At 58.9% G+C, this 83,808-nt stretch carries 72 protein-coding genes and 1 tRNA gene; 46 read left to right on the top strand and 27 right to left on the bottom strand.

All coding sequences use genetic code 11. From position 1 onward, the window contains the following. Both ACR0JC_RS18620 and ACR0JC_RS18615 read left to right on the top strand, forming a co-directional pair. Positions 1-1,091: COG4223 family protein (locus tag ACR0JC_RS18620; RefSeq protein WP_480764012.1), on the top strand; the 1,091-nt coding region annotated here is incomplete at its 5' end. A gap of 10 nt (positions 1,092-1,101) precedes the next feature. Next, positions 1,102-2,610, top strand: coding sequence for a heme biosynthesis protein HemY (locus tag ACR0JC_RS18615; protein ID WP_170342556.1), 1,509 nt, complete (start codon positions 1,102-1,104; stop codon positions 2,608-2,610). Here the strand turns inward: ACR0JC_RS18615 and ACR0JC_RS18610 are convergent. Genes ACR0JC_RS18610 through ACR0JC_RS18600 form a run of 3 tightly spaced genes read right to left on the bottom strand, consistent with a single transcriptional unit; the run spans position 2,607 to position 5,705 of the window. Then, positions 2,607-3,647 (bottom strand): ABC transporter substrate-binding protein, encoded by a 1,041-nt coding sequence (locus ACR0JC_RS18610; protein WP_170342553.1) that lies wholly within the window; start codon positions 3,645-3,647, stop codon positions 2,607-2,609. The two genes, ACR0JC_RS18615 and ACR0JC_RS18610, sit on opposite strands and share 4 nt — an antisense overlap. Further along, positions 3,644-5,041 carry a sensor histidine kinase gene (locus tag ACR0JC_RS18605; RefSeq protein WP_170342551.1) on the bottom strand — a complete coding sequence of 466 codons (1,398 nt, stop codon included), beginning with the start codon at positions 5,039-5,041 and terminating at the stop codon, positions 3,644-3,646. Before ACR0JC_RS18605 ends, ACR0JC_RS18610 begins: the two co-directional genes overlap by 4 nt. Further along, the gene (locus ACR0JC_RS18600) at positions 5,034-5,705 is read right to left on the bottom strand and encodes a response regulator transcription factor (RefSeq protein ID WP_170340612.1); all 672 of its coding nucleotides are present in this window, start codon (positions 5,703-5,705) and stop codon (positions 5,034-5,036) included. Before ACR0JC_RS18600 ends, ACR0JC_RS18605 begins: the two co-directional genes overlap by 8 nt. 157 nt (positions 5,706-5,862) lie before the next feature. Here ACR0JC_RS18600 and ACR0JC_RS18595 point away from each other — a divergent pair, with 157 nt between their 5' ends. From ACR0JC_RS18595 to ACR0JC_RS18530, 14 genes are all read left to right on the top strand, one after another. Beyond that, positions 5,863-6,831 (top strand): Bug family tripartite tricarboxylate transporter substrate binding protein, encoded by a 969-nt coding sequence (locus tag ACR0JC_RS18595; protein WP_093963854.1) that lies wholly within the window; start codon positions 5,863-5,865, stop codon positions 6,829-6,831. Between the two features lie 78 nt (positions 6,832-6,909). After that, positions 6,910-7,341 (top strand): tripartite tricarboxylate transporter TctB family protein, encoded by a 432-nt coding sequence (locus ACR0JC_RS18590; protein ID WP_170340610.1) that lies wholly within the window; start codon positions 6,910-6,912, stop codon positions 7,339-7,341. Between the two features lie 9 nt (positions 7,342-7,350). Beyond that, positions 7,351-8,889, top strand: coding sequence for a tripartite tricarboxylate transporter permease (locus ACR0JC_RS18585; RefSeq protein WP_093963852.1), 1,539 nt, complete (start codon positions 7,351-7,353; stop codon positions 8,887-8,889). 141 nt (positions 8,890-9,030) lie between these two features. Continuing rightward, a complete protein-coding gene (locus tag ACR0JC_RS18580) occupies positions 9,031-10,107 on the top strand; it encodes an MHYT domain-containing protein (protein ID WP_170342892.1) in 1,077 nt (358 codons plus the stop codon). Positions 10,108-10,240: 133 nt separating this feature from the next. After that, entirely contained in the window at positions 10,241-11,074 is an 834-nt protein-coding gene (locus ACR0JC_RS18575) for an FAD binding domain-containing protein (RefSeq protein ID WP_170342548.1), read from the top strand. A gap of 14 nt (positions 11,075-11,088) precedes the next feature. Further along, positions 11,089-11,583: a (2Fe-2S)-binding protein gene (locus ACR0JC_RS18570; RefSeq protein WP_170342546.1), complete on the top strand. Its 495-nt coding sequence runs from the start codon at positions 11,089-11,091 to the stop codon at positions 11,581-11,583. Next, complete coding sequence (locus ACR0JC_RS18565) at positions 11,580-13,997, top strand: aerobic carbon-monoxide dehydrogenase large subunit (RefSeq protein ID WP_170342543.1); 2,418 nt, start codon at positions 11,580-11,582, stop codon at positions 13,995-13,997. The genes ACR0JC_RS18570 and ACR0JC_RS18565 overlap by 4 nt, the downstream gene beginning before the upstream one ends. A 167-nt stretch (positions 13,998-14,164) precedes the next feature. Continuing rightward, positions 14,165-14,965, top strand: coding sequence for an AAA family ATPase (locus ACR0JC_RS18560; protein WP_254430801.1), 801 nt, complete (start codon positions 14,165-14,167; stop codon positions 14,963-14,965). After that, on the top strand, positions 14,965-16,155 hold the full coding sequence (locus tag ACR0JC_RS18555; RefSeq protein WP_170342890.1) for a vWA domain-containing protein: 1,191 nt from the start codon (positions 14,965-14,967) through the stop codon (positions 16,153-16,155). Before ACR0JC_RS18560 ends, ACR0JC_RS18555 begins: the two co-directional genes overlap by 1 nt. 12 nt (positions 16,156-16,167) lie before the next feature. Then, the gene (locus tag ACR0JC_RS18550; protein WP_170342540.1) at positions 16,168-16,980 is read left to right on the top strand and encodes an XdhC family protein; all 813 of its coding nucleotides are present in this window, start codon (positions 16,168-16,170) and stop codon (positions 16,978-16,980) included. Positions 16,981-17,086: 106 nt separating this feature from the next. Continuing rightward, positions 17,087-17,539, top strand: a complete 453-nt coding sequence (locus ACR0JC_RS18545; RefSeq protein WP_170342538.1) for an SRPBCC family protein — start codon at positions 17,087-17,089, stop codon at positions 17,537-17,539. Between the two features lie 73 nt (positions 17,540-17,612). Continuing rightward, on the top strand, positions 17,613-18,611 hold the full coding sequence (locus tag ACR0JC_RS18540) for a hypothetical protein (protein WP_170342536.1): 999 nt from the start codon (positions 17,613-17,615) through the stop codon (positions 18,609-18,611). Positions 18,612-18,827: 216 nt separating this feature from the next. After that, a complete protein-coding gene (locus ACR0JC_RS18535) occupies positions 18,828-20,246 on the top strand; it encodes a DUF6538 domain-containing protein (RefSeq protein ID WP_170342534.1) in 1,419 nt (472 codons plus the stop codon). A 415-nt stretch (positions 20,247-20,661) separates the two neighbouring features. After that, a complete protein-coding gene (locus tag ACR0JC_RS18530) occupies positions 20,662-20,979 on the top strand; it encodes a hypothetical protein (RefSeq protein WP_093963836.1) in 318 nt (105 codons plus the stop codon). A gap of 145 nt (positions 20,980-21,124) precedes the next feature. Here the strand turns inward: ACR0JC_RS18530 and ACR0JC_RS18525 are convergent, their stop codons facing one another. Next, the gene (locus ACR0JC_RS18525) at positions 21,125-21,739 is read right to left on the bottom strand and encodes an IS630 family transposase (protein WP_254920189.1); all 615 of its coding nucleotides are present in this window, start codon (positions 21,737-21,739) and stop codon (positions 21,125-21,127) included. Between the two features lie 246 nt (positions 21,740-21,985). Further along, positions 21,986-22,606, bottom strand: coding sequence for a recombinase family protein (locus tag ACR0JC_RS18520; RefSeq protein ID WP_170342529.1), 621 nt, complete (start codon positions 22,604-22,606; stop codon positions 21,986-21,988). Between the two features lie 108 nt (positions 22,607-22,714). On the opposite strand from ACR0JC_RS18520, the gene ACR0JC_RS18515 reads away from it, so the two are divergent. The 3 genes from ACR0JC_RS18515 (at position 22,715) to ACR0JC_RS18505 (ending at position 26,498) form a co-directional block, all read left to right on the top strand. Beyond that, positions 22,715-24,514, top strand: a complete 1,800-nt coding sequence (locus tag ACR0JC_RS18515) for an inositol monophosphatase family protein (protein ID WP_093963833.1) — start codon at positions 22,715-22,717, stop codon at positions 24,512-24,514. A 39-nt stretch (positions 24,515-24,553) separates the two neighbouring features. Then, on the top strand, positions 24,554-24,808 hold the full coding sequence (locus ACR0JC_RS18510) for a hypothetical protein (RefSeq protein WP_170342527.1): 255 nt from the start codon (positions 24,554-24,556) through the stop codon (positions 24,806-24,808). A 238-nt stretch (positions 24,809-25,046) separates the two neighbouring features. After that, positions 25,047-26,498, top strand: coding sequence for a DUF2779 domain-containing protein (locus tag ACR0JC_RS18505; RefSeq protein ID WP_480764011.1), 1,452 nt, complete (start codon positions 25,047-25,049; stop codon positions 26,496-26,498). Between the two features lie 3 nt (positions 26,499-26,501). Here the strand turns inward: ACR0JC_RS18505 and ACR0JC_RS18500 are convergent, their stop codons facing one another. The 4 genes from ACR0JC_RS18500 to ACR0JC_RS18485 form a co-directional block, all read right to left on the bottom strand. Further along, positions 26,502-26,681 (bottom strand): hypothetical protein, encoded by a 180-nt coding sequence (locus ACR0JC_RS18500; RefSeq protein ID WP_141138502.1) that lies wholly within the window; start codon positions 26,679-26,681, stop codon positions 26,502-26,504. Positions 26,682-26,701: 20 nt separating this feature from the next. After that, entirely contained in the window at positions 26,702-27,196 is a 495-nt protein-coding gene (gene ssb, locus ACR0JC_RS18495; RefSeq protein WP_217354915.1) for a single-stranded DNA-binding protein, read from the bottom strand. A gap of 358 nt (positions 27,197-27,554) precedes the next feature. Further along, positions 27,555-28,433, bottom strand: coding sequence for a helix-turn-helix domain-containing protein (locus ACR0JC_RS18490; RefSeq protein ID WP_093963830.1), 879 nt, complete (start codon positions 28,431-28,433; stop codon positions 27,555-27,557). 253 nt (positions 28,434-28,686) lie between these two features. Beyond that, positions 28,687-29,307: a thermonuclease family protein gene (locus ACR0JC_RS18485; RefSeq protein ID WP_093963829.1), complete on the bottom strand. Its 621-nt coding sequence runs from the start codon at positions 29,305-29,307 to the stop codon at positions 28,687-28,689. Between the two features lie 391 nt (positions 29,308-29,698). On the opposite strand from ACR0JC_RS18485, the gene ACR0JC_RS18480 reads away from it, so the two are divergent. The 4 genes from ACR0JC_RS18480 (at position 29,699) to ACR0JC_RS18465 (ending at position 32,706) form a co-directional block, all read left to right on the top strand. Beyond that, positions 29,699-30,979: a hypothetical protein gene (locus ACR0JC_RS18480; protein ID WP_093963828.1), complete on the top strand. Its 1,281-nt coding sequence runs from the start codon at positions 29,699-29,701 to the stop codon at positions 30,977-30,979. Further along, positions 30,979-31,758 (top strand): COG3904 family protein, encoded by a 780-nt coding sequence (locus ACR0JC_RS18475; protein WP_141138501.1) that lies wholly within the window; start codon positions 30,979-30,981, stop codon positions 31,756-31,758. The genes ACR0JC_RS18480 and ACR0JC_RS18475 overlap by 1 nt, the downstream gene beginning before the upstream one ends. A gap of 128 nt (positions 31,759-31,886) precedes the next feature. Then, positions 31,887-32,177 (top strand): thermonuclease family protein, encoded by a 291-nt coding sequence (locus tag ACR0JC_RS18470; RefSeq protein ID WP_254920207.1) that lies wholly within the window; start codon positions 31,887-31,889, stop codon positions 32,175-32,177. A gap of 157 nt (positions 32,178-32,334) precedes the next feature. After that, the gene (locus tag ACR0JC_RS18465; RefSeq protein WP_170342522.1) at positions 32,335-32,706 is read left to right on the top strand and encodes a cupin domain-containing protein; all 372 of its coding nucleotides are present in this window, start codon (positions 32,335-32,337) and stop codon (positions 32,704-32,706) included. A gap of 326 nt (positions 32,707-33,032) precedes the next feature. On the opposite strand, the gene ACR0JC_RS18460 is transcribed toward ACR0JC_RS18465, so the two are convergent. Beyond that, positions 33,033-33,323 (bottom strand): hypothetical protein, encoded by a 291-nt coding sequence (locus tag ACR0JC_RS18460; protein ID WP_170342520.1) that lies wholly within the window; start codon positions 33,321-33,323, stop codon positions 33,033-33,035. A 556-nt stretch (positions 33,324-33,879) separates the two neighbouring features. On the opposite strand from ACR0JC_RS18460, the gene ACR0JC_RS18455 reads away from it, so the two are divergent. Continuing rightward, positions 33,880-34,815 carry a hypothetical protein gene (locus ACR0JC_RS18455; RefSeq protein WP_170342518.1) on the top strand — a complete coding sequence of 312 codons (936 nt, stop codon included), beginning with the start codon at positions 33,880-33,882 and terminating at the stop codon, positions 34,813-34,815. Positions 34,816-35,002: 187 nt separating this feature from the next. Further along, a complete protein-coding gene (locus tag ACR0JC_RS18450; protein WP_170342516.1) occupies positions 35,003-36,031 on the top strand; it encodes a hypothetical protein in 1,029 nt (342 codons plus the stop codon). 243 nt (positions 36,032-36,274) lie between these two features. On the opposite strand, the gene ACR0JC_RS18445 is transcribed toward ACR0JC_RS18450, so the two are convergent. Continuing rightward, positions 36,275-37,330, bottom strand: a complete 1,056-nt coding sequence (locus ACR0JC_RS18445; RefSeq protein ID WP_170342513.1) for an AAA family ATPase — start codon at positions 37,328-37,330, stop codon at positions 36,275-36,277. Positions 37,331-37,517: 187 nt separating this feature from the next. Then, the gene (locus ACR0JC_RS18440; protein ID WP_141138499.1) at positions 37,518-39,107 is read right to left on the bottom strand and encodes a hypothetical protein; all 1,590 of its coding nucleotides are present in this window, start codon (positions 39,105-39,107) and stop codon (positions 37,518-37,520) included. Positions 39,108-39,485: 378 nt separating this feature from the next. On the opposite strand from ACR0JC_RS18440, the gene ACR0JC_RS18435 reads away from it, so the two are divergent. Both ACR0JC_RS18435 and ACR0JC_RS18430 read left to right on the top strand, forming a co-directional pair. Then, positions 39,486-40,118: a hypothetical protein gene (locus tag ACR0JC_RS18435; protein ID WP_093963821.1), complete on the top strand. Its 633-nt coding sequence runs from the start codon at positions 39,486-39,488 to the stop codon at positions 40,116-40,118. After that, positions 40,108-41,238 (top strand): hypothetical protein, encoded by a 1,131-nt coding sequence (locus ACR0JC_RS18430; protein ID WP_170342511.1) that lies wholly within the window; start codon positions 40,108-40,110, stop codon positions 41,236-41,238. The genes ACR0JC_RS18435 and ACR0JC_RS18430 overlap by 11 nt, the downstream gene beginning before the upstream one ends. Before the next feature lie 488 nt (positions 41,239-41,726). On the opposite strand, the gene ACR0JC_RS18425 is transcribed toward ACR0JC_RS18430, so the two are convergent. The 4 genes from ACR0JC_RS18425 to ACR0JC_RS18410 all read right to left on the bottom strand — a co-directional run bounded on the left by ACR0JC_RS18425 (position 41,727) and on the right by ACR0JC_RS18410 (position 47,259). Further along, the gene (locus ACR0JC_RS18425; protein ID WP_170342509.1) at positions 41,727-42,989 is read right to left on the bottom strand and encodes an McrC family protein; all 1,263 of its coding nucleotides are present in this window, start codon (positions 42,987-42,989) and stop codon (positions 41,727-41,729) included. A gap of 36 nt (positions 42,990-43,025) precedes the next feature. Beyond that, positions 43,026-45,434, bottom strand: a complete 2,409-nt coding sequence (locus ACR0JC_RS18420; protein WP_093963818.1) for an AAA family ATPase — start codon at positions 45,432-45,434, stop codon at positions 43,026-43,028. 495 nt (positions 45,435-45,929) lie between these two features. Beyond that, positions 45,930-46,073 (bottom strand): hypothetical protein, encoded by a 144-nt coding sequence (locus ACR0JC_RS18415; RefSeq protein WP_170368957.1) that lies wholly within the window; start codon positions 46,071-46,073, stop codon positions 45,930-45,932. A 1,099-nt stretch (positions 46,074-47,172) separates the two neighbouring features. Continuing rightward, a tRNA-Leu gene (locus ACR0JC_RS18410) sits at positions 47,173-47,259 on the bottom strand. A gap of 211 nt (positions 47,260-47,470) precedes the next feature. On the opposite strand from ACR0JC_RS18410, the gene ACR0JC_RS18405 reads away from it, so the two are divergent. After that, a complete protein-coding gene (locus ACR0JC_RS18405; protein ID WP_170342505.1) occupies positions 47,471-48,454 on the top strand; it encodes a complex I NDUFA9 subunit family protein in 984 nt (327 codons plus the stop codon). Here the strand turns inward: ACR0JC_RS18405 and ACR0JC_RS18400 are convergent, their stop codons facing one another. Further along, positions 48,455-49,258, bottom strand: coding sequence for an undecaprenyl-diphosphate phosphatase (locus ACR0JC_RS18400; protein WP_170342503.1), 804 nt, complete (start codon positions 49,256-49,258; stop codon positions 48,455-48,457). Positions 49,259-49,486: 228 nt separating this feature from the next. Between ACR0JC_RS18400 and ACR0JC_RS18395 the strand changes: the two genes are divergently transcribed. From ACR0JC_RS18395 to ACR0JC_RS18360, 8 genes are all read left to right on the top strand, one after another. Beyond that, positions 49,487-50,920, top strand: a complete 1,434-nt coding sequence (locus ACR0JC_RS18395; protein WP_170342501.1) for an NAD(P)-dependent oxidoreductase — start codon at positions 49,487-49,489, stop codon at positions 50,918-50,920. Positions 50,921-50,949: 29 nt separating this feature from the next. Beyond that, complete coding sequence (locus ACR0JC_RS18390; protein WP_005979708.1) at positions 50,950-51,387, top strand: GFA family protein; 438 nt, start codon at positions 50,950-50,952, stop codon at positions 51,385-51,387. Further along, positions 51,384-55,916 (top strand): glutamate synthase large subunit, encoded by a 4,533-nt coding sequence (gltB, locus tag ACR0JC_RS18385; protein WP_170342499.1) that lies wholly within the window; start codon positions 51,384-51,386, stop codon positions 55,914-55,916. The genes ACR0JC_RS18390 and gltB overlap by 4 nt, the downstream gene beginning before the upstream one ends. Before the next feature lie 176 nt (positions 55,917-56,092). Beyond that, positions 56,093-57,010 (top strand): Hint domain-containing protein, encoded by a 918-nt coding sequence (locus tag ACR0JC_RS18380; RefSeq protein ID WP_480764010.1) that lies wholly within the window; start codon positions 56,093-56,095, stop codon positions 57,008-57,010. A gap of 40 nt (positions 57,011-57,050) precedes the next feature. Then, positions 57,051-57,791 carry a monofunctional biosynthetic peptidoglycan transglycosylase gene (mtgA, locus tag ACR0JC_RS18375; RefSeq protein ID WP_480764009.1) on the top strand — a complete coding sequence of 247 codons (741 nt, stop codon included), beginning with the start codon at positions 57,051-57,053 and terminating at the stop codon, positions 57,789-57,791. Positions 57,792-57,850: 59 nt separating this feature from the next. Further along, a complete protein-coding gene (gene fzlA / locus ACR0JC_RS18370) occupies positions 57,851-58,516 on the top strand; it encodes an FtsZ-binding protein FzlA (RefSeq protein WP_093963811.1) in 666 nt (221 codons plus the stop codon). A 74-nt stretch (positions 58,517-58,590) separates the two neighbouring features. Continuing rightward, positions 58,591-59,628: a tRNA epoxyqueuosine(34) reductase QueG gene (gene queG / locus ACR0JC_RS18365; protein ID WP_170342493.1), complete on the top strand. Its 1,038-nt coding sequence runs from the start codon at positions 58,591-58,593 to the stop codon at positions 59,626-59,628. A gap of 71 nt (positions 59,629-59,699) precedes the next feature. After that, positions 59,700-61,703 carry a hydantoinase/oxoprolinase N-terminal domain-containing protein gene (locus ACR0JC_RS18360; RefSeq protein WP_170342888.1) on the top strand — a complete coding sequence of 668 codons (2,004 nt, stop codon included), beginning with the start codon at positions 59,700-59,702 and terminating at the stop codon, positions 61,701-61,703. Positions 61,704-61,706: 3 nt separating this feature from the next. On the opposite strand, the gene msrA is transcribed toward ACR0JC_RS18360, so the two are convergent. Together msrA and msrB are read right to left on the bottom strand one after the other, a co-directional pair. Next, entirely contained in the window at positions 61,707-62,219 is a 513-nt protein-coding gene (gene msrA / locus ACR0JC_RS18355) for a peptide-methionine (S)-S-oxide reductase MsrA (RefSeq protein WP_170342491.1), read from the bottom strand. After that, positions 62,216-62,665: a peptide-methionine (R)-S-oxide reductase MsrB gene (gene msrB / locus ACR0JC_RS18350; RefSeq protein ID WP_170342488.1), complete on the bottom strand. Its 450-nt coding sequence runs from the start codon at positions 62,663-62,665 to the stop codon at positions 62,216-62,218. Before msrB ends, msrA begins: the two co-directional genes overlap by 4 nt. Positions 62,666-62,810: 145 nt before the next feature. Between msrB and ACR0JC_RS18345 the strand changes: the two genes are divergently transcribed. Next, complete coding sequence (locus ACR0JC_RS18345) at positions 62,811-63,332, top strand: glutathione peroxidase (protein ID WP_170342486.1); 522 nt, start codon at positions 62,811-62,813, stop codon at positions 63,330-63,332. Here the strand turns inward: ACR0JC_RS18345 and ACR0JC_RS18340 are convergent. Further along, complete coding sequence (locus ACR0JC_RS18340) at positions 63,308-64,195, bottom strand: DMT family transporter (RefSeq protein WP_170342483.1); 888 nt, start codon at positions 64,193-64,195, stop codon at positions 63,308-63,310. The genes ACR0JC_RS18345 and ACR0JC_RS18340 overlap by 25 nt on opposite strands. Before the next feature lie 184 nt (positions 64,196-64,379). Between ACR0JC_RS18340 and ACR0JC_RS18335 the strand changes: the two genes are divergently transcribed. Next, positions 64,380-65,576: a BCCT family transporter gene (locus tag ACR0JC_RS18335; RefSeq protein ID WP_170342886.1), complete on the top strand. Its 1,197-nt coding sequence runs from the start codon at positions 64,380-64,382 to the stop codon at positions 65,574-65,576. Between the two features lie 108 nt (positions 65,577-65,684). On the opposite strand, the gene ACR0JC_RS18330 is transcribed toward ACR0JC_RS18335, so the two are convergent. From ACR0JC_RS18330 to ade, 3 genes are all read right to left on the bottom strand, one after another. Beyond that, the gene (locus ACR0JC_RS18330) at positions 65,685-65,972 is read right to left on the bottom strand and encodes an HU family DNA-binding protein (RefSeq protein ID WP_170340577.1); all 288 of its coding nucleotides are present in this window, start codon (positions 65,970-65,972) and stop codon (positions 65,685-65,687) included. 130 nt (positions 65,973-66,102) lie between these two features. Next, the gene (locus ACR0JC_RS18325) at positions 66,103-67,566 is read right to left on the bottom strand and encodes an AMP nucleosidase (RefSeq protein WP_170342481.1); all 1,464 of its coding nucleotides are present in this window, start codon (positions 67,564-67,566) and stop codon (positions 66,103-66,105) included. Then, the gene (gene ade, locus ACR0JC_RS18320) at positions 67,563-69,365 is read right to left on the bottom strand and encodes an adenine deaminase (protein WP_170342479.1); all 1,803 of its coding nucleotides are present in this window, start codon (positions 69,363-69,365) and stop codon (positions 67,563-67,565) included. Before ade ends, ACR0JC_RS18325 begins: the two co-directional genes overlap by 4 nt. Before the next feature lie 127 nt (positions 69,366-69,492). Between ade and ACR0JC_RS18315 the strand changes: the two genes are divergently transcribed. After that, positions 69,493-69,918 (top strand): VOC family protein, encoded by a 426-nt coding sequence (locus ACR0JC_RS18315; protein ID WP_170342883.1) that lies wholly within the window; start codon positions 69,493-69,495, stop codon positions 69,916-69,918. A gap of 3 nt (positions 69,919-69,921) precedes the next feature. On the opposite strand, the gene ACR0JC_RS18310 is transcribed toward ACR0JC_RS18315, so the two are convergent. After that, positions 69,922-70,806 (bottom strand): LysR substrate-binding domain-containing protein, encoded by an 885-nt coding sequence (locus ACR0JC_RS18310; protein WP_170342477.1) that lies wholly within the window; start codon positions 70,804-70,806, stop codon positions 69,922-69,924. Positions 70,807-70,920: 114 nt separating this feature from the next. Between ACR0JC_RS18310 and ACR0JC_RS18305 the strand changes: the two genes are divergently transcribed. Both ACR0JC_RS18305 and ACR0JC_RS18300 read left to right on the top strand, forming a co-directional pair. Then, positions 70,921-71,676 carry a class II aldolase and adducin N-terminal domain-containing protein gene (locus tag ACR0JC_RS18305; protein WP_170342475.1) on the top strand — a complete coding sequence of 252 codons (756 nt, stop codon included), beginning with the start codon at positions 70,921-70,923 and terminating at the stop codon, positions 71,674-71,676. 28 nt (positions 71,677-71,704) lie between these two features. Then, on the top strand, positions 71,705-72,694 hold the full coding sequence (locus ACR0JC_RS18300) for a sterol desaturase family protein (protein WP_170342473.1): 990 nt from the start codon (positions 71,705-71,707) through the stop codon (positions 72,692-72,694). Here the strand turns inward: ACR0JC_RS18300 and ACR0JC_RS18295 are convergent. After that, on the bottom strand, positions 72,691-73,638 hold the full coding sequence (locus tag ACR0JC_RS18295; protein ID WP_170342471.1) for a GlxA family transcriptional regulator: 948 nt from the start codon (positions 73,636-73,638) through the stop codon (positions 72,691-72,693). The genes ACR0JC_RS18300 and ACR0JC_RS18295 overlap by 4 nt on opposite strands. Positions 73,639-73,716: 78 nt before the next feature. Here ACR0JC_RS18295 and ACR0JC_RS18290 point away from each other — a divergent pair, with 78 nt between their 5' ends. The 3 genes from ACR0JC_RS18290 to ACR0JC_RS18280 are packed head-to-tail and all read left to right on the top strand — an operon-like array spanning position 73,717 to position 77,719. Then, entirely contained in the window at positions 73,717-74,877 is a 1,161-nt protein-coding gene (locus ACR0JC_RS18290) for an acyl-CoA dehydrogenase family protein (protein ID WP_170342468.1), read from the top strand. 2 nt (positions 74,878-74,879) lie between these two features. Further along, positions 74,880-76,937 (top strand): acetate--CoA ligase family protein, encoded by a 2,058-nt coding sequence (locus ACR0JC_RS18285; RefSeq protein ID WP_170342466.1) that lies wholly within the window; start codon positions 74,880-74,882, stop codon positions 76,935-76,937. A 2-nt stretch (positions 76,938-76,939) separates the two neighbouring features. Then, positions 76,940-77,719, top strand: coding sequence for a carnitinyl-CoA dehydratase (locus ACR0JC_RS18280; protein WP_480764008.1), 780 nt, complete (start codon positions 76,940-76,942; stop codon positions 77,717-77,719). 6 nt (positions 77,720-77,725) lie between these two features. Here the strand turns inward: ACR0JC_RS18280 and ACR0JC_RS18275 are convergent, their stop codons facing one another. After that, the gene (locus ACR0JC_RS18275; protein ID WP_480764007.1) at positions 77,726-78,361 is read right to left on the bottom strand and encodes a class I SAM-dependent DNA methyltransferase; all 636 of its coding nucleotides are present in this window, start codon (positions 78,359-78,361) and stop codon (positions 77,726-77,728) included. 87 nt (positions 78,362-78,448) lie between these two features. On the opposite strand from ACR0JC_RS18275, the gene ACR0JC_RS18270 reads away from it, so the two are divergent. Continuing rightward, complete coding sequence (locus ACR0JC_RS18270) at positions 78,449-79,309, top strand: SDR family oxidoreductase (RefSeq protein WP_480764006.1); 861 nt, start codon at positions 78,449-78,451, stop codon at positions 79,307-79,309. Here the strand turns inward: ACR0JC_RS18270 and ACR0JC_RS18265 are convergent, their stop codons facing one another. Next, positions 79,310-80,929 carry a GMC family oxidoreductase gene (locus ACR0JC_RS18265; RefSeq protein ID WP_170342458.1) on the bottom strand — a complete coding sequence of 540 codons (1,620 nt, stop codon included), beginning with the start codon at positions 80,927-80,929 and terminating at the stop codon, positions 79,310-79,312. It abuts the gene before it with no gap. Positions 80,930-81,233: 304 nt separating this feature from the next. Here ACR0JC_RS18265 and katG point away from each other — a divergent pair, with 304 nt between their 5' ends. Continuing rightward, positions 81,234-83,441, top strand: a complete 2,208-nt coding sequence (gene katG / locus ACR0JC_RS18260; RefSeq protein WP_170342454.1) for a catalase/peroxidase HPI — start codon at positions 81,234-81,236, stop codon at positions 83,439-83,441. Positions 83,442-83,808 lie beyond the last annotated feature (367 nt).

Raw genomic sequence — 83,808 nt, 5'->3', positions numbered from 1 at the left:
AAGCCGAAGCCGAAGCCGAAGCCGAAGCCGAAGCCGAAGCCGAAGCCGAAGCCGAAGCCGAAGCCGAAGCCGAAGCCGAAGCCGAAGCCGATCGGGCTACGGCAACCGATCAGCAACCTGAGGCCAAGCGAAGCGGGTTCATGCCGGCGCTGATCGGTGGCGTCATCGCGGCGGCGCTGGGGTTCGCCGCCGGACGCAGCGATCTGCTTTGGCCGGCGGGGTCCGATCCGTCCGAGGCGATTGCAGCGCTTGAGACCAAGGTGTCCGACCAGGCTCAGCAACTGGCTGACCTGAGCAAGCAATTGTCTGAAGTTCCCGACCCGTCCGCTGATATCGCGGCGCTGAGCGCCAAGCTGACGCCGATCGAAAGCGATCTTGGCGCGCTCAAATCCAATGTCGACGATCTGTCCGGCAAGGTTGATCCCTTGGCGCAACGCGTCGCACAGCTTGAGGCACGACCGTTGACCGACGCTGCCTCGCCCGAAACGGTTGCGGCCGTCGAGGCCGAGCTGAAAAAGCTGCAGGATTCGCTGGCCGCCCAGCGTGCCGAAGTCGAAAAGATGGTCGCCGAAGCGCAAACCCTGGACGCGCAGGCCCAAGCCCGGGCACAGGCGGCAGAGAACCTGGCCGTGCTGTCCAAGGTTCAGGGTCAATTGGATGCCGGCGCACCCTATGCCGATCTGGTGGCCCAGTTGCAGACCGGCGGCGTGCAGGTGCCGGAAGCCCTGTCCGCTCCGGCCGGCGAAGGTGTGCCGACACTGACGGATCTGCGCGAGAGTTTTGCGCCTGCCGCCCGAACTGCGCTGGCAGATGCGCGCGAAGCCGACAAGGGAACGGGCCTCGTCGCCTTTCTTCAGCGGCAGACCGGCGCCCGGTCCGTTTCGCCAAAAGACGGCAATGATCCCGACGCCATCCTGTCACGAGCGGAGGCCGCGTTGGGCAAAGGTGACATCAGCACGGCCCTGACCGAGCTGGGCGCGCTTCCGGAATCGGCGCAGCCAGCTATGGCCGAATGGATCGCGGCTGCCAAAACCCGCCAATCCGCGGTCGAAGCCGCCAATGCGCTTGTGACAAGCGTGAACTCGAACTGAGGGGCCCGCCATGCTCTGGTCATTGTTGAAGATCCTGGTTTTTGTCGCGATCGTCGGCCTTCTGGCCATGGGGGCAGGCGTTCTGATGGAAACCAGCGGTGGCATCCAGATCACCGCGATGGGAACCGAGGTCACGCTCAGCCCGCTGCAGTCGGTGATCGCTCTGGGCCTGCTGGTTCTGGCGGTTTGGCTGTTCTTCAAGCTGCTCAACCTGCTGATTGCGACCCTGAAATTCCTCAACGGTGATGAAACTGCCCTTTCGCGCTATTTCGACCGCAGCCGCGAGAAACGGGGCTATCAGGCGCTGGCTGACGGGTTGATGGCGCTGGCCTCGGGCGAGGGGCGGACGGCCATGACGATGGCGCACAAGGCCGAACGGCTGCTCAACAAGCCGGAGCTGACCAACCTTCTGGTGGCCCAGGCGGCCGAAATGGTCGGTGACACCAAGAAGGCCTCGGAAACCTACAAGAAACTGGTGACGGATCAGGCCACACGTTTCGTCGGCGTGCGCGGAATCATGAAACAGAAGTTGGCCGAGGGCGATGATGAAACCGCGCGCAAACTCGCCGAGAAAGCACTGGCGCTAAAGCCGCGGCATCAGGAAACGCAGGATGTGCTTCTGAAACTGCAGACCAAGGCGCAGGACTGGGCCGGCGCACGGTCGACCCTGACCGCCAAGTTGAAGTCGGGCGCGCTGCCGCGTGATGTGTTCAAGCGACGCGACGCTGTTCTGGCGCTGTCCGAGGCCAAGGGAATTCTGGATGAAACCGCCAGTGTCGAACAGCAGGAGCGCGCGATCGAGGCGAACCGCCTCTCACCCGACCTGGTGCCGGCGGCGGCTATGGCCGCACGGGCCTACATCTCCAAGGGCAAGCCGCGCGCCGCGACAAAGATTCTCAAAAAGGCATGGGAGGCGCAGCCGCATCCGGATCTGGCCCATGCCTTTGCCGAGATCGTGCCCGACGAAACCGCCGAGGAACGGGTCAAGCGCTTTACGGCATTGACGCGCATCCATCCCGAACATCTGGAAACCCGCCTGATCCTGGCCGAGCTGAACATCGTCGCCGAAGACTTTCCCGAGGCCCGCCGGGCGCTTGGAGATGTGGTCGAGAAAGGTGCCGATGCCCGAGCCTATACCCTGATGGCCGCCATCGAGCGCGGCGAAGGGGCCTCGGACGCGGTGGTACAGGGCTGGCTGGCCAAAGCGTTGAATGCGCCTCGCGGGCCGCAATGGGTTTGCGACAACTGCCATGACATCGAGGCTGAATGGGCGCCGGTCTGCCCCAACTGTCACAGCTTTGACACGCTCAGCTGGCAGACCCCCAAAACCCCCGAGATCGCCTCGGCGACGGGTGTTCACATGCTGCCTCTGATCGTGGGGGCGTTGGAAGACCGCTCGGATATGGCCGAGGACGCCGAAGTTGAGGATATCCCCGAGCCTGAGATTGTCGATGCCAGCATGGCAGACCAGGCCCCCGAAGAACCTGAGACCGAAGACGCCGGACCGAAACCGGCCTAGCGGGCGGTTTCGACGTCGAACGCGTCGTTCCACAGTTTGAACAACTCTGCCCGGCGGTTCGGGTCGCTGGCCACCAGAAGGGCGGGCGACAGGGGGATGAACCGTCGTGCGCTGGGCGTCAGTCCGGTCTCGGCCGAGTCCATTCGGGACACAAGCCCCGAGGTTGCGAGCAAGTCCTGCGCCTGTGCAGAAAGCAGGAAATCCAGCAAACGGGCTGCGGCGGCGCTGTTGCCTGCATTCTTCGGGATCAGAAAGGCGCGGGACAGGACGAGGGTGTAGTCCTCGGGCAGGATCACCCCAACTGCCGGGTCCTGGGCATTCGCGACATATGAGCCAAGCACGTTGTAGGCGATCAGGAACCGGCCCTCGGCAACGTCGCGAATGATCTCGGCGGAACAACAGGTGGCGATGGCATCTATGCGCGCGAAACCTTCGATCAGTGACCCGAAGGTGGTCGCCTCGAGACTGTCGCCATAGGCAAACAGATACCCCAGCCCCGAGGCCGCGATGTCATAGGTCGCCACCCGGCCGCGCAGCAGGTCGGGGCGGGTGCGCATCGCGTCCAGCAGGGCAAAGCGGCTGCGCGGCACCTCCAGATCGTCCAAACGGTCCTTGTTGTAGACGATGACCGCGGGTTCGGTGGTGATCCCCCACAGCTCGTCCCGCCAGCGCCGGGCCGGGGGCAGCGCCTGCGTCAGGGCCGAGCTGTAGCGGTGGGCGCAGGCGGCATTGACCAACCAGACCATCTGCTGAACCGCCGAGGAGAAGACCGCATCCGCCGGGCTGTCGCCGGTCTTGCAGGCCGTCTTGCTGTGCTGGAACAGCGCGTTCGAGCCCCATTGTTCATAGGTGATGGTCAGGTCGGGGTTTTGCGCGGCGAACTGCTCCATCACCGGGCGAATGATCCCGATATCCGTGGTCGAGCGCACCAGCAGGGGGGTAGGCCCGGTGCCGAATTCGGTCACTGCCTCCTGCGCAGCAGTGCGGGAAGCGGGCATCAGCAGGCACAGGGTCAGCGGGATCAGAAACCGTATCATGCGCCTGTTCCTTCGGTGGCGGCCGGAAAGCTGAGCGATACGCAAAACCCGTCATCGGTGCGGGTCATCTCGACGGTGCCGTCAAAGGCTTCGGCGGTGGATTTGACGATCGACAGGCCCAGCCCGCTGCTGTCCTCGCCCGAGCCTGCGTTGCGGTTGAACCGGTCGCCCAGCCGGGCAGAGACCGACGTTTCCGGCCCCGGGCCGCTGTCGCGCACCCACAGAACGGCGCGGCCACCGTCCAGGCTGGCCCCGATGCTGACCGGGGCCTTGCCGTGGCGCAGCGCGTTGCCCAGCAAGTTCTTGGTGGCCTCGCCCAGCGAGAATGCATCGCCTCGCACCCAGACCGGGTCTTCCCCGATTTTCAGATGCACCTCGACACCGGGGGCGATCACCTCGTGGTCGCTCTGCTCCAGCGCCTCAAGCGCCACTTCGCGCAGATCGACCGGCAAGCGCGGGGCGCTGTCGATGCGGTGGATAACCATCGCGCGCGACAAAAGCTGATCCAGAAGCGTCCCGAGCGACCGCGTGCGGTTCAGCAGCCGGTCCAGCGCGCGGTGGCGAGCCGGGGCATCCGGATCCGCCTGCGCGATTTCGGCCTGCACCCGGATCGCCGCGACCGGGGTGCGCAATTGATGCGCGGTGTCGGCGATCAGGTTGCGCATCGACAGAACCTGCCGGTCCAGCCGCCCCATGAACCGGTTCATCGCCGCGATCATGACCTGCAATTCGCGCGGCAGCCCGTCACTGGCCACGGGCGTCAGGTCATAGGGGTCGCGGCGGATCAGGTCGTCCGACATCGCCTCGAGCGGGCGCAGCGCTGAACGGGTGACGAACCAGGACATGATCAGCAGCAACGCGCCGGCAACCGCCATCGGCAGCAGGGCATCCAGCATCAGCCCGGCGGTCATCGCGCGCCGCGCAAGCAAGGTCTGCCCGACCACGATTTCGACTTCGCCGGAAAAGTCCCGCTCGGCGAACAGGCGGGGCACACGGACGAACCGGGCTGGTTCCCCGTTCAGGTCTGCCGCGAAATACTGGGCCGACTGGCTGAAGGGCTGCGGGGGCGCGATCACCGTGTCCGGGTCCAGCCCGGTGATGAAGCGCCCGTCGGGCCCACGCACCGCGTAATAGATCCGGTCATCCGGGGCCTGGGCCAGCAGCTCAAAGGCCGAAACCGGAAGATCGACGATGGGCTGGCCGTCCTGGATGCGCACGGATTCGGCGATGTCGCTGGCCGCGCCCAGCAGCAGTCGGTCATAGGCCTGACGGGCCGCCAACCGGCCGTTGGCCCAGATCGACAGGCCGACCAGCACGCCGCCCAGAACAAGGATCAGCATCACCGCGCTCAGCACCCGGGCGGTCAGGCTGTGGGGCAGGGGCGGCCTAACCATGCAGGCCGATCCGGTACCCGACCCCGCGCTGGGTTGTGATGGTCACACCGCTGCCCGAGAATTTCTTGCGCAGCCGGGCGATATACAGCTCGATCGCGTTCACGCCCACATCGGCATCCTCGAACCCGTAAAGCGAGTCGTACAGCCGCGCCTTGGACAGGAACTGCCCTTCGTGCCGGATCAGGGCGTCCAGCACGGCGGCCTCGCGCGCGGTCAGGTTCAGGCGTTTGCCGCCCAGCGTGGCGCTGCGGTCCTTGGGGGCATAGACCAGCGGGCCCAGCGTGATCTGCTCGCTCTTGCGGTCAGCGTCGCGACGCACTAGCGCGCGCAACCGCGCCTCGAGCTCGCGCTGGTCGAAGGGCTTGCCCAGGTAATCGTCGGCTCCTTTGTCCAGCGCGGCGACCCGGTCCTCGACCGCGGTCAGCGCGGTCAGCATCAAGACCGGAATGCGGTCACCCCCGCCACGGATTTCGTCCAGAAAGCCCAGGCCCGACCCGTCGGGCAGATTGATGTCCAGCAGGATCGCGTCATAGCCTTGGACCGCGCGGAAATCGCGCGCGGCCTCGACCGAGGTCGCCAGATCGCATACGACACCGGACCGGCCCAAATGGGCCACGACGCCCTCGGCCAGATCCTCGGCATCCTCGATCATCAATACACGCATTGTCCCCCCGAACGCCCGTCGCAACATGACAGGTTCGTGACAGCATTATTCGTTAAAGAAAATCAACCTGCAAGGAAGGGCTGCTCGCCCGGCTCCGTGCAGGGACCGGTTTCGTCTGCGTAACAGCAGGCCAAGAAGACCCTAGGAGGAGAACCAAATGAAACTGTTTGGAACCGGCGGCGTCGTAGCCGCTGCCGTATTCGCCCTGACCGGCTTTGCCGCCAGCGCTCAGGAATGTATTGCACCGGCAAACCCCGGTGGTGGTTGGGACTTTACCTGCCGTCAGGTGGGCAAGTCGCTGCAGGATCTGGGCCTGATCGACCAGACCATGCAGGTCGTGAACCTGGCCGGTGGCGGCGGTGGCGTGGCCTTTGCCGAGGTGGTGAACAAGCGCAATGACGACAACAACCTGATTGTCGCCGCAAGCGCCGCAACTGCAACCCGTCTGGCCCAGGGCGCCTATCCGGGCAACACCATGGATCAAGTCCGCTGGCTGGCCGCGATCGGCGCCGACTATGGCGTGATCGCCGTGGCTGCCGACAGCCCGGTCAACACCCTGCCCGAGCTGCTGGACCAGATCAAAGCCGACCCGGCTTCGGTTTCGGTTGCTGGCGGTTCGGCCGTGGGCGGCTGGGACCACCTGAAGGTGCTGATCGCGGCCAACGCCTATGGCATCGACGATGTCCGCGCGGTCAAGTACATCGCCTTTGACGGCGGCGGCGAGGCGGTGACCCAGCTGCTGGCCGGCTCGGTCCAGGCCTTTACCGGCGACATTTCCGAAGCCAAGGGTTTCGTGGATTCCGGCGACATCAAAGTGATCGCGGTTCTGGCGCCCGAGCGTCTGCCCGGTGAATTCGCTGACTTCCCGACCGCCAAGGAGCAGGGTGTGGATGCCATCGGCGCCAACTGGCGCGGTTTCTATGCACCGGGCGGCATGTCGGACGAGGCCTACAACGACTGGGTCGCAAAAATCGGTGACCTGTATGCGTCGGACGAGTGGAAAGAAGTGATGGCCGCCAACGGTCTGGCTCCGCTGGACCTGCAGGGCGAGGACTTCCAGAACTTCGTTGCCGAGTCCGTCGGTCAGATCCAGACCATCTCGAAAGAGATCGGGATCATCAAGTAACCGCACCACTCACGTGCAGGCGGGTGCCGCGACAGCGTGGCGCCCGCACTGTTTCTACCCGAACAACAGGAGACACCGATGAGTGACCGCATCTTCGGGGTTGTCGGACTTCTTCTTGCCATTGGTTTCGCGATATCCGCGCTGGCGATCGAAGAAAGCTTTCTGTCCGATGCCGTTGGGCCCAAGGCCTTTCCTTTGATCATCGCCGCCATTCTGGGCGTGTCCAGCGCGGTGATCGCCCTTCGCCCGGACGCCGAGCCGGAATGGCCGGCCCTTGGCCGTCTGGTCGAGATCGCCGCCGCGGTGGTGGTCATGATCCTGTATGCCGAATTGCTGCCCGAGTTGGGCTTCGTCATCGCCACGGCCTTTGCCGCGGCCTACCTGGCCTGGCGATTGGGGTCCGGTCCGATCGAAAGCGTTCTGGTCGGCGTGGGCACCTCGGTTGGGATCTACGTCATTTTCCACCTGGTTCTGGGCCTGTCGCTGGCCAAAGGGCCGCTGGGTTTCTAGGGGGCGATCATGGAAACTTTTGCATCCTTGGCCGATGGGTTCGCCATCGCGCTGACCTGGCAGAACCTGATGCTGGCCCTGTTGGGCTGCTTTCTGGGTACGGTCATGGGCGCGCTGCCGGGCCTTGGCCCGTCGAACGGCGTGGCCATCCTAATCCCACTGGCCTTCACGCTGGGGCTGGGCGCGACGCCGTCGCTGATCCTGCTGACCAGTGTCTATTACGGGGCGATGTACGGGGGGCGGATCTCGTCGATCCTGCTGAACATCCCCGGTGACGAGCCTGCGATGATGACCTGTCTGGATGGGCATCCCATGGCCAAAAAAGGCCTGGCAGGTGAAGCTCTTTCGCTGTCCGGTATCGCCTCGTTTGTCGGTGCGTTCCTGGCGACCTGGGGCCTGATCCTGCTGGCGCCCCAGCTGGTCAAAGTGGCATTGCTGTTCGGCCCGGCCGAATATTTTGCCCTTTTCGCACTGGCGTTCATGACGCTTGGCGGTGTGTCGTCGACCAATCAGGCCAAATCGGCTTTTGCCGCCGCGCTGGGGCTTGGGCTGGCGACCATCGGCGTTGATACCCAAACGGGCGTGCCGCGCTTTACCTATGGCGAAGTGCATCTGTACGACGGGATCGATTTCCTGGTGGCCATCGTCGGCCTGTTTGCCCTGTCCGAGGTGTTCATTTTCCTCGAACACCGGCATGGCGGGTCTGACGCCGAGGGCAGCAAGCTGAAAATCGGCAAGCTCTACCCTCCGATGTCGATGATCAAGAGCTGCACGCCGACGATGCTGCGCACCTCGTTCCTGGGCTTCATCGCCGGGGTTCTTCCCGGGGCCGGGGCATCACTGGGGTCGTTCATTTCGTACTCGATGGAAAAGCGGCTGGTGGACAAGAAAAACACCTTTGGCACCGGTGATCCGCGCGGCGTGGCCGCGCCGGAGGCTGGTAACAACGCCGCCGCCGGAGGCGCATTGGTACCGATGCTGGCGCTGGGCGTACCGGGGTCGGGTACCACGGCGGTGCTGCTGGCGGTGCTGCTGGCGCTGAACATCACGCCCGGGCCGCTGCTGTTCACGCAGAACCCGGATGTGGTCTGGGGCCTGATCGCGGCGCTGTTCATCGCCAACTTCATGCTGCTGGCCATGAACATCCCCATGGTGGGCCTGTTCACCCGCGTGCTGATGATCCCGTCGCGCATCCTGATGCCGATCGTGGCCATGGTCAGTTTTGTCGGCATCTACGGCATTTCCGGGTCCAGCTTTGACCTGCTGGTGATGATCGGGTTCGGCGTGATGGGCTGGGTCCTGCGCAAGCTGGACGTGCCGCTGGTGCCGATCATTCTGGGTACCCTGCTGGGCAACGCGATGGAGAACAACCTGCGTCGCGCCGTGACCATCGACAACGGCAACTGGTGGACCCTGATCGACAGCCCGTTGTCCATCGGGTTGTGGACAATCGCGATCATCGGCTTTGTTCTGCCCCTGATCGTGGGCGCCCGGGTCAAGGCCAAGATGCACCAGCGTCGTGACGAAGAAGGCGCGATCAGCGATTGATCTGCCTGTCCGCCGCCCGCCGAAATGGTCGGGCGGCGGATCGTTTGCCGGCCCGTGACCCGCAGGGTTCGGCTGAAGATTGTCCCAGACACCTCGCTTTGCTAACGTCACTCTCGCGTCGGGGAGGGCGTGCAAACCGAAATGCTGGATTACTCGCATAACGCTTGGCTCGTAGCGGCCTCGTTGGCCGTCGCACTCATGGCCGGGTTCACGGGCCTGTATTTGACGCATGGCGCCTCAAAGCTGGATGACCAGAGGCGGAAGTTCGTTGTCGCCCTGGCCGCGGTCATTCTGGGCGGCGGCATCTGGTCGATGCATTTCGTGGCCATGCTGGGCCTGCAACTGCCGATCCTTTTCTACTATGACGCGTTGATCACCCTGATCTCAGCCCTGGTTGCCATTCTGATGGTCGGGCTGGCGCTGCTGCTGTTGCATTTCCGCGCGCGTAGCCCGGGCACGATTGTCGGCGCCGGCGTGATCGTGGGTCTTGGTATTGTGGTGATGCACTATATCGGCATGGCCGGGATGGAGCTGTGTCGCCCCGTCTACACCGCATCAGACGTTGCGATCGCGACCGTGGCTTCGGTGGTGCTGTCAGTATTGGCGATCTGGGTTGCCTACGACAATCGCACCCAGCGCAATATCCTGCTGGGCACGGTGTGTTTTGGCCTGGCCGTGTTCACCATGCACTTCGTCGCCACGGGCCTGACCGATTTTACCGCCAGTGACAACGCAGGTGGCGCGGGCCCGGCATTGAACAATCAGGTTCTTGCGATGGGGGTGACCGTTGCGGTGTTCCTGATTTGCGGGGCATTCCTGCTGACCGGGATCACCTTTATCGGGCCCGAGCCGGTGGCCGAAGCGCCGCAGCCGGAACCGGCTCTGCGCGCCGGCGTCCCGTTTGAGCGCGAGGGCCAGACCTTTTTCACTGAACCAGCGCGCATCGCCGCCATTCGGGCCGAGGGGCACTACACCGTTTTGTACATGGGCGCTGAGAAACTGTTCTGCCCCTGGTCGATCACCGAGGCCGAAACCCGCCTGAAACCAGACGGCTTTTTGCGGGCCCACCGAAGTTACCTTGTGAACCCCAGACACGTTTCCCGGTTTGAGCGGCACAAGGACAACGGCACCTGTTATTTCGACCAGGTCGATGCGCTCAGCAAGGTGCCGGTCAGCCGATCCCGCCTGACGGACATCCGCGAGGCGCTGGGTCTCTGATCGCAACTCGTGCAGTCCATTCGCATTTCGTGAAAGAAGCCGCGCCCCCCGTTCCTGCGCGATAGCCTGCGCGCGCCCTCAGGACTTTGCTTAATCCCAAGGCCCCGACGTGAACGGGCCAAGGGAGGAAAACATGATACCAGCCGGTTTCGAGTATCACCGGCCAGGCGACGTCGCCTCGGCCATCGGCATTCTGCAGGAACACGGGGACGAAGCGCGCGTGATCGCAGGCGGGCACAGTCTGATCCCGATGATGAAACTGCGCATGGCTGAGATGGGCCATTTGGTCGACCTGCAGGCCATCGAGGAACTCAAAGGCATCGAAGTCGGGTCTGATACCGTGACCTTGGGCGCGATGGTCACGCAGCACGAATTGATCACCCACGACGGTCTGGCCGACGCGATCCCGCTGATCCGCGAAGCGGCTCTGCAGATCGCGGATCCGCAGGTGCGATACATGGGAACGGTCGGCGGGAACGTGGCCAACGGGGATCCGGGCAATGACATGCCGGGTCTGATGCAGTGCCTGAACGCGTCGTTCGAACTGTCCGGCCCTGACGGCACCCGCAGCGTCTCGGCCCGCGATTTCTACGAGGCGGCCTATTTTACCGCCCGCGAGGACGAGGAGATCCTGACACGGATTTCCATCCCTGTTCCCGGCCCCGGTATCGGTCAGGCCTATGAAAAGCAGAAACGCAAGATCGGCGACTACGCAACTGCGGCCGCCGCAGTGATGGTTGGCAAAGGTCAGGCATCGGTGGCGATGACCAACCTGTCCGACACGCCCGTCTGGTCTGACGCGGCCAGTGCGGCACTGGCTTCGGGCGATGTCGACGGCTGCGTGGCCGCGATGCTCGCGGCGATCGACCCGGTGGCCGACAACCGCGGCCCCGTCGAATTCAAGAAACACGTGGCCGCCGTGATGCTGCGCCGCGCCATCGACCGTGCGCAGAGCCGCGCGGGCTGAGGGGAGGAACACAGATGTCGAAGATGCATGTCAAACTCACCGTGAACGGCAAGCAGGTCGAGGGCCTGGCCGAGCCGCGCACGTTGCTGATCCACTTCCTGCGGGAAGATCTGAAAATCACCGGCCCGCATATCGGTTGCGAAACCAGCCATTGCGGAGCCTGTACCGTGGATATCGATGGCAAATCCGTCAAATCCTGCACGACCTTCGTGGCGCAGGTGAACGGGGCCGATATCACGACCGTCGAAGGGCTGACCAATGACGATGGCAGCCTTGGCGTGTTGCAGGAAATGTTCCGCGAGCATCACGGGCTTCAGTGCGGTTTCTGCACGCCGGGCATGATCACCCGTGCGCATCGCCTGCTGCAGGAAAACCCCAACCCGTCCGAAGAAGAAATCCGCTTTGGCATGGCCGGCAATCTCTGCCGCTGCACCGGGTACCAGAACATCGTCAAGGCGATCTCAGCCTCGGCTGACATGCTGAACGCGCAGAAGGAGGCCGCGGAATGAACGACCAGACCATGACCCCCGAAGAACGCGCCGCCAACCTCAAGGGGATGGGCACCTCGCGCAAACGCGTCGAGGACGTGCGCTTTACCCAAGGCAAGGGCAACTACGTCGATGACATCAAGCTGGACGGAATGCTGTTCGGCGCCTTTGTCCGTTCACCCTATGCCCATGCCCGCGTTGTCAGTGTCAACAAAGAGGCCGCTCTGGCCGTGCCCGGTGTCGTGGCCGTTCTGACGGCCGAGGACTTGGCGCCGCTGGGTCTGCATTGGATGCCCACGCTCGCCGGCGACAAGCAGATGGTGCTGGCCGATGGCAAAGTCCTGTTCCAGGGCCAGGAGGTGGCCTATGTGGTTGCCGAAGACCGCTATATCGCCGCGGATGCTGTCGAACTGGTCGAAGTCGAATACGAGGAACTGCCGGTTCTGACCGACCCGTTCGAGGCGCTGAAGTCCGACGTGGTGCTGCGTGAGGATCTGGAAGGTCAGACAGAAGGCGCCCACGGGCCGCGCAAGCATCACAACCACATCTTCACCTGGGAACAGGGCGACAAGGACGCGACCGAAGCCGTTCTGGCCGAAGCCGATGTGGTGGCCGAGGAAATGGTCTACTACCACCGCACCCACCCCTGCCCGCTTGAGACCTGCGGCTGCGTGGCCAGCATGGACAATGTGACCGGCAAGCTGACGCTGTACGGCACCTTCCAGGCGCCCCATGCGATCCGCACCGTCGTGTCCCTGATTTCGGGCCTGGCCGAGCACAATATCCGGGTGATCAGCCCCGATATCGGTGGCGGTTTCGGCAACAAGGTGGGCGCTTATGCGGGTTATGTCTGTTCGGTCGTGGCCTCGATCGTCACCGGTCAGCCGGTGAAATGGGTCGAGAACCGGATGGAAAACCTGATGTCCACCGCCTTTGCCCGCGACTACTGGATGCAGGGCAAGATCGCCGCCACCAAAGACGGCAAGATCACGGGCCTGTGGTGCCACACCACCGCGGACCACGGTGGGTTCGACGCCTGCGCCGACCCGACCAAGTTCCCGGCCGGGTTCATGAACATTTGCACCGGGTCCTACGACATCCCGACCGCTTATCTGGCCGTGGACGGCGTCTACACCAACAAGGCGCCGGGGGGTGTGGCCTATCGCTGTTCCTTCCGCGTGACCGAGGCCGCTTATTTCATCGAGCGGATGATCGAGGTCCTGGCCATCAAGTTGAACATGGACGCGGCCGAGCTGCGCCGGATCAACTTCATCAAGGCCGATCAGTTCCCCTATCAGTCGGCGCTGGGATGGGAATATGACTCGGGCGATTACCACACCGCCTGGGACAAGGCGCTGAAAGCGGTCGACTATGACGGCTTGCGCGCCGAGCAGGCCCAGCGGATCGAGGACTTCAAAGCCGGCAAGACGCGCAAGCTTCTGGGGATTGGTCTGACGCATTTCACCGAAATCGTCGGGGCTGGGCCTGTGAAGAACTGCGATATTCTGGGCTTGGGGATGTTCGACAGTTGCGAAATCCGTATCCACCCGACCGGGTCAGCCATCGCGCGGTTGGGAACGATCTCTCAGGGTCAGGGTCACGCCACGACCTTTGCCCAGATCATCGCCAGCGAGATCGGTCTTCCAGCCGACGACATCACGCTGGAGGAAGGAGACACCGACACCGCGCCCTATGGCTTGGGCACCTATGGTTCACGGTCCACGCCGGTTGCGGGTGCTGCAACAGCCATGGCTGCACGCAAAATCCGCGCCAAGGCGCAGATGATCGCGGCCTATCTGCTTGAGGTTCACGACGACGATGTCGAATGGGACGTGGACCGGTTCGCGGTCAAAGGCGCGCCCGAGCGGTTCAAGACGATGAAAGAGATCGCCTTTGCCGCTTACAACCAAGCCATCCCGGGGTTGGAGCCGGGTCTGGAAGCCGTCAGCTACTATGACCCGCCCAACATGACCTACCCGTTCGGCGCCTATATCTGTGTCATGGAGATCGATGTGGATACCGGTGAATGGGAGGTCCGGCAGTTCTATGCGCTGGACGATTGCGGAACCCGGATCAACCCGATGATCATCGAAGGTCAGGTTCATGGCGGTGTGACCGAGGCGCTGGCCATCGCGATGGGTCAAGAGATTGCCTATGATGAGATGGGCAACGTCAAGACCGGCACGCTGATGGACTTCTTCCTGCCAACCGCGTGGGAAACGCCCAACTATACGACCGATCACACGGTGACCCCCTCGCCGCATCATCCGATCGGCGCGAAGGGTGTCGGCGAAAGCCCGAATGTGGGTGGCGTGCCGGCGTTCTCGAATGCGGTGCATGATGCGTTCCGGCCGTTTGGCCTAGTTCAGAGCCACATGCCGCATGACCATTGGCGGATCTGGAAGATCGCCAACGGCTTGGGGATGCACGGGTAATCGGTTTCGGACCGGCGGGGCCCGGTCCGACCGAACGGAGGGGGTGCTGACCCCTCCGACCCCCTCGGGATATTTTGGTCAAACGAAGATTGGACCCTGGTGTGACACTGAGTGACGTTCAGAACGGTTTGGCCCAGCAGGGCTATGTTGCCGACGACCGGTTGGCGATGGCTTTGCATTTGGCCCAGACCCTGGGACGACCGCTGCTGCTGGAGGGTCCGGCCGGTGTCGGCAAGACCGAAGTGGCCAAGGCGTTGGCGGCGTGGCGTGACGCCCGTTTGATCCGCTTGCAGTGTTACGAAGGGTTGGACGCCAGTCACGCGATCTATGAGTGGAACTACCAGCGGCAGCTGCTGGCCATCCGAGCCTCCGAGGCGCGTGGCGGAACCAGCGAGGCCCAACTGTTTTCCGATGACTATCTGCTGAAGCGGCCGTTGTTGGAGGCGATCAGCGCCGATGATCCGCCCGTACTGCTGATCGACGAGATTGACCGGGCGGATGAAGAATTTGAAGCCTATCTGCTTGAAATACTGTCGGACTTTCAGATCACGATCCCGGAATTGGGGACGATTTCCGCCAAAACGCGACCCATCGTCATTCTGACCGCGAACGGTACGCGCGATCTTTCGGATGCGCTGCGGCGGCGGTGTCTGTACAGCTTTTTGAACTATCCGTCTGGCGAGACCGAAATGGCCATCCTGCGGGCCCGGATGCCCGAAGTCGAAGGGCTGCTGGCGCGGCAGATCATCGGAGTGGTTCAGAACCTGCGCAAGGAAGATCTGGAAAAGACACCCGGTATTGCCGAGATGCTGGATTGGGCCGCGGCCCTGTCGGGTCTTGGCGTCAACGATCTGTCCCAAACGCCCGAGGCTGTACAGGCCACTCTGGTTTGTCTGCTGAAGACCGCTGCGGACTATGATGCCGTTCCGCCCGAGGTGATGGATCGCCTGATCGGAAAGGTCGCGTGATGCAGGTGACACGGTTTCCATCGCGGGCGCATGGATTGGCTGACCGGATGGCGGGGTTCGTGGCGCATCTGCGCGGGAACGGTTTGCGGGTCGGACCGCGTGAGACCGGAGATGCGCTGGCCGCACTGGCCTCGGTCGAGGCCACCGATGTCGGGCAGGCGCGGGATGCCTTGTGTGCCCTGATGTCCGGGGATGCCGAGGATTGGCGGCGCTTTGACGATTTGTTCGACGCCTATTGGTTCAACGCGGGCAAGCAGCGGAGCGGTGTCGCACAGAACACCCATGTGAGGGTCCAGTCGGCCAAGCCGATGATCTGGCAGACCGAAGATCGCGGAGATGCCGCTGACGATTCCTCCGACGCGCAGGATGCCAGCACCCCGGATTCCGGGGATGGACAGGCCGAAGGAACGGACGGGAAGCTGATCGCAACCCGGACCGACAACCTGTCACGCCGGGATCTGCGCGAGTTGATGGATGAGCAATCCCTGCGCCGTGCCGAAGCCGCGGCCCTCGCCCTGGCGCGAGCGATCCGGGATCGACGTTCGCGCAGGCGCAAACAGGCGCGGCGGGGTCCGGCGCTGGACATGCGTCGCATCCAGCGGGCGAGCCTTGCGCGCGGGGGCGAGCCTTTGGAGCTGTTTCGCCGTGCCCGACCGCCTCGCCCGATGCGGATTGTCGCGCTGTGCGATGTCAGCGGGTCCATGACCGTCTATTCGCGGGTATTTCTGGCCTTTCTCAAGGGCCTTGTGGCCAGCGGCACGGATGCGGATGCCTATCTGTTTCACACGCGGTTGATGCGGGTCACCGATGCGTTGCGGGACCACGACACCTTGCGCGCCGCTGGCCGGTTGTCACTGATGGCCGAAGGTTTCGGTGGCGGCACGGACATCTCCGGCAGTCTCGAAAGGTTTCTGGACGGATACGGTGCGCGGGCGCTGAATGGGCGCACCATCGTGCTGATCCTTTCGGATGGCTATTGCAGTTCTGACCCGCAGGCGCTGGGCGCTGCTTTGGCGAGGATCCGGCGCAAGGCGCGAAGGATCGTCTGGCTGAACCCTCTGAAAGGTTGGGAGAATTATCAGCCCGTTGCCGCCGCCATGCAGGCCGCCTTGCCCCATCTTGATGCGCACCTTCCGGCAAACACGCTCGACGCGCTGGCCGCGTTGGAGCCCGAGTTTCAAAAGTTGTGAGAGGAACCGATCATGCCTGGTTTCGACATTTTCGACACGATTGACCAGTTGCGCAGCAGCGGCGAGGCGTTCTGCGTCGCAACGGTGGTGCGGACGGCAGATGCGACCTCGGCCAAGGCGGGCGCCAAGGCGGCGATCACCCGGGACGGGCGCATCCTCGGCCATCTGGGCGGAGCCTGTGTCCAGCGGGCGGTGCGCGCTTCGGCACAGGAGGCGCTGGCCAGCGGTGCGTCGCGGATGATCCGTGTGAAACCCTCGGACAAGGTGGTGGCGATGACCGATCCGGATGGCGTTCAGACCTTCAAGAGTGGCTGCCCATCCGGCGGTACGGTCGACCTGCTGGTCGAACCCTATCAACACGCACCCCGCCTAGTGATCTTTGGCGATACCCCGATTGCCCATGCGTTGGCGGCTCATGCGGCATTGGCCGGGTTGCGCGTATTCGTTTCGTTTGAGATCAGCGACGAGGTTGCGCAATCATGTTTCGACCCAGACGACGTGGATGCGTTGGGGGTTGAGCCCCGCGATTTTGTGGTCGTCGCCTCGCAAGGCCAGAACGACCGGGCAGCGTTGGCCTCGGCGCTGGGTACGCCGGCAAGGCGGGTGTCGATGGTGGCCAGCCAGCGCAAGGCAAAGGTTCTGACGGACCGGTTGGTATCGCAGGGCATGGACACCGAGAAAGTTGCGCGCCTGAAGTCGCCCGCTGGACTGGATATCGGGGCCATTGATCCCCACGAAATCGCCTTGTCGATCTTGGCCGAGATCGTGCGCTGGCGAAATGCGGACACCGCCGAGGAGACAACTCATGATGAAAAACTTGCGTAGCTGGGTGGCGCGGCTATGGCCGCCCCGACCCGCCCAAACCCCCGAGGATGCCACGGAACAGGCGCTGCGTGTCTTTCCCAGATGTTGCTGAGCAGAGGAATACCCAATGGAACTGACTGACGAAATTCGCATTGCTGCCCCCCGGGACGCGGTTTATCGCGCGCTGAACGATCCTGAGGTTCTGCTTGAATGCATCCCCGGCTGCGAAGAGCTGACCCAGACCGCCCCCAACGAGCTTGAGGCCAAGGTGGTTCTGAAAATCGGTCCGGTGAAGGCGCGTTTCGCTGGCGAGGTGACGCTGGACCAGACCAACGCCCCCGACGGGTTTTCGCTGGTGGGCGAGGGCAAAGGTGGAGCCGCAGGTTTTGCCAAGGGTGGTGCGGACGTCACGCTGACCGAAGATGGTGACGAGACCGTTCTGACCTATACCGCCAAGGTTGATGTCGGGGGCAAGATCGCCCAGTTAGGCAGTCGTCTGATCGCCGGGACGGCCAAGAAGCTCTCGGGCAAGTTCTTCACCCGGTTCGGCGAGGTCGTATCCGCGCAAACCGCTGCCTGAGGCAGGCGCCCGGCGCCGTTCCGGTTGACGAATTGCGTGAGGGGGGTATGCACCTGCATAGTATTTGGCGCTGATGCAGCAGGAGACAGTGGTGCCCCCCACCTCGAAAATTGCCGAACTTGAGAATTGGCTGGTGATGAAGCCCGCTGACCTCAAGTCGATTCGTCAGCTGGTCACACGGCTGGAACATGCGCCCAAGGCTCCGGGTTCGGCCGGTCGTTTTTCTGCCGCGCAAGCGGACATCGTGACCTCGCTGGGCGCCGATTGGCAGGCGGATCTTTTTGAGCCCGAGCACATGGTCGAACAGTACCGCGCATGGTTGGCCGCATTGCGAAAACGCGGTGTTTCGCAAGCGGTGCCGATCGGGCAGGTCTTTTCCGGGCGTGTCCTCAAGGTACGCGGGCAGAACGCCTATTGCGGCGTTTTTCTGGACTTCTTCAAAGTGACCGGCGCCATCCCGGCGCTGTGCAACGACTGCTACAAGGTGCAGATTTTACCGCATGACCTGCGTGCGATGTTCCAGACCTATGCCCTGCTGCTGAAGCTGGATCTACCCAATGACAATGCCCGCAAATGCATGATCGAGCTGCGCGACGGGATCAAATTTCCGTACAAGGCCTATATCTATTGCGACACCGTTGATGACGTGCGCGCCTGCCTGCAGGCGTTCCGCGATCTTCAGGCCAAGCATGGCATTGAAGGAATCAGCAGCAAGATCTCGCACGGATGTTCGGAATACGGGCAGAAGTATCAAGCATTCAAATTTCCGGAAACCGATGACGCGCCCGAGTTCGTTCCCGATCCGCAATGGCCCGCTATCGAAAAGGCCTATTTCAGGTCGATCAAGCTTCCGGCACAGGCCCGGGACAGCAACACCCGTGAGCATGTGAGCCTGCGCGATGTCTTCGCCTTCTGCACATGGGTCAAATACGCCGACCTGATCGGCGACCCGACCAGCGAGGCCTACGCGGCGCTGCGCGGACCGGACCTTCCCCAGCAATTCATCAAGCGGGTGCGGTCACAGGCAAAGATCCGTCGCCGCGAGATGGAGGAATTGCAGAAGACGGAATGAGAGCCGACCACCCGTTCGAGGGTGGTTTGCGCGGTCGTCAAATCTTTTCGGGGATATGGTGCCCAGGAGAGGTTTTTTTTGATTCGTTAACCTTCGTTTTACTCATGGCCAAGCCATTGAGGGTATTCACAAAATCGTCGGTCACCAAAAGCTCCACGTGGAGGGCTGGTCTGCTGATGTGATACATTTTGTGAAACAAAGCCTGAGGAAAAAAACATGAGTTATCTTTGGTTGAGGGGGAAAATCTACTGGTTTCGAATGAGGACGCCAACGAAGTACCAATCAGTACATGAGCCTCGCTTCCTTACACAGCCGCTTGGCACTGATAGCTTAAAAACGGCTCAGGCATTAGCGTATCAAGTGCGTGAAAAACTTCTATCCGAACTTGAAGTCAAGCTGGTTATGGGACGTAGCAGGGGAGATGACACCCGTTATAGGGCCACAATCAAACTCGCGAAGGAAAACGGCATCTCGCCGATTTCCGCGTCAGATTTAGCAAAAGGAGAGTTGGAAGAACTGTTGTCGCGACTAAGTTCGATGTTCGAAAGAGATCCCGCAGCCAATTCTCCGCAGTTTGCGGCAAATTTGGGCGGCTTCGAACTGCCCGACACTAATCTGAACGAGATAGCAGTTCAAATGGGTGAGCTATGTCCGGACAAAGTTGCCCAAAAAAATGCTCGACAAAAAAGGATGTGGCTTAACCGCTACAAGCGCGCAGCCAAGACATTTTCAGAAGTTGTTAGCAACAAACCGATTACAAAAATTTCATCAGCAGATGCATCTAATTACCGTAGAGATTGGGAAAAGCGAGTAGCTAATCAGGAAGTCACAACCCAGTATGCCAACAAACATTTTGGCTATCTGCGGATGTTGGTGGATGCGTATTATGAGAGCTTGAAGGTTGACGAGTTCGAGAACCCATTCGAGAACATTCGGATCAAAGGCGAGGCGAATTGGGAGAAGGCAAAAGACCCAACCAAAAAAGCTGAGTTTTCACCGCATTGGATTGAGCAAAATATCATTAATGGAAGCAAACTCGAAGGGTTGAACGAAGAAGCGCGCGATATCCTCATCGTTTGTGCTGAGACTGGCTGTAGGCAAACTGAGATTTTCGATTTGCCACCTTCGGCAATCAAGCTAGCTGCGAATGTTCCTCATATCTTGATTAGAGTGGAAGATGGCGAGCACCAGCGTGAAATCAAAAACAAGGCTTCTCGCCGGTCTGTTCCTCTTGTCGGCGCGGCACTGGCGGCGATGAAGCGGCACCCAAATGGTTTCCCGCGATATCGTGGCAAAGAGAGCTTTAGTGCTGCTGTGTCGAAGTACTTCGCCGAAAACAATCTTTTTCCGACAGCAAAGCACCAGGTAAGCAGCCTGAGGCATAGCTTTGAATCAAGAATGAGACGGGCCGGGTTAAGCAACGAAGAGCGAGGAAACATGATGGGCCACTCCATGAAGAGCATCAGAGGAAGAGAGGTATACGGAGATGAAACAAGCCTGAGGATTCGGGCGCTGTTTGCAGAGCTGGTATCTTTTGAAACACCATATTGGAAACCTCGAAATCCTGATGAAGTCTATGATGAAATCGACAAAATCTTGCTTGCTGATGGGTTCAAGTTGGTAGGCCGTAGGTAGGATTTTTGGGCAGTGTTCGATATGATGGTCGTTTGAAAATTGGAAAGCCGCTGCTTAGATCAACAAAAGCGTTTTGTCCCTTGTTCGATGATACGAGAACCGCACTTGCCATCGTGCTCGGCGATCTAGGTAATTTATTGAAATATAACCAAGTTGATCTCATACTCACTTTCTCGGCTCACGCGAATAACCTTGGTTGTGCCAATTGGACATGGCCTTTACCAGTTCAAACGAAAAATGAGCATAGTCATGAAGTTTTTTTCAAATTTTCCGGCAAGAAGGTCCGTCGTCAATTGACGATCCTGGACTTTCACTTATTAACGTACGCAAACTTGCCGATTATGACCGCCGATCCATCGTCGTGGCTTAATTCTTCAGGCGGTAAAATCCTTGTATCTGGGTCAAAGGTGGTAAGATGCCTTCACATTCAAAGACCAATCTGAATCAGCGGCTTAGGTGGATATTTTCCATTGATGAAGAGATTTTTCGAGAGGATCAAAAGGAAGTGCGCGTTACCGCGCAGCCTAATTGGAATGCATTCGAAGTTCGCCGAGGCTGCATCCGCTTTGACCCAATCAAGAAACAAGAGGTATTTGAGGGTTTCGAGGTAGACTTCGAATTGCGCGAAGCAGTAACCTGCCTCGACGTCCCGCCCAGCCTATTTGAGGATGGAGTGATCTGGTTCAAGCGCTGGCTGGAACTAATGACGGCCGAATATGGCTCTAACTCTTAGCTGCGGCTCTGTTACACGAATCAGCTGCCGAGATTCATTCCATGAATCCAGCATGGTAGCTGGTCTACATAAGCAGACCAAGACCACCTACCAATAGGACCGAGAGCTGACCGGATTAAAACACGGCACTTAAAGCAATCCGTCTTTAACCTGAGACATATCCGGCAGCCTTGAAGTAGTTCCAGCACTCCTGAGATGAGTAGAGATCGCAGACTTCGGCTATTGCGTCGAACATGTCGGTGAAGGTACGTGCACCGATCCGGCGCAGATGGGCCTTGAGCTTGGAGAATGCCATTTCGATTGGATTGAGGTCGGGACTGTATGGCGGCAGGAAGAGGAACCAGCAGCCAGCGTTGCGCATTGCTCTGGCCGCTTCAGCGTTCTTATGCGTGGCGAGGTTGTCCAGAATGACCACGGTTCCCGGCGAGAGTTCCGGCACTAGCACCTTTTCGACGTAGGCGGCAAAGGCCGGGCCATCCATGGCCCCCCTGATCACCCAGGGTGCGATCATGGCGTCGGCGCTCAGCCCAGCGATGAAGGTCTGGGTGCCCCAGGACCCGAACGGCGCGTCCATGACCAGACGATCTCCGCAAGGGGCCCACCCTCGCTGTCGGGTCAGATTTGTCTTCACTGATGTTTCGTCAATGAAGACAACGCGTTCCGGATGCTTTGACACTGCTGGAATGCGATGCTTGAGCCAGTCCTCTCGCCGTTGCCTTATCTGGGCTTCCAAACAGCTCGCTGCGCAAGACCTCGCCACCGCGAAAGAAATGTCAAAAGACCCATATAGATTTATCTATGATGGGGGCTTTGACGGTAAGTGCCCGATCCAAGTCACGTTTCGGTTAAAAAACAATGCTGGGCGTACATCGCCGGAAAAGTCAGCCCTGGTTTTCGGCGACGACAAAAGGGCACGAACAAAATTGGAAGCGGTCACAGGACCCCTGGCATCATTTCAAAAGTTTAATGGCGCTTAACTCCGACTCAAGGAAGAACGGGAGCAACCTCATTTGTGCTTTTTCATGAAGGTTCTGAGATTGCTCTCACGCCATGGTTTCCCTGTTGGTGAGGGAGTTTTTTCTATGTTCAATTGTTCGGCTATTGCGTTCACGCTCAGACCGGTTTCCTGAAGCTCTAAACTTCGACGCAATGCAAAAGCTTCTCGTTCATGCTTGGAGTTCATCCAGTCCGAGTGCCGCTTGCGCCAATCGCCAAAATGCTGGCCGGGATCGAAAGTCCATTCAGCAGACAGGAGCGGATCAGGCGGGATGCGAATAAATGGCATGTCAGTGTTTTCAAACCATTCGTCCATATACCCATTCCGACGCCAGTTCTGCACAACTGAAAAATCGACGACTAGAATGGTTGCACTATGGGTTCGACACATGCGCTCAATGAAGTCCAGAGCTGATTGGATGTGTACGCTGCTCCTGTCAGGTTCGATTTCGAGAAAAACCTCTTCATGTATGAGATTGTAGTCATGGTCTTTCGCGTATCGTCTGATCAGTTCCATCTGATAGCGAATAGTTTTGCTGACAGTGGCCGCAGCTTCCAAATCTTTCGGTAGTTCTACAAAATGCGCCCAAGTAACAGGTAGTGTCCAATAGAAACCTACAGCGTTTTCCACGCGTTACACTCCCTTAGTTCGAATTCCGCAAAATCCCGAGGGATCCAAATTCAGGTCTGACGGTTGGTTAAGTTGGCGTCAATCGAAAGAATCCACGGAGAACCTTCAATGATCAATAAGACCAAAAAACCGATTTCTAAAAAACTGCCAGCAATCATCCAATTGGCAAAAACGGCCGGTGCAATGATCCGAGCCGAGTTTCATCGACCAGAGGGGCCGCGCGGAACCCTTCACAAGGCCATCGTCGACACCGAAGTAGAAGCCTTTTTGAAAACAAATCTGATGCGCCTTCAGCCGGCAAGCTGGCTTGGAGAAGAGACTGAAAGCTCGTTGATCGACGGGTCTCTGACATGGGTGATTGATCCTCATGACGGGACGGCGGACTTTATGAAGGGCTTGCGCGGGTCCGCTGTGTCCGTGGCGCTGCTTGAAAACAATACGCCCATACTGGGCGTGGTGTATGCACCCACAGCTCCGGACGATGCGGGCGATCTGATAACTTGGGCTAAAGGGGGCAACCTGAAACGCAATGGAAAGGTTATCAATCCGGCCGGTTCCCACGATAAGCCAATTGTTGGATTAAATGCAGATGCAGCGGATTTTGCCCTGGCTAACCACGTTAGCCTCAAAGGGCTCCGTGTGCGCACAGTGCCTAGCCCCGCCTATAGGTTGGCGCTCGCCGCTGTAGGGGAGCTCGACGCTGCCATGAGTTTGGTAGGCGGGTTGTCTTCTTGGGATATTGCTGGTGGACACGCCCTGATAATTGGTGCTGGCAAGTTCATCGCACAGAGGAACGGAAGTCCTATCGATTACAGTCAAACCTCCTTCGATGGTGTTGTCGCAGGTGCGGAAGCTTTGGTACGCGGATTGTCCAGCGCCCAAATGACCGCGCACCCGAGATCCGCCCGCTGCCCTGCCGTTCCCTGCAAACGCACAAATCTGCCCGTTAGCGTCTCGCGTGCACATGGTGTCTTGTTGGGACAATTGGCAGGCGACGCGTTGGGGTCATTCGTGGAATTTCAGGAGGCAGAGACGATTGCCCGCAGGCATCCGGGTGGTGTCGACAGTCTTCAGGATGGCGGCACTTGGAACCTGATTGCTGGCCAACCCACAGATGACAGTGAAATGGCTTTGGCACTGGCCCGGAGCCTGTGCGCAATGGATCGTTTCGACAGAGATCACGTGGCGAATGCTTACGTCGAATGGCGGACGTCCCGACCCTTCGACATTGGAATGACAACCAGCAGTGCAATATCTGCGCTGGCACAAGGTGACCCCGTCGCCTCAGATAGCCAAGCAAACGGGGCATTGATGCGTGTGAGCCCTATTGGGGTCTTTGCAGCCGGAACGCCTGCGCTGGCCGCAGAGATTGCACGCCAAGACGCTTCACTCACCCATCCGAATGAGGTGACCGTTGCTGCCAATGCAGCCTTTGCTGCGGCGGTATCTACGGGAGTGGCTGGAGGGAGCAAGGAAGACATGTGGTCGTCCGCTTATGCCAATGCGGGTCAGGATGAAGGCGCGGCTATCGTACGCGACCGGCTTCTGGCAGCACGAACGAAACGTCCCACCGAGTTCCAGCATCAAATGGGTTGGGTACTTACTGCGTTTCAGAACGCATTCTATTGCTTGATGGCGGAGCAATCGCTTCGGGATGCGGTGGTTGGAACTGTCGCTTGTGGCGGAGACACCGATACAAATGCTGCAATTTGCGGTGCTCTTCTGGGGGCATTGCAGGGACGCGATGCCGTACCGTTGCACTGGCGAAATGCCGTTTTGACCTGTCGACCGGTTGTAGCGGATGACATCCATCACCCACGACCCAAAACCTATTGGCCTGACGATGCACTAGACCTTGCTGAGGCGCTGTTAGTTGCAGGCGCGGCGGCCAACCAAGATGCAGTTTAATTGCAATTCGCAATTGAGCAAAAGTTGGAGGATTGATCGATGAACGACTTCAAAAACTTGAACAAGCAGCGCCAGACTCTGCTGAAAATCAAAATTGATGGATTTATCGAAGCGGCCATTTTGGCCGCAAAAAAAAATAACATTGGTTTTAGCGAAGCAGTGTTTCTCACCACACAGGGTTTGATCAGGGAGATGGCGGCGCAGTCTATTGAGAAAGACAAGGCGCGCATACTAATGGATGCTGCATTTAAGAGTGCCTTTCCCGAACACCACGCGCGCGTCGCAACCCACTGACGACTTTTTGCAGTCTAAAGAAATCACTGTTTTCCGCTGTGATGCGTAGCCGTCTCGAAAGTTAGGAGGATCTTCGGTCGGTCGTTGGTGTGATTGAGTGCTATTTCCTTCAGGAACGAACGTGGTCGCGGTATCGCTCCGAAAAGCCAGGCGTAGACAAATGAGGGTTATGGTGTTCGTTTACCTGTAGGGCCCACTCTGGAATGCAAATTATACGATGCTATCCAAATCAGATTACATGTTGTTTCTCAGGCACCCCGCCTGGCTATGGATCAAGAAACACGCCAGGCATCTGCTGCCGCCGATTGACCCTTCATTGCAAGCGCGTTTTGACGAGGGGCACGCGTTTGAGCCATATGCTGAGGAGCTATTTGGTGATCTCATTCGCCTCGGTTTTTCAGATTTTTCAGAATACCAGGCTCTGACCGCGCGTACTTTGGAGGCTTGGAGAAACGGTGCAAACGCAGTGGCGCAGGGACGCTATGAAGATGGAACCATAACTTGCATCTCCGACATCGTGAGCCGCAGTGGCGATGGGTACGTTCTGACAGAGATCAAGAGCGGGACATCTGCAAAGCCCGAACACACTTTTGATCTCGCATTCCAGCGTGTCGTGCTTGAGGCAGCGGGGTTCCCCATTGCGCGCTGCGAAGTGGCACATGTGAACCGTGATTACGTCAGAAACGGCGAAATCAATCCGCAAGAGCTTGTCAGCATCACTGACATCACGGATTCGGTGACTGAGCAGCTCGAAAAAACACGCACGCGTATCGATCAGGCATTGAGCGTCGTTGCCAGCGGTACGATGCCTGTTCCGTCCCCCGAACGTGCGCGCCTTAAATCCTATGGTGAATGGCTGGAGATCCGCGAAAAACTCGACCCACCTCTCGCGCATGACAGTATCCACCGCCTTCCGTTCATGAATGCGGAAAAAGCCTCGGAACTCATCGCGAATGGGATCACAAAGATTGACGAGATCAGTGATCCATCTGTGTTAGGCAAGTCGACACAGCGCTACTTGAGAGCAGTGGCGAACGGTGAACGCACAATCGATCATCAGGAGTTAAGCAGGTTTCTGAGCGAGATTGTCTATCCGGTTTATTACTTTGACTACGAGACGTCTCAGAGTTTGCTGCCTCCCTGGGACGGAACGCGTCCCTATCAGCAAGTGGCTTTCCAGTATTCCTTGCATATCCAGCATGAGCCTGGCGGAGAAATTGAGCACAGGGATTATCTCCACCGAGACGCCAGTAGCCCGATGCCAGCCTTGCTGAAAAGGCTACGGGAGGACATAGGAAACATTGGCTCTGTAGTGGTTTGGTATGCGCCGTTCGAGAAATCGCGCAATACGGAAATGGCGAATACCTATCCAGAGCACGCAGAGTTTCTGGAAAGCCTAAATGCACGCGTTGTAGATCTTATGAAGCCGTTTGCGGATGAAGTGATCAACGATCCCGCGTTCAAGGGAAGCGCCTCTATCAAGGCCGTTCTTCCTGCGTTTTTGCCAGAACTTTCATACGATGATCTGGATATCAAAGAGGGGGCAAGCGCGTCTCGTCTTTGGAAGGGAGTGACACTGACCCAACCGGACGATCCAGCGCGCGAGAAGGTCTATTCTGATCTTGTGGCCTATTGCACGCGCGACACCTGGGCAATGGTCGCAATTCATCGGGAACTGCTGGCGATGTGAGGTTTAGTGACAATCGTTTATTTCCTCTCTGTAAGATGGTACGCATCCTCCACCAAGCGGCCAAACTCTCCATTTTCTCAATGCTTTGGCGCAGTCCGCTTCTCCGTCTGGTAGTTTTTTCACCTCATGGCTTGCTTCGTATTCTGCAATAGCCTGTTTTTCCGTTTGGGTCAGTTTAGCCATTGTTCTGCACCTGTTAGAACTTAGAAAGGGATGTCGTCATCCAGGTTACGCATTGGTGAGTCAGCGGGCTTAGGCCAGCCGCTCACTAGGTCCGATTGATGAATACCTCCGCTCAGCACTTTCATCTCGCCTCGAAATTTTCGGAGAACTATCTCGACGGTGTGCACGGTCTGACCTTCAAGATTTTCCCAGGTACGCGTCTCAATCGCTCCCTCGACATACACTTTCGTACCTTTGGTTAGCCGCCGTTTGGCTAGGTCCACCAGGTATTCGTCTCGTAGAACGATTTGATGCCACTGCGTCTGCTCTCGCCACGTGTTGGTTTTCTTGTCTTTCCAGCTTGAATTCGTGGCGAGCGAAAACCGACAAATGGATTCGCCATTTTCGAAGATCTTGACCTCAGGCTTTGCACCCAGATTTCCGATAAGAATTGCTTTGTTACTTGATGACATTTTTTCCTCCCGGAACATACCTGTCCCCTGACCACGCAGAGCGCCGCCCTTGAAATATTTCATTGAATTCGTTGTAGGTTTTGGGCTTAGCGCAAGTTTCGCTTGCGCTTGGCCACCCTGCTACGACGCTTGTGCGCGCGCAGCGTGCGCTCAGAACAATGGTAGCAAGTGACTACGTCCCCGGATGGTGACACGATCACTCGCAGCTTGCATGCTTCATCAAGGACAGCTTGGTCTGCCATTTCCGCAACCAATTCTCTCGCCACTTTTCTGCTCATCCTGTAGCTATAACAGCCGTCACGTGTGTCAGATTCGTCCCCGAAGTTGAGCAGCAACAAAAGCGCTTTGCTTGTTATACAGCGTTGAGCAGCACGTTGTTTTGCGTGTTTTGTGAGGGCAATTGGATTTGAGCGTGAGTGGTTCATCCTTCATCCCCTTCCTCAAACAGCAAATTCTCGAATGTTGCCGCTGCTTTTGGGTCCCTGTCTTTAAAACGCTCAATGAATTTCTTCATGTCGGCCTTGGGCGGCAAGTTGTCCTTCAGCCACTTTAACCGTTCATCGGTGCGGTTCTCGTTCCACAAATCTTTGTGCATCAAATCGAGCCTAATCTTACCGTCTGCTATTGCAGTCGCGAGCTCTTTGTCTCCGCTGGTCAATTCAAGGAGAGCGGTTTCGTCGACAACAAAGTCCTTGCTTCCAGGACATTCACCCAGAGGAGTAACCCGAGTTCTAGACGAACCACCTGCCAAATAGTCAATGCAATTCGCGAACGGGTTACCAACTCCAATGCAGTCTAAGTGGTCGCCGGTTTCACTGTCCGTTCCAAATATCAGTCCGCTTTCTGCAAACGCCAGTTCAAGCGCGACATGTTGTACAGAACTTGGATCAATCGGGTAGCGTTGGCTCACCTTCTCGAGTTCGCTGGCCTCTTGCCTTGCAAGCGTGTCAGAAAACTTTGCGATTGCCGCGAACATTATGGGTGCCAACTCGATTACTTCCGTCTGGCTTACGCCGTAACGGTTCTTCAATATTTGATAAGCATTGTGGGAAGCCACAGACAGCCTGGCGCTCACTTGAATCTTACCAGCACTTTGCTCTTCCAGCCGAGGGTCGAGTTTTTCGGGTTCGATATTTAGTTTGGACGCAATTGTCCTGATGTCTTCCTCTCCAGGTTGGTTCTGCCCAGACAACCACCTCCTGACAGTTCGGATATTTTTCCCAGTCCAGTCTTCAATTAGAGACTGCGTGAGTTTTCTACTCTTTAGTGTCTCTTTCAGCAGCTTGTGATCGAGTGCCATACATTGTCCTTTGCTTACCTATTGGACATATAATGAAGGGCATATCCCGGTGTATCAAGATGGCACTATTTTGCCCTATTTTGCCGTCTAAGCTATGAAATTTGCATAAATTCGGGAAAAATAGGACGCAAAATAGGGCAAATTTAGATCGCGCGATGCTGCCAGCTTTGTTAAGCAGAGAACCAATGAAAAGCTTGCATCCGGTGATTCTGTGCCGTGATCGCTGAGCGTTAAGGTTTGCTGGCAGATAGTTTCAATCGTTCATCTTCCGAGCCATTTGCTTTGCTTCATATTGCTTCCACAGACCCATGTGTCCATTTTGCCGTGCATTTGCCAACCACAGCTTCTTTCGGGCATCAGGCATTTCCATTGATCGATACTTTCCGCCTGAGAATTTTGGCCAATCTATCGCTAGGCCGAGTTTGACCATTTCTGCGGATAGATCACGGCCATCCTCGAGGTAGCACTTTGCAACAGTCCGTCCGTGGGTATCTTGCTCGGTCACTTCCGCCCTAATTTTTTGACCCTTGCAGAGCGAAACGAGCGCCGATTTTGCCTTCTTGCCATAGGGGTGGTTCATCTCGGGAGCATCGACACCAAACAGACGGACCTGTGTTTTCTTAATGACCAATGTATCGCCATCTACAACGTACGCTGAACCCGCCAGTATCGTGACGTCGGGTTTCGGTAGCGTATGGTCTGGATCAAAACTCTGTGGCGGCGTTGTGCGCTGCCGTTGGTTCGTAGTCAATCTAGGTTTCTCATTCACACCTGACTGACTCGACGAAGTAGTTGTATCGCCTAGCCTGTTACTGCGAATTGCCAAATACACTGCAACAGCCAAAACCAAACCAAAAACTATCAAGATTTCCATGAGCTAAGTCTCCAAGAGTTAGGTCAATCAAATTTTTACTCTGGATCAGGACCGAACTAAGCACACGTTCGGGTTGATACGCTAGGGGCACATCATATTCACGCACGGGGATGTGACGGATTTACCCCGCTGAGCGAATTCACGCGTGTGACAACGGGGCATATGATCCATGCTCATTGCCGCTCCCAGAATAGCTATCGGAATTTCAATTGGTTGATGTTTTTCTCGTCTTCTAGAGCTGGCGGCGCAGTTTGGCAGAAAATCGCAGAAGAATGGCAGCTTCGCAAAAGCAATCAATTCGCATCGTCCAGATGTGCAACCCAGGGTGAAAAGTCTTAATAAATGATTAAGTGACGAACTATCGCGTGATGAGTGTGGAGCATGTTGTAGTATGACGGAGAACAAGGATCGCTTGACGGCTGAGGAAGCTAAGGGACTTAGGACCGCAAAAGAACTAGAAGGTCATCTTGCGTGGTTGGACACGTTTACCCCCGCAGCCTTGGGGGTCCTAGCTATTGCGTCTGGCATTTACACCTATCTCGGCGTGTCCTCATTGCTCGAAGACAACGGTGCGGTTTCTTTCTTCGCAGCCGTTGCGTACTCAATCGCTGTCTCTGTGGGCATCTTCGTGTTTTGGAGCTACATGCTCCGTCTGCTGCCTTCAATGCGTACGGCTAGTGGCTTCATTGGTTTGACGATCTCCACGATTGTTGGCTCTGTCGCAATTATCGCCATGTCTAGCTGGCTGAACGCAGCCGCACTCGCAGGCTCGGCGGCAGTCGAACAACACTTGGAGAACACTGTTCGTGACTACCAAGCTGCTCTCGAGCAAGCCCACGACATAGCCCTCAGCGGTCAAGCGTTGGGTCGCGAAGTGGAACGCGCCCGCCAGAGTTTTGAAGAACTGGCTGAACTCGAGCAGTCCGGAGACCTCTCAGGCACCGCCGGTCGGGGTGCCGTGTTTCGTGTTTTGACACAAAAAGCTGAGGAGTTGCGGAACCTTGAAGAGCAGATCGCGGCGCAGCAAGAACCTATCGAGGAAGCCTTCCAACAAGGCAACGAAATCCTCGCAAAGATGCGCGAGCTCACTGTAGCCCCCGGTCCAGTGGATCGCCGTTCGGTTCAGTTTTCCGAGGAAAGCGTGAAGCTGGCGGGGGTGATCTCGCGCCTCAACCAGTACAGCGTAGCACCACTTGTTGCTCGTGCTGCTGAGGACCTGCCATCCTCGGTCGTACTTCCAGAGCTTGATGGGCGCAGCTCCGACGTGCGAAACGCGCAGTCATCCACAATCAACTCCGTTTTGAATGCGCTGGACCAGCGCAGCAAGACACTCAAGAACGCCGCTGACGAGGTATTGGACATGGAGCCGCCCATCGAGACGGCATACAACCCGATTTCCAGCGCCGATGCGGTAATCAAGTACGCCCACAACTTCGTACCTTCTTGGGCTGGAGCTATAGCCATCGACCTGTTGCCCGCCGTGTTGGTGTTTGTGCTGGCTATCACTCAAGCCGCAATCCGCAGTGGTAAGGACGGCATGAGCATTGAGGATACTCTGACGCTTTCTGACCTTAGAGCGGCAATGAACGCCATGAAGGACGTAGAGGCGACTATGGGCGTGGCAGACGCAGCTATCCTCAACCGCGCCACTCCACAAAAAGATGAAACGTGATGAGCCTGTTAAGTCGTCTCGATCCTCGTTCAGGGCTGCGCTACGTTCTCATCCTACAGCTTGCCATTGCAGGCGTTCTGATGGCGTCGGACGTTCTTGGTGTAATACCAAGCCCGTTCAAGAAGCGTGTTCAACTCCCGACTGGTCCGATAACCCCCGGCGATCAACGTCGAGAGTATCGCACTGATCGTAGCGATCCGTCGCTTTTGCCGCAGGATGGACCTCTGGATTTACCCGTACCTGAAGCATTTCCAAGCCGATTGGACTTCACGGTTCAGGAAGTCGAAGGACTGGGGAGGGTACTTCTACTCAGCGGTCAGATAGAGGTGGATGACTCGTCTCGCTTCGCTTCGTACCTGTCGGACATGCAGGAGAAGCCTGATCTGGTAGCTCTTCACAGCCCAGGAGGAGTGGTTTCAGAGGCATTGTCCATCGGTAAGAAAGTTAGAGAGGCTGAGCTGGCTTCTGCCGTTCTCGCTGGCGCGATGTGCGTGTCCTCATGCCCTTACATCCTAGCAGGCGGAGAAGATCGCATTGTCTCGCTGCGCGGCCTTGTTGGTATGCACCAACACTACTACGAGCAGCCCCGCCTGATTCCAGTCGTTTTCGCCGTCGAGGGTATCCAAAAAGGGCAAGGAGAAACGATGCAGCATCTCATCGACATGGGTATTGAACCGGCGCTCATGTTGTATTCGCTGAATACTCCTCCGGAGGAGATCTATGCGCTTGTCGAGGATGAACTCGTAGATACCCGCATAGCAACCCAAATAATCGATTAACACCAGACACCGAGGACTTTGCCTTGTTCAAGAAGCTAACCATTGCCGCGGCGCTGTTCGCTACGACTGCCACTGCGGGGGGTCTTCAAGTACGTGACGCAGACACAATTGTTGTCGATGGCACTCCCGTGCGCTTGAACGGCGTGGATGCGCCCGAGCTTGGCACTCGTTCTGGTCAAGACGCAAAACGCTGGATGGTAAATTTCCTTCGAGGCAAGGACGTAGAGTGCAAACTAAATGGTGAGCGCACGCATGATCGCTGGGTCGGTGTTTGTTTTGCGGATGGGGAAGACATTGGGGCGGCCGTGATAGCGGCTGGACATGCTCTGGATTGCGCGAGGTACTCGAATGGGCGCTACAGGCAATTGGAGACCTCGGCGGCGAGGTCGCGTCTAAAGCGGGCCGGTTATTGCCGGTAACGTGCAAGCGCGCCGTGGGGAGCGCTCATTTGGCCGAAGCACGTAACGCCACTGTCACAGACAAACAAGACCATTGTTAACCGACAACGAAGTGCGCGACCTAGTGCAACTTACATTGGATATCCGGAGCAGGACATGAGGACGATTGGGTTTAGAGATGTTTGAATACAAGCCCGGGGATGATGTGGGGCACCTAGATGACTGGCCCTTCGATAACCCTCTTAGTGACTATCAAATCAAGGAAGGCCACCCACGTGCTTCAGGTCGTGTGGATGCTGGAGGTTCTGGACATGCGACCCGTGCCGGTATTTGGCGATGCACAAAGGGTTCTTTTGAGTGCACGGAACAGGGGGATGAATTGATGACCATCTTATCCGGGAGCTGTCGTTTGATTGATATGCAGAGCGGCCAGGTCAGTGTGCTTGAACCGGGAGACAGTCTTTTCGTTCGGGATGGAAGCCGTGTTACCTGGCAAATTGTCGAGGATGTGACAAAGGTATTCTTCGGGCATAAAACGGATGGGTATTGAGGCGCACATCGAATATGATTGAGTTTCGCCAGCAGACCAATGATTCCCCCAATTTTGGCGTTTTCCCTTTTTGCTGGCGGCGCTTCTCACGTTGAAATTTGCAGAAAGCAACGGATCTCTAGGACCAACTCAAACAAAAAGCCTTCAAACGGGCCTTTGTGAAACGCGCCGTTATGCATCTCGACTGATCTGGTCAGGTTTGGTCTTCAATCAAGGCTCCTCTCGCGATGGCCAAAGGGAGTTATACTTGGTTCTTAAACTGGATCTGGGCGACACCTTGCAACCCATACGACAGCACTGAAAGAGTTTCTTAGGTCAAGTGGTCTCTATTTTCGGGATTTCTGCATCTTCTTTAGAGACGTCCCTTTCCATGGAATTTGCTTCTGCTCCTCGTAGGTTTGCAAGACGGCATTGACCCAGAGTTCCATCGAGTCTTTCTTCAGTTCCATGTAAGCTGAATGCGCACCATATGACTTCTCGGTTACATTTGCCGGGCTTTGCCTCATTCGATCAAAAACACGCTGGTCGTTTTGGCTGAAAGCGAGGATCGCGGGATCTTTGATGGAATGTGTCAGAACTGCTGAGGCGCCACCGGGATACCCGATCTTTCTGGCCATAGTTCTACCTCTGTTCACTTTACTTCTAGAACTTACTCGGAATGTGTAAATTTGGAGTGAAAACCGCCCTAATTAAACACTTCTCCACAAAAATTTCGACGACTTGGACTGTTGCCTTGGGGTCCACTCAATTTTGACAACCAGGACCATCAGCGGTTGCAATCAGGCTACATACTAGCCGAGGCGGCTCTCAGGTCTGAGACGACAATCCCACCCCTTGGAGTAAATCAGACTAGGTGGAATTTGAGCTACCATGTGTGCCCATATGCTTTTGGCTCTGCGTCGATTTCCCGTTTGCGGCATCTTTGGCGGAAAAAAACATGAAAAGGGCACTTCTTCGCAATCATCGTGGCGAGGTAGTCATACATACAACCCTGATTGATTCTTTGGAAAAGTAATTGAGGCAGGATTTTTGTTGAGATCAAAGAGGCTACTAAAACTATTTCTTTCCGCTTTGCTTGTGGGCTCCCTTACTCTTACGGCGCTGAACATTTGGCAAATCGTGAATAATCCAGCGTCTACCCTTTTAGTAGAGCGCGGGTTGGATGAGTTGCGATTGAAATACGAAAAAGCGTTGTCCAAAGCGGCTTCACCGGAACTAATCGAGCAAAGGCTAAGCGCCAGATTGAGCGAAACACCAAGAGACTGGATCGCAATTGAAGCTCTGCGAGGAGTGGTAGAAGATAAAAACATCGAGCTGAAGGAAGCCACAAAAGAGCAAATCCAAGCAGCGGCATCCGAAGACTCTGGTTTTTTCAAGACATCTGGGAAATGCTTGAAATGCGCTTGGGATGCTGCGCAGTGCGAACTGTCCGCAGTTTTGTTTTGCCAAATGCCTGTAGCTCTTACTCCAATCGGGGATTTCGGCGGTGTTGTGAAGGGCGGGTACGCCTACTACACGGGTAAAGACGTGGATGAGGTTGACGTCATTCTGTCGGTGGTTGGGCTTACAGCGGTCGCAGCCGCTTACCCTTCCGTGGGCACGTCGCTGTCTATTAAGGCGGGCGCCGGGATGGCAAAACTAATGAACTCAGCCGGTGCTTTGCCTACAAGTATCAGAAAGCAACTCGTCCGCTCCGTTGAAGACGGGGTCGAGTGGAGTCAGGTAAAAAGTGCCCGAAGTGCTGAAGACCTTCGTGCATTGATAAAACCGGCGGTGTTGAATGAAACGGTTGAGATGGTTTCGCACATCGGCAAGATCAGTGGCAGTATGAGTCCTATCGACGCGATCTACGTAGTTAAACGGGTGGATGGAATAGAGGATCTCGCATCAATATCCCGTGCTTCAGAGGCTTTAAAAGGAAAGACGGTTGGCGCGATGGAAGTAATGGGAAAAAACAAGTTCATTCGCACCACAATGAAATGGTCCGATGAAGCCACGTCGGTGATTTTGGGTCTCGTTGGGCTTTTGTCGGCCCTTGTTGGCTTGTTCTGGTCGGTACTAACGTCTGCGATGCTGCGTATAGCTCGCAGGACAGCAAGCAAAAATTGATCGCTGAATCTGACAGGTTTCCACTCTGATTGAACACTACTCAGAAGCAGCTCATTCCATTATTTGGCTTTTGGATTGGGGTGACTTCCCAAGCTAGCTCTGCCATCAGTGCTCTCACCCACTTCGTAAAACACTGAGCACATAAATGTTTGTTCCTGCTCCTGACGCATTTGCAGAAATACTGAAGATGGACACCACTAAGTGGTTTTCACCGGGCAAGCGGATTGAAGGGAAAGGGGGTAACGCGGCCGACAAACGGTACATTTCCCGGACCCAGAAAGTTCTCAGGGACAAGTTTCAGGCAGGCCAACTCACAGCGGCTTTGTCAGAGAAGCACATAGGAAAGTTCGTAAAGAGATTTGGCGATAGATCCGCACCATTGGTAGAATTTCGAGATCGCATTAAGTCATCGTCCGATTGGCGGGATATCGCGATCACTTCAGGACAGCTTGCCAATGGTGAAATCGCGGGAGGACTCCCAAAGACAAGGTCAAATCTCAAGGCGTTGATTGAATTCAGGAAACTGGAATACATCTCGTGGGTTCTGCGAAAAAAGCTCTACTATGACCAAGAAACTAAATGGGATCTGAAAATTGCGGCACCTTCTAGAATACTGAACTCGCGCACATATCAGGCTTTCAGATCTCCTGCTGCCTTTGAAGTATGGAAATCTTTCCCGTTTCCTGTACTTCACCCTTGCGAGTTCCTTACGCTTGGCTACGTCCTGCAACAGGTAACCCAACAAAGGCGAATGCTCAGTGACGTGTCCATTCAGGAAAATCCGTCACAGGTCAAAACCATATTTGTAGAAAACTATCTCCTCAAAAACAGTCAATGGCCTGACAAGTCGACGATGTGGGAAGCCACCCCCATAGATCGAATAAAAACATTTACTGAAAGGAACGGGAGCCCGTTCATTGATACCTTTGTTCAATACATAGAACTGGTCGATCACAGCGAAAACCCAAAGCTCGCTTCAGTTAGCCCCGAGCATAGGAACGCGACCAACAGTTATATTCGATCATGTTTGTTTTTGATTTCAGTCTTCTGCTGCTTTGCAATCAGAATGAGGCAAGATTGGAAATATTGGGAACAGACTGCCCTGAGAGCTGGTTTCGAATACGCAGATTTGATCCACGACTTTCAGGATTTTGAAAGAGGGGTGCAACCCAACAGCTGCACCCCTTCCGAAAAAACTCAACTCGTTATGCTGTAATCACGGTTGGATTACTTACTCTTGCCGCCACCTGGGGGGTTGTTTGAACGTCCTCCGCCAGACGGATTTCCGGTGGTCGCCGGCCAGCCACCTGCGTTACCTTGACCTTTTCCTTTTGCCATTTTGCATTCCTTTGTTGTGTTCAATGAAGAGAAGTCTTCCAGCTCCTCTTAAGAACGTTTTAGCTCTGCCGGTGTATGCTACGCAAAAGGCATGCAGGGACAAAAATGCCAGGTTCGCTGACTAGTGTTTCAACGGCAATGTCTCCAGCCGCTGGACTTCCTCCAGAAGCTTAACAACCAAGCGAACGCTGACAGCGTTGTTGTTGATTGGCATCTGGATCGCTTGCCAAATCTGATCCATGCATTCCTCCGGCAACAACCGCCTTTCGATTTCATTTTCAATGAAGTTAGCCAATTGGGCTCTGTTCGGCGGATCGATGTGGATTGTACGCACGCGAGATCGAAGCAATGCCGGAAGAACGCTAAAATCATTAGCAGTCATCAACCAGTTGATCCGACTCATATCAAAACCAATTTGAAAATATGGACAGTGCCAATCAACGGCCGAAACTGGCTCCAACAGGCCCAGCAAAGCAGTATGCATGGATGTGCTGTGACCACTAGTACCGAAGGCAGTTCCCGCTTTATCGACCTCATCAATAACGACCACTGGGTTCGCCACCTGTGTAGACAGCATGGTTTTCAAAGGCCGCCCACATTCGGCACCACCCCAGCCTCGGCTCAATCCAGCAACAGGAAACCCTTCAGAACTTGCGCCTCCATCAATGTGAACAACCGGCAAATTAGAAAGTTCTGCAACCCGACGAACAAGGTGAGTTTTCCCCAATCCAGCTCCGCCAATCAATAGCGTCGGCCTCAATCTCAACCCTGGCCCATGCTCAATGACATTGTGGCGCATGTCCAACCAGATTTCATGGATAACCCGCTGCATCCAAGGCAACTCATCATACAGCATTGCTGCGATTTCATCGACTTGATGTTCAGTTGACGGGCCACCCACCGCAACGCCATTCATAACAGGCCGCAACATCTTCCTGTCAGCTCGGGACAGATGCCGACCTTGAGAATACTTGCCACGGGCTTCGATAATTTTCTTCGCGCGGCGGCGGATCGTGTCAGTGTCCTGCCATGTCACTCGCTTAGGCTCTTCGGTTTTACCTTCTTTGCAGCTTGAGTACCGAAGTTCTTCCAAGTGGTTCCTCAAACGTCTTTCAATGTCTTCATCTTCGGTTTCGAACAGCTTTAGATCGGTAAGCAACGGAACAATTCTTGGCATGTGAACACCTTCACGCGAGTGTCGCAGGTGATGAAATCCAAGGAGGTTTGTTTGGAAACTCTAAGCCTGCATTCAATAGATATCGACCAGCAAAACTGCTGGTTATATCAGATGAAAGAGGATCCGGTTTCTGTTCATTCGTATAACATATTGTAATATTGATAGAAGTACAATGGGCAGCCTGATCTTAGTTGGAAAAAGTGCCTGAAGATGGCCTACTGGTTTTGCCGGAAATTCTATTCATCGAATTTTTGAGCCAATCGAAAACTCCACTCATTTTGGAAGCCCAACGTCTGAGAGTCCTCGCAAATCTTTTCTGGCCAAACCTTCTTCGTTGAACCCTCTTTTGGCATCGGGATCTTTGCTCACGCTCCTTTTGAATTTGCAGGAGCGTCTTTAGAACGTTTGGTGAGGCGACTACCGTGTAACTCTGTACATCAGAATCGCGGAGCAATCGCATGATGTCATCGGCAATTGGAGAGAGGAATTCTTTCAAATCGAAGGATTTTCCCGTGTTCGTCTCCCACGCATGTCGAGCGATCCGATTGGCCTCAAACAAATTGCCATGAATGCCCTTCCCCGAACTGGGCTCGAAGGATTTTTCACAGAAGTTCTGGACGTACCCAAAAGCCAGCAAGCGACCGTCTGGCGACGCGACAGGGCGACCGCAACCGCAGTAGATATTTTTTGCTTTGTCCCCGGTCTTTGGCTTCGGCGAGGCTTGCTCCCCTCCCCCCTTGCGATCTGACTTTTCAATGGCCCCTAGTTCGCGTCTACCAACTTTTTCCACCAGACAGACAGAGAGACGGCCGGTGTTTTCGCATTGCGAAAGCTTCGCTCGTCGCCCCTGCGCCTTTAGTTCCCGCACTGTGTCCTTAAGCGAACCTTCTGTTCTTGTAAGACGCCGCCCCTTGGAGACAGCCAGATAAGCTTCGAACACCTTTTTGTTTTCAGACGTGGCAATCTCATATGCTGTCGTGCTTGGCTTGGTTCCATATCGGATGGATCGGGCGACATCCTGATGTGCAATGCGTATTAGATGAACGCCGGCCTTACTTTGCAACCAAGGAGAATTCTCTTTGATGAATGCCAATGCTCTTCGACGATGTACATCACCAAGATCGAAGGTCAGGAAAATATGAAAATGCAGGTAGAAAGACTCCGTTTCAGGCTGAAATGGCGCTTCCAACTGAACATACACAAAGTCGCCCATGCCGGATTTTCTGAGCGCAGTTTTGAGCTTGTTCATGCGTTTGAATGCCAGAGCGACACCATCGGCATAGCTGTCAATCGAAACACGGCTTTCTAGGGCCGGAAATGTCAGCGCTGCCAACTGCGCCCTTCCCTGCACTTTGGTTTCATAGTGGTATTGGAGATTGGCCGCTGTCTGTGTTGCATCCACCATGGCAACTGAAGGCAATCGCTTGTCGTGTTTGAATGCTGGGTAGCAAATTGCCAGGTATTCGTTGTCTGGCAAACCTAGCAGAAACTGTGCCGCTTTCTTCTTGCCGGGCCTGTATAAGTCGTGACCTACCTCAGCCGCCATCTCGGCAACAACGGCCGACATTTTCCGATACCTTTTGGAACCTGAACCGAGGCGGAAACCGCCGTGATATTCAACTTTTCTTCCTACCTGGCACAGCGTTTTTGGTGGGAGCACCTCATGGCCATGGATGTGCTTTGCTTGTCCACTATTCTGCTTGAGTGGTTGATGATCACGCCTTCGTTGCGCACATCTTCTTTGTTCGCGGGATTGGCCCGCGTTGTTCTTTTTCACAACCTGTTTCCTTCGGCCACGGACCAAAGGACGGCTGTTGTTTCGAGCTATGTTGACTCCGTACCTCTGATCACATTTTCTCGCGAACGGGGCTTTGTCACTCCGATTTCAGGGATGTGGCCATGACCTCTGCTCGCCAGAAAGCAAATGGCACAGAAGCGGTTTAAAACTTTTAAAAGGATTGATGGCGTTTACATCATATTGAAGAATTGCGGAACCAAAGGCGGCTGAATCTCAACACCCGATTTGGCTTTCTACCATGAGCCAAATACTTGTTGTTTAACGCCAATCGAACAGAGTGGCGGTTCGATTGGCTACAAGTCTGCAAACGAAACCGCTATCTTGCGACCATACCAGCCCGAACAGGACAAAGTTGAAATGACACGAATAGTAAAAGATGAGTGGGGCAACCATCATCTCTTATCTTGGGGCGTGGTCGAAATAACCGCCGAAGCCCGCCAAGCCATGATGGATCGAGCGACTAGCGAGGCGGAGAGGCAACGCGATTGGGATGCGCGAGATGTTGTCTTCTGTGCATATTGTAACCAAGAAGTGTGCGCGCCAAAACCAAAAGACTGGTGGCCGCAAGCGCACGACGGTCAATCAAACCCCAGAAAAATAGCGCATTCTCAGTTGGCAGACTTGTCGAGGGAAGCCGTCAAGAGTGCGCAGCAATTGTATGCTTCGCAAAAAGGCTATTCGCTCCACAATCGAATAGAAGCGCTTTTGTACCTATCATCTTGGGCCGTGGACGTTGCGTTTGAATTGGCAAATTATGGTGCTGACCCCGAGACTTCAGAGGCGGATCGAGAGCGCAAGTACATAATCGAGAGTTTAGTATTTCAGCTAGGACAAGAATCCGTGGGTGAAGTTCGCGAATGGGACATTCACCTCATGTCCAGCTTTTCAAAGGGTAGCATAGTCGATTTTGAAGCTCCCGCTATTGCCAAACAAGAAATTGAGACCCGTCGAAGACGACCTTGGCACAAGGAACACTCCAGTGAAGACTGAACAGCAAAATGCTCAAGAGAGTTGTGACCAAGCACAACGTATGTCGGTCAAATGGGTGGCTCCTAACGAAGGTGACGCCCTTCGACTTAAGCATGGTCATTTGGTTGAGCACTTGCCAGGTGAAGATCCAGAGAAGTATGGACCTCAGTGGGCCACCGGAATGCAAATGTCTTTTTCCGCGTTATGTGTGAATCTGAAAGTTCGTGAGGGTATCAGCATCGCAGGCCATCAATCTGAAAAGATTGTGGATATTCAAGCCAACCGGGAGCTAAAGGCCCTTACGTGGTATCATGAAGGGGAAGTCGTAGATCTTAACGATCCTATTCAGTTAAAAAGCATCGGAGACGAAAGTGTTTTTCGAGGTACAACGGAACGAAATACTGGTTCACTAAGTTGTAAGTGTGTTCTCGGAGACTTTGAACCAAAGATATGCTTTCTTGGAGACGAGAAACCGATCAAGAAAATTTCGCTTGATGTGCGGGTATCTGATCAACCAATAGATGTGGAAGCAGCGGCTTGGCGACAATACGAGACGCCGGTTTACACATTTGCCGCTTTTGAGGCGTCCTCGGAACAATTGAATTTTAGCGTTGAAGTTTCCAACGATAAATTTCAGTGGATTTGCGACAGGCTGAAAAAAAGAAACAAATACCTAATGGTAGACGTGGATTTGGAAAGAGTTCCAGGCTTCTATGGCGATTGCTCACTGCTTCCAAGTGATCGGACAATCAAAGTATTTGAAACAAGGGACAAGATAGAAAACTACAATGATGTCCCTGACGAGTTTTGGCACCAGTTTGACCGAGGTCCGGTTCTGAGTCTTCGGTTCTCAGACGAAGAAGACGCAGAGAGTTACTTAGACTACGATACGGAAGAACTGCGCCTTAGAGCGTTAGTGCATCCTTCGGATGCAATCGACAGCTATCAACTACCTGACCTTGACGAAGCGTCCAATGCCGATCCAAAGCATGGCGAATTAATGAACCGACTGGATCGTATCGAAGGATCGAATTACCAGTTAATCCAAAATATTAGGAACGTTTCCGGACTTTTAGGCCTGATAGCTGTCATTATGCTTGTGTTGGTTGCACTGGCAGTTTGGTTAGCTTTGGGCGGCTAGGGCGTGTTGACAAAAGGGATTCAAACTGGCGCTCCACTATGATTCAAGCTGGTATCTGCTATCGAGACCCGCTTACTCTAAGACTTGATGGGTCATAGCCAATCCCAATGCACATTGAGCCTTCATATGGGCACAGCCAGGCAGTTGGACTTCTCGGCCGTGTCTGACGTCAGAAGTCTAGCGTGTTCTCTTCTAGGCTAGAGCATTTGCAGCAACGCGCTCGATTATTTCTCGCACTACATCAAAACTTGGTGGATATGCATTCAAGCCCTCGCTTTGAGTGTTGAGCCTCGGGGAACGGACAGTAAGCGACCACCCGCTGCCGTCAATTATGGAAGGATCAAAGAATTCACGATCCCATTTGTCGACCTGAAGATCGACTAGTCACCGGATGAGGTCCGCCCATCCCTGATTTTTTTAGGTCAAGATGATTGGCACGGGCGGTGGCCCAGGCATATCAAAAATCTCAAATCTGATGATTTGGCCTTTCAAGAAACCGGGCTCCCTGCATGCTCTTCGGGCGCAATCTGCTCAAACAATTCTCGCCACCGCACTGGTGATCGCCTCTTTGAAATGTCCACTGTCGCAATCGTAAGGGGCAACTCAGAACCCGTCACAGACCATCTGCGCAGGACGCCCTCCGATCTTCTCAAGGCAGCGTGGTGCGGATACAGGAGCACGAGCCGAGGTCTTGCTCCGTTAGCCGCATAACTATGGCCATAGGCAAGCATCTGATAGATGTCGGACTGAGCAATGCCAAGCTTCTGAGTGTCACCAGTATCGAGCTGCTTCCACTTCGTATCGATGATGACCGGCTCGTTTTTGTATTCGATGACAATGTCAGGAATCATGCGGAAGAGTTGGTTGCTCAGCGCATGATGTTTGAAATGCTGTTTATGAACGATACCTCGACCAAGTGTCTGTTGAGCACGCCGAGCAATATAGCGTTCAAACAGGTCGTTCATCGGGAACAATAGTGCTGTCCCGGTCGTGTTTCCCGAAGTTGTGTTTTGCCAGTCACCGCTTAGCAAAAGTCGCGCCAAAGGTATGATGTCTGCAAACGCTGCTGCGCTTCGATCACTCTGAATTAGTTCCGCAAGTGGTCTGTTGGATCGGCCAACGTGCCGGAACGCATCGAGGATTATTTGCAGGAGCCTTTGCGTCTCAGAACTCCTACTGATACCACGCAAGCGCAGCGAGGCTGCTTTCAGTAGACGGTTCAGCGGCGTGTTTTCCGACAGTTCATCGAATTCACAGAAGAGCTTTGTCGGCGCGACAGGTCGCTTAGTTAGCTGTTGCCCGATGTTGATGTTGCCACGCACAAATGGAAGGTCATCCTCGTGCCGCATGTAGTGGCGCTGTAGCCCGCCCTTCATCGCTTTTGTCAGCCTGCGGGCGAAAAGCGCAATAAGTAGTTCCAAAAGGTCTCGTCGCTGCGTCTGAAGCTGTGCCAACTCGCCATCTGAAACCCGAAGATCGTTCACCACGGAAAGCATTCGGATAAGAGCAAGTCGGCTCTCCGACCCAGTGCCATCGATTTTTGGGAGGATTTCCAAAGATCGGCTCTGGAAACTCAAGACACCGCAGACTTGACCCGCCTTGAGCCCTCCAACCACACGATTGAGTACAGCGCCTTCTGCCAGCCTTAGGTCTCTAGCAGCTCGTTCAGCTGTTTTTAGAAATGTCTCGGCCTCATGCTGCCGAAGGCCATCGTCACCAATTGGGAAGACGCCCCACTCGCGCTTGATCAATGTCGACTGATGCTTGGCGGATTGGGCCATAAGTGGTCAGCCCGTCTGCTGCTGCACAGAACTGATCAGTTCCTCATAGGCCTCACGCCCGTATTGACCGAGTTCAAGATAGTTATCGACATATCTAAACCGTTCATCCTCGTAGGCATCATCGACACCGGGTGGGGATGAGATGCGCTCTCTGCGAAGGAAGGCGTTTCCACCTCCGAGAATAGCCCGCACGCGACCGAGGTCCTCGTGAAAGTACTCTCGCAAAAGCGGGATGATCTTGTTAGCGATCACCTCGTCTAGCTGCTCCAAGCTTTCGACGCTCGTGAAGTATCCGTGGCCAATCAGATGATCTGCGCCGAGATACCATTCGAGGCGTTTGTTGATTGCCTCAAGCACGCTGTCCAAACCGATATCTTCAACCACGATGTCGCTAAGAATTTCCGGCTTGGGGGGAAGCTCTTCGAAGCGGAAACGGCGACGGAGGGCAGTGTCGAGCAGTGCAATCGACCGGTCAGCAGTGTTCATTGTCCCAACAATGTGCAGGTTCGGTGGGAGCGTGAAGCGATCCCCCGAATAAGGCAACGTAACAGTCAATTCGTTGAGAGCACTCGCTCGCTTGTCTTCTTCAAGTAGCGTGATCAGTTCGCCTAAGACCTTGGAGATATTGGCCCGGTTGATCTCGTCGATAATCAACACATGGGGAGGGTGCGGGGCATCGGTCGTTGCGGGCTCAAGGTATGCGAGCAGGTTGGGCCAGTTAATCTTGTTGGGAAACAGCTGATAGATCGATTGCTGCGAGAAATTGCTCGCGTATATGTCGTCGACCTCGATGCCACTGTCGTCGTCCGCCTGCCAACGCCATTCAACTTCCCTGCGGTGATGGTAACGAGCATCGGGATCGAATTTGTATGGGCCGGACACGACGCCGACCGCACGAACCCTTTTGTTACCCTGGCTGGCAATGACGATATCACCAGGCCGCATGTTGTTGCGTAGCTGGTTGAGCATCTCGATGTTTGGGTTCTTGCCCGTTGCTTCTTCCTCACCCGGTTCTTCACGCCAACGATCATAGACGGCGTTGTAGCTTCCGAATTTGGGGTCGGACCAGTCGATCTTGCCGCCGTAGCCCAGAGAGACTAAACCCTTTTCATAAGCCTCGGTTCGAATGTCTTCGTCCTCAGGGTCCCATGCTCGACCCAGCGACACCTTGAATATTCGCCGGTCAGAATAATCCGCTTGAGTGTTCGCCTTTGCAGGGCGCTGTCGTGCCCGCTCCGCGATGCGCTTCAGTACCCCTGGACGAGCAACCAGCCTAAACCCTGCCGACTGCACGCCATCCGTATCATCATCGTTGCCAGTTTCGGGCCGGAGTCCCTCGATGAACTCCTCGTAGCTGTAACTCTGATGGAATGTGACAAATTCAATTCGTCGCTCCTGATAGAGTTCGTCATATCGCTTCATGACATCTTCACGTTTCGTAGGGGCATGACCATCGCATATCAAAACTGCCCTCTTCGCGGTTTCATAGGTCTTTCCGGTCCCCGGAGGCCCATAAAGGATTGTATTGAGTGAACGTGAGGCAGGTCGCTTAACGCTACCGTCATCTCCATTTCTGGCATCTGCCTTCTTCGGAGGTGTGACAACAGCGTCCGGAGATGGCTTCCACCGTTCGACGACACCTTCCATATAGAAATCGATGGGTTTGCCCAGTTCGCCTTCGAGGCTTTGCCGAAGCTCTTTCAGCGATTGGTCGATTTCGACGAGATCGCGCTTCCGTACGTCTTTAAGAGGAACGTCCTCAAAGGCCGCAAGGATTGCGTGCTTGTCGCGAGCAGTGCTTATGCGCTCGAAGTCATCTGGGAACAGTAGGTTGGCAAGGATGTGCCTAAACTGCCGGTTTTCGCCATCAGAGACCGAGGTTAGCCAACGAGCGAAGTCCCAAGATGATGACGCAAGCTGTGTTTGTTCCTCCGGGGGTTTCGTCTTGAATTCACGCAATGCGTTGATTGCGAAAACGAACTCACGCCAACGGTGAGTGTTGTATGCTGTGCCTGTGTGCCCGAGGCCGCCCAACGTAGCATCGGAAAGCATCGGCTGGTCTTCTGGGAGAGTTTCTCCAGACCATGACCAAATTAGCTGAACATCTTTCCGTTTCTTGGGTTCTGAGATGCGTGAAGCGAACAGCAGTATGAGCCAGTGAAGCTCTGACATAAGCTGTTTACACTGCGGCGAGCCACCGGAAAGCTGCGCCTCTAGCTTCTCAAAGAAGTCACCTTCTCCCGCGTCCAGGTTCTGGACAAAACGTTCATCGAGCTCGTCGAGGAGCTCTTTGGTCCATAGATTGTTATTAGAAGAGAAGATTGAGCCGTCACCGAGGAGGCAGGTGTCAAGCCAGGTTTCAGCTGCTGCGTAAACGGCTTCTGCGCTTTCTTCATGTGGGTTAAATCGTGCCATTTTTGCTCGCGTTTATTAAGTCAGGAAGCCGAATGAAAACATAAGCATAACGTAAATCGCACGAACATGCACCTTTGCATAGCGCCGTAATAAAGCTGAGTGGTGAGGTGCTCCAAACTTCTTAGACACATGCCTTTTCCAGTTTGAGCTGTCTTTCCTCGAAACCAACGGGCGACAGCAAGCAGGGTTTGTACGCGCACTCTGACGGAAAGTCCGCTTCCTCATCGAGACAAGGGCGCGGGCGCACTCGCAGAGAATGTCTGGAAACTGCCGTTCGCGTTAATAGCGCCAGAGAAAGACAGGTAACTTTGCCTTGATGATTGTCTAGATTTTCTTGAGCCTAGAGTATCAGCGACATCTTATGGAAAACATCTGTATTCCAGCGGTTTCAAAAGCGAACAAAAACTAAATCTTAGGTCGTCCCCCAATTACTTCGTCTAAAAGAAACCAAATTGTTGAGTTAAGAACACATTTTTCAACGGCCCGTTTTGCCGCCTATTTTTCTCTCGGATCAAAACGACCAGCAGCCTCTTCCGCCTTTAAACCTGCTGCCACAAGCGCCCGGATCGCAGCAGAGCGTCCATAGATCGAATTCTGGTGAGTATACTTTCGAATGAGTGCCAGCTCATCTTCGGTCATTAGTATTTGCAACCTCTTAGGAGGTGTATCTGACAGTTTTTCCATAACGCATAGCTACCACTATACACACTGTGCGTCAAATGTTGACACACCACTCGAATCATCATACACACAATACACACCATGTAATGCTTAAAGTTCAGGAGGCAGCAATGCTCTCAAATCTCCAGACTCAGTTTCATCGAATGCATGAAGTTTGCGTAGTTTTGTACGTATGCAATTTTGTGTTGGAGTATGCGCAGAAAGCGTACGGAATCTAGCAATCCGATCTTCGGCCGAAACGCCGCTAGCACGAACCGGTTTGCCAAAAGTATGCCAATAACCAATACCGCCCAAAAAATGCCAGTAAAATATGGGACTTCAGACTATGTAGGTCCAATCCATCACTGGGGGCATCGAGGTCCAATTTTTGGAGGTCATCGTGGCGTTCCGGAGCGTTTGCCTTATTGAAGGTGCCGGAATGGTAGCCTGCTACCGATATGACGCCGCAAACCATCGACCAAGCCAAAGGCACAAATACCTTAACATTTGATAAACCTGACAAAGTTTAAAACTGGGCACGACAACAATAGAGGCACAGCCCATGCAGGTTTCGATAAAAGACTTAGAAAATTACAAGATCTATGTAGCAAAGGCTATTCAAAGTCGGGCAGACGGTGAATTTTACATACCAATCTTTGAAAGACTTGAGCGAGAAATCAACGACCGGCGTCAAAACCTAGATACGATGTCCAGAATACGAGCTATCGCGAACATGGGTTAGCTTGCAGCCCAAGCTTCCCATTAACTCACCAACATCCTGAATGCCGCTGACGTCTCGTCGGCGGCATTTTTTTTCTTGAAGCTCTCAGCATTAACAAGTGAGTGGCTTCTTTTCATCAATAAGTGCAGAGGTGGGCTTGGAGCATTCCGACCATCTTTGCATCGATTCTGGGCTTTGTTTAGGTAGGAATTTCTGCTTGCCATGTGGCGACAAGGAAACACGCAAAAAGACCCTAGTGTGCTACAAAATGTGATACAGCTGCCGCACGAGAAACTACCTGTTTCTCTAGTAAACTTAACAGAAACAACGGGTTAGTTAAATATTGTACATGAGTTATGGTGCCCAGGAGAGGACTCGAACCTCCACGTCCATACGGACACTAGCACCTGAAGCTAGCGCGTCTACCAATTCCGCCACCTGGGCAGGTGTCGTGGAGGGGCGTTTAAGCCTACTCGCCGAGGGCGTCAACAGGATTCGAACGGATTATCGAAAGTTTTTTTTCGGTCACCTTCTCGCGGCGCGATCCCGTCGGTTCCGGCAGTGTTTTTTGCCTTATGCGCGGCGTTATTGCGCCTTGTTTGCCGGGCTTTGGAGCGGTAGATCGGAACAAGACCTACACAGCAGGAGCCCAACCATGTCCAAACTGGTCACGATTTACGGTGGATCGGGATTCGTCGGCCGCTATATCGCGCGACGCATGGCGAACGAAGGGTGGCGTGTACGGGTGGCGGTCCGCCGTCCGAACGAGGCAATCTTCGTCAAGACCTATGGCGTCGTGGGCCAGGTCGAGCCCATTCTGTGCAATATCCGCGACGATGCCTCGGTGGCCAGTGCGATGCATGGCGCCGATGCGGTCGTCAACTGCGTGGGCGTTCTGAACGAACTGGGCAAGAATGGATTTGGCGCCGTGCAAGCCGAAGGCGCGGGCCGCATCGCCCGTCTGGCGGCCGAGCAAGGCATTTCCCGTATGGTCCACATTTCGGCCATCGGTGCTGACGCGAATTCCGACAGCGAATACGCCCGCACCAAGGCGGCAGGTGAGGCTGCCGTGCTGACCCATATCCCCGATGCCGTGATCCTGCGACCCTCGGTGATCTTCGGGACCGAAGATCAGTTCTTCAACCGTTTCGCCGGCATGACCCGTATCTCGCCCTTCCTACCGATCTTTGGTGCCGACACCCGGTTCCAGCCGGTGTTTGTGGATGACGTGGCGCAGGCCGCGGTCAAGGGTGTGTTGGGTCAGGCCGCACCGGGCGTCTACGAATTGGGTGGGCCTGAGGCCAAGACCTTCCGTGAGCTGATGCAGCAGATGCTCGGGGTGATCCACCGCCGCCGCATCATCATCGGTCTGCCGTTCTGGGTTGGGCGGATCATGGCCGGGGTTCTGGACATGCTGAAATTCATCAGCTTCCAGCTGTTTCCGAACAACATTCTGACCCGCGACCAGTTGAAGAACCTGCGCCGTGACAATGTGGTGTCCGAAGGAGCAAAAGGTTTTGCCGATCTGGGGATCGAGCCTGCTTCGCTGGAATCGGTTTTGCCGGAATACCTGTGGAAATTCCGCCCTTCGGGTCAGTACGACGACATCCAGAACTCGGCCCGGAACCTGCGCATCTGATCAGCTGTAAGCGACAATCAGCAGGATCGTACCGAGGATCACGCGATAGATCACATATGGCGTGAAGCTGACGCTACGCAGCAGACGCATCATCAGGTTCAGCGCCAACAGGGCCGAAACAAAGGCGAACACGGCTGCAATGGCGCTGTCCTTGGCCAGCTGAGCGTTGGCCTGCCCGATCACGTCCAACGACAGCAGCGCGCCCGAGGCGATGATTGTCGGGATTGACATCAGCATCGCGATGCGCGCGCCGTCCTCGCGGGTATACCCCAAGTGTCGCGCGCCGGTGATGCAGATCCCCGACCGCGAGGTGCCGGGAATCAGCGCCAGGACCTGCCATAGACCCAAAATAACCGCGTCACGCAGCCCCCAGTCGCCGGCCTCTTTGGTCTGGGGGCCTTTTTGGTCCATCCAATACAGCAGCAGTCCGAAGCCCAACATCGTCCACCCGATCACCGCCACGGACCGCATCGCACTGCTGAGGCCGGTCAGGTGCAGGATGGCACCAACAATAACGGTCGGGATGGTGGCTACGATCAACGCCAGGGCCAGTCGGGACTGTGGGGTGTCGATGCGCCCGCGCAAAGCACGTGGCAGGCCCGCAAGGGCCAGTTTCACGTCGCTCCAGAAATACAGAACCACCGCGCCCAATGTGCCCACATGCACCGCGACGTCGATGGCCAGGCCCTGGTCTTCCATTCCGGTGAGGCTTGGCAGCAGGATCAGGTGGCCTGATGACGAAATCGGCAGAAACTCGGTGATCCCCTGGATGATCGCCACCAGAATCAGCTGAAAAAGACTCATCTGCCCGCCCGTGTTTGCGCCCGTGTTCTTTGCATTCAAGGCGTATAAGCGCGATCAGCAAAAGGAAAGTCATGATTTAGGTCCGAAGTGGTCCTAAAAATGAACAGAAAGTCGCCCAAAGAGATCGATCTTTCCGATTTTTTCCAATTTAGGTCAGCACAATTGACTTTTCATCCGAATTGGCTTCGCATAAAGAAATCCGACCAAGCCAATTCATGGAGTCTGACCGTGGCCAAGCAACCGATGCTGAAATTTGTGCAGATCGATCGTGACATGCCTGAAAAGCGCGCCGCAACCGATCGCAGAGCGGACTTTCATGAAATCTATGCCGAATACGCCGCCGAAAAAGCCGCCGAGCAGGCCAGCCGTTGCAGCCAATGCGGTGTGCCGTATTGTCAGTCGCACTGCCCGCTGCACAACAACATCCCGGACTGGCTGCGCCTGACCGCCACCGGACGGCTTGAAGAAGCCTATCAGACCAGCCAGGCCACCAATACCTTCCCCGAGATCTGCGGACGTATATGCCCGCAGGACCGACTGTGCGAAGGCAACTGCGTGATCGAGCAATCGGGCCATGGCACTGTCACCATCGGTGCGGTCGAGAAATACATCACCGACACCGCGTGGGAGGAAGGCTGGGTCAAACCTGTCGCTCCAACCGCCGAACGCCCCGAAAGCGTCGGCATCATCGGGGGCGGACCCGGTGGTCTGGCGGCGGCGGACATGCTGCGCCGGGCCGGGATCCAGGTCACGGTCTATGACCGCTATGACCGCGCGGGCGGCCTGCTGATGTACGGCATTCCGGGCTTCAAGCTGGAAAAGGACGTGGTTCAACGCCGCAACGACCTGCTAGCCGAGGGCGGCGTCACTTTTGAACTGAACTGTGACGTCGACGCTGCCAAGTTCGCCGATATCCGCGCCAAACATGACGCCGTGATAATTGCGACGGGCGTCTACAAGTCGCGGGATCTGTCCATGCCCGGCAGTGGCCTGCCCGGTATCGAAAAGGCGATCGATTTCCTGACTGCCTCGAACCGCAAAAGCTTTGGTGACGCGGTTCCCGAGTTCGACGATGGCCGCCTGAACGCCAAGGACAAGAAGGTGGTCGTGATCGGTGGCGGTGATACTGCGATGGATTGCGTCCGAACCTCGATCCGCCAGGGCGCGACCTCGGTCAAATGTCTGTATCGCCGCGACCGGGCCAACATGCCGGGTTCACAGCGCGAAACCCAGAACGCCGAGGAAGAGGGCGTGATCTTCGAATGGCTCAGCGCGCCCAAGGGGTTTGTTGGCGATGAGCGGGTCACCGGCGTGATGGTGCAGAAGATGCGCCTGGGCCAACCCGACGCCACCGGCCGCCAGGCGCCCGAAGTGATCGAGGGCGCGGATTACGTCGAAGAGGCCGATCTGGTCATCAAGGCGCTGGGCTTCGAGCCCGAGGACCTGCCCACCCTGTTTGGCCAGCCCGACCTGCCCGTGACCCGCTGGGGCACCATCAAGGCCGCGTTCGAAACCGGCGAGACCGAGATGGACGGCGTCTATGCCATCGGTGACATCGTGCGCGGTGCCTCGCTGGTGGTCTGGGCGATCCGCGACGGCCGTGACTGCGCCCAGGCCATCATTGACCGGTTCAACGGCAAGGCCGCGCTTGCGGCCGAGTGACCCCGCAGCCCAGCGACAGGAGGGATAGGATGCCCGAATTGCAAGGCCAATGCATGTGCGGCGCGGTCACTGTGACCGCGACCCCCGCCCGCGACGCGCTGGGCGCCTGCCATTGCGACATGTGCCGCCGCTGGACCAGCAGCGCTCTGGTCACCTTTCCGGCCCAGCCGGGCTATGCGGCGCTGGGGCCAGTCAAGACCTTCACCTCGTCCGACTGGGCCGAACGCGCCTTCTGCGAAGAATGCGGCTCGGCCCTGTGGTACCGGATCACCCTGCCGGGCGAGATGCACGGCCAGACACAGATCGCGGCCGGCCTGTTCGACAACGCGGCCGGCAACACGCTGAAACTTGAACTTTACATCGACAAGAAGCCCGAGGGTTACGCGTTCGCAGGTGAACGCCGTCAGATGACCGAAGCCGAGGTCATGGCCATGTACGCCCCGTCGGAAGAAGGAGACAGCCAATGACGAAATATGATGCCGATTGGGTCCGGGCCGAGGAAGCCAAGCGCAAGTGGATGGCCGAAAATGGCCTGTATTCCGAGCAGGAAGAGCATTCCTCTTGCGGGGTCGGCCTGGTGGTTTCGGTTGACGGCAAGAAAAGCCGCAAGGTGGTCGAGGCCGGGATCAATGCGCTCAAGGCGATCTGGCACCGCGGCGCGGTGGATGCCGACGGCAAGACCGGCGACGGCGCGGGCATCCATGTGCAGATCCCGGCCCCTTTCTTCTATGACCAGATCCGCCGCACCGGGCACGAGCCCAAGATGGACGAGCTGATCGCCGTGGGGCAGGTGTTCCTGCCGCGCACCGATTTCGGCGCGCAGGAACGCTGCCGGACCATCGTGGAAACCGAAGTTCTGCGGATGGGTTACTACATTTATGGCTGGCGCCACGTGCCGGTGGATGTCACCTGCCTAGGCGAAAAGGCCAACGCGACCCGGCCCGAGATCGAGCAGATCCTGATCTCGAATTCCAAGGGCGTTGACGAGGACACGTTCGAGCGCGAGCTGTACGTCATCCGCCGCCGGATCGAAAAAGCCGCCGCCGCCGCGGGGATTTCGAGTTTGTACCTGGCCTCGCTCAGCTGCCGGTCGATCATCTACAAGGGCATGATGCTGGCCGAGCAGGTCGCCGTGTTCTACCCAGACCTGATGGACGAGCGTTTCGAGTCGGCCTTTGCCATCTATCATCAGCGCTATTCCACCAACACCTTCCCGCAATGGTGGCTGGCGCAGCCGTTCCGGATGCTGGCGCATAACGGCGAGATCAACACGCTGAAGGGCAACATCAACTGGATGAAAAGCCACGAGATCCGCATGGCCTCGGCGACCTTCGGCGACTATGCCGAAGACATCAAGCCGATCATCGCCGGTGGGTCGTCGGATTCGGCGGCGCTGGATTCGGTGTTCGAGGTTCTGGTTCGCGCGGGCCGCTCGGCCCCGATGGCCAAGACGATGCTGGTGCCGGAAAGCTGGTCGAAACAGGCGGTGGAACTGCCGCAGGCCTGGCGCGACATGTATTCCTACTGCAACTCGGTGATGGAGCCCTGGGACGGCCCCGCCGCGCTGGCCATGACGGATGGCCGCTGGGTCTGCGCCGGGCTGGACCGCAACGGCCTGCGCCCGATGCGCTATGTAGTCACCGGCGACGGTCTGGTGATCGCCGGGTCCGAGGCGGGCATGGTCCCGATCGACGAGGCCAGCGTTAAGGAAAAAGGCGCGCTGGGTCCGGGCCAGATGCTGGCCGTCGACATGAAGAAGGGCAAGCTGTACCGCGACAAGCAGATCAAGGACAAGCTGGCCGCGGCCCTGCCGTTCGGCGAATGGGTCAGCAAGATCAACGATCTGGACGAAAAGCTGGCGAAGGTCGCCGAAAAGCCGCTGTTCACCGGTGAGGAACTGCGCAAGCGCCAGATCGCGGCGGGCTACACGGTCGAGGAACTGGAGCAGATCCTCGCACCGATGGCCGAGGATGGCAAAGAAGCGATCGCCTCGATGGGCGACGACACGCCCTCGGCGGTTCTGTCCAAACAGTACCGACCGCTCAGCCATTTCTTCCGCCAGAACTTCAGTCAGGTGACCAACCCGCCCATCGACAGCCTGCGCGAATACCGCGTGATGTCGCTGAAGACGCGGTTCGGCAACCTCAAGAACGTGCTGGATGAGGACAGCAGCCAGACCGAGATCGTGGTGCTGGAAAGCCCCTTTGTCGGCAACGCCCAGTGGGAAGAACTGGTGGCGAATTTCGATGCGCCGCTGGCCGAAATCGACTGTACCTTCGAACCCGGCACCGGCGCGCTAAGCGCCGCGCTGGCGCGCATCCGCGCCGAGGCGGAAGAGGCCGTGCGTTCGGGCGCGGGTCACCTGGTGCTGACCGACCAGTATTCCGGCCCCGGCAAGGTGGCGATGCCGATGATCCTGGCCACCAGCGCGGTGCATTCGCACTTGATCCGTCAGGGCCTGCGGACCTTCTGTTCGTTGAACGTACGCTCGGCGGAATGCATCGACCCGCATTATTTCGCGGTGCTGATCGGCTGTGGCGCGACCGTGGTCAACGCCTATCTGGCCGAAGACTCGCTGGCCGACCGGATCGAACGCGGCTTGCTGGAAGGCAGCCTGACTGAAAACGTCGCGCGCTATCGGGAGGCAATCGACCAGGGCCTGCTGAAGATCATGGCCAAGATGGGCATCTCGGTGATCTCGTCCTATCGCGGCGGCCTGAATTTCGAGGCCGTGGGCCTGAGCCGCGCCATGGTGGCCGAATATTTCCCCGGCATGACCAGCCGGATCTCGGGCATCGGCGTCACCGGCATTCAGTCCAAGGCCGAAGGAATCCATGCCAAAGGCTGGGAGAGTGACCTGGACGTTCTGCCCATCGGTGGCTTCTACAAGGCCCGCAAATCGGGTGAGACCCATGCGTGGGAAGCGACCTCGATGCACATGATGCAGATGGCCTGCAACCGCGCGTCGTACGAGCTGTGGAAACAGTATTCGGCCAAGATGCAGGCGAACCCGCCGATCCACCTGCGCGACCTGATGGATTTCAAACCGTTGGGCAAGCCGATCCCAATCGAGGAGGTCGAGTCGATTACCTCGATCCGCAAGCGCTTTGTCACCCCGGGCATGTCGCTGGGCGCGCTCAGCCCCGAGGCGCACAAGACGCTGAACGTGGCGATGAACCGGATCGGCGCGAAATCCGACTCGGGTGAAGGTGGGGAAGATCCCGCACACTTCGTGCCCGAGCCGAATGGCGACAACCCCTCGGCCAAGATCAAGCAGGTGGCATCTGGCCGGTTCGGTGTGACCGCCGAATACCTCAATCAGTGCGAAGAGCTGGAAATCAAGGTGGCCCAGGGTGCAAAGCCCGGCGAGGGCGGCCAGCTGCCAGGCATGAAGGTTACCGATCTGATCGCGCGCCTGCGCCACTCGACCAAGGGCGTGACGCTGATCTCGCCGCCGCCGCACCACGACATCTACTCGATCGAGGATCTGGCGCAGCTGATCTATGACCTCAAGCAGATCAACCCGCGCGCCAAGGTGACGGTGAAACTGGTGGCGTCCTCGGGCGTGGGCACGATCGCCGCCGGGGTGGCCAAGGCCAAGGCCGACATCATCCTGATCTCGGGCCACAATGGCGGCACCGGGGCATCCCCCGCGACCAGCATCAAATATGCCGGCCTGCCGTGGGAAATGGGCCTGACCGAGGCGCATCAGGTTCTGGCGATGAACAACCTGCGCGACCGGGTAACCCTGCGGACCGATGGCGGCTTGCGCACCGGGCGCGACATCGTCATGGCGGCGATGATGGGGGCCGAGGAGTACGGCATCGGCACCGCCGCCCTGATCGCGATGGGTTGCATCATGGTGCGCCAGTGCCAGTCAAACACCTGCCCGGTGGGCGTATGTACGCAGGACGAGAGCCTGCGCGCCAAGTTCACCGGCAATGCCGACAAGGTGGTGAACCTGATCACCTTCTACGCACAGGAAGTGCGCGAGATCCTGGCCAGCCTCGGCGCACGGTCGGTCGACGAAATCATCGGTCGGGCGGATCTGCTGGCGCAGGTCAGCCGCGGCTCGGCGCATCTGGACGATCTGGACCTGAATCCGCTGCTGATCACCGTCGATGGCGCGCAAAACATCGTCTATGACCGTGACAAGCCCCGCAACGCGGTGCCTGATACGCTGGACTCTGAAATCGTGCGCGACGCTGCGCGGTTCCTGAAGGATGGCGAGAAGATGCAGCTGTCTTATGCCGTGCAGAACACGCACCGGACGGTAGGCACCCGCGTGTCCAGCCACATCGTGCAGAACTTTGGGATGCGCAACACATTCCAGCCCGACCATCTGCATGTGAAACTGCAAGGCTCGGCCGGTCAGTCGTTGGGCGCCTTCGCCGCGCCGGGGCTCAAACTGGAAGTGTCGGGTGACGCCAACGACTATGTGGGCAAGGGCCTGTCGGGCGGTACCATCGTCGTGCGCCCGCCGCAGGTCAGCCCGCTGCAGGCCGACCGGAATACGATCATCGGCAACACGGTCCTGTACGGCGCGACCGACGGGTACCTGTTCGCGGCTGGCCGTGCTGGTGAGCGCTTTGCCGTGCGCAACTCGGGTGCCACCGTGGTGGTCGAGGGCTGCGGCTCGAACGGGTGTGAGTACATGACCGGCGGCGTTGCGGTGATCCTCGGTGACATCGGTGCGAACTTTGGCGCGGGGATGACGGGTGGTATGGCCTATCTGTACGACCCCGAAGGCAAGGCGCAGTTGCTGATGAACATGGAAACCCTGGTGACCTGCCCCGTAACGGTCGAGCATTGGGAGACCCAGCTGAAGTCGCTGATCGAGCGTCACGCCGCGGAGACCGGCAGCCGCAAGGCCGCCGACATCCTGCAGCACTGGGATGTCGAGCTGTCGAACTTCCTGCAGGTCTGCCCGAAGGAGATGCTGAACAAACTCAGCTACCCGCTGAGCCACGAGGCAGCGGCGGTTCCGGCCGAGTAAGGTCGCCTGTGAAACCTGCCCCGCGTGTTTGAAAAGACACGCGGGGTTTTCCTTTCGTGCCCTCACGTTTCCGGATTTCTTGAAAAAACATTGCGTGTCGCTAGGCCTGTACACGGAAAGTTTGGATATTTCGCCAATGCTTCCGCTTGCCGCCAATTTCGCCAGGGAGTCGTCGCATGCCTACGACCTATCTTGACCAGTTCTTTGCCATGGATCCGGCCAGCCCGCCGGCAACGGGGACCCTTCTGACGGTTGAGAAGTACAATCTGGTCGACCAGAACGACGATGGTGATATCGACAGTTCCGACAATGACTCGGTCAACGGCATCGATGTCACCCGATCCTGGCCGGGCGACACGGTGACGATCAACGTGTCCGGTGTGGGAAACGTCACCTACACGGGAATCACCTTCTATCTGGCTGATGGCAGCCGCGTGTTCACCCCGACGGACGGTCAGGTGCTGCAAGAGGGGACGCTAGTCTCGACGACTTTCGTCAATACCGAAGGTCCCTTGGTGGTTCCGGGTGAGCTTGGGCCGCCGTGTTTTACTGCCGGAACAATGATAAAAACACCCGATGGATTGCGCCGCGTCGAAGATCTGCAGGCCGGTGACCTGGTCACGACGGTCGACAACGGCGCGCGGGCTCTGATCTGGGTTGGCAGAACCACCGTTGCGGCCGAGGGCAACGCCGCCCCCATCCGCTTTGCCGCGGGGGTCCTGGGACTGGACCGTGACACTCTGTTCTCGCCGCAACACCGGATGCTGATCGACGATTGGCGCGCGGCTTATTTCTACGGCCACCCTGAGGTTTTGATTGCCGCACATTCCCTGGTCAACGGCACGACGGTGACCAGGGTCGAAGGCGGCGAGGTCGAGTATTTCCACCTGTTGTTCGACCAGCACGAGATCGTCATCGCCAACGGCGCCAAAAGCGAAAGCTACTATCCCGGCCACGCCGTTACGCGGTCTGACCGGCAAACCCAGGCCGAGCTGTTGCGCCTGTTCCCGCAATTGGGAGTGGTGGAAGATGGTGGTCCGAAAACCGCCCGTCCGGTGGTGCGCCCGCGCGAAGGACGGCTGATCGCGTCATAATTCCGTTCCAAATACCGGTGCTGCGGCGTATAGCAGGAACATGGCGAAGAAAGCAGCGCGCAAATCCCGCGGTAAGTCCAAAAAGGCAACCCGGTCTCGGAAAACGGAAACGCTCATCGTTCGGATTCGGCGGTGGTTACTGCGTGTCATCGGTGCCCTGGCCGCGGCGTTCGTGGCGCTTGTATTGCTTTACACCGTGGTCAACCCGCCGATCACCCATACGATCTGGTCCGAGTGGCGCCGCCTGGGCAAGGTGGACCGGGAATGGGTCGCGATCGAGGATATGTCTCCGCACATGGCCCGGTCGGTCGTTGCGGCCGAGGATGCGAATTTCTGCCTGCATTGGGGCTTTGACGTAAACGCGATCCGCAATGCGCTTGAAGATGGTGGCAACCGCGGGGCGTCGACCATTTCTCAGCAGGTGGTCAAGAATGTCTTTCTGTGGCAGGGGCGCAGTTGGGTGCGCAAGGCGCTTGAGACCTCCATGACCCCGGTCGTCGAAATCTTCTGGAGCAAGAAGCGCATTCTCGAGGTGTATCTGAACGTGGCTGAGACCGGTGAGGGCCTGTTCGGGATCGAGGCGGCCGCCCGGAAGAATTTTGGTGTCAGTTCCGCCCAACTCAGCCCGGTGCAGGCGGCGCGTCTGGCGGCAATCCTTCCGTCACCGCGCAACCGTTCGGTCACGGACCCGTCGGTTTACACCCGCAGACGAGCTGCCGCGATCCGCGATGGAGCGGCCACCATCCGCGCAGATGGTCGCGCAGATTGCTTCGAGGATTGAAACTTCTGCCCGTCAGCGGCTATTGCTGAGCGGTACTCAATTGGTTCGAATGGATCCACATGGCGCGTTTGTTTCACGTTCCCCTGTCCCCCTTTTGTCGAAAAGTCCGCCTGTCCTTGGCGGAAAAGAAGATCGAAGTCGAATTGGTCGAGGAAAAGTACTGGGAAAAATCCCCGGACTTCTTGCGCAGAAACCCTGCGGCCAAGGTCCCGGTTCTGCGGCTGGATGGCCGGGTGATGTCAGAAAGCGCGGCGATCTGCGAATACATCGAAGAAACGCGGCCGGAACCCGCATTGATGCCGAAAACTCCGGAAGCCCGGTTCGAGGTGCGCCGTCTGGTCAGTTGGTTTGATGACAAATTCCACCACGAGGTGACATCCAAGCTGCTGTACGAGCGGGTAAACAAGAAAGTGACCGGTCAGGGCTATCCCGACAGCAAGAACGTCAAGGAAGGTGCGCGGGCGATCAAATTCCATCTGGACTACATGGCTTGGCTGCTGGATCAGCGGCGCTGGCTGGCCGGAGATCAGATGACATTGGCCGATTTTGCCGCTGCCGCGCACCTGTCGTCGCTGGATTACATTTCGGACGTGGACTGGAACCGCAGCCAGGTGGTCAAGGACTGGTACGCCAAGATCAAGTCGCGCCCCGCCTTCCGGTCGATCCTGGCGGATCAGGTGCCAGGCTTCCGCCCGCCCGCCCATTACGCCGACCTGGATTTCTGATAGGTTGGGGCAGGGGGCGGTCTGCCCCCTCTTGGCCCATTGGGCCAATTCACCCCCGAGGATATTTGGGCCAGATGAAAAGCGCGACGGCATTGAAGGACAGGTTGGTGGCGCAGGCCCGGGCCGAGGGGTTCGTATCGTGCCGGATTTGTCGTCCTTGGGACGTGCCGGAAGTGCCTGCGCGGTTGGAGGCCTTTCTGGCGGCGGGCTATCACGGGCAGATGGGCTGGATGGCCGAACGGACCCATTGGCGGGGGGATCCGGCGCAGCTGTGGCCCGAGGCGCGCTCGGTCATCATGCTGGCCGAGAGTTACACGCCGGATCATGATCCGACCGAGGTTCTGGGGCGACCCGATCGCGGGGCGATTTCGGTCTATGCGCAGAACAGGGATTACCACGATCTGGTCAAGAAGCGGCTGAAGCGGCTGGCCCGGTGGCTGATTGCCGAGGCCGGGGGCGAGGTGAAGGTGTTCGTCGATACCGCGCCGGTGCCCGAGAAGGCCTTGGGCCACGCAGCCGGGTTGGGGTGGCAGGGAAAACATACCAATCTGGTCAGCCGGGATTGGGGCAATTGGGCCTTTTTAGGGTCTGTTTTCACTACTCTGAACCTGCCAGCGGATCCTCCGGAAGTGGATCATTGCGGGTCGTGTCGGGCCTGTCTGGATGCCTGCCCTACGGATGCCTTCCCGGCGCCCTATCAGCTGGATGCGCGGCGTTGCATTTCCTATCTGACCATCGAGCACAAGGGGCCGGTGGATCAGGAGTTGCGCGGCAAGCTGGGCAACCGCATCTATGGTTGTGATGATTGTCTGGCCGCCTGCCCGTGGAACAAGTTCGCGGTGGCGGCCAGCGACATCCGCTATGCCGCGCGCCAAGACCTGATGGCGCCGCCGCTGGCGGAACTGGCCGGGTTGGACGATGCGGCGTTCCGGGCCAGATTCTCGGGTTCTCCGATCAAGCGGATCGGGCGCGACCGCTTCGTGCGCAACGTTCTGTATGCCATCGGCAATTCCGGGTTGTCGGAGTTGATTCTGGTCGCGCAGGCGCTGACCGAGGATCCCGACCCCACGGTGGCGGACGCGGCGCGCTGGGCGGTCGAACAACTGTCGTGAATGCCGCAAACAGGCTGGACGCGTCGGTTCAAACCGCTACACCCGTGACTGCGAACAGGATGGAGACCCCGATGGCGTTGGCTTTGGGCGTGGATACCGGTGGAACCTACACCGATGCGGTGCTGATCCGGGACGAGGAAGAGGTGATCGCCTCGGCCAAGTCCCTGACCACGCGCGAGGATCTGGCGATCGGCGTCGGGCGGGCGATCCGGGCGGTGCTGGACCAGGCGCAGGTCGCACCCGGCCAGATCTCGATGGCGTCGCTGTCGACGACGCTGGCCACGAACGCGCTGGTCGAGGGGCAGGGCGGGCGCGTCGCGCTGATCTATGTCGGGTTTCGGGATGGTGATCTGGACAGGCATGGGCTGCGCGATGCGCTGAAGGGCGACCCGGCGCTGGTGATCGCGGGCGGGCATAGCCATGCCGGGGCCGAGGCCGCGCCGTTGGATACAGGGGCGTTGACCGAATTTCTGGACCAGCAGTCCGGGATTTCCGGGTTTGCGGTTGCGGCCCAGTTTGCCACGCGCAACCCCGCGCACGAGCTTGAGGTCGCGCGGATCATCACCGAGAAGACCGGCGCGCCGGTGACGTGCTCGCATCAATTGTCGGCCAAGCTGAACGGGCCGAAACGTGCGGTGACGGCGGTGCTGAATGCACGTCTGATCGGAATGATCGACCGCTTGATCGGCCGGGCGCAGGATGTGTTGCTCGAGCTGGGCATCGACGCGCCGATGATGGTGGTGCGTGGGGATGGCGCCTTGATGAGCGCCGAGCAGGCGCGGGAGCGGCCGATCGAAACCATTCTTAGCGGTCCGGCGGCCTCGATCGTGGGGGCGCGCTGGCTGACCGGAGTTCAGGACGCGCTGGTGTCGGATATCGGAGGGACGACGACCGATGTGGCGCTGATCCGTGATGGAAAACCGGCGATCGACCCGGCGGGCGCCCGGGTCGGCGGGTTCCGCACCATGGTCGAGGCGGTGGCGATGCGCACGCATGGTCTGGGCGGTGACAGCCAGGTGCATGTGGTGACGGAGGGCCTGCGCGGCGGTGTGTTCCTGGGTCCGCGCCGGGTGCTGCCGGTGTCGCTGATCGCGGCCCAGGCGCCCGGGGTGGTCCATGCCGCGCTGGACGAGCAGTTGCGCGCGACCACGGTGGGCGAGCACGACACCCGTTTCGCCCGCCGCGTGCCCGGCATCCACGCCGAGGGTCTGGGCCCGCGCGAGGCGGGGCTGCTGGAGCGGCTGGGGGACAAGGTTATGTCCCTGAGCGCCCTGTTGCGCACGCGGATGGAAAACGGTGCTCTGACCCGGCTGGTGGATCGCGGGATCGTTCAGGTTTCGGGGGTGACGCCGTCGGATGCCAGCCACGTTCTGGGGCGCCTGTCCGATTGGGATGCCGATGCCGCGCGCAAGGCGCTGGAGTTGATTGCTCGCCGTCGTGTGGGGTCGGGCGACCGGCTGGCGGGCTCGGCCGATGAGCTGGCCGGGATGATCGTGGATCAGTTGACCGAGCAGACCGTTTTAACCTTGTTAGAGACTGCTTTTGCGGAAGAGGCCGAGGCGTTCGGCCTGCCGCCCGAGGATCTGGCGCGCCATGTGCTGACCCGGCGGGGCTTGCACGGGCATCGCGGTCTGCTGGCGTTGGACACGAGGCTGAACGTGGATGTGGTCGGGCTGGGTGCCTCGGCGCCGAGCTATTACCCGGCGGTCGGCGAGCGTCTGCGCTGTACCATGGTGCTGCCCGACAATGCCGGGGTGGCCAATGCGATCGGGGCCGTCGTGGGGCGGTTGACCATGCGGCGGGCGGGCACGGTGACCGCTCCGTCCGAAGGCCGGTACCGCGTGCATCTGAACGACGGGCCGCAGGATTTCCCCGAACCCGAACCCGCGCTGGCCCTGCTGGAGGCCGAACTGCGGCGCGAGACCGAAAGCGCCGTGCGCGAGGCCGGGGCCGAGGATATCCGCTTGATCGTCAACCGCGACATCCGCACCGCCCGGATCGAAGGCAAGGATGTCTTCGTCGAGGCGATGCTGACCGTCGAAGCCAGCGGCCGCCCGCGGGTGGCCGTCGGCTGACCTTTATTCGGCAGCGCTGCTGCGTTTGGGCAGAACCCAGTCCGGGCGCGGGAAGTGGCAGGTATAGCCGTTGGGGATACGCTGAAGATAGTCCTGATGCTCGGGCTCGGCCTCCCAGAAATCGCCCGCGGGTTCGACCTCGGTCACGACCTTGCCGGGCCACAACCCGCTGGCATCCACATCGGCGATCGTGTCCAGCGCGATCTGTTTCTGCGTTTCGTCGCAGTAGTAGATGGCCGAGCGATAGCTCATCCCAATGTCATTGCCCTGGCGGTTCACGGTGGTCGGGTCGTGGATCTGGAAGAAGAACTCGAGCAGATCGCGATAGGTGATCTGCGCGGGGTCGAACCAGATCTCGATCCCTTCGGCATGGGTGCCGTGGTTGCGATAGGTCGCGTTGGGCACGTCGCCGCCGGTATATCCGACGCGGGTGCGCAGAACGCCGGGCAGCTTGCGGATCAGGTCCTGCATGCCCCAGAAGCAGCCTCCGGCCAGAACGGCGCGTTGTTCGGTCATTTCGGGTCCTCCACTTGATCGAGGTATTCGCCATAGCCCTCGGCCTCCATGTCGTCACGATGGATGAACCTCAGCGCGGCGGAGTTGATGCAATAGCGTAGCCCACCCTGATCCAGCGGACCATCGGGAAACACATGGCCCAGGTGGCTGTCGCCGTGTTTTGAGCGGACCTCGGTCCGGATCATGCCCAGCGAGCGGTCCTCAAGCTCGGTGACGTGGTCATGCACGATGGGTTTGGTGAAACTGGGCCAGCCGCAGCCCGACTCGTATTTGTGGGTCGAGGCGAACAGCGGCTCGCCCGATACGATATCCACGTAAATGCCGGGTTCTTTGTTGTTCAGGTGTTTTCCGGTGCCGGGGCGTTCGGTCCCGTTGCGCTGGGTGACGTGGAATTCCTCGGGCGACAGGGCCGCGACAACCGATGGATCTTTGGTATATTCGGGCATGGGTCCTCCGGCATTGCATACGTTGCCGAGATATTTGGGGTGTGCCGCGACAAAAGCAAAGCCCTGTTTCACCCGGCTCGCGCGATCGTGCGGGTGATCTGCCGCCGTAGTTCGAGCGTATCAATATCAAAGAGGAGGTCACGCCATGTTCAGAATGTTGCTGTTGTCTGCCTTGTTGTTGATCGGTCGAACGGTGCAGGCCGCGCCCGTATCCGGAGAGTTCCCATCGATCGATGGCGGCACGCTGTCGCTGTCGGACTGGCGCGGCCAGCCGGTTCTGGTGGTCAACACGGCCTCGCAATGCGGGTTTACCGGGCAATATGCCGGGCTGCAAAAGCTGCAGGACACCTATGGGCCCAAGGGTTTGGTGGTTTTGTCGGTCCCATCGGATTCCTTCAACCAGGAACTGGAAACCGCCAGCGAGGTCAAGGAGTTCTGCGAGTTGAACTATGACCTGACCCTGCCCATGACCGACATCACCCCCGTGACCGGCGCGCAGGCCCACCCGTTTTACAAGGCGGTCGCCGCCGAGACCGGGTTTGTGCCGGGCTGGAATTTCAACAAGATCCTGCTGAGCCCCGAAGGCGAGGTCGTGGCGACCTTTGGGTCGACGACCCGGCCGGACTCTCGCAAGCTGCGCAGTCAGGTCGAGGCGCTGCTGCGCTGAACTGGCTGGCGTGACAACTGCACGGCCAGAATGCCCAGCGTGGTGACCGCAACACCAACGGCATCCATTGCGCCCAACCGCTCACCCAGCAGAATCGCCGCGATCGCGACCCCGAACACCGGGTTGAGGAAATGGAATGTCGCCGCGCGGATCGGTCCGATCCGGTTGAGCAGCAGGAACCAGATCAGCGTGGCCAGCAGGCCGGGGAACAGGGTCGTGTAGGTGAAGGCCAGCGCCAGCGGCCAGGTTGGACGGACATAGATCGTCTCGAACAACGGGGCGGCGACGAACAGAACCGCCGAGCCGACAAACATCTGCAAACCGACGACCATCATGAAATTCCCGCCCGAGGTCGCCCCGCGCACGGCCAGCGTGGCGAAGGTCAGCGCCAGCGCGCCCAGCCCGCAGAGGGCAACGCCGAACAGGTCGATCCCGGCGCTGATCCGGCTGCTCATGATTAAGGCCACGCCAGCGAACCCGGCCAGCAGACCCAGAACACCCAGCGGGCGCAACCGTTCCCCGAACAGTAGCCAGCCGGCCAGAGCCACCAGCAGTGGCATGGTCGAGGCGATGATCGCCGCGACCGACGCCTCGACCGTTTGCATCGCATAGAAATTCAGACCCAAATACAGGGCATTCTGGCAGATTCCGAACAGGATGGTCGCGTACCATTGCGACCGCGTCAGGCGCCAACTCTGGCCCATGGCCGCGGCGATGGCGACACCGAGGAGGCCGGAAATCAGGAAGCGAACCGCCAGTGAAAACAGCGGCGAAGCATCCGCGACGATGATCCGCGCCGAGGTAAAGGCAGACGACCAGATGAAGGCAAAGGCCAGCCCCATGGCGATGGCGCGCAGATCCATGACCGCTCCTGTTTGAATGTGCGGCGACTGTTTCCGATTTTCCCGCAGGCCACAAGCGCCCGAGCGTCAAAAAAGACACATGGTGCGCGCAAGTTTTCCCTGGGCGCCGGTTTTATTGATTGACTAGCCAATTAAAGATATCCGCTCGGTGATCTGACATCTAAAGGGAGGTTTGTCGGTGCTATTGGAATACATCCTGTCATTCGGGGTCCTGCTTGCTCTTGGGCTGGTAGCGTTCTTCGTCGTGAAATGGTGGAACCTGCGGTGCGTGGGCGTGACACCTGTTCATCTGTTCACTTTCATCGCGATCCTGTTCACATCCGGCCTGGATGTCGGGCTGATCATGTTCCCGCTCACCGAATTCGGCGGCTATGCCGAAGATCCGGCCTATGCGTTCGCAAACCCGCTGGCGATCGAGTTCGGGTTCTGGGGTTTCCTGATCTGGGCCTTCTATTTCCTGACGGCATTCTATTTCTGCGTCATCGAGCCCCGAGTACAGTTCTTTGAAATCCCGGTGGTCAAGCTGATCAACAATGTGGTGATCATCGGGACCTGCGCTTTCACCGCCAGCCTGTTCCTGATCTACCTGCCCGGATACCTGCCCGAAGTTGGTGATGGCGAGTCCGTGGTGACCACGTTTTACATCATCGTATTTGTCGTCATTCTGGCCGCGGCCTATTCCTCGACTGACCTGAAATACGTGCGGATTCTTTCTGTCGGCTCGACGTTTCTGTTTCTGGCGCTGATCCTCGGCATGTGGGCCGCGGCCGGTATGGGCGTTGCGGGTTTCGTGGAAACCAGCAGCAATATCGGGGCGTATTTCGCCAATATCCACAAGTTCATACTGCCTCTGACCGACTATCACGCCTTCTACCTGTTCTGGTGGTTTGCCTGGTCGATCATGATCGGTCAGTTCACCTCGCGCTTTGTCGGAGGGCTGACCACTTGGCAATTGCTGGCGGCGTTGCTGATCTTTCCGTCGATCCCCTTGGCGATCTGGTTCAGCGTGCTTTACTACTATCACCTGAACGGCATCAGCACCGCAGGCATCACCAACATCGCGATGGTGATCGTCGGCGTGACCTTCGTGATCAACTCACTGGACTCGCTGATCAGGCTCTATACCGACAACCTGAACATGACGGTCGAACGCTTCGGAAAGACGGCCTATGTTGCCGGAAACGTGGTGCTTCTGTTTGTGCTGACGCTTCTGTTCCAGAGCCAGTGGCTGCAGATTCAGTGGATCGGCGCCGTGGTGGTTGGCCTCTACCTCGCCTGCGTGGTCTATATCCTGATCGTCAAGCGCACAGAGGTGATGAGCATCGACTCGATGCCCGAAGATCGGGATCTGGATTTCCACAAGGTCGAGACTGTTCACTGACCTCGGCCCACGCCAACACCGGGTTCGGCCCGCCGGACCCGGCAAACAAATACCAAAGAAAAAGGGCCGCGAAATCGCGGCCCTTGATCGTTTTCCCTAAGGCGCGGATCAGCTGTTGACGCTGTCCTTCAGGGCCTTGGCGATGGTCATCTTCACAACCTTGTCGGCTTCTTTGGTGAAGGTCTCACCAGTGGCCGGGTTGCGAACCTGACGCTCGGGGCGCTCGCGGCAGTAGATCTTGCCGACGCCCGGCAGGGTCACGGCGCCACCGGCCGAAACTTCGCGGGTGATCAGGCCAGTGATCGCCTCCAGCGCCGCGTTCGCGGATTTCTTGTCGGTTCCCATTTCCTCAGCGAGAGCAGCAACCAGCTGAGTCTTCGTCATAGGCTTTGCCATTTCTTGGTCTCCTTAACGTGCCCGATCTATTGGGCCTCACCGCGTAACTGTAACGGGATATTGTGGGCGAACACAACGAATAGTAGCACCGAAACCCCAAAAAATATGGGGATTTCGTTGCTTTTTTGCGTCAGAGGAAGGCCGTTTCGTCGAACGAGCGCAATTTCCGACTGTGCAAACGTTCCAGCGGCATGCCTCGCAGGTGTTCCATCGCCCGGATTCCGATAGCCAGATGGCGGCTGACCTGGGTTGTATAGAACTCGGACGCCATGCCGGGCAACTTCAATTCTCCATGCAGGGGCTTGTCGGACACGCACAGCAAAGTGCCGTAGGGCACACGGAACCGATAGCCGTTTGCGGCGATCGTGGCGCTTTCCATATCCAGCGCGATGGCGCGCGACTGGCTCAGCCGTTGCACCGGACCGGATTGGTCGCGCAGTTCCCAGTTGCGGTTGTCGACCGAAGCCACCGTGCCGGTGCGCATGATCCGCTTCAGCTCATAACCTTCCAGCTCGGTCACTTCGGCCACGGCGCGTTCCAGCGCGACCTGAACTTCGGCCAGCGGCGGGATCGGCACCCAGACGGGCAGATCGTCATCCAGCACCTTGTCTTCGCGCAGATAGGCATGGGCCAGCACGAAATCCCCCAAGGCCTGCGTGTTGCGCAGCCCCGCGCAGTGGCCGACCATCAGCCAGGCATGTGGGCGCAGCACCGCGATGTGGTCGGTGGCGGTCTTGGCGTTGGATGGCCCGACGCCGATATTGACCAGCGTGATCCCCGACCCGTCGGCGCGTTTCAGGTGATAGGTCGGCATCTGCGGCAGTTTCAGCGGCTGTTCCAGCGGCGCGTCGGGGTCGGCGATTTCGACATTCCCGGTCGAGACGAAACTGGTATAGCCGCTGTCGGGGTCGGCCAGTTGCGCGCGGGCGTAGTTCTCGAATTCCGAAACGTAGAACTGGTAGTTGGTGAACAGAACGTGGTTCTGGAAATGGTCCGGATCGGTGGCGGTGTAATGGGCCAGCCGGGCCAGCGAATAGTCGATGCGCTGGGCGGTGAACAAGGCCAGCGGGCCGACGCCATCCTGCGGTTCGTGCACACCGTTGACGATGTCGTCATTGGTGGTGGTCAGGTCGGGCACGTCGAACACGTCTCGCAGGGTGAACCCGGCCGCTCCCTGATGCGGCACTACCAGATCGGGGTTGCCGGCCACGGCGAAATGCACCGGCATCGGCGTGGTCGAGGGGCCGATGGTCACCGGCTGGTTGTGGTTCTTGATCAGCAGCGCGATCTGCTGCGTGAGGTAGGACCGGAACAGATCCGGCCGGGTCACCGTGGTGGCGTGAACCCCCGGCTCGGACACGTGACCAAAACTCAGGCGGCTGTCCACATGCGCGTAGGACGCCGTACGGATACGAATTTCCGGGTAATAGGCTCTGTAACGGACCTTGGGCGCGCCGCTTTCCATAGCCTCGGCAAAGCTGTCGCACAGAAAGGCGGTGGCTTCGTTGTACAACTCTTCCAGCCGGGCAACGGCCGCGGCGGCATCGGTGAAAATCTCGGGGTCCCGTGGGTCGGGCGTTGTTATTTTTGTCATGCGAGGGGTTCCAGAAGGTCAATTTTTTCGAATGTGCGGACATCCACCAGTCCCAGATCGGATATCCGCAGTTCGGGGATGACGACGAGGGCCAGCAGCGAGTGCTGCATATAGGCGTTGTTCAACTGACAGCCGCAGGCCTGCATCGCCTCGACCATCTTCTGCGCCTTGGCCGCGACGTCGGAGGCCGGGCTGTCGGACATCAGGCCTGCGATGGGCAGTTCGACCAGCGCCAGTTCTTCGCCATCACGGAAGATGGTGATGCCGCCGCCTACTTCGGCCAGGCGATTGGCGGCCAGCGCCATCTGCTCGCGGTCGGTGCCGACCACGATCATGTGGTGGCTGTCATGCGCCACGGTCGAGGCCATGGCCATCCGGCCCTGATAGCCAAAGCCCGAGACGAAGGCGTTGGTGACGCCGCCCGTGGCCCGGTGTCGCTCGACCAGCGCGATCTGGCAGACATCGCCTTCGCCCTCGACCAGCCCGCCGATGATCGGCAGCTCGGCTTTCAGCGCCTGGGTGGGGGCCTGGTTCTCGACCACGCCAATCACGTTGGCGCGGACGCGGTTGGCGCCGTTTGGCGCGGGGATCTCGAAATCGGCGGCGGTCAGGGCATGGCCCAGATGCACCGTGTTGCGTGCCCGGTCGGGCCAGTCGTAATGCGGGCAATCCACCGTGATCGCGCCATTTTCGGCCACCACCTGTCCGCGCGCGATGACCATTTCGATCGGCAGTTCGGTCAGGTCCGAGCTGAGGATCACGTCCGCCCGGCGGCCCGGCGTGATCGAGCCGATCTCGCGTTCCAGCCCGAAATGGGTGGCGGTGTTGATCGTGGCCATCTGCAACGCGATCAGCGGGTCGCAGCCACAGGCGATGGCATGGCGCACAACGCGGTTCATGTGGCCCTCGTTTACCAGCGTGCCCGAGTGGCAGTCATCGGTGCACAGGATGAAGTTGCGCGGGTCCAGCCCCTTTTCGGTGACGGCGGTGATCTGGCTTTCCACGTCATACCAGGCCGAGCCCAGCCGCATCATCGACCGCATTCCCTGCCGCACGCGGGCAATGGCGTCGGCCTCGCAGGTGCCTTCGTGGTCATCCGCCGGTCCGCCGGCGACATAGGCTGCAAAATCAGGCCCTAAATCAGGGGATGCATAGTGTCCGCCCACCGTCTTGCCCGCGCGCTGGGTGGCGGCGATCTCGGCCAGCATCTTGGGGTCGGCGTTGATCACACCGGGAAAGTTCATCATCTCGCCCAGCCCGATGATGCCGGGCCAGGTCATCGCCTCGGCCACGTCTTCGGCGGTGATCTCGTAGCTCGTGGTTTCCAGCCCGGGCGCCGAGGGCGCGCAGGACGGCATCTGGGTGAAGATGTTGACCGGCTGCATCAGCGCCTCGTCATGCATCATCCGCACGCCGTCCAGCCCCAGCACGTTGGCGATCTCATGCGGGTCGGTGAACATCGAGGTGGTGCCATGCGGAATCACCGCGCGGGCGAACTCTGCCGGGGTCAGCATGCCGGATTCGATATGCATATGCGCGTCGCACAGCCCGGGGATCATGTAGCGGCCCTTGGCCTCGATGATCTGGGTGTCGGGGCCGATGCAATGGCTGGCGTCGGGGCCGACATAGGCCACGCGTCCGGCGGCGATGGCGATGGAGTGATCGGGCAGCGCCTCGCGGCTGTGCACGTTGATCCAGATCCCGCCGCGAATGACCATGTCGGCGGCTTCGCGGCCAGCGGCAACGGCGATCAGGCGGGGGGCGACGTCGGGCCAAGAGGGGAAGGGTGCGTATTCCATGGCACAACTTTCCCGAATGCATCGGAAGGTGCAACCCCTGCCGTGCCACCTTCATGAAACAGTCATCCGACCGGGCGCGGGGCAGCAAATGCTTGATCCGCGCTGCGATGCGGGGTCTGGTAGCGACATGGATTACGAAACCATAGATGCGGACAGTTTCGGCCGCAGCCTGCGCGGGATCGGGCTGAACCTGCTGGTGCGCGACGTGCGGGCGGAATGCGCTTTTTTGGAGACTGTTTTTGGCCTGAAATCCCATCAGGTGACGGCGGATTTTGCCATCGTCACCTATGGCGATCAGGTGTTTCAGCTGCATTCGGACGGCACCTATCATTCCAACCCGCTGCTGGGGCTGGTTCCCGAAACGCCCCCACGCGGTGGCGGGATCGAGATTCACCTGTACGACACTGACCCGGACGAGGCGGCGGAGCGCGCCAGGTCCATGGGCGCGGTCGTGCTGCAGGAGCCGACCGACAAGCCCCATGGCCTGCGCGAGACCTATATTTTGTGCGAGAACGGCTATGCCTGGGTTGCCAGCCGCCCCAAAGACGGCTGAAAGTCAGGCGCGGTGTTGCTCGGCCGCGATTTCCGCCCTGATCCACTCGGCAAAGGCCACGGCACCCGGCGTCTCCTCGGCCTGGGGCGACAGCAGCAGGTAATAGGCTTCGGGCATCGGCGCGCGATGTTCAAAGGGTGCGATCAGGCGGCCTTCATCCAGCAGGCGCTTTGCGATGGTGTCATGGGCCAGGCACAGCCCGCCGCCGGCCATCGCGACGGACAGGCCGACCATATAGGTCGTGGCATAGGTAATCGGCGAATTTTCCCAGTTTAGACCCTGATCTTCGGCCCAGCTGGCCCAGTTCGACAGCAGGTTTGAGCAATCATACAGCGGTTGCTGCTGAAGGTTTTCCAGCGTGACCGGATAGTCGGGGGCACAGACGGGGTAGTAGTGATCGCTGCGCAAAAGCTCGGTGCGGACCGTGTCGGCCGGGCGCAGGGAATAGCGGATCTCGACCGCCGCGCCTTCGGCCATCTCGCGCGGCTCCCACAACTCGGTGAAGATGTTCAGGTGGACATCGGGGTGCAGCGCACGGAACGCGGGCAGGCGGGGGGCCAGCCAGTTCACCGAAAAGGTGATGTTGCACTGCACCTGTACGGTATTTTCCTGCTGCCCGGTTACGGCCTGGGTGCCGCGCACCAACGTTCGGAACGCCTCGCGCACCACGGGCAGATAGGTGATGCCGGCCTCGGTCAGTTCCAATGCGCGGGGACGGCGGTGAAACAGAGGTTGGCCTAAATATCCCTCCAGCGATTTGATCTGCTGGCTGACGGCGCTTTGCGTCATGTTCAGATCGCGCGCCGCGCCGGTGAAGGACAGGTGGCGGGCCGCGGCCTCGAAGGTGCGCAGCCAGCCAAGCGGGGGAAGCGGAGTCCGGGGTTTCATAATCCAATCATAAGTTCAGCTAATGCCAAAACGCCAATTTTTTCGTTGGTCAATTGCGCCCCGGCCCGGCACGGTTTTCACCAGCCACCTGTCCAAGCCGAATGGAGCCCCCGGATGAGCGTCACCAGTTTGAAACCGAATATCGACCATTGGCAGGAGCGCGTGGACATGGCCGCCGCCTTCCGCTGGACCGAGCGGTCGAACATGCACGAAGCGGTCGCCAATCACTTCAGCCTTGCCGTGAACGAGGATGGCACGCAGTTCCTGATGAACCCGAACCAGATGCATTTCGCGCGCATCCGCGCCTCGGACCTTCTGCTGCTGGATGCCAACGATCCCGACACGATGCGCAAGCCGGGCGCACCGGATCCCACTGCATGGGGGCTGCATGGTTCGATTCACCGGAAATGCCCGCATGCGCGTTGCGTGATGCATGTGCATTCGATCTTTGCGACCGTCCTGGCCTCCTTGGCCGACAGCAACCTGCCGCCGATCGACCAGAACACTGCAACCTTTTTCAACCGCTATGTCATTGATGACGAATTCGGCGGTTTGGCTTTTGAAAGCGAGGGTGAGCGTTGCGCGACAATGCTGCAGGACCCGGCCAAGAAAGTCATGATCATGGGCAACCACGGGGTGCTGGTGATCGGCAGCGACGCGGCAGATGCCTTTAACAGACTCTATTATTTCGAGCGCGCCGCCGAGACGTATATCCGCGCCCTTCAGACGGGCCAGCCATTGCGGGTGCTGTCGGATGAAATCGCGGAAAAGACCGCGCAGGAGCTGGATGACTATCCCGATCAGGCCGCTGCCCATCTGCGCGAGATCAAGGCCGTTTTGGATGCCGAAGGCTCGGACTACGCCACCTGACCCCGTTTCTTGCCCCGGAGGTGACGCCATGACCGATATCTCGCAAGATCCCGAAGCCGCCCGCTGGCACTACCGGCCGTCTGACCCTGTGGCGTTGAACCCTCTGTTCAGCTGGCCGCCCAGACCGATCGCGGTTGTGAAATGGTACAGCGGTGCGTGGTTGCAGATCACCGCGCTGACCCTGTGCATGGGGCTGGCGCTGACGGCTTATGTGCTTTTCCTGCCGCCGCTCGAGGCGATGCAAAGCTTTGCGCCGGGCTGGATGTTCCGCGTCTGGCTGCTGAACATGGTGCCTCAGATCCTTGTTGCGGGTGGGCTGCACTGGTGGCTCTACATGCGCAAGGGGCAGGGTATGTACAAAAAGTTCGATCGTCGCGACCTGACCCGCGACAACGGAACCTTCACCTTCCGCAATCAGGTCTGGGACAACATCTGGTGGACCCTGGGCAGCGCCATGACGGTGGCGACCGTCTATCAATGGGGTATCTACTGGGCGATGGCCAACGGGTATGCGCCAACGGTCACTTGGGCCAGCGCGCCGGTCTGGTGCGTGGTCTGGATGCTGTTCATTCCGATGTGGTCGGGTCTGCATTTCTATTGGGTGCACCGGCTGGAGCATCACCCGAAACTGTACAAGCATGTGCACGCCGTTCATCACCGCAACGTCAATGTTGGGCCGTGGTCGGGCATCTCGAACCACTGGTACGAGAACCTGCTGTATTTCACGACCTATTTCATCCACCTGATCGTGCCCTCAAACCCGTTGCATCTGCTGTTTCATGTCTATTTCCAGCAGATCAGCCCGGTCCTGTCCCATTCGGGGTTCGAAAAGCTGAAAGCAGGGGACACGGATGCCGCGCGGGCAGGCGATTTCTTTCACCAGCTGCACCACCGGTATTTCGAGTGCAACTACGGCACGTCCGAGATCCCGTTCGACAAGTGGTTCGGCACCTACCACGACGGGTCGGCCGAGGCGACGACGCGGACGCGGGCCTACAAGAAACAGATGTATACCTAGCCGGACCGGCTGCGCAGGGCTCGTGGACTGAGACCGAACTCGGCCCGAAAGGCGCGGGTCAGCGCGCTGGGGTCTTCATAGCCCGCGCGCAGAGCGATTTCGGCGATACTCAGGTCGGTTTCCGCGGCCAGCTTGCGCGCAAGGTTCAGACGCATCCGACGATAGACCTTAGCCGGCCCGGCCCCCAAGTCCGCCCGCATCCGGGATTCCAGTGCTTTTTGCGACCGTCCCACGCGCCGGGCGATCTCGGGGATCGGCAGAGGGGTCTCGAGATTTTCCTGCATCAGTGCCAGCGCCTTGTTGACATGCGAACTGGCCGAGCCTGCGCCGCCGGAATGTGACCGGGCGGAGTCGCGCGTCATGAACAGCTGCGCGACTTCCAGTGCCAGCGCCTGACCGTGATCCTGCCCGATCAGGTGCATCACCAGATCAAAGGCGGCCATGGCGCCCGAGCAGGTGATGCGGTCACCGTCGATGACATAGCGCTCGCGGCAGGTCTCGACTTCGGGGAATCGCTCGGTGAACGCGGTCAGTTCCTCCCAATGGATCGTGGCGCGGTGGCCGTTCAGCAATCCGGCCTGGGCCAGCAGCCAACTGCCGGTGTCCAGCCCGGCGAGGGTGCGAAAGCGCCGCGTCGCCGCACGCAACCCCGCCTGGGTGCGCCAACCACCGTGTGCTTGAAACCCGTAGGAGGGCATCACCAGCAGCATATCCCCATTCGCATCCGTAAGCGCCGCATGGGGCGCCACCTGCAACCCTGAGGACGACGTGACCGGCCTCGGATCCAGTGACAGGAATTGCCAGTCATACAGTCGCTGCCCCGACAGCGTGTTGGCCGCGCGCAGCGGCTCGACCGCATTGGCCAGGCAATGGTTCGAGAACCCGTCGAACAGAAGTACCCCGAATCGCTGCGGTGCGGCGGGTGATTTGGTCCATTTCTGCATGATTGAAGTCTAGTTCTGCATTATTGAGACCTCAAGCCGCGTCAGGATTGTCGCACGCCCAGGAATCGGAGACCCGCGATGCAATATGGCCTGACCGACGAGCAGGAGATGATCGTCTCGACCGTCCGCAGCTTTGTGGAAAAGGAAATCTATCCCCACGAAGAGCTGGTTGAACGCACCGGCGAGGTGCCGAAAGAGATCGCTGACGAGATCAAGCGCAAGACGATCGAGCTGGGCTTCTATGCCTGCAACTTCCCCGAAAGCGTCGGCTGTGCCGGGTTGAACCACTTGGAATTCGCGCTGGTCGAGCGCGAGTTGGGGCGCGGGTCGATGGCACTGAACCATTTCTTCGGGCGGCCGCAGAACATCCTGATGGCCTGTCAGGGCGATCAGATCGAACGCTATCTGATGCCCGCCGTGCGTGGCGAAAAGATGGACGCGCTGGCGATGACCGAACCGGGCGCGGGTTCGGACGTGCGGGGCATGAAATGCTCGGCCGTGCGCGATGGCGGCGATTGGGTGGTAAATGGCACCAAGCATTTCATCTCGGGCGCGGAACATGCCGATTTCATCATCGTCTTCATCGCCACGGGCGAGGATCAGACGCCGAAAGGCCCCAAAAAGCGCATCACCGCCTTTCTGGTCGATCGCGGCACGCCGGGCTTCACCATCCGCGACGGCTACAAGTCGGTCAGCCATCGCGGTTACAAGAATATGGTGCTGGACTTCGACGACTGCCGCCTGCCGGATGCACAGGTGCTGGGCGAGGTCGATGACGGGTTCGAGGTGATGAACACCTGGCTGTATGCCACCCGCATCACCGTGGCGGCCATGTGCGTGGGTCGGGCGCGGCGGGCTTTCGACTATGCGCTGGACTATGCCGCCACGCGCGAACAGTTCGGCCAGAAGATCGGCAAGTTTCAGGGCGTCAGCTTTCAGATCGCCGATATGATCACCGAGATCGACGCCGCCGACCTGCTGACCCTGGCCGCCGCCGACCGGCTGGACAAGGGCCTGCCCGCCAATCGCGAGATCGCCTCGGCCAAGCTCCATGCCTCGGAAATGCTGGCGCGGGTGACCGATGCGGCGATCCAGGTGCATGGCGGAATGGGTCTGATGGATGACTATCCGCTGGAACGCTTCTGGCGCGATGCTCGGGTCGAGCGGATCTGGGACGGCACCAGCGAGATCCAGCGCCACATCATCAGCCGCGACCTGCTGCGCGCGTTGGGGGCGTGAAGATGCCGCCGGGCCTGAGCGGCGCGGCGGATGCGCTCGCGCCGGGAAAGCTCGCCGCGCTGAGGCGGATGCTGGGGTTCCGTTCGCTGGCGGTGATCGGTGGGGGCGCATGGTGCGCCGAGGTTATTCGCCAGGTGCGGAAACTGGGCTTCACCGGCCCGGTCTGGCCGGTGCATCCCAAGGCCGACGAGGTGGCGGGCGAGCGCGTCTTTGCCAGGGTCGAAGACCTGCCCCAAGCGCCCGACGCGGCCTTTGTCGGCATCAATCGCCGCGCCACCATCGAGGCGGTCGAGGCTCTGTCCCGCATCGGCGCGGGCGGCGCGGTGTGTTTCGCCTCGGGCTTTACCGAGGCGCAGGCCGAGGACGCTGATGGGGCCGACTTGCAGGTGCAGCTTGTAACTGCAGCGGGGGACATGCCGATCCTCGGTCCCAACTGTTACGGCTTCGTCAACGGTCTGGACCGGGTGGCGATCTGGCCCGACCAGCACGGCATGCGCCCGGTGGAAAGGGGCGTTGCGATCCTGACGCAAAGCTCAAACATCGCCATCAACATGACCATGCAGCGCCGGGCGCTGCCGCTGGCCTTCATGCTGACCTGCGGGAATCAGGCGCAAACCCATCAGGCCGAAATCGCGATGGCGCTGCTGGATGATGACCGGATCACCGCCATCGGCCTGCATGTCGAAGGCTTCGGCGACCTACGCAAATGGGAGGCGCTGGCGGCCAAAGCGCGTGACCGGGGCATACCGATCGTGGCGCTCAAGGTGGGGCGGTCAGCTCAGGCGCAGGCGGCGACCATTTCGCACACCGCCTCGCTGGCGGGGGGTGATGCCGGGGCGCAAGCATTTCTGGATCGGTTGGGAATCGCGCGGCTGGGGGACGTGCCCGCGTTTCTGGAAACACTGAAACTGTTGCATGTCACCGGGCCGCTGGACGGGACAGGAGTGGCGACGATCAGCTGTTCCGGTGGCGAGGCCAGCTTGGCCGCCGACATGGCCGAAGGAACCGGCCTGCACTTTCCGCCGCTCACCGTAGATCAGGTTTCGGGCCTGCGCGCGGCGCTGGGGCCGATGGTGGCGCTGGCCAATCCACTGGACTACCACACCTATATCTGGCGCGACGCTGACGCGATGGCACGAGCGTGGTCGGCGATGACGGGGCCGCATGTGGCGATGACGATCTCGATCGTTGACTACCCTCACACCGATGCCGCCGATTGGGACTGCGCCACCCGTGCGGCGTTGACCTGCGCAAGCGAAACCGGTCGTCCCTTTGCCGTGGCCGCGACCTTGCCGGAACTGATGCCCGAGGACGTAGCCGAGCGGTTGATGGCGGGCGGTGTCGTGCCCTTTGCCGGGCTGCGTGAGGCGCTGGCGGCGACACGCGCTGCGGCCCGCCCGCATCCCCAACCGCAGGAGCCGGTTCTGCTGCCCGCCGCCAATGCGGCCACAACCGCTCTGACCGAGGCCCAGGCCAAGGCCGAACTGGCCGCTTGCGGCGTGCCGATTCCCCGCTCGGTCGTCGCGCGGGCGGATCGGGCGGAAAAGGCGGTGGACGGTCTGAGCGGGTCCTTTGCGGTGAAAGGCGTTGGCCTGGCGCACAAATCCGAACATGGCGCGGTGCGGCTGGGCGTTTCTGGACAAGATCTGCCCGAGGTCGCGAGATCAATCGGCACCGATGAGGTTCTGGTCGAGGAAATGGCCCCGGCCGGGATTGTCGAGCTGTTGATCGGCGTCACCCGCGACCCGGCGCATGGCTATGTGCTGACCCTTGGGGCGGGTGGGGTTCTGACCGAGATCCTGCGCGACTCGACCTCGATCCTGATCCCGTCCACGCCGTCTGCGGTCCGCGACGCGCTGGGCAAGCTGGCCTGTGCGCCCGTGTTGAGCGGATATCGGGGCAAGCCCGGCGTGGATATCGATGCGGTCGTGCGGGTGGCCATGGCGGTGCAGAACTACGTCATTGCCAACGCGGCGGTCGTGGACGAAGTTGAAATCAACCCTCTCATCTGCGCGGCCGACAGTGTGGTCGCCGTTGATGCCCTGATCCGAAAGGCATGACCATGAACCCGATCAAAACCTACCGCGATGGTGCAATCCTTCAGGTCACGTTGGACCGGCCCAAGGCGAACGCGATCGACTTGGCGACCAGCCGTGTGATGGGCGAGGTCTTCCGCGACTTTCGCGATGACCCCGACCTGCGGGTGGCGATCCTGACGGGGGGCGGCGAGAAGTTCTTCTGCCCAGGCTGGGACCTGAAGGCCGCAGCCGAAGGCGATGCGGTGGACGGCGATTACGGCGTTGGCGGTTTCGGCGGCCTGCAGGAGTTGCGCGACATGAACAAGCCGGTGATTGCCGCCGTGAACGGGATTGCCTGCGGCGGCGGGCTGGAGCTGGCCCTGAGCGCCGACATGATTCTGGCCGCCGATCACGCCACTTTTGCCCTGCCGGAAATCCGCTCGGGCACGGTGGCGGACGCGGCCAGCGTCAAGCTTCCCAAGCGCATCCCCTATCACATTGCGATGGAACTGCTGCTGACCGGCCGCTGGTTCGACGCCGAAGAGGCGCATCGCTGGGGGCTAGTCAACGAGATCGTCCCGGCTGACCAGTTGATGGACCGGGCATGGGAACTGGCGCGCCTGCTGGCAAGCGGCCCGCCGCTGGTCTATGCCGCGATCAAGGAGATCGTGCGCGAGGCCGAAGATTCCAAGTTCCAGGACATCATGAACCGTATTACCAAGCGGCAACTGCGGACGGTCGATGTGCTCTATGGCTCCGAGGACAATCTGGAAGGCGCCCACGCCTTCGCCGAAAAGCGTGACCCGGTCTGGAAAGGCCGCTGAGGCGGTTCAGGTTTTCTCGAACAGGGCGATCAGCGCGGTGTCGTCCTTGTTGGGGCCGGCGGCCAGATCGCCGTAGATGCGGACCGTGGTCAGAGCCAGATGTTCCATCCAGCCCTCGGCCTGCAGCTTGTCGAAGGCGGTTGCAAATCCCAGCGCCTCGAAGTGTTTGGCGTTGATCGAAAAGGCGAATTGTGCCCCGGGCCGAGCCACCCGCAGCAGGGCCGGCAGAACCTCGGGGCCCAGATGGCCGTGGGTGAAGGTACCCGACGACACGATGCCCGAATAACTGTCGCGCGGAACGGGGATGCCCTCGTTCAGGTCGGCCTCGATCGCGTCGCGGTAGATGTCCTTGCGCATCGCCTTGTCCAGCATCTCGGCACTGATGTCGGTGGCATCGATCGGCCCCACACCCAGATCGGCCAGAACCGCGCCGCACAGGCCGGTTCCCGCGCCCACATCCAGCACCGGACCCTGTCCCCCGGCGCCGACAAAAGCGCGGGCGGTGTGAACATGCAACTGGTAATCCTCGCGCGCGGCGAATCCGCGATCGTAATCTCCGGCCCATTCGGCATAGAGCCGTTTGTTGTCTGCCGGAGTTTTCAGCGCATAGGCCGCGTGCAGGCTGGGTTTGTCATCACTCATGACACCATGAAGGCGCAGGCGGGGATTCGAATCAAGTGCGTCCATCCGGCGCTTGCATCCCGCCCGCGGCGCGCTCATCAAGGGGCCATGACTGGAACGCTTTTTTCATTCGGGCACGGCTATACCGCCCGCGCCCTGTCGCGCCGGCTGGCCCCCAAGGGTTGGCGCATCGTCGGAACCACCCGCGATGCCGCCGAGAAGGACGCCATCCGCGCTGCCGGGGCCGAACCGCTGGTCTGGCCGGGCGAGGCCCCCAATCTGGACGGGGTCACGCATCTGCTGATTTCGACCGCGCCCACGGCCAAGGGAGATCCGGTTCTGGCCGCCCTGCGGGATGAGATCGCCGCCCGCGCCGGGCAGTTCGACTGGGTCGGGTACCTGTCGACCACCGCCGTCTATGGCGACCACAAGGGGGGCTGGGTCGATGAAACCACGCCGGCGACCCCGACGGCCGAGCGCGGGCGCTGGCGGTTGCAGGCTGAGCAGGACTGGACCGCGATCCCCGGCCTGCCGCTGCACATCTTTCGCCTTGCGGGCATCTACGGGCCGGGCCGGGGGCCGTTTTCCAAGCTGAAAAAAGGCGGTCTGCGGCGGATCATCAAGCCGGGGCAGGTGTTTTCGCGCATTCATGTGGATGACATCGCACAGGTGCTCGAGGCGTCGATGCGACGTCCTGATCCGGGCGCGATCTACAATGTATGCGATGACGAACCGGTGCCGCCACAGGACGTGATCGGCTATGCCGCGCAACTTCAGGGCCTGCCGCTGCCGCCTGCGGTGGATTTCGACACGGCCGACCTGACGCCGATGGCCCGCAGTTTCTACAACGAGAACAAGCGCGTTCGGAACGACCGGATCAAGACCGATCTGGGCGTGACGTTGAAATATCCCAACTACCGCGTGGGCCTTGAGGCGCTGCACGCGGATCAGGCGTTGAACGGCGACTGATCAGACCACATCCGCCAGGATCATGTCGGCGGCCTTTTCCGCGATCATGATCGTGGGGGCGTTGGTGTTGCCCGAGACCAGCGTCGGCATGACCGAGGCATCGACCACCCGCAGCCCCTGCAGCCCACGCACGCGCAGATGCGGATCGACCACTGCCAAATCGTCCACCCCCATCTTGCAGGTGCCCACGGGGTGATAGATCGTATCGGCCCGCGCGCGGATATGGCCTTCCCAATCCGGGTCGGTCCGGGCGGTGTCGGTGCCGAACATTTCCTTGTGGCGGTATTTGGCGAGGGCCGGTGCCTCGAGGATTTCGCGCGTCATCCGCGCGCCCTTGATCATCGTGTCCAGATCGCGCGGGTCGGACAGAAAGGCCGGGTCGATCGCCGGGGCGGCAAAGGGGTCTGCGCTGTGCAGCGAGACGGTGCCGCGGCTTTCGGGGCGCAGTTTGCAGATATGGCAGCTGAACCCGTAGCCCAGGTGCAGTTTGCGCGCGTGGTCGTCCACAAGCGCGATGGTGAAATGCAGCTGGATGTCGGGGCGGTCCAGATCGGGAGAGGTCTTCAGAAAGGCCGCGCCTTCCGCAAAGGGGGTGGCCGCCATCGACACCCCGGTCTTGCGCCACCGCATGAGGTGTTTGATCAGCCCCACCGTACCGGCGGCGCCGATGCCGAAATTGTCGGTGTCCTTTGTCTTGTAGGCCAGGATGAAATCCAGGTGATCCTGCAGGTTCTTGCCCACGCCCGGCAGCGCGTGGCGGACGGCGATTCCATGCGGGCTCAGGTCCTCGGGGTCGCCGATGCCCGACAGCTGCAGCAGTTGCGGCGATTTCAGCGCGCCCGAGCAGACCAGAACCTCGCGCGTGGCGGTGACGGTGAGATCGGCGCCTTTGCCGCCCTGGCGATAAATCACGCCCGTGGCGCGGTGGCTGTCAAAGGTGATCTCGCGCGCCTGCGCCCCGGTGATGACCGTCAGGTTGGGCCGGTCCATGACTGGAAACAGATAGGCTGCGGCGGCCGAGCACCGCTCGCCGTTTTTGGCGGGGTCATGGAACTGGGTGACCTGGTACAGCCCCGCGCCTTCGTTGTCGCCACGATTGAAATCGTCGGTCACCTTGTGTTGCGACTGGGCGGCGGCCTCGACGAAGGCGCGCGTGATCGGGCGTTCTTCTTTCTGCTCCGACACCTGAAGCGGGCCGTCGGCGCCATGCAGGTCATCCGCGCCGCGTTCGTTGTTCTCGGACCGTTTGAAATAGGGCAGAACGCTGTCCCAGTCCCAGCCCTCGCAGCCCAGATCGGCCCAGCCGTCATAATCCTGCCGCTGCCCGCGTACATAGAGCATTGCGTTGATCGCGCTGGACCCGCCCAAGGCCCGGCCACGCGGCTGATAGCCCTTACGGCCGTTCAACCCCGGTTGCGGCACCGTTTCAAAGGCCCAGTTGTTGATCTTGGGTCGCCCCGGCAGCATGGCGACCACACCGGCAGGCATCCGCACCAGAATGCCGTTCCCGCCCCCGCCCGCCTCAAGCAGGCAGACCCGCGTGCCCGGATTGGCGCTCAGACGGTTGGCCAGCACACACCCCGCGGACCCTCCGCCGACGATGACGTAGTCGAATTGCATGGCGATCCTCCCCTGTGGCCCGCGCGGTGTCACGCGTCACGGCCCGCAGTTTGAAGCACCGGCGGCAAAACGCAATCGGGGCGGCGGGGAACGCAGCGTCATGTGGATGGGGATCGGTTTGAAAGATCATGGCAGAGCCATAATCAATACCTATCAAATCAATCCAAAAACAAAATTTTTTCTCATGACAGGGATTTGCTATGACTCGGGGTATTCCAGCGGACTGCGGTCCGCCCCTTTTTGACGTGCCATACGCACGGTTGCCTCGCAAACAGACTGACACCAGCCAGGATCGGAGATTGAGATGGACGGAAGCGACAACCCCAACACGGGCAAATGCCCTATCATGCACGGCGCCGGAACCCGATCGAACCGGGACTGGTGGCCCAACCAGCTGAACCTGGCGATCCTGCACCAGCACCAGCCGGCCGGCAGTCCGCTGGGGGCCGATTTCAACTATGCCGACGCGTTCAAGAAGATCGACTATGACGCGTTGAAACAGGACTTGTATGACCTGATGACGGATTCGCAGGATTGGTGGCCGGCGGATTACGGCCATTATGGCGGTCTGTTCATCCGCATGGCCTGGCACAGCGCCGGCACCTACCGGACGGCTGACGGGCGGGGCGGCGCCTCGACCGGGAACCAGCGGTTCGCGCCGCTCAACAGCTGGCCGGACAACGGCAACCTCGACAAGGCCCGTCGTCTGCTGTGGCCGATCAAGCAGAAATACGGCAACCAGATTTCGTGGGCCGACCTGATGATTCTGGCCGGCAACTGCGCCATTGAATCGATGGGCGGCAAGACCTTCGGCTTTGCCGGCGGCCGGGAAGATATCTGGGCGCCCGAGGAGGACATCTACTGGGGAGCCGAGACCGAATGGCTGGCCCCGACCGAAAACCCGCACAGCCGCTACTCGGGCGAGCGCGATCTGGAAGATCCGCTGGCCGCCGTGCAGATGGGCCTGATCTATGTGAACCCCGAAGGCCCGGACGGAGAGCCGGACGTGCTGGCCTCGGGCCGTGACATTCGCGACACCTTTGCCCGGATGGCAATGAACGATGAAGAGACCGTCGCACTGGTTGCCGGTGGCCACACATTCGGCAAGGCGCATGGTGCAGGGGACCCGGCTCTGGTCGGCCCCGAACCCGAGGCCGCGCCGATCGAAGAGATGGGCTTTGGCTGGATCAACAAGTTCGGCACAGGCAAGGGTGACGACACCACGACCAGCGGAATCGAGGGCGCCTGGACCGCGAACCCGATCAAGTGGGACAATGGCTATTTCGACCTTCTGTTCGGTTATGACTGGAACCTGACCAAAAGCCCTGCCGGAGCGTGGATCTGGGAGCCGGTCGGCGTCAAGGAAGAGGACATGGCACCAGCTGCGCATGATCCGTCGAAAAAGGTCAAGACGATGATGACCACCGCCGACATGGCGATGCGCATGGATCCGATCTATGGGCCGATCTCGAAGCGGTTCCACGAAAACCCCGACGAGTTCGCCGACGCCTTCGCGCGCGCTTGGTTCAAGCTGACCCATCGCGATATAGGGCCAAAGGCGCGCTACATCGGCCCCGAGGCGCCGGCCGAAGAGCTCATCTGGCAGGACAACGTGCCGGCGGTGGACCATGATCTGATCGATGCCGCAGACGTGGCCGACCTAAAAGCCCGGCTGCTGGCTTGTGGCCTGTCGGTGTCGGAACTGGTCGCGACGGCATGGGCCTCGGCTTCGACCTTCCGCGGCTCGGACAAGCGCGGTGGCGCCAACGGTGCCCGCATCCGGCTAGCGCCCCAGAAGGACTGGGACGTCAACGAGCCCGAGAAACTGTCCAAGGCGCTGGATGCTTTGACGGCGGTGCAAGCCGAGTTCAATGCCGCGCAGTCCGGCAACAAGAAGGTTTCGCTTGCGGATGTAATCGTGCTGGGCGGCGTTGCGGCGATCGAAAAGGCTGCCAAGGCTGCTGGGCATGACATCGATGTTCCGTTTGCACCCGGCCGTACGGATGCCACGCAGGACCAGACCGATGCCGAATCCTTCGCCCCGCTTGAACCGATCGCGGATGGGTTCCGGAATTACCAGCGCAAGGAGTACAGCGTGTCTCCTGAAGAGTTGCTGGTGGACAAGGCGCAACTGTTGACTCTGTCGGCACCCGAAATGACCGTCCTGGTCGGCGGTATGCGCGTTCTCGGTGCGAATTTCGGTGGCACGGCGCATGGCGTCCTGACAGACCGGGTCGGGGTTCTGAGCAATGACTTCTTTGTCAATCTGCTGGACATGCGCACCGAATGGAAGCCGGCGGCAGACGCCAAAGGAGTGTATGAAGGCCGGGATCGGGCTTCGGGTGAAGTGAAGTGGACCGGAACCCGGGTGGACCTGGTATTCGGTTCCAATTCACAACTCCGGGCTCTGGCCGAGGTTTACGGCCAGAAAGATGCCGACGCTAAATTCGTTGGTGACTTCGTGTCGGCGTGGACCAAGGTGATGAACGCGGACCGCTTCGACCTGACTTGAGGGCGGAGCAGCTCCCATGATCAACGCCGCCACGGGAAACCGTGGCGGCGTTTGTCGTGCCCGAGTCCTGGTCTTGCCAAGACGCGCGGCGACGATTCCATCCACACCGCGTAGAGGGACCCTGAAAAATGGGCGGCGCATACCGCAAAAATGGGGAATACCGTGGGAATTATTAATCTAACCTATTGTTTTTATTAACACAGGAAAGATTCCGCCGAGAATTGCGAAGTTTTTTCAAAATGGGGGTTGCAGGTCCCGGACCTAATCCGTAAATACCCCTTCACCGGCGCTGCTGAGGCGGTGTTGGTTGGTCGGAGTGACGGCCTGACGGACTGGAAAGACGGTTGAGACGCCTGGGAGAGACCGG

The organism is Ruegeria sp. CH5 (assembly GCF_056537025.1).
The sequence above is the reverse complement of the archived record's forward strand: the minus strand, read 5'-3'. Positions and strand labels throughout refer to the sequence as shown.

Coding starts and splice junctions, on each gene's coding strand:
- ACR0JC_RS18615 (WP_170342556.1), top strand. CDS start 1,102: ATGCTCTGGTCATTGTTGAAGATCCTGGTTTTTGTCGCGATCGTCGGC.
- ACR0JC_RS18610 (WP_170342553.1), bottom strand. CDS start 3,647: ATGATACGGTTTCTGATCCCGCTGACCCTGTGCCTGCTGATGCCCGCT.
- ACR0JC_RS18605 (WP_170342551.1), bottom strand. CDS start 5,041: ATGGTTAGGCCGCCCCTGCCCCACAGCCTGACCGCCCGGGTGCTGAGC.
- ACR0JC_RS18600 (WP_170340612.1), bottom strand. CDS start 5,705: ATGCGTGTATTGATGATCGAGGATGCCGAGGATCTGGCCGAGGGCGTC.
- ACR0JC_RS18595 (WP_093963854.1), top strand. CDS start 5,863: ATGAAACTGTTTGGAACCGGCGGCGTCGTAGCCGCTGCCGTATTCGCC.
- ACR0JC_RS18590 (WP_170340610.1), top strand. CDS start 6,910: ATGAGTGACCGCATCTTCGGGGTTGTCGGACTTCTTCTTGCCATTGGT.
- ACR0JC_RS18585 (WP_093963852.1), top strand. CDS start 7,351: ATGGAAACTTTTGCATCCTTGGCCGATGGGTTCGCCATCGCGCTGACC.
- ACR0JC_RS18580 (WP_170342892.1), top strand. CDS start 9,031: ATGCTGGATTACTCGCATAACGCTTGGCTCGTAGCGGCCTCGTTGGCC.
- ACR0JC_RS18575 (WP_170342548.1), top strand. CDS start 10,241: ATGATACCAGCCGGTTTCGAGTATCACCGGCCAGGCGACGTCGCCTCG.
- ACR0JC_RS18570 (WP_170342546.1), top strand. CDS start 11,089: ATGTCGAAGATGCATGTCAAACTCACCGTGAACGGCAAGCAGGTCGAG.
- ACR0JC_RS18565 (WP_170342543.1), top strand. CDS start 11,580: ATGAACGACCAGACCATGACCCCCGAAGAACGCGCCGCCAACCTCAAG.
- ACR0JC_RS18560 (WP_254430801.1), top strand. CDS start 14,165: ATGGCTTTGCATTTGGCCCAGACCCTGGGACGACCGCTGCTGCTGGAG.
- ACR0JC_RS18555 (WP_170342890.1), top strand. CDS start 14,965: ATGCAGGTGACACGGTTTCCATCGCGGGCGCATGGATTGGCTGACCGG.
- ACR0JC_RS18550 (WP_170342540.1), top strand. CDS start 16,168: ATGCCTGGTTTCGACATTTTCGACACGATTGACCAGTTGCGCAGCAGC.
- ACR0JC_RS18545 (WP_170342538.1), top strand. CDS start 17,087: ATGGAACTGACTGACGAAATTCGCATTGCTGCCCCCCGGGACGCGGTT.
- ACR0JC_RS18540 (WP_170342536.1), top strand. CDS start 17,613: ATGCAGCAGGAGACAGTGGTGCCCCCCACCTCGAAAATTGCCGAACTT.
- ACR0JC_RS18535 (WP_170342534.1), top strand. CDS start 18,828: ATGAGTTATCTTTGGTTGAGGGGGAAAATCTACTGGTTTCGAATGAGG.
- ACR0JC_RS18530 (WP_093963836.1), top strand. CDS start 20,662: ATGCCTTCACATTCAAAGACCAATCTGAATCAGCGGCTTAGGTGGATA.
- ACR0JC_RS18515 (WP_093963833.1), top strand. CDS start 22,715: ATGATCAATAAGACCAAAAAACCGATTTCTAAAAAACTGCCAGCAATC.
- ACR0JC_RS18510 (WP_170342527.1), top strand. CDS start 24,554: ATGAACGACTTCAAAAACTTGAACAAGCAGCGCCAGACTCTGCTGAAA.
- ACR0JC_RS18505 (WP_480764011.1), top strand. CDS start 25,047: ATGTTGTTTCTCAGGCACCCCGCCTGGCTATGGATCAAGAAACACGCC.
- ACR0JC_RS18500 (WP_141138502.1), bottom strand. CDS start 26,681: ATGGCTAAACTGACCCAAACGGAAAAACAGGCTATTGCAGAATACGAA.
- ssb (WP_217354915.1), bottom strand. CDS start 27,196: ATGAAATATTTCAAGGGCGGCGCTCTGCGTGGTCAGGGGACAGGTATG.
- ACR0JC_RS18490 (WP_093963830.1), bottom strand. CDS start 28,433: ATGGCACTCGATCACAAGCTGCTGAAAGAGACACTAAAGAGTAGAAAA.
- ACR0JC_RS18485 (WP_093963829.1), bottom strand. CDS start 29,307: ATGGAAATCTTGATAGTTTTTGGTTTGGTTTTGGCTGTTGCAGTGTAT.
- ACR0JC_RS18480 (WP_093963828.1), top strand. CDS start 29,699: ATGACGGAGAACAAGGATCGCTTGACGGCTGAGGAAGCTAAGGGACTT.
- ACR0JC_RS18475 (WP_141138501.1), top strand. CDS start 30,979: ATGAGCCTGTTAAGTCGTCTCGATCCTCGTTCAGGGCTGCGCTACGTT.
- ACR0JC_RS18465 (WP_170342522.1), top strand. CDS start 32,335: ATGTTTGAATACAAGCCCGGGGATGATGTGGGGCACCTAGATGACTGG.
- ACR0JC_RS18460 (WP_170342520.1), bottom strand. CDS start 33,323: ATGGCCAGAAAGATCGGGTATCCCGGTGGCGCCTCAGCAGTTCTGACA.
- ACR0JC_RS18450 (WP_170342516.1), top strand. CDS start 35,003: ATGGACACCACTAAGTGGTTTTCACCGGGCAAGCGGATTGAAGGGAAA.
- ACR0JC_RS18445 (WP_170342513.1), bottom strand. CDS start 37,330: ATGCCAAGAATTGTTCCGTTGCTTACCGATCTAAAGCTGTTCGAAACC.
- ACR0JC_RS18435 (WP_093963821.1), top strand. CDS start 39,486: ATGACACGAATAGTAAAAGATGAGTGGGGCAACCATCATCTCTTATCT.
- ACR0JC_RS18420 (WP_093963818.1), bottom strand. CDS start 45,434: ATGGCACGATTTAACCCACATGAAGAAAGCGCAGAAGCCGTTTACGCA.
- ACR0JC_RS18415 (WP_170368957.1), bottom strand. CDS start 46,073: ATGACCGAAGATGAGCTGGCACTCATTCGAAAGTATACTCACCAGAAT.
- ACR0JC_RS18405 (WP_170342505.1), top strand. CDS start 47,471: ATGTCCAAACTGGTCACGATTTACGGTGGATCGGGATTCGTCGGCCGC.
- ACR0JC_RS18400 (WP_170342503.1), bottom strand. CDS start 49,258: ATGAGTCTTTTTCAGCTGATTCTGGTGGCGATCATCCAGGGGATCACC.
- ACR0JC_RS18390 (WP_005979708.1), top strand. CDS start 50,950: ATGCCCGAATTGCAAGGCCAATGCATGTGCGGCGCGGTCACTGTGACC.
- gltB (WP_170342499.1), top strand. CDS start 51,384: ATGACGAAATATGATGCCGATTGGGTCCGGGCCGAGGAAGCCAAGCGC.
- ACR0JC_RS18380 (WP_480764010.1), top strand. CDS start 56,093: ATGCCTACGACCTATCTTGACCAGTTCTTTGCCATGGATCCGGCCAGC.
- mtgA (WP_480764009.1), top strand. CDS start 57,051: ATGGCGAAGAAAGCAGCGCGCAAATCCCGCGGTAAGTCCAAAAAGGCA.
- fzlA (WP_093963811.1), top strand. CDS start 57,851: ATGGCGCGTTTGTTTCACGTTCCCCTGTCCCCCTTTTGTCGAAAAGTC.
- queG (WP_170342493.1), top strand. CDS start 58,591: ATGAAAAGCGCGACGGCATTGAAGGACAGGTTGGTGGCGCAGGCCCGG.
- ACR0JC_RS18360 (WP_170342888.1), top strand. CDS start 59,700: ATGGCGTTGGCTTTGGGCGTGGATACCGGTGGAACCTACACCGATGCG.
- msrA (WP_170342491.1), bottom strand. CDS start 62,219: ATGACCGAACAACGCGCCGTTCTGGCCGGAGGCTGCTTCTGGGGCATG.
- msrB (WP_170342488.1), bottom strand. CDS start 62,665: ATGCCCGAATATACCAAAGATCCATCGGTTGTCGCGGCCCTGTCGCCC.
- ACR0JC_RS18345 (WP_170342486.1), top strand. CDS start 62,811: ATGTTCAGAATGTTGCTGTTGTCTGCCTTGTTGTTGATCGGTCGAACG.
- ACR0JC_RS18340 (WP_170342483.1), bottom strand. CDS start 64,195: ATGGATCTGCGCGCCATCGCCATGGGGCTGGCCTTTGCCTTCATCTGG.
- ACR0JC_RS18330 (WP_170340577.1), bottom strand. CDS start 65,972: ATGGCAAAGCCTATGACGAAGACTCAGCTGGTTGCTGCTCTCGCTGAG.
- ACR0JC_RS18325 (WP_170342481.1), bottom strand. CDS start 67,566: ATGACAAAAATAACAACGCCCGACCCACGGGACCCCGAGATTTTCACC.
- ade (WP_170342479.1), bottom strand. CDS start 69,365: ATGGAATACGCACCCTTCCCCTCTTGGCCCGACGTCGCCCCCCGCCTG.
- ACR0JC_RS18315 (WP_170342883.1), top strand. CDS start 69,493: ATGGATTACGAAACCATAGATGCGGACAGTTTCGGCCGCAGCCTGCGC.
- ACR0JC_RS18310 (WP_170342477.1), bottom strand. CDS start 70,806: ATGAAACCCCGGACTCCGCTTCCCCCGCTTGGCTGGCTGCGCACCTTC.
- ACR0JC_RS18305 (WP_170342475.1), top strand. CDS start 70,921: ATGAGCGTCACCAGTTTGAAACCGAATATCGACCATTGGCAGGAGCGC.
- ACR0JC_RS18300 (WP_170342473.1), top strand. CDS start 71,705: ATGACCGATATCTCGCAAGATCCCGAAGCCGCCCGCTGGCACTACCGG.
- ACR0JC_RS18295 (WP_170342471.1), bottom strand. CDS start 73,638: ATGCAGAAATGGACCAAATCACCCGCCGCACCGCAGCGATTCGGGGTA.
- ACR0JC_RS18290 (WP_170342468.1), top strand. CDS start 73,717: ATGCAATATGGCCTGACCGACGAGCAGGAGATGATCGTCTCGACCGTC.
- ACR0JC_RS18285 (WP_170342466.1), top strand. CDS start 74,880: ATGCCGCCGGGCCTGAGCGGCGCGGCGGATGCGCTCGCGCCGGGAAAG.
- ACR0JC_RS18280 (WP_480764008.1), top strand. CDS start 76,940: ATGAACCCGATCAAAACCTACCGCGATGGTGCAATCCTTCAGGTCACG.
- ACR0JC_RS18275 (WP_480764007.1), bottom strand. CDS start 78,361: ATGAGTGATGACAAACCCAGCCTGCACGCGGCCTATGCGCTGAAAACT.
- ACR0JC_RS18270 (WP_480764006.1), top strand. CDS start 78,449: ATGACTGGAACGCTTTTTTCATTCGGGCACGGCTATACCGCCCGCGCC.
- ACR0JC_RS18265 (WP_170342458.1), bottom strand. CDS start 80,929: ATGCAATTCGACTACGTCATCGTCGGCGGAGGGTCCGCGGGGTGTGTG.
- katG (WP_170342454.1), top strand. CDS start 81,234: ATGGACGGAAGCGACAACCCCAACACGGGCAAATGCCCTATCATGCAC.